Here is a 115,343-nt window from a genome sequence, read left to right as displayed (position 1 = left end):
ACGCATATCAGGATGTTGGGTTACGCAAAGCCTCCACCAACCGACAATTTTCTTGCAACATTTTAGCCTTGACAGGCCACTACATAGATTTCAAAAATCAAATACTAGTACAACACGGCGTAAATAAACCACCCATTCAAAATCAATGAAACGCTTACAGCGCTTCCGGCTATTATGCAATACAGTTTTTCTCCTTGCCCTCTCCTATCAAAGCTTTCAGATTTGGGGATGTACCTCATAGCTGCCGTAAGTGCTGTATGCTGTATTAATTTTGAATTTTGAATTTTGAATTTTGAATTCCGCCTTGCGGTACTAGTCCTAATATTTGGCTCTTAAGGCTTGGCAACACTAGTGACATTCTTGTTAAGAGATGCTAAGGCTGTTAACAATTTCTGTTTATTTGGTGCAGAGGCTTTAAGCCCTGCTTTGAGTTCATCAGATTTATCTTCAATTTCTTTGTAGGCATTGGGAGACTTAACTTTGACTCCATCCTCAACTTTTGACCAAAAATCCTCAAATTTATCAAATTCCCCTTTAGCTTTGGCAAAATTTCCTGCCTCAACTGCTGCCTTAGTATTGGTAACAACACCCTCTAAACCTTTAAAATCGGTATTTGCAGTGGGACTAACTGCTGTATCAGCCTTGGTTGTCGCAGTAGGACTAGCAGATGTTTCAGGGCTGGTTGTTGGAGTGGAACTAGGAGATGTTTCGGAGACAGAACTCCCAGCAGGTGGTGTCTGTGCAGTAGGTTCTTCACCCTTACTACATCCAACCAAAGCCATCAGGCTGATTAGAGAGACTATCAGTACAGGATTAAAACGATTCATTATACACTCCTCATCAAAACTCGTTTTTGTAGACTAGTGCAACACGGCGTAAATAAAAAAAACACCCATTCAAAATCAATGAAATGCTTACACTGTATTAATTTTGAATTTTGAATTCCGCCTTGCGGTACTAGTATTCAGACATTGTACTCACTATGAACAAAAATATTAGGTAATATTTCTGCCACTCAAATATTAAAGCTATCAAGGTAAAAAACTCGGAAAGAACCGATATTTTCTCTTTCCGAGTTTTTTACCTGCTGTGCTTTACCTTAAGAACAGAGTCTCTAAAAATTCCTCGCACCAATTGCTTACTTCGAGTCTTGTCAGACAAGACTCGATTTTTCTCGTTTAATTTGCATTTTAGGCGATATTGAGCCTACATTGTATTGTTTGGTAAAAGTTTTTACTGACTGGAGAATTAATATGAAACGTTCATTTCGTAAGTATCATCGAATCTTTGGCATTATCTTATCTGTGCCACTTATTTTAACTGTATTGACCGGGATGTTAGTAACGTTTGTCCGTGAGTGGTCTATTGGTATAGGAGTTCCAGCTAGCTTCCTCTTAAGTATCCATACAGGCGAAATTTTTCATCTTGAAAAAATCTACCCAATTTTGAACGGATTAGGACTTCTGGGATTGTTGGCAACAGGATTAAGTATGTCTGGTTTATTTGGTAAAAGGACTCGGCAAAATCCCAAGAATTAAACTAAGATACTAATGGCAAATGTACCTGAAAGCATCTACCAACACCGACTTTACTAGTGACGGTAATATCTCCTCTATGAGTTTTAGCGATCGCATCGGCAATAGCTAATCCCAAAATATTAATTCTGCTGACAATGATAAAGTTCATATTCGTAGCCATCTACGCCTGGTAAAGATTGAGTATCAGATATAACGCATGTTTTGACGGCTTCTGCAACGGGGGCGTGAAAGTTTACCAACCATAAGTCAAAAGGTCGTGGTAATTTATTTAAAGTATTTGCTAGAGCTATGGTGGAAGTATTCGGGTCTTGGTCTTGATGGGCAAGGAGAAACAGAGGTTTTTGAAGTGAATTGCCAAGTTTAATCTCCCTAGCTACCCCCATCATTTCCCCAGTGTGTACATAAGTTTTGTGGGTAGTGGCAATCAGTACTGGCACTGGAGATATTTGTTGAATTAGTTGCACAAACAGGTCAGGGCGATAATATTTTTGATAGCCGAGATTGCAGAATACTGTAACTGCACTCAAAAATGCCATTGACCAAATTAATATCACGGCTTTTTTGCCATTTATTCCCCATCTTCCAATGGTTTTGATGCCATTTTTCTCTAGTTCTCTTCCCAGCAATTCCTGGGGAGGATGCCAACAAGCTGCCAGACTTGCGCCTAGTAAAATAACGATCGCCGGAAAGTAAACAAAGTTATAACGAGCGCCTCTGGTTAGATCGATGCCCAAAAAGTAGGTAAAGATAAAGAATAAAGCGATCGCACCGATGGTGACTCCGATAAACACCTGGATCATAATTCGGTTTTCTGGGTGCTGTAGTTGAATCTTAATTCCACGTAACAAAATTGGTACTGCCCAAATAAAGAAAGTCAGCATTACCACTCCAGAAGGAATCACAACCAATAGCTGTGAAGATTCCACTGGTAATAGGCAAATCATGGCAATCAATGTTCCCAAAGCCTGAAAAATTGGGCTTAACCAATCTAGTCCAACGCGCGAACCTCGAATCCACTCGGTCAAAACACCACGATTTTTATTCTCTAATAAGATTGGTATCCAAATTAAACCCGCCACAGAAGTACCTATAGCAACGGCATAGATGCGCCGCCAGGGAGGAGAGAAGAGGAGAGAAAATTTGCTGCTAGTTTGCAATTGAAGCCAAGCAAGAAAAATCAAAACTACGGCTTCTGTGCAGAGAGTGAGGCTGAAGAAATAATGAGTTGCAATACCTAAAGCATTAATTCCTACCCACAACAGTGCTATCCAGATGGGTAAAGGTGTACGGTTTTGAATATGACGTGTGGCAATTACTAAGCAGGTGAGGGAAGCAGTTACCCATAAAACTCCTAAAGTGTAATGACGCGCTTCTTGTGCTAAAAATACACCGTAGGGTGATACTGCCATCATGGCAGCAGTCAAGTGTCCCACTAATGATGAACGAAACGCTACTCTAGCTAAGAAGTAAATACATGGAATTGAGGCAGCGCCGAAGATTGCTGGTAATAATCGCGCCCCAAATAACGACACTAATCCCCCATCGCTGGGAAATAATTTCATCCACAGGTAAGCCAGCACAAAATATAGTGGTGGATGACTATCTTGTGTAGCTAAGTTATGAACCACATCACCAATACTAGCCGTTGGGTTTAGTTGTAGTGGTTGCAATAAGGTATCAGGTGCGATCGCTTGATCTAAGGGTACTCCTAAAAAAGTATTTCCCAAGCTAAACACCAAGGTGGAAAACTCATCAGTCCAAGGAGGCTTTGCTGTCAAGTTGACTAGACGCAAGCTGAGGCCGATGAGTAACCACATTAAGTTCAGCAAAAAGTGAACCCAGAAAGGAGGAAGTCGAGCCTGCCAATTTTGCCAATGCTTGTATTGTGAGCCATGTTTGGCAGAGGCAAGTAGCAACGAGATAATTTTTCTGTAAAAATAAAATGTACCTGGGAAAAAAACTCTCATTGCTGGGCCTCACACGAATGGATTTATAGATTTGACGCTGAAGATTGAAGTTCGTTCTAAAATCTAAAAACAAAAATCAAAATCTCAAATCCCTCGTTGTGATTATTTCACGTCGGTGACACGCCAGCTAAGTTTTAAATTAATCCAGAAATTCCAGATAGTAGCAACTGCGATCGCAATAAAGTTGGCAATATAACGGTTATGAATAAGAAAATTGAATACCAAATTCAAGATCAGTACATTCAATACCAGTCCAGCCAGGCAAATGGCGTTGAATTTCAAAAACCGCTTCAGGCGTTGACGCCATCCTTGCTGTCTGGCGCTGACATCAGCAAATGTCCAAGCGTCATTCCAGAAGAAATTATTTAAAATTGCAATCTCACCGGCAACAATTTTGCTGCGTGTCAGTGGCCAAGCCAAGGTAGTCGGATCGCTGAGTAAATAAAGTATTGCCATATCCACAAACACGCCACTAAAGCCAACTAATCCAAAACGCAGAAATCGACTGACGGGGAAATTGACTTTTTTACTCAACCGTCCGACTCGTCCTGTGGAAAGCCGCAACCGTACTAAGTGGTGGATGTAATCTATATATTGCTTCCATGTCACCTTACTCTCGCCCTCTTTGCGTTCGCGGAACACATACCCAACTTCGGCAACTTGGTCTACATTTCCCCGGCCGATTACTTCTAGGAGAATTTTGTATCCCACTGGATTGAGTGTTGCATTGGCGATCGCACTCCGACGCACCATAAAATAACCACTCATGGGGTCGGAAACTCTGCCCAGTACCCCTGGTAAGATCACCAAGCCTAACAACTGAGCGCCACGAGACAAGAAACGCCTCACGACACTCCAGCTACTAACACCGCCTCCTTCCACATGACGGCTGGCTACAGCTAAATCTGCTCCCTGCTCAACACTACGCAACAATTGCGTCAGCACCTCTGGCGGATGCTGCAAATCTCCATCAATTACCCCCAACACATTCCCCGTCGCAGCTTGCCACCCACGAATCACTGCTGACGATAGCCCCCGTTCCTGTTGGCGTCGCATCACCCGCAACTGGGGGTATTCTGTCGTCAATGATTGTGCTATTTCCCAAGTTCGATCTGGGCTATCATCATCTACCACTATTAGTTCGTAGTTTCCTGGAATAGATTCATCCAGTAACTTACTCAAGATGCTGACTACATTCTTAACGTTGTCACGCTCTTTGTAAGTAGGAATTACTAGAGAAAGGTATATAGATTCACCAGTTATACCCAAATGGTTGGGAGGCAACTCTGAAATCTTTAGTGGGCCAGTTGGTACTATTAACAGTGAGTTGGATGAGTTTGTCTTCATATTCCAAATTACAGAACGACGATGTGTAAAGTCCGTAGAAAATAGAGCCAAACATCTGCTGACTTTATTGACTGAATCTAGTTACTTAAAACTTGAGGCATACTTTTGCTACAGTTAGCTGTTCTGAGATTTTAGTAATTACCGCACTTTAATTCACGTATTTTCCCAAATTTTATCTAAATTTCGCATTTTACTACTGATTTTTATAGTATTATTTTTCTGGTTACATATTTTTATATACACATACTGTACCATTAAGTAAACTAAGTCAACAAATATACACCTAATTCAGCAAATTTTTATAATCTTCTAATACTAATATGGGTAATATCAATTAAATATGAAATTATCGTAAATTTTGGTAATATACTTCCACATTGTTATTGTTAATAATTTGATCGAGAAATGATTTGTCATGAAATAATTTTTGGTTGATATTAGACATCTCCGAAAAATAACGTAGAGACGTAGCACTGCTACGTCTCTACAAGGGTTCTGGGTAACGCATATTTAATTTCTGGAGATGTCTATTACAAAACGCGCAAATTCCAATGACATCAGCTTGTTATATCTACAAAAAAATTACTTATTGATGTAGTCAATCTTGAATTAATCAAAAACCACAAAATAGAGAAATATTAAAAAAGAATTCAGGAGTCAGAATTCAGGAGTCAGAATGCAATTAGTTGGGGATTTAGACCCGCAACTAATTGTAGACCACCAATTTTTCAATTTGGTGGGGGACTTAAACCCGTTTATTCATCTGCTTTTTCGGTCAGAATTCATACTGAATTCTGACTCCTGACTCCTTAGCTGATTTTGGTCTAGAAGCCTACGCCAATCGTTCCGCACATGAACTTTCTGGTGGACAAAGACGCCTAGCCGCCCTAGCCTCGATTTTAGCCCTAGACATTGAAAAGAGGCAGAGGGGCAGGGTGTGGGCGCGGAGGGGAAAACTCTTCTCCCTTGCTTCTTCCCCAATCCCCAGTCCCCAATCCCCTCGTTTACTCGTAATATTGGATACTATATTCTCTGTTTTATTGCTGTTGGGGTGTTAATGTCTGTTTTACATAAATATACTGTTCTTGCTCCTGTTAGCCTGAGCATTGCTTTGTTCGTCACTAGTTGCAGCGAAAATAAAGTTTCCCAGTGTCAGCGACTAATTCGAGTTGTAAATGCCGGAACCTCTCTGATTGATAAAAATAAAGGAACTCAAGTAATAACTAGCATACAGCTATCTAAAGATTTAGAATTTGTGACTAAATCCATTGCAGAACTGAAGTTAACAGATCCGAAGCTGAAAGAATTTCAAAGCGGTTTTGTCAAGATTTTTCAAAATCTCAGTCAAGCGATCGCTATTGCAAGTAGGGCGCTTGGTGCAACCAAAACAGCAGAAGCATCCGCATCTGGCAGAGAAAAAATCCAAAAGGCTAGAGCCGAAATTGATTCAACACTGACAACAGCTACAACTGTTGGCAAACAATCAGATACGTTAGTGAATGAAATGAATAAGTATTGTAATCAGCCTGAATAATTTATCTGGGGGATTGGGGACTGGGGACTGGAAAAAACTAGTTGAACCATAACATTTAATCTAATTCCCTAGTAGTCTGTCAATAAAAAAATCCAACTACTTCTTGTGGGGTGGGCGTCTCGCCCGCCCTTAGAGCATGTTTGAAAAGTTTTGGGCGAATATAATTCGCTACTACACAAACTAAGTCCGCCTGCGCGGACTAACCAAAAATTGAGTGTTTTAAACCCACGGAGGTGGGTTTTGCCTGTGTAGCCAAGCCAGTGCGGTCTTCTCCCAAAGGGAGAGGCTAGCGCCTTTCCTTCGGAATGCTCCGCGAACGCGGAGCGTCTCGCAGAGAAGGGGGTTTCCCCCATGAGCAACTGGCGCGCGATTTCTAATCGCCAGGGCTAGTAATAAATTAGACTTTTCAAACAACCTCTTAAGCAAAAGCTGGCTTGACAAAAACTTTGGCTGCTTCTGGCACTGTAGCAGGGCAAAATGAAATTAGTATAATAGCCAAGACAGGGGCAACATTGTAATTAAAAAAGTCCATCAGAAGTTATTCGTGGCGTTTTTGTCGCCCGGACTTCCTTTCGGTGGTAGATTTTCCCCTGATGATTTTCTGGCTATACTAGGGCTTAAGCTGATTGATAAATTTCATCCCCCAGCATGAAACATACAAAAAACTCTAAGTTTTGGATATATATCAGTGTACATTTACTTTTAACTGACACAAAAATTATATCTGATGTTGGAGGAAATTAATTTTTTTCGTGTCTACAAAAACTCGATCAATCACTAAGGTTAACACTAACACTACAAAGTGAATCTATACTAAAAACGGCTGAGAACTTGACTTTTGAATAATCGCCAAAAGCTTGTTTGTGCCAAGCTTATAGCCATTTTTTAAAAAGTCTCGTTGTTACCCGTTCGCAGTATACATTAATTAAACATCTTCCGAGTAAGCACCTATGAAAGAAGAATTGATAGCCAGAGTTTTGCATATCTTGCGAATTAATATGAGTTGGATGACTTGGAATTTGTTTCTGGCTTTTATACCTTTGGCTTTAAGTGTGTGGCTATTTCGCATGAGGCGCGGTGGCACTTGGCTGTGGTGGCTCGGATTCTTAGTTTTCTATGCTTTCTTACCAAATGCACCGTATTTGTTAACCGATGTAATTCACTTGATAAATGATATCCGCATGATTCAATCGGTGTGGATAATTACTTTAGTACTTATTCCTGTGTACCTCGTAGTAATTCTAGGCGGATTTGAAGCTTATGTAATATCGTTAATTAATTGGGGCCACTACTTACATCGCATCGGTAAAAGTCAATGGATTTGGCCCTTTGAGTTGATTACTCATTTCCTGTGTGCTATTGGTGTTTATTGGGGAAGATTTTTGCGCTTCAACAGTTGGGATTTTATTACTCAACCCGATGCCGTACTGACCAAAGGTGTTGAGGAAATTCTCGGTAAACAGCCATTGGTGATTATTGCTATCAGTTTTGTGATCCTTGTTGGACTGTACTGGATTATGAAACGAGTCACTTTGGGTTTTATCAGGCAACCAAAAGATGCATATCCTCTCAATACACAATCAGCCGATACTAACACCCCAAATGCTGGATGAGTAAAGGTTTTTCGTAATAATTCAGGAGTCAGAATTTAGGAGTCAGAATAATTAAATAATAATGATTGCAACAAATCATTGGGTAAAGACGCGATGAATCGCGTCTCTACAAATGGTCTATTTGTGGCATTCTTTTTTCAAATTGGTATTAGAATCAAAGAGATTTTAAAATTTTACATAACTCTGATAATTTTAGATTTTTCCTTCAATCCAAAATCTAAAATCTAAAATCCAAAATTGAATCACTTTTAACTAATGCAGTTTTCGTCGTGCGGCTGCTAAAATTAGACGTTGTTCAGCACGAGCGATCGCCTGATATGTTCGCTCAACTGCTTCCGGTTCCACAGAAATGGAAGTAATACCCCATTCCACTAACTTATCGATAATTTCTGGATAGAGGGCTGGTGCTTGACCGCAGATTGAACAAGGTATACCAGCACTTTCAGCCATTTGGATTAGTTGTGCGATCGCTCTCATCACTGCCGGATGGCGTTCATTAAATACTTTTGCTAGCTGTCCTTGTTCTCGATCTACTCCTAGCAATAATTGGGTCAGGTCATTAGTACCAATGGAAATTCCGGCAACACCTGCTTTCACATATTCTGGCAATAAAAACAGTACGCTTGGTACTTCTGCCATCATCCACAGTTGAAACTGCCCTACTTCAGTTAAAAAAGCTTGTTCAACTTTGCGACGGCAAAAGATAAATTCTTCCACAGTCCGCACAAAGGGTAATAGTAGGTTGACATTGTTGTAGCCAGCTTGCTGTACACTTGCCAAAGCTTTCAGTTCTAGCTCAAATACTGCGGGATTTTGTAAATAGCTAAAAGTGCCGCGTTCACCTAACATAGACTGGGGCGAAAATTCTAAATTATCACTCAATGATGGTAAATCTTGCGATCGCCAATCTAAAGAACGATAAAAAACTGGTCTTGGCGCAAAGGCACGGGCAAACTGCATAATCTGGTCTGACCATAGCTCTAGCAATTCTGCCTGACGCCCACTTAAAATCCAACTATTAGGATGTTGCCCAGACAATATATTTAATACCATCAATTCTGAGCGCAACAATCCCACCCCATCCACAGGCAAGCTTTGCACTTGTTCGATTAAAGTGGATTGACTCAAGTTAACCAGCAATTGAGTAGCAATCATAGGTAGATGAGATGTAACAGCAGGATGGGATGCTTTTGGGCTGGGGTGATGGGAGGAAAGAAGATTCTCCTCCTTTAAGTCTCCTTTGATGCGATAAACTTCTCCTCTGTCGCCATCAAGCAACAGTCGTTCACCAGTTTGAATTAAAGTTGTGGCAGATGTGGCGTTTACTACGGCGGCGATACCTAATTCTCTAGCCAGAATTGCCGCGTGGCTGGTTAATCCCCCTTGTTCTGTGATAATACCAGCAACTTGTTGCAGTAATGGCAACCAATCAGGTGTAACTGTTGGTACTACTAAAATCACTCCCTTGGGTAGTTGTTCGGGTTTCTGTTGGGGATTAATAATTACCAGCGCTGTGGCTACAATCCGTCCCCCTGCTGCCCCTAGTCCGCGAATGAAGTGTAAGTGGGGAATTACAGATTGGGAAGGACTAACTTGTGTGATGTAGAGCTTGCTAGATGTAGGTTGTTGAGCAATAGTCCATTTAATGGTGAAGGTTTTACCTAGTTCACTCACCAGTTGAGTTCCCAGAGCAATTATTTGTTGTAAGTATTCTTCTTGTAAAGCGTACTGTTTTTGTTGGGCTTCTTGAAGTAAATAGGTAGTCAGACAAGTGTGATTTGTTATTAGCACTGAGTTGGCTACAGGTTGCGAAAAAGCTCCAGGCGCGGCATTATCAACACCATAAGCCAGCATTTTATTACCCAGTTGTTGCTCAAGTACAGCCCCAGTTTCCGGTTGAATGTAGTAGACATCTGGCTGTACTTCGCCAAGAGCGATCGCAATTCCTAATCCCCAAGTAGCTTCAATCTCCCACCCAGAGGGGTCGGCTGTGAGCAAGCCACTGGCGATCGCATTTTCAACAGGTTGCACCAAAACGGCAAAATTAATTTGTTGCAGATTAATTCCTGAGTGCTGCCAATATAAAAGACTCCGGGCGCGAAATATCTGGCTCCAAGTACGCTTTAAAGCTAAAGTGATCGCTTCGGGTTCGCACTGGCAAAATACCGACTCCAGTAAACCAGATATATCCTTCATTCCTGGGGTAGTAGTTGATACTGCCAAAGTCGGCCGAAAAATCAAACAGCCAGTTTGCCATTCTCTAGCTGCTTGGAAAATATTACTTACCCACTCCTGTGGTACAGTCCCAGTCAGAATTTCTTGGCGCAAGCGACTAGCCACCTGCTGAAGTTGACGCCAATTAGTAACATCCAGGTGTAACGAAGAATGGGGTAAGTCAGCCACTAATGACTCTGAACTATTGAGATTTTCGAGAAATTGGCGCAAAATTTCTGCCGAAACGACAAAACCAGGCACCACCGGATAGCCACGCTGGATAATTTTGCTCAAGTAAAACGCTTTGTCACCTACTTTGGAGCGGTCTTGTAGTTTAATTTGGTCTAGCCAGTAGAGTTTATCCACTCAATTTGTTAGTTGTCAGTTGTCTATTTGTAGGCACAGCCATTTCTTCCTGGTATATTATCAGCCGTTAATCCACTGACTCCTGAATCAGTGCTGAGTGCTGTACGGTTTCATATTTAATTATTGAGTGTATGGGTTAAATCTAGCAATTTCAGGTGAAATTTTATAGTTTAGTTATTTTAAATAACCAAAAAACTATTTAATAAACTTAAAAGTCGTGTAGTTTGCTAGATTATGATATCGGTGATAATTTGGTAATGCAAACCTCCATTGATTGAATAAAATAATACATTATTAGGAAATAATTCTAATAATGTAAGATGTTAGTTCGTAGTTTAAAAAGTATTACTGAATTGATAGAATCCAAATAAGTTGGATTAAACTCCATTAAAACAAGTCGCAAGTCGCAAGTCGCAAGTCGCAAGTAAGTTTTGTGACGGGGATTTAGACCCCGATCCAAAACTTACCGGTTATTGAACCGGGGGACTTAAACCCCCAAAGTTCGTTAAAAAAAGATAGAGTCTTTTGCAGGGCTATTTCATTCTCATCTAGCCCGCCTCAGAATGAATTCTGAGTCTAATAGCAAAAGTCGTCTAAAGACGACTGATGAATGAAATAGCCCTGAGTCTTTTGTACTATTTGTATAAAAAGATTACCATTTAACCTAGTATATAAGATTATCTATATCAAACTTAAGCATTGCCAAACACTTACTACCTTGCAACTAATGATTGGCTGAATATCAGCTTCCGGCTATGCGTTGCATTGCTTATTGGAGCAATAATTGGCTTAGAACGCCAAATTAGGCACAAACCAGCCGGTTTAAGAACTCATATGCTGGTGAGTTTAGGTTCAGCCATGTTTACCTTGACAATCATGCAAACAGGAGGATTGCAAGGTAGTCCTGATGCACTTAGCCGCGTCATCCAGGGGATTGCAGCTGGTGTAGGATTTCTCGGAGCGGGAGAAATTATCCGCCAATCATCCCAAGAATCACAGCAACTTGAAATTCACGGACTCACCTCAGCAGCTGCTATTTGGGTTTCAGCTGCATTGGGAATTGCTGCCGGCTGTGGTTTATGGCAGTTAGGATTGATTGGCGCTCTATTCACTTTTTTAGTTCTCAACGTTTTTAAAAGGTTAGAAAAACATCATTGAAAAAGGGACTGGGAATTAGGGACTGGGGACTGGGGACTGGGGACTGGGAAAATTGTTCGGGGATTCAGACCACTACCCAAGTTTTGTTCGCGCAGCGTCTCTCATAGACTGTGAAAGGTCTTTAATTCAATACGGTTCAGTTAAGGGCTAATTGTACAAAATTGTGGGTTTTTGAGACGCGATAAATCGCCGTCTCTACAAGTGTTTTGGTCTTATCTGAACTGTATTGGTCTTTAATTTTGAATTTTGAATTTTGAATTTTGAATTGTTATTTGTCCTGCTTTCACAAAAAGAATTTGGGATGACTTCAACCACTGGGAATCAAAAGAACCCAAGTGAGTGGTAGTAATCAGGGTTTGAAAGCGGTCTTGAATAGCATCAAGTAATTGATTTTGGCGGGATAAATCTAGTTCGGCAAGAACATCATCAAGTAATAGTAATGGTGGCTCTTTGACGACTTCTTCAATTAATTGTAATTCGGCTAATTTTAAGGCTAGAACCAGCGTTCGTTGTTGACCTTGAGAACCGTATTGACGAGCGGGTGTTTGGTTAATAGTTAATTCTATTTCGTCGCGATGGGGACCAACCAGGGTAGTACCTTGGTGCATTTCAGCGATCGCTCGCTGCTGAATTTTGGCTAAAAAAGCTTGCTGTACTTCTTCTGGCTGCTTATCCTCTAAAGGAATATTCGGTACGTACTTGATTTGCAGAACTTCTGTACTGCCGCTAATACTGGCGTGCCAAGTACTAGCAATGGGAGCTAATCTTTGGATGGCGCGATCGCGTCGTCTAATTACTCTGGTTCCTGTAGTCGCTAACTGTGCATCCCATACTGCTAGTTCTGAGTGTAGAGACGTTGCATGCAACGTCTCTACATGGCTTTTTAAAAAGGCATTACGCTGGCGTAACACATGGTTATATTGCTGCAAAATGTGAGCATAAACTGGTTCGAGTTGAATTAAAAGTGTATCTAACCAGTTGCGGCGACCTTCCGGGCCGCCGCGTACTAGTTCTAAATCCAGGCTGGAAAATTGGACGGCATTGAGAACGCCGAGAAAATCCATTTGACGGCGGATCGATTCACCATTGAGAGCAACACTACGGCGACCATTGCGGCGTAGGGTTAAGGTCAGGTCACTAACACCTGTTTGTCGCTCAAGGGTGGCATTAATTTGGGCTATGGCTTCCCCTTCTTGAACCAAATCGCGATCGCGGGTCATGCGGTGCGATCGCAATGTTGCCAGTAACTCCACCGCCTCCAACAAATTTGACTTTCCCTGAGCGTTATTACCTACCAAAATTGTTTTGGCAGCTGTAAACTCAACCTGCTGGTCTTGATAATTGCGAAATTGTCGGAGGTTTAGAGTTTTCAGGTACATAAGTGCAATTTTGGATTTTAAATTTTAGATTTTGGATTAAAGATAAATCTAAAATCTAAAATCTAAAATTTTCTTTCTAGACGGCCTTCTTGCCCATAATCCGCAAGAATATCTTCTCCGCTTCAATCCAGACAAACATTAAGGCACTGAAGCCGATACAAACCCCCAATTCTTGCATATTCAGGTAGTGAGTACCAAAGAAATCTCGCAGGGGTGGGACATAAACTAGCATCAACTGCAAAATCGTGGTGACGACAACAGCCGCTAGTACAAAGATATTAGAGAAAGGATTCATCTCGATGGTTAGTCGGTTGTTGGAGCGAATGGCGATCGCATGTCCCATTTGGGCGATACACAAGGTAGTAAATACCATTGTCTTCCAAGCTTCGGGATCGCCCTGATACCCAACAGCATGGGTATGTTGATAAGCCCACAACATCAAGGTAATGGTAATAATGGCAAATATTATCCCGATGCGAATCATGTAAGAACCTAATCCCCTAGCAAAAATACTTTCACGGGGACTAAAAGGCGGACGTTGCATGACATCCGGTTCTGGGGGTTCCACAGCTAATGCCAAGGCTGGTAAACCGTCTGTCACCAAGTTCATCCAGAGAATTTGTAAGGGAGTAAGAGGAACGCCTCCCAAACCAATTAAGGGCGCGGCTGCAATTGTGAGAACTTCACCAATATTACTGCCCAGGATGTATTTAATAAAGCGGCGGATATTAGTGTAAACAACTCTGCCTTCCTTGGTGGCGCTAACAATGGTGGCGAAGTTGTCATCAAGTAACACCATATCGCTGGCTTCCTTACTGACATCAGTGCCCGTAATGCCCATTGCAATCCCGATGTCGGCTTGTTTGAGGGCTGGAGCATCGTTGACACCATCACCTGTCATCGCTACAAATCGACCCCGGCGTTGCAGTGCTTGGACAATTCGCAGTTTGTGTTCTGGGGAAACTCTGGCATAGATGCTTACTAGGTCAACGTTTTGCTCTAATTCCTGGTCAGTCATCCGTTGCAATTCTTGACCTGTGAGGACACGATCGCCTTCTTGGGCAATTCCCAAATTGGTGGCGATCGCTCGTGCTGTTAATTGGTGGTCGCCTGTAATCATGATTGGGCGAATGCCTGCATCCCGACACTCTTGGACTGCTGCCCTGACTTCTGGGCGGGGCGCATCTAGCATTCCCACCAATCCCAGCCAAACCAAATCTTGCTCAGATGTTTCGTCTGAACCTTCTGGTGGAATTTCTACTAAAGGTTTGTAGGCAAAACCTAGCACCCGCAAACCTTTACTCGCCATCAGGTCATTTTCTGCCAAAATTTTCTGGCGGTGTTCTTCGGTCAATGGGCCTGTGTAATTACCCAAATGAATCTGAGTGGAACGTGCCAAGGTTAACTCTGGAGAACCTTTGGTAAACATTAAGTAGGGTTCAGATTGCAGAAAACCAGCGATCGCCGGGTCAACACCTCTCGAAGATGCTTCACCTGTGGCGACTCCTTCCACCTGAGTAATGACGCTCATCCGCTTCCGTTCCGAGGAAAAGGGGAACTCCGCAACACGAGGTAACTTACTGTTCCACTGGTCTTTTTCAATTCCGGCTTTTCCTGCCAGTGTTAATAATGCACCTTCTGTAGGATCTCCCAAAATCGCCCATTCACCTTGTTCTTTTTGCAACACTGAATCATTACAAATAGTACAGGCGACTGATAAAGCTGGGATTTCTGGAGACTCCTCTAAGGAAATTTTTTGACCATCTAACTGAAAGTCCCCTGTTGGCGCATAACCTTCGCCAGTGACGCGAAAAGTTTTGTTATTGGTGGAAACTGATTGTACCACCATTTTATTTTGAGTCAGGGTGCCAGTTTTATCAGAACAGATGGTGGTTACAGAACCCAATGTTTCCACTGCTGGCAATTTGCGAATCAAGGCATTTTGGCGCACCATTCGCTGGGTTCCCAGTGCCAAGGTGACGGTAATTACAGCTGGTAAACCTTCTGGAACCACAGCAACGGCCATACTCAAGGAAACTTCCAAGAGTTCTTGGATGTTTTTAAAACCTCCGTCCTTGATGACACCGCCGATCACAACGATCGCCACGAGAATTAAAGAACCCGTAACCAGGACGTTACCCAGTTGAGTCATTCGCTGCTGTAAAGGCGTAGGGTCATTTTCTACCGCCTGCAACATCGTAGCAATTTTACCTAGTTCTGTAGTCATGCCGGTGTTAGTCACCAGAACCTTGCCACGTCCTTGGAGTACTTCGGTTCCTTGAAATACTAAATTGATGCGATCGCCTAAATCTGTTTCCTCTGGCAATTTTAGTGTTGCCTGTTTGTTAGCAGAGTGGGCTTCACCAGTTAAGGCCGACTCGCGTATTTGTAAATTAGATTGTTCGATCAAGCGTCCATCTGCGGCTATCTGCATCCCAGCTTCCAGCAGCATTACATCCCCTGGAACTAGTTCCTTAGCCGCTATCTCCACCAATCTGGTATCGCGGATTACGCGCACCAAGGGAGAGGTCATTTTTTTCAAGGCTGCCAAGGCCTTTTCGGCACGGCTTTCTTGGACGTAACCGAGTATGCCGTTGAGGATGACAATTGCTAAAATAGCGATGGTATCTTTAAATGGCACTTCACCAGGCTTTAAGGTACCTGTCCGCCAAGCCCATAAATCTATCAAGCCAGAAATCAGAGCGACGCCAATCAGCATCAACAACATAATGTTCTTGAACTGATCCAGCAGAATTTCCCAAGTACTACGGCCAGCAGTTTCTTCAAGTTCGTTGGGGCCGTATTTTTGCAATCTCTGTTGAATTTCTTGGGGTGTTAAGCCGCTGTCTGCATTACTATCAAGCAGGTCTAGCGCTTTATCAACTTCTAAACTATGCCAAACGGCGGCACCTTCAGGCAGAGAATTAGCAGACATCGTGTAGGTCACAGCAAATGGTTACAAAATTCGATCATAATTTAGTGATGCCAGGAATTCCATCTCCTAAAGTTACATTAAAGCGATCGCCCAGTCAGATGAATGTATCTGTAATTCTTAACATTTGTAAATTCTTCCGATTTTGACATAGTATTATTTCTCACGAAAGAGTTTTTTGGAACACATTGTACCGATAATTGTTAGTACCCCGCCGTAAACGTGGCGTTTTAAGGGTTTGGCACCTAATCCCCAGTCCCCAGTCCCCAGTCACTTTTACACTTACCACAAGGTTTTATGAGTTTTGCACTCCCCACTTTGACCGTTAGCCAGATGTTTGGGCAAAAAACAATTCGACCGCTTACTGCTGCTGCCCTATGTGGCATTACTTTCATCAAAGATAAACTGATTGCCATTGACAATATTAAAGGGCATCTACTGGAGATTGATCCCATCTCTGACAACAGTAAAATTCTCAATCCCCATCAAGTTAAAGAATTTACCGATGTCACAGGTCTAGCGGCATGGGAAGATACTCTGTGGGTGAGCCGAGAAAATAGTGTTTACTTGTGCAAGCTCGATGCTTTGGCTCTGGAACATTTTGTGACATTGCCTTATCCGGCTGACGGTGTTGCTGTTTGGGAAACAACAGTTTATGTCAGTTGCCAAAGACTAGGTTACATTCTGGTTTTTGACCGCGAAACGCGAAAAGAGATTACCAGATTTTATGCCCCTGGAGTTGGGATCGAGAATTTGGCAGTCAACCAAGAAATGCTGTGGATTTGCGATCGCACCGAACAATCAGTTTACGCGATGGACAGGGCCACGGGAGAACTGCAATTCAGTGTCCTGACTCCCTTTGAATGTCCCACAGGCATCACAATCCATAAAAATGCCGAAACAGGCAAAGAGAGTATTTACGTTGCCTATGCATCAGAGGAGCCTTATATCCGGGATAACCCTAATGCCGATCCGAGTCATGAGCTAACATTCCGCGATCGCACTTTTATTCATCCTCTGTATTATCATTACGATCCAGATAAGCGCTACGCCCTCTCTAATGGCTATCTCATTGAAATGTCCTATGCTGAGGAAATTGCACCTTTAGACGAGGTTTATATCCCTGATGTCGAATGGCGCATCGCCCTACCATCGGAAACTGAGCGTCAAAAGGTGAAACACGTTGAACCCATTGGTATACCCTTTACCGAAGAAGTGATAGAAGGGCAACGTGTAGCAGTCTTTAAATTTGATTCTCTTGCCCCAGGCGAACGGCATATATTTGGTTGGAAAGCACTTTTAGAAGTTCGAGGAATTAAATATCGCATCACACCCAGAAATGTAGAAGACGTTCCTGAACTTTCCCTAGAATTACAAACACGCTACTTAGTGGATGACGACGATTTAGCAATGGATACCACCATTGTTCGCCGTGCCGCCAGAGAGGCGATTGGTTCTGAAACCAATGTGCTACGGAAAATGCACAGCATCCGAAACTACGTCTATGATGAGTTATCTTACGGTATTAAACCTTATATTGATACACCAGATATAGTTTTAGAACGGGGCGTTGGTTCCTGTGGCGAATATGTCGGCGTTTTACTTGCCCTATCCCGTTTAAATGGTATCCCCTGCCGCACCGTCGGTAGGTACAAATGTCCTCCCCATAGTGACTTCATAGGAGTTCCACTACAACCCGACTTTAATCATGTTTGGCTAGAATTCTACGTCCCAAATTTTGGCTGGTTGCCAATGGAATCAAATCCTGACGATGTGGGTGAAGGTGGACCTTATCCCACGCGCTTTTTTATGGGCTTATGCTGGTATCACATTGAAATTGGCAAAGGTATCACCTTTGAAACTGTGACAAGTCAAGGTGCGCGGCTAACCAAAGAAGATATCCCCATTGGTGATTTGGCGATTAATCATATCCGGTTCACAATTCTTAAAGAATTACCGGACTTTTGAATTTGGGCATTGGGCATCGCGCACAAAAGGCAGTCCCGATGAAACAAGTTTCAAAAGCCTTGAATGAAAGAATAACTGGGGACTGGGGAGGAGAATAACCATTGGTGTCAACTTAACGTGAAAACTAGCCTAGAACCAGCTTTTAGAGATTGTCACCTTTGTCTCGTTCCCACTCTCCGACTGGGAATGCTGTCCTAGAGGCTCCGCCTCCCTTGCTGGCGGCAGAGCCGCTTTTGAGTTGCATTTTCAGCCTCCGGCTGGAAACGAGGTTTTAAAGGAGTTTCAGCTTAAGTTGACACCAATGGAGAATAACTAACTCCTAACTCAGCACTCAGCACTTTCAAGACGTAGGTTGGGTGGAGCGGAGCGCAACCCAACATATAATATATCAGGATGTTGGGTTACGCAAAGCCTCCACCCAACCTACAATTTTTTCGCTACAATTTTTTCGCAACATTTTGGTAAATTAATTAACTATTAACTCTTAAACTGGGCATTGGATATGATTGATGCTGCTTAAAATCGGCAAATTCACAGATGGAATTAAATGGGCAAAAGCGGCAGTGAGAGCCAGGATTAGGAGGAAAAATTTTACTGAAATTACTATTTTCTTCCTGATATTTTTGCAAATCGTGCTGGTGCTTGTGGGCAATATTAGCTAACTCAAATTTTAAGGATTCTAATTCACTATTATTAATAGTAATTAACTCAGATTTTTTACATATTTCCAAATTATAAAATGATGCAACTGCTTTCCGTCCAGGATAAAGATAACGAGCCGCTAGCAAGTAAACTAATGCCTGTCGTTTGTCAAAAGCCGACTTACCAGTTTTGAAATCCAAAATATGTAAAGTGCTATCAGACTCAATAAAAACGCAGTCCATAGCCGCGTATAAGCGAAAGCAATAATCTTCTTGTTCAACTACTATCGGTTTGGGAAAGCCTTCATCACCCGGAGTTAATTGGATAATATTTTTATCTAAAAGCAACGGCGCATCATGATATTTTTGCAAAATTTGCAGCACGCGTTGCTGGACTTGAACGCTTGAGTGAGCTAATTTTAGTAGCTGTGCAACTCTTTCTACACCATCTGCTTGCTTCAACAGATGCCTGTGATGATGAAACTCATAAATACCTTTTTGGGCGAGTATGCCTATTCGCTGGGGTGCGGTGGCTTGTGCTAACAGCGCTTTGACTTGTGGTTCGTGTTGCCGGGCTTTGATAAACCCCCGTCTCATCTGGCAATGCCAGCGTTCTTGCCCGATCGCTGGGGCAACTAGAGACCAAAGGTGATAACTGGCAAAAGGTCGATCGGGGGTTGACATTGCTCAGAAACAGTGAGAGAAAGTACGGTGGGGAGAAGTTTAAGCTAAGGCTGGCATAGAAAAGAACTTCGTGGATACTTGCTGCTACACAAACTTTGCGGGAAGCTTTTATAGTACTGATAATGTACGAGAGCAAGTGGCAAAAATGTCCAGCAAGATAAAATTTGGTACTGATGGATGGCGAGGGATTATTGCCGATGACTTTACATTTCCCAATGTACGGAAAGTAACAAGGGCAATTGCCACTTACTTAGAAACAGCCTACACAAAAGATAGACCAGTACTTATTGCCTACGATACTCGCTTTTTAGCTGACCAGTTTGCCCAAACAGCGGCCCAAGTCCTAGCAGACTTGGGTTGGACTGTAAAAATTACCGATCGAGATTGCCCCACACCAGTAATTGCTTACAACGCCCGTCACTTAAATTCCGCAGGGGCGTTAATGTTTACTGCTAGCCATAATCCAGCACGCTACTGTGGAATTAAATATATACCCGATTATGCTGGGTCTGCCACTCTAGAGATTACTGATACTATTGTGGCAAATATAAAAAGTGCATCGGATGAGTTGCCTGGGAGCAACCCGTCAGGTTCAATTTCAATTTTCGATCCGAAACCTAATTACCTACAATTTATCTACACCTTACTTGATATAGAAAAAATTAAAAGCGCTAATTTAAAGATAAAGTATGATGCTTTGTATTCTACCTCTCGCGGCTATTAAAAGTTAGGAGTTAGGAGTTAGGAGTTAGGAGTTAGGAGTTATGAATTAAAAGTTAAGAGTTGTAAATTAGCAATTCTTAACTCTTGATTTCTAATTTCGAGCAAAATTTGAATTACAGCAGTTTTCATATATTTAAACCGCTTGTAACAAACTCTACTAAATCATGGTTAAAAACCCGTTAACTTAATGAAACCGATAAATGTAATTCAGGCTACATAAAAATGCGCCTAGAGCAGTTGCAAGCCTTTTTAGCGATCGCCCAAATCGGCAGCTTTCAACAAGCAGCGCGAACATCTGGTGTTACTCAATCGACGATTAGTCGCCAAATCCAAGCATTAGAAGCAGATTTGGGGATAGAACTGTTTCACAGAAGCAGTCATGCCAAACTGACGCTAGGAGGTGAACGTTTGCTACCGCACGTCCGCAAAATCTGCCAAGAGTGGCAGACTGCGACAGAAGAATTAGCCGATTTAATCGCCGGAAAGCAACCACAACTTTGTATTGCGGTGATTCACTCCCTATGTGGATCTTACTTACCACCAGTGTTACAAAAATTTTGTCATGATTATCCAGATGTGCAATTGCGGGTAACTTCCTTGGGAAGCGATCGCGCCCTGAAAGTCCTCAAAGATGGAATGGTAGATTTAGCAATTGTGATGAATAATCGCTTTTTAACCACCAGTAGAGAAATGGTGGTAGAAGTGCTTTATGATGAACCTATAGAAGTTTTAACCGCAGCCAATCATCCCCTATCCCAATATGAATTCATCCCTTGGTCAGAACTAATTCGTTATCCCCAAGTGGTTTTTAAAGATGGTTATGGGATGCAGCGCTTAATCCAAGATAGATTTGAGCGCATGGAAGCTACACTCCAATCGGCCTTGGAGGTAAATACCCTAGATGCATTTCGGGGAGTTGTACGCCAAGGAGAACTGATAGCCTTGCTACCTCAATCAGCGTTACTGGAGGCACGTCTTGACCCTACCCTAGCGATTCGTTCCTTAGCCAGCAATCATACTAGTGGTTTAGCTGATGGTTCCAGTTTGACTCGTCGGGTAGTGATGGTAACAACTCAAGATCGTCTGCAAATTCCACCCATCAAACACTTTTGGCAACTTGTGCTAGAAAATATACCACTACAAATTGACCAGCAGCTATCGGCTTTGTCACCTGCCATTTTGTTGGACAACGTGAGTTAACTCATGGGCAAGTAATTCCTTCCCTCCATGACTCTCTGGAGCATATTCTCCTTGACGGAAAAATATATCCTGCCCTGTGGTGAAGGCACGAGCTTGGATAGATTGGTTGAGTTGGTCAGAGCGGCTATCTGTGTGGATTTTGACACCACTAAAGTCAGTCCCAAAAGATTGTTCCATTGGTTGCCGGATATCGTCTGAAAGTGGCTGTCCGCCTCCTCGTTCCTGTTGGATTGAAGTTTCCAAGTTAGATGTGGCTGCTACTCCACCACCCTGACGTTGTAGCGAAATATTGGCATCCGCCAGAGATTTCATTTGTAATTCTTCTTCTTCCTCTGGTAACGCTTCCCGTTGTAGCGAAATATTGGTATCCGCCAGAGATTTCATTTGTAATTCTTCTTCTTCCTCTGGTAACGCTTCCCGTTGCACAGACTGCTTACTTACAGACTCGCCCATCGTCTGCATTACCTGTTGTGCTACTCTATCAGCTTCCTGCTCGTAAACATCTCCTGGCTGGTTAACCGTGAGTTTTGTTTGGGGACGCAGTGATATACGACTAATGTCATGCATTAGTGGTTTGTTGAGAGGTTGCACCGATGGAACTGCTTGGGACGAAGCACCAGAGGAGTCTAAACCAAAACCACGCGTCGGTTGTTTGAGTGCAGGTATTGAGAAGGAAGCAGTAGTAGCTTTTTTGGGCTGGACTATGCGTTCTCTCATTTTTTCTCCTGATGCCTAAGCAGTAGGTGGATGACTATTTGATTATTCTAATATCTAGAGTACAGCGATCGTACTCACCACACAATGCAGCAAAGTCTAAATTTTCGGCAACCCTATTCTATAGTGTCGGGCGATGTCTACGACGGGCTACGCCTACGGATTTCAAGAGGTGTATGATAGGATGGGCAAATTCTGATAATTTGACAATTTCATTTCCATTTACCCAACTTAAATAATTCGTAATTCGTAATTCGTAATTCGTAATTAAGTTTTGTGAAAGCGACGCGCAAAGCGAGTCTGCGATAGCGCCGGCGGCAAGCGAGTACTCGAGCGTCGCGTCCGGGGATTTAGACCCCGACCCAAAACTTGCCAGTTATTGAACTGGGGGATTTAAACCCACGGTAGTCGGTTAAAACAGATGCGATCGCTCGCACGTTTTCACCCTCTACAAGATTGGCGATTGCATTTTATCAACAATCATACATGGGCGATGTCTACGACGGGCTTTGCCTACGCAACACTATTCAGACAGTTGCTACAAGAAAGGCGATACCTGCGGCGGGCTGCGCCTACGCACTTTATCAACCATCATATATGCGCGATAGGGCTTTAGCCGTTGCCAAGGGCATCGCACTATTAAGACAGTTGCTACAAGATCGGCGATCGCACTGATAATTCTTCACGAAGAATACGGCGTAGATCCTCTTGGGTGAGAGGTTGATCAGAAGGGGACTGGAGATATTTCTTTAAAACCTCATTAATTAGAGTCTGATAACCCATTCCAGCTATTTCAGCCTCTTCTCGAAATTTATCTAGAATTTCATCATCTAGATAAATAGTAATGCGTGTTTTTCCATGAGTTGGAATTACAGATCCTCGTTTTCCCTTAGAAAAATCATATTCTTTTCTCATAAGCTTTTATCTCCTGTTTTGTGGCGCGACGAGCAGAAATTAGTCGAATCACCTCACCACGCAGGGTATAAACAACGACCAATGGTGAGCCAGAGTTTCCTATCCCCACTGCGATGAAACGTTCTTCAGTAATCGAATCTGGATCAATGTCATGAATGGCAAGGGGATCGAAAAACACCATTTCAGCTTCTGCAAAGGAAACACTATGCTTTTGCCAATTGGTTTTTGCTTTTTTGGGATCATATTCAAAGAACATACATATATTATATGTATGGCAAGATTGTCTCGTCAAGATTTATGTAGAGGGTGTTAGCCACAGCGTAACACACCGAATATTAGTCTCGTAGGGTGCGTTAGGCGTTTGTGTTTGGATATTTGACATTCGATATTCCCATTGTATTTTTCGGAATAGAATTCGTGGTAGAAACGGACTGTATTGCCAAGCTCCATTTCGTACCAGAATCCTCCGTTGCCAATCTTAGCGTCCTCATTACAGCGATCGCATTTCCAACACCATTTGTCAAAAGTCTAAATCCAGGTAAAAACTTAAGTTCGACTTTTGGCTACTTTTGATTCTGATGCAGTACCTTTAGCCTGGATTTAGGGAGAGTTTTTTATTTATGGACTCAAATCAGCAACAGAGTTTTTTCACATTCGATGGAGACGTTGGCGGTACTGCTGGCTATGCAGGGGTTTCAGCGACTAGCAAGGCGGCGAATGCTGCGGGTAAATACCTCAATGACTCGCGGCTTTTGAACCAACTTACAGAACACGTGTATAAACTTTTGCTAGAGGACTTGCGATCGCAGCGCGAAAGGGTAGGTAATTATGATTCTCAAAGGTGGTTGTGATGGCTACAGGCGCTAATAACGGCAACATTACTCACGAATTAAATTATGTCACTACTAATCGTTTCTACGTTGAGATAGACAGTTCTATTGCTGCTTCTTTCGCCGAATGTTCAGGATTGAGTATTCAAATTAAGAAAAATGTTTTTCAAGAAGGTGGTGTCAACGATCAGCAAAGAATTTATTTAGGTCATACAGAATTTACAGACATCACTCTTAAACGTGGAGTTACCGATCATCCAGGTTTTTGGAACTGGATGAATGCAGTTTTTGATGAACAAAAGAAAACATCTCGGCGCAATGTCAATATTTTGATTTTCAATCAAGCCGGTGAAACGATGATGAGTTGGACTTTAATTGGTGCTATCCCGATAACTTGGAAAACACCGACACTTCAAGCAGATGGCAAAGCCGTTGCCATTGAAGAATTAACTTTAGCTTATGAAGGTTTACAAGTTGCCAGAGCTACAGGAGGAGGTAGTTCTGTACAACGAAACCAAAAAACCGGATATTTCGTTTCTAGTTAATTGGCTATTTTTCAACTATAACTATGCAAATTATTCAACCTACATTAGGAAACAATATTCATCCCCTGGGGATTAGATCGCATTTATCTAATTCTCACAGAATGTTATTGAGAAAAGAGTCTCATTCTCTACATTCACGAAGTAATTTTATCAGTTCCATCCAAAATAAACCACCATTAGCCACATCCTCAAAGTTTTTCTTGTCTCGTGAACATGAGCCATCGATACAACCAGTAATAGGTTGGGATAGTTGGGATACTCAGGATATAAATAATGAGTTTCCATTGCTTGAATTTGATTCTGCTGATTTCATAAATCCACTAGAAGATAGTAATATTATTAACAGTAGTGAACCAGTAAAAGCTAGTATTTCAGAGGTAATACCAACTCATATTGAAAACAATACGAGTAATGATATGTCATCAGAAATCAATATTAGTACCAAAAGGAAATCTAAATCAAAAAAAACAAATAAATCTCAACAGCCCCCAGAAAAAAATTCAGCCACTAAATCTAAGACTAAAAAATCGGTCAAATCATCTGCAACTAAGTTTATTGACAAAAGCAACATTCCTATTAATTCAAAGGAAAATAGCTTATTAGCATCAGATAAATCTCTGCTTGTTGAGGCTAACTTAGAACTCCCCACTTTACAACTTGATATTGATTCAGATAATAATATTAGAAATGATGATGATTTAATTGGCATTATAACGCCTAGTATAACGACACCAAATTCTTCACATAACGTTAATATTACTAACGGCGAACGGCAAGTAAATCCTGAATTTTCATCTAATTTAACTAGTGCAGAATCGTCTGACATAGAAAGTATTTTACAATTACAACAAGAAAATAAATTAGATGATAACGCAAGTGATTTAGTAGAATCTTCACTTGTAGAACTTCCTTTTTATCAACAAAATGTAGATAAAAAGGAAGTTCTCCATAATTCTTTAGGGAATGATGAACAGCAGATAATCCCTGAAGCATTAGAATTAGTTAGTATTTCAGATATTCCAGTCAGTCCAACGCTACCACAACAGGATATTGAAACAGATCGACTTCCTTCCATAATTGATAATCAAACCATCGCTTCTTCAACAAATTTAATACATAAAAATGAGGTTTTGCCAACCTTTATATCTCCATCGTCAGAAGAGAAATCATCAAATATAAATAGAAATAGTGATTTTGAGGTAATTACAGACATTGAACCAGACTTAATCTTAGAAAATAATCCAAATAATTTTGTCACAGATAATTTTGTGGCTGATAATTCTCTAGAAAATGCAGCTTTATCATCAACATTGACATCACCTGATGTTAATGACACACTTCATGTTTTTGCGAATGATGAAAATATAGTAGGGACGCACAGCTACACACCACTACATGATGTTGCTGTACCTAATTCTAAGTCTTCAGTTGCAAAAAGCCCGATTGCAATACAACCAGAGATTATCTCTAGTTTTACGAGTCAGTCTCCAGCCAGTATACCTATTCAGTTAACACCAACCTCAGCCAATATTGAAGACACGCCCAGTTTATTGGCAAACTCTGATAATCATGAACAGTTATTAACTTTAGAGTCACAATCTGTAATAGCAGATAATCTTTTAGATGTCTCAACAAATGTAACTTCACTGCAAGATGACAGCAGTATTGAGAATACTACTAGCGAGTCTACAGAAAGTTATCCCATCTTAGCGCTACCTGAGATTGTTGAAGCACCACAAGTTACCGCCACATCGCCTGAGATTGTTGAAACACCAGCAGTTACCGCCACACAGCCTGAGATTGTTGAAACACTAACAGTTACCGCCACATCGCCTGAGATTGGTGAAACTGTGATGTCTCACGAGGACGTTAACACACCAACAATTCCTGCCACATTATCTGAAATCGTTACAACTGAGAGTATTTTCAAGAAACCTATTGACAATGAACAACCAATAGAATTAGAACTTCCCTTTGCGGTAACAAATCCTGAAATATCAACAAAGGTTGATATTTCAGATAATCCAGATAATCCAGATATCCCAGAAGAAGCAACTTCCGCACAAAATGAGGTAACTATACCATCTGAAGTTGAGCAAAACGCGACTATTAAAAATTTGCCCGCACCTAAAGGTTATGCTACTGGTGGTCAAGTAACAGACTCCCGCATTGAAAATCGCCAGCAAATAGCACCCTCGGATACAGTACCAGCAATGCTTACGCCTGGGGAGTTTGTGATTAATACTAGAGATGCACAGAAGCATTTACCTCTACTACATCACATCAACACTGGTGGGACACCGCAAGATATTATCCTTCCAAGTTTACAGACACCCAATCCCACAGAACCAGAAGAAACAACTTCTCCAGAGACTCCGACTAAAGTCGATTCTTTTCCAGACACTTCATTACAGCTAAAAAGCGCTGAGACTGACTCACCTCAGATATCTAATTCTTTAATTCCTTCTTCCTTGGGGTTGAATATTAGTAAACAGAAGCTTTCAATTCTGAATTCTCCACAGCTTAATCCTCTTCAAAACGAAACAATTGGTGTGGATGAACCCTCACCTCAATACTCATCGCCTCCCATGATTTTCCGAAAAGCAAATCCCAGCACTAATACATCTTCTCAATGGTCAAACACACCTTCACAATGGTCAAGTGTGGAAGATTTACTAAATGTAAATAATGATGAATTCACTAACTTTAACTTTAGTGGTGTGGAATCTAACAGCCAAAATTCTGAATTTTCTCATGCTTCCGAATCGCCACAAATTTTTGCTAAACACCTTCCTTCATTTAGAGGCTTTGCTGATGGTGGAGAAGTCACTCCACCGGATATATCTAGAGCAATAGAACCGATAACTGAGACAATAGAAAATACTTCTTTATCTTCTGAAGGAAATGACAAAGATGATCCGGCGGCTCTTGAAGCTCTAGCTCGTGAAATTTATCATAGATTACGACAACGGATAGAAATTGAGCGAGAACGTCATGGCGGTTATTCAGGTCGATTACCTTGGTAAATTTCCATTCAATAATTAATTTTTAGGAGAAATACTCAAATGCCAACTCCAGCAATTATTGTTATTCAAAAACGTCAACCACAACTTGAGAAAGCCAAACTTGTAGCTTATAAAAGTGGAGCGACAAAAGATATTGAACTGATGTTTAATCCTACAGATATTAGTTTTGCTAGAACTGTTAAGTGGGAAAGTAAGGACGGTAATAGAAGTACCGAACTTCTCCCTAAAGTTAACTTTTCTGGCGTTGATCCTTACAAATTTACACTTAAGCAGTTGCTATTTGATACTTATGAAACTAAAGAATCAGTCATGAAGTATATAGATATTATTAAGCAAGGAGTAGAGACGATCAAAGGATCTGCTGATAAGCGTCCACCTGTTTATATCTTTACATGGGGAACAGAATATTTCTATTGTGTAATTACGAGTTTAACTTACACTTTAAATATGTTTCTTACCGATGGTACACCAGTCAGGGCGCTCGTAGATATCTCCTTGCAAGAAGTAGATAAAAACCACCTTCCTGGAGGTAAAGAATCAGCTTCTAAAGGCAAAGATCGTCAGGCGAATAAACAATTAGGAAAAACTGATAGCCAAAAATAGCCAAAGTTATAAATAAAAATTGTAGGTTGGGTTAAGCAAAGCGCAACCCAACAAAGCCCCATAAATGTGTGTGCATCCAAATTTGGCAGATTTATTTTGTAGTGCGAGCATCTTGCTCGCGGCCATCTATAATGCCCATTATGCTTAATTATGCTTAGTATGCGAGCGAGACGCTCGCACTACATATTACATTATGGGATGCTCCCAGAAATGTTGGGTTTCGTTCCTTAACTCATCTGTCACTTCCTTATCATTCAAGAATTCTCTGAATATTTCATGCTGATAAAATAATAGTTATGCCTAAACAAAGCCTCTATTTAAGTGAACCTCAAATCCAGGTAGAAGGACTAGATGATTCTTCAGAATTGATGAAAGATTTGCTGCAAATCACCATAGAAGAAAGCCTGCATTTACCAGCAATGTTTACTCTAGTAGTACATAATAGCTATCTTCCCACTTCTGAACGCTCAGAAAACAAGCCTTGGCGATATGATCAACTATTTAAGATTGGTAAAAAAGTGAAGTTGGGTTTTAGTGGGAGTACTACTCAAGATCCTCATTTTAAAAAAGATATAGAAAATTTTCTGATGCAAGGTGAAATTACAGCGATGGAAGTTCACTTCAATGAAAAATCTGAAGCTGATATCATTGTTCGTGGCTATGATATTTCCCATCGTCTGCACAGAGGTCGTTATAATCGTTCTTTTCTGAATGAAACTGATAGCGATATAGTCAAGAAAGTAGTTAAAGAAGTCGGGATAAAAATTGGCAATGTAGAGTCAACTAGCGAAGTTCATAAGTATGTATTCCAAGAAAACCAAACTAATATGGAGTTTTTGCGAGAAAGGGCTGCCCGCATTGGGTTTGAATTATTTTTGACCGAGGATAAGATAAATTTTTGCAACCCAAAAGCTCAGGGAGATTTACCACTAAAATGGCTAATTGATATTAGTAAATTTAGTACCCGCGTCACCAGTTCCCAACAGGTGAGTTCTGTGGAAGTACGTGCTTGGGACTATAGCCAGAAAAGATTAATTAGCCAAACAGCTAACAAAGAGAAGCAAGTAACTGAGACAGGTAATAAGCTAGGAAGTAGTACAAATACTGCATTTTCTAATCTTAATTCGCCCAAAATGACTGTTGTAGATAAACCTGTTGCTAGTGAAAATCAAGCAAAGGCGATGGCTCAGGCTTTGTGTGATGAATTGGGAGGAGAATTTGTTTATGCAGATGGCAAAGCAGCAGGGAATCCCCAGATTCGTCCAGGACGAGTTGTTAAACTTGAGGGCATGGGCGATCGCTATAATGGTAGTTATTATGTTACAGAAACCCGCCATTTCTTCAGTCAGCGCGTTTATGAAACTGATTTCAGCGTGCGGGGGCTACGTTCTGGTAACTTATTCACAACTCTATCTCCACAAAAACGTCTACAGCCATCTGAGACTTTATTGGTGGGAATTGTCACTGATAACAAAGACCCACAGGCATGGGGTAGGGTGAAGGTCAAGTTTCCCACTCTCACAGAAGACCATACAAGTGATTGGGCGCGAGTTGTAGCTGTAGGAGCAGGCCCCAACAGAGGTTTCGACTGTTTACCAGAGGTAAATGATGAAGTCTTGGTAGGTTTTGAGCATGGCGATATCCACCGTCCCTACGTCATTGGCGGGGTATGGAATGGCAAGGATGCACCACCAGAAAAGGTGAATGACTCGGTTACAAGTGGTGTGAGATTACGCACCATTAAGACTCGTGTAGGTCATGTTCTACAGTTTGTTGAAGAAGATAAAGGAAGTAGTAAAAAAGGTATTCGCGTAGAAACTGAATACGGTCACAAAATATATCTCAATGACAGCCAAAGGTGTATAGAGATTGAAACTAAAGGCGGTCATAAAATCAAAATGGACGACATGGGTAAATCTGTTTCAGTGAAATCAACAGGTAATATGTCATTAGATGCTGCTGGCAATATAGACATTTCAGCCAACGGCGTGATTACAGTTAAAGGTGCGATGATTCGCCTTAATTAATTCGTAATTCGTAATTCGTAATTCGTAATAAACACAATAGGAGGTTGTGATGGGTAAACCAGCAGCAAGAATTACTGACAATGTAGCGCACCCTTTACCCCCAGTCTTGACAGGAGGGCCGGGTAGTCCGAATGTGTTGATTGGGTCTTTACCTGCGTGGCGGGGTGTGCTTGCAGCAGCAGTACCAGGTTTGCAGTCCGCCAAACAAGCTTCTGATACAGCTATCCAAGTGGCTGAGGCTTCTACCCTAGCGGCGGCTGGGACACCAGGGCTACCTGCTGCCTTAGCTGCTGAACAAACTACAAAGGCAACATCTGCTGCTACTATGGGTAGTGCGATCGCTGCTGCTGCTGCTGGTGCTGATATTCATAATTGCGCCACACCTTTACCCTTACCTCCTCACGGCCCTGGGGTTGTGATTGACGGTAGTCAGACTGTGCTGATTAATAATCTACCTGCCTCTCGCATGGGCGACACTGTTTTAGAAGCATTAGGGCCACCGAATAAAATTATCAAAGGTGATTTTACTGTTTTGATTGGCGGCTGATTGGGAGAGACAGGGGGCAGGGGGCAGGGGGCAGGAAGGGACAAGGGGGAGTTAGAATATCTTTCATCCACCTTTGAACTGGATGAATCCACCTCGGAACCTTAAACTCCTACCTGCCCCTTCATCTTCGACCTTTGGCGAATAGGCTTAAACCCTTTGTGCCGATATCTTTGAAGATATCCATGTAACAGCTGTCTAAGTGCCAGATATGGTTTATGGTCGCGATCGAGCCTATTTGGGAACAGGTTGGGCTTATCCACTGCATTTAAGTGTGCAAGGTGGGATACAACTTAGCCGTGAAGAGCAAAAAGTTAAAGAATCTATTTGGATTATCCTCCGCACGGGAGTAGGTGAGCGAGTTTATCGACCTACCTTTGGTTCGCGCTTGTCGGAACTGGCGTTTGCACCTTTAAATAGCGATACCCTCCTGCGAATCCGTCTTTATGTCTTGGAAGCTTTAGAAGTTTGGGAACCACGCATTACTATCGATGAAGTTCTGACTGATCCTGACCCTATGCGTGGCAGAGTGGACATTATCATCAATTATCGACTTAAAGACGGCCCCGATATTTATAGTTTTGTTTATCCTTATTATTTAGTTTCAGCTGGGGAGGAATCGTGAACTTTGACTTTTTACCGAAATTACCTTCTTCCAATTTAGACGATCGCGCCTTCGATGATTTGGTGGAAGAATGTATTATGCGTATTCCTCGCTATTGTCCAGAATGGACTGACCACAATCTCAGCGACCCAGGAATTACGCTAATTGAGTTATTTGCTTGGTTAACTGACCAAATGTTGCTCAGATTCAACCAAGTACCCCGAAAAAATTATGTTGCTTTTCTAGAATTACTGGGTATTCGTCTCCAGCCTCCCGCCCCAGCCCGCACGGAATTAACTTTTTATTTAAGCGCTGCACTACCTGAAGCCTACACAATTCCCGCCGGATTGGAAGCCTCAACTATCCGCACTGAAACTACAGAAGCGATTACCTTTAGTACAGATGCTCCTCTAATTATCGGCAAACCCCGCATCCAACACTTCTTAACTGCCCAAACTACCGAAGATATTCCCCAATCTCTGCGCGAAAGAGTCACAACTTCCTGGACTCGTCAATCTAACGGTTACTGGACAGGTAATGAACAACCGATTTTTGAAGAGGAACCCCAGCCTGGTAACTGCTTTTATTTAGCAATTAATTCTGATGATCCTTTAGACGCTAATGTTTTAGAAATTATTTTCCAAGGGGCTGCGGCTACCCCTGCTGGGATTAACCCCAATCAACCACCCCGCAAGTGGGAAGCCTGGGACGGGGAAAATTGGCAACCCGTTTTATTGCAAGAGTCAGATGATAAAACTCGCGGTTTCAGTTTTTACGAAATTGCTCAACAGGGTGGAAACCCGTCTCAAGGTGCAGAGGTACGTTTGCATCTACCGCAGATTTGGCCTGTGGCCAATTTTACCTCTTATCGAGGTCGCTGGTTGCGCTGTAGCTTTGTTTCCACAGCAGCAAATGAAACTGGTTACAATCGTCCACCACGAATTATTGGTTTAGCAGTGCAGTCAATTGGCGGTACTGTTAGGGCTAGCCACAGTACGCTGATTCAAGATGAGCGATTGGGAATTAGTGATGGTACGCCCGGTCAGAGTTTCCAATTACAAACAGCACCAATTTTAGAACGCCGAGAAAATGAGTATATTTTAGTTACTCCTGCTGGTGGTTTGCCTCAAAAGTGGACTGAGGTGAGAGATTTTGCTGATTCTGGCCCGCATAATTTTCATTACACCATCGATTCCATCACTGGTACAATCCAATTCGGGCCACTGATTCGGGAACCTAGCCAACTTAAACAAGAAACCCAGGTACGATCGCGAATTCAGCAACCATCATTAGATGACACATCTGTACAAGTTCTGGAAAATAACCAATCTGAACACCAATATGGGGCGATTCCTCCCCGTGGTTCAGAAATTAGGATGGTTACTTATCGTACAGGCGGTGGTAGACAAGGCAATGTGCAAACTGGGGCAATTCAGTTTTTGAAGTCTGCGTATCCATATATTGCTAGTGTGGTCAATCGTGTACCTGCAATCAATGGGGCGGATGCCGAATCACTGGAACAGGCTGTAATAAAGGCTCCCCGCATCCTCCGCACGCGCGATCGCGCCGTCACTGCTGAAGATTTTGAAGTTTTAACTCAACAGGCGGGTGCTGGTGTGATCGCTCGCGTCCGTTGTTTGCCAGCAAATTCTCGTAGACAAGCTGGTATAGTTAGTTTACTGGTAGTTCCTTATGCAAATACAGATGCGATCGCTCAAGGCAATGGCATGACACCAGAAGAATTTGCCCTCAGTAATGCCCTGCAAGAGCAAATTTTGAGTTACTTAGATGAAAGACGCTTATTAGGGATACAAATAGAATTACAAGAGCCGAATTACGTAGGTGTTTCTGTACAGACAGAAGTTGCTTTAGAGCCAGCATACAGCAACACTTTTGCCAGCGAAGAAGTTCGCCGGAATTTAAGGCGATCGCTGTATAAATATTTAAATCCCTTAACTGGAGGAATTGACGGCAAAGGTTGGCCATTCGGGCGACCAGTTTATACATCAGATATTGTGGCATTACTGCAACAAACCCCAGGTGTGCGACATTTAGGCCCCGTCTTGCTGTTTCCCATCCGCAAGCAAGGAGAAGTTTGGCGACGACAACCATCACCAGAACAATTGATTGACCCAGGATCGGAAGGTTTGATATGTTCTTGGGCTGATACAAATCTGCGTTCAAATCACGACATTCAGATAATTCGTAATTCGTAATGACGCTCCTACGTCGCTAACGCTGCGCTAACGTAATTCGTTAGGACTTACGCAAAATATCTCTTAAACTCTGATTTCTCTGTGTCCTCTGCGCCTCTGCGGTTCGTTATTTTGTAACTCGTGCGTAAGTCCTGTTCGTAATTCCTAATTTGTCAATAGTTATTTCCCTCCAATCCCCAATCCTATGGTTCAAAGTCGCTCTAGTCCAGCTGTAAGCATTCAATTAACGCCAATGCAAATCCCCGAAGCTTTACCTGTGGCAGGTTTAGCGTTTGCAAATACAGAAAACATCGATGTCGCTGGACGTAGTTTACTCTTGCATCCTGGACATCCTAGCGAGATGATTGTCCAAGTACAAAACTTAGAACAACGTCCTTTGCGGGTAAGCTTAAGCATTGAAGGTAACTTCCCATCCCAGTGGTGTCAAATTGGCACAGAAGGCAGTGAAATACCGCCTCGTGGACACATGGATGCTGTTCTCTACTTCTCAATTCCCGATACCTTTTTTGAAGACCAAGAAGCAATTTCACCTGGTAAAAAAGATAAACTAACGCTCAATTTTCGCAGCCTAATTACCCTACATATAGACCCAGGCACGGACAACGAACAAATCGAGAGAAGCGAGTATTTCGATTTATACATCCGCCCCTACACTGCCTATATGGAATTCTTGCCAATTTTGTATAGAGAAGTGGACTTTATTGGTCGCTTCATGAAGATATTTGAGCAAGCTTTTCAACCAATCGTTAATAGCTACAATGTCATGTGGGCAAATCTCGATCCCTTGACAGCACCGCAGGCACTATTACCCTTTATGGCTCATTGGGTTGCTTGGCAAGTAGATTCTGTTTGGGATCTCCAGCAACAACGGCGTTTAATTAGCCGAGCCGTAGAACTTTATCGCTGGCGAGGAACTCGTAAAGGATTACGTCTTTACTTGCATCTTTATACTGGTTTACCACTAGACGAACATTTAACTAATGAAGCTGATAAACATATTAGTATTACAGAACCTTTTGGCCCAAGTTTTATTATCGGAGATGCACAACTAGGAAATGCAGTTTTAGCAGGTGGGCAACCATATCATTTCATAGTACGTTTGCGTTCAAATATTTCTAGTGGCATCATCAACGAAGAACTTATCCAAAGAATAATAGAACAAGAAAAACCAGCTTTTTGCACATACGAATTATCTATCGAGAATCCCACCAATTAAATAATTCGTAATTAATACCATTTTTTTGTGAGGTTACACCAAACCCTTTCTTTCTTTCTTTACTTTGTGTCCTTCTCTGACGAGATGCTGCGCGAATGCGTCCTTTGCGGTTCGTTTTTCTTTCTTGTACTTAATTGATATACAGCACATTTCATCTAAATGAGGTACATAGGGGCGGGCAAGATGCCCACCCCACAAGATTTATCATATTAATATGTGTACTTCATTTACTTGCAAAGTGCTGTAAGTAAGTAAAATTAAACAGACTTTTAATCCAAAATCCAAAATCCAAAATCCAAAATCCAAAATTCCTATGTCCCACCCTTTCCCCCCTCCACCAATCAAATCTCTTGAACGCCTACAAGCCGCAGACGGGTTACTAATTAATGCGGAACGCTGGCGCACAGCCCATGATTACCACCGGAATCGGCAAAATACTCAATATCAAAGTTTAAACCAACCAGGGATAGTCTGCGGTTTAGGCGTTCGAGATATAACTGCCCCTAGCCAAGTTGAAGCTAGATATCGAGATGGACGTTGGGTACAAATTCAACCTGGTATTGCCATTGATTTAGCCGGCAATCTAATTGTTATACCGACTTCTTATGATTTTCCTATTGATATAGAAGTAGTAAGTTCTGAACCACTCATGATTTACTTAGTAGTTAGCTATGTAGATCCTGATGAATTGCGACGCGGGCAGCAAAGAGATATTGTTCAAGAAACTTATCGAATTGACCAAAGAAACTCTACACCAGCCAGTTCAGAAATAGAAATATGTCGGATACTTCTGCAACCAGGACATACTGAAATTATCCAACCTGCGGATGCTTTCTTTCCTGGATATAACAATATTGATTTGCGTTATCGCCGTCAAGCACAAATGCGTCCCCAAGCACTTGTATGTATGGCGCAGGCGAGTCATAGCGATCCCGAATGTGCGCGTAATTTTTTCAGCCTTTCGTATTTGTTACAAGCAGTAGAACCCCTATACCCAAGTTTGCGAGGGGCTGATGAACCTGGTCAGGTTTCTTTAGCAGAAAATATCCAAGACTATGACATTCTTTATCTCACAGGTGGACAAGCAATTTCTTTAAATAGTCTCGAATTTGAATCCCTCAGAAATTATTTAAATTTAGGTGGTGTGCTTCTAGTTGATGCACCAATAAGTGCTAATCCTCTAATTGAGAGTACTCAAGCTTTGGCACAACAATTAGAAAGCCCTTTAAGACCTTTAGAAGAATTGCAACGGAGTCATCCTTTAAGGACAAAACCTTTCTTATTTGCTGCTTTGCCAATGGTTAATCAACAGCAGATTAAACTATTAATCGGTGGAGGAATTATTTTAGCTATTGGAGATTTGGCAACTGCTTGGGGACTGGATAGAGATTTGAGTTTACCGAGATTGACCATTCGTACAGCTCAGGAATTAGGGATTAATATTCTTCACTATGCTTGGAAACGGCGACAGTTAATTGGTTTGCAACAGGAAGATAATTCCGGGCAGTGGTGAAAGTCACACAATTTTGGATTTTAGATTTTAGATTTTAGATTTACCCCATGCCTGAAGTCAGGGGCTTGTAATTTAATTTTAGATTTTGGATTTTAGATTTATTCCACGAAATTGTGGGGTGGACATCTTGCCTGCCCTATGGACTGGGCTCTCGTGTCGCCCACCCCACAGGAGTTAATTGGATATTTTTTTATTTGGAAGTCTCTGAGGAAAATCCGAAACTGAAGGGTAATAAATAACTTTGGCTACTTTCACTATTTTTTCAATTGTTCTAAATAAGCAGCAACCCGCATCATAAAGCTGTTACATCTTTGTTAAGAATAGTTACAAGTTCTTAACACAAGGAAATATTTATTATGGTTATCTCACTTGAGAAAAATGCACCACATCAGGTTGTGATCGTTGGTGGCGGCTTTGGTGGACTGTATACAGCAAAAGCTTTGAAGAAAGCAAATGTAAATGTTACTCTCATTGATAAACGTAACTTTCACCTATTTCAGCCGCTTTTATATCAAGTTGCCACAGGTACGCTATCACCTGCTGATATTTCTGCACCATTGCGATCTGTATTCAGCAAAAGCAAGAATACAAAAGTGCTGTTGGGAGAGGTAAATGATATCGATCCAAAAGCGCAACAAGTTATTCTAAGTGATGAAGTAGTACCCTATGACACATTGATTGTCGCCACAGGTGTTAACCATTCCTATTTTGGTAAGGATAACTGGAAAGAATTTGCTCCTGGCTTGAAAACTGTTGAAGATGCCATAGAAATGCGTCGCCAGATATTTTCGGCATTTGAAGCAGCAGAAAAAGAAACCGATCCCGAAAAACGCCGTGCTTTGTTGACTTTTGTGATTGTCGGGGGTGGGCCCACCGGTGTAGAGTTATCCGGTGCGATCGCAGAATTAGCATACCAAACTCTCACAGAAGATTTCCGCAACATCAACACTTCAGAAGCGAGAATTTTACTATTGCAAGGTGGCGATCGCATCCTCCCACACATTTCACCAGAGTTATCGAAAGTAGCAGCAGAATCTTTGCAAAAGTTGGGTGTGGCTGTCTACACTAACACCAGAGTGACAAATATTGAAGGTAACATCGTTACTTTCAAGCAAGGCGATGAATTAACAGAAATTACCTCAAAGACTATCTTATGGGCAGCAGGTGTTAAAGGTTCGCCTATGGGGAAGGCCCTAGCAAAAAGTACAGGTGTAGAGTGCGATCGCTCTGGACGTGTGATTGTAGAACCAGACTTGTCTATAAAGGGTTATAACAACATTTTTGTAGTGGGAGATTTAGGCAACTTTTCCCATCAAAATGGTAAACCCTTACCTGGTGTTGCACCCGTAGCCAAACAACAAGGAGAATATGTAGCTAAACTCATTAAACGCAGGCTGCAAGGTGAGACTTTGCCACAATTTCGTTACAATGACGTGGGTACTTTGGCGATGATTGGGCAAAATTTAGCTGTTGTAGATTTAGGCTTAGTCAAACTCCAAGGTTTCATTGCTTGGCTCTTTTGGCTAGTAATTCACATCTACTTCTTAATTGAGTTTGACACTAAAGTAGTAGTAGCAATTCAGTGGGGATGGAATTATATCACTCGTAATCGTCGCTCTAGATTGATTACAGGTCGAGATGGTTTTGTAGAAGGAAAAACTGTTAAAAATAGCGTACAACGGTCTTCTGTAACACCTCTATAAATTTAGGGATTACAGAATCATTCAATGATGCTATGAGAGCTTGTTAGAGTGATGACTGTACCTTCCCTTATTTTGAGATGGCAAGAGAAATTAACGGCTTGAGGGGGAAGGAATTAACTTGAGTTAAATAAACCTCTCCCTGCCTGGAACTAAAGTTCAAGTCTGTCCCTCTCCGAGTCGCCTACGGTGTACACACAAGTCTGAAATAGTTGATTAACCAAGGTTTTACCCCACCCTAACCCTCCCCTTATAAAGGGGAGGGAACTAGATTTCTTGTTTCCCCCCTTTATAAGGGGGGATTAAGGGGGGTAATTTGACTTGTGTGTACACCGTAGCCTAGTCGGAGAGGGATAGTTTTGCGTGATTCTAGAATCTTCATTAGACATCTCCAGAAATTAAATATGCGTTACCCAGAACCCTTGTAGAGACGTAGCAGTGCTACGTCTCTACGTTCTTTTTCGGAGATGTCTATTACACCAATTAAGGATTTTCAAAAAGTTGGAATTATTGAGTTTGGTTGTTTGAAATTGCAGCATTATTTTTATCGTGTTCAAGTTCTCTCATTAGAGAATCAAAACCACTGGTGTTGTTTCCGCTTTGGGCAAATAAAGACCGAATTTTATTGATGATCGCACTCATGCTGCTGGAGAGAAACCGACCAAGATTATTAACAAAGTTTTTCAGTTTCTCAAATATCGTAACATCTACAGTTGAGTATTTATTGACAATGGGATATACAATTTTTCCTTTTTCTGTTTCATAGTACTCTTGTTCAGGCATCAACATTGATTTGAGTGGTTGCACCTGTTTTGCCATATCGGCTTCGGTTCGTTTATTGCTGAGGAATAAAACATCATAAATTTTCCCATTCCAGCTAGCCCAATAATGGTTTTGAAAAAACCATCGTTTACCGTCATCACAATTGGGTTTTTTCCCTTGGTGTGGGGTAGCTCCAGCTTCATTCAAAAAAGGTTTAGCAATACTTTCAACTGTTATTTTTTCAATACCAAAATATTCTTCTGCAACTTTTTTAAAAGCACGAGCTAATGTCTGACAATCTCCTTCTGGAGAGCCTTTTAATAGAGTGTCTTGACTCTTACTCACCATTGTGTATTGAAATTGAATATTTCCAAAATTTTTGAAAAGCTGTTCCAGGATTTTATCTTCTGGTAATGTGTCATCTATGCCATTGACTAGTGTTTTGGCTAGCGAATATTCTTGTAAAAATTTTTGTTTTTTATCTGCTGAGTTATTTGCTGCTAATATTTCTTCAGACTTTCCTTGTTCGTTTTTAACGCCTGCGTCTTGGTTTTCCAAAGCAGCTCTATTAATTTGGTTGACTACAGAAGTAGCAACTCTATCCGCCTCTTGCTCATATCGATCTCCTGATTGACCAATAGTGGGTTTTGGCTGTATTTGTCCCATTGACACACTATCAGCACGTTTGATCGCCATTTTGCTCAGGCTATGACCAAATTGGGAAGAGTGTTCCTTTCCTTGCTGCAATGACTCATTGATCTTTGTTTGCAATACAGTGAGTCGCTCTTGTCCCTCTGCTGTGATCGTGCCATGCTTGGCTTGTATTTGGAGTTTTGTTGCCTCAAACTGATACTGTTGAAATTTCTGATTTTCTACTTTATGTACTATAGGCTGGTTGGAGCGGAGTTGAGGGTGGGTAGTTAATAGATGCGTTCGCAACTGACTTTGCTCTGACGAATAAGCGGATGAGTCAGCTTTTTTGTGGATTTGTAGCCGTTCTTTCATCGCTAGTTTCAAAAGTCAATAGTGGGTAATCTATATATTATGTCACTTACTTAAAGATCCCCGACTTCTTAAAGAAGTCGGGGATCTGCGGATTGCGATAATTTCTACTGACTTAAGAACGCCGTACATTTAAGCAACACCATTCTTTTCGTTTCCACAGAGTAGCGACAACCCAACCATTTTGTTCTAAGGCGTCAGCAACAGCTTTAGATTGTTCCAGCAAAATACCACTGAAGATCGCCCAAGTTTCAGGTTTAGCGATCGCACTCATTTCTGGTATCAATTCAATAATTACATGAGCCAAAATATTGCAGACGATACCATCCACCGGGCTTGCAATTAATTTTGTCAAAACGTCTACACTTCCCAATGCTGGTAGTAAACGTTCTGAGCTAATATCATTCAGGGCACCATTACTGATGGTTGATTGCACCGCCAAAGGGTCATTATCTACTGCATAGACTTTCTCTGCACCCAGTAGCAGCGCCCCAATGGAAAGGATACCAGAACCACAGCCAATATCCGCAATTACCAGATGTTCATGTTTGCCACTACTACCCACAAAAGACTGAGGAACGCCACTCAGCCGCATTTCCAGGGATTCCAAACATAGCTGGGTCGTAGCATGGTTGCCCGTACCAAATGCTACACCAGGGTCAAGACGAATTACTAAGCGTTCGGTTATTTCTGGTAATGGTAGCCAAGCGGGGTTAATTAAGAAGCGATCGCCTATTTCTTGCGGATGCCAATATTGTTTCCAGCTAGTCGCCCAATCTTCCTCATCAATCAACTGCCATTGTAGTGAGGGAGATGAAACTCCTATACAGAGGGCATCTTGACGCAGCCACAGCGATAGTGCTGCCAAATCTAGTAACTCTGTTTGAATTGTCGGCAAATAAGCCCTGACTAAAGATGAGTTTCCTTTGTTTTCGCTAGCTGTACCACGACAGCCAAAATCTTCCAGTCGCCAAAAGATCGAATCTTCTAGGTCTGGCTCACATAAAATCTGTAGTTCCCACCAGGTGTTTGCCATACAATTTTAGATTTTAGATTTTAGATTTTAGATTGGGGAGTAGGTAATGGTTAATGACCAATGGGAAAAACAATGAGCAATTAGCCATTACCAATCCAAAATCCAAAATCCAAAATCCAAAATTAGAGAGTTACCGTATACGCGTCCCGAATACCAGGGACTTTGATAATTTCACCCAAAATACCCTCTGGTAAAGGGTCATCTATACTCAGAGCCATTACCGCATCGCCACGGACGATTTTACGACCTACCTGCATACTGGCAATATTCACATTAAAACTGCCGAGTAGGGAACCAAGTTTGCCGATGATCCCCGGCATATCGCGGTGCAGGGTAAACAACATATATTTGCTGGGTGGAACGTTAATTGGGAAACCATCAACGTCGGTGAGGTGGATTTCTCGCTCACCCAATAAAGCACCTGTTACCGAATGAGTACCTAAAGTACCTGTAGCTTCTAGATGCAGTGTGCCGGCATAGTCTCGAATGGAAGCATCACGGGTTTCAATTACCCGAATTCCGCGTTCTTTGGCTTCTATGCTGGCATTTACGTAATTTACTCGTTCCCGCAAAGCTTGGTAAAGTAGTCCTTTTAGGGCAGCGACGATTAAAGGCTGACTTTTGTTAGTTGCGAGTTCGCCTTGCAGTCGAATATTCAGTACTTCCACCCGTCCGCCAGCTAGCTGTCCTACTAGATTACCGAGCGTTTCTGCTAGCTGCATATAGGGTTTGAGTTCTTCCAACACATCGGGGCCGAGTCCGGGAATGTTGACGGCTGAACGCGCTGGTAGTCCTAAAAGTACATCGCGAATTTGTTCGGCAACATCAATGGCTACATTCACTTGAGCTTCTGCGGTAGAGGCTCCCAAGTGGGGGGTGAGGATAACTTCTTTGCCTAGCGATCGCAACTCAGATTCACCAAGCGGTTCTGACTCGAACACATCCAAGGCTGCACCACCGATTTTACCAGCTTTCAGAGCTGCTGCTAAAGCTACTTCATCAATGATCCCACCACGAGCGCAGTTGATAATCCGGGCTGTGGGTTTCATCTTTGCCAAGGTTGTGGCATTGATTAAGTGGGTGGTTTCTGGGGTTTTGGGGATGTGGAGGGTGATATAGTCTGCTTGCTGGAAGAGTAAATCCAACTCCACCAACTGACAGCCAATTTGTTCGGCTCGTTCTGTAGAAATAAAAGGGTCGTAAGCTAGGAGTTTCATCCCCATTGTCTTAGCTACAGCCGCAACATGGGAACCAATTTTGCCCAAACCGACAACACCGAGAGTTTTTTTGTAGACTTCCGCGCCGACAAAGCTATTGCGATCCCAAGCACCGCGTTTCACCGAAGCATTAGCATCGGGGATGTGGCGAGATAAAGCTAAAATCATCGCTAGTGCGTGTTCGGCAGCAGCAATTGTATTTCCCTCTGGAGAATTGACTACCACAATTCCTCGGCGGGTGGCGGCGGGAACATCCACATTATCCACACCCACACCAGCACGACCGATGATTTTTAGCTGGGTGCCGGCATCAATGATTTCTTGAGTGACGCGCGTACCAGAGCGAATCATTAGCGCGTCATACTCACCAATAATTGCGATCAGTTCCGCTGGTTTTAGACCTAATTTGACATCAACAGTTGCAACTTGCGAAAGAATGTCAATTCCAGCTTGGTCAATAGAATCGGAGACAAGAACCTTAGACATGATTATTTCATTTAAAGCTACAGGTTTTGCTGCACAAGACTTTTTAGTTTAGTCTTTATCTGTCGCAATTCAGCAAAAATTATTCATTTGAATATCGACTTAACTTTAACTTACACTATATGGTCGTGGTATCAAAGCATGAGTTGCTTCCGGTGGCTAATGCTTGCTAAGTATTTTTATTGCTAACTACAAACTCTCAAAACTAGCTTGACCAAGTACTAGCTCAGAAATCGCTATAATTCTGGTGAGCCAAATAGAGCCAAATAGAGCCAAATATCCTTTGAGTTTTGGGGAAACTAGCCATGTTAGAGTACAACTTGCCAAGGTACTTGCCCTCAGCCGAGGAACTACCGGACTCTGATGAAATGCCTGTGGATAATGAACTGCAAGAATTGATACCAGGCTTGCTAAAGGCTATCCTGCTGATACTTTGGGCAGACCGCTTAGACTGGTTGTTTGCCATAGATATGGGTGTTTATTATCACCCCGATAAACCGCCCATTGTACCAGATGGGTTTTTGAGCTTAGGGGTAGAGCGATTTTATGATGAGGAACTGCGTCCTAGTTATGTGCTGTGGGATGAAAATGTTGTACCGATTTTCGTCCTAGAAGTAGTATCCCAAAATTATCGTAAGGAATACACTACTAAATTGGCTGAATATGAGGCTTTAGGTGTACTTTATTACGTAATTTATTCCTCTCGTCGCCGCCGTAAACCGCATCTGGAAGTACATAAGTTAGTTAATGGTAAGTATGAATTGCAAGAGGGAAACCCAGTTTGGCTACCAGAAATTGGCTTAGGAATTGGTTGCGAAAGGGGAAATTATTGTGGTGTAACACGAGAATGGATGTATTGGTATGATGAGCAAGGACAACGATATCTCACGCCCGCAGAACAAGTAAAACAAGCAGCACAACTTGCTCAACAAGAAATACAACGCGCTCAACAAGAGACACAACGCGCTCAACAAGCAGAACAACTTGCTCAACAAGAGACACAACGCGCTCAACAAGCAGAACAACGGGTGCAACAATTGACTGAACAATTAAGAGCGCTGGGAATAGATCCAGACAATCTGGGTTAACTGAAATATTTTGCAATATTTTCAACAAGACTCAAAAAACTGAGTTTTTTAGATTTATGGCAAATGCATAAATCAAGATTTGTTACTGCAAGCTGTCAGTAAAAAACTATTGCTTTTTAGGAATAACGTTCCTGATTCCACTTTTGCTAGAAACAGTATCACCTTTATAACGAGGGATGATATGAATACTAGCATGCATAATATTTTGACCTGCGGCTCGATTGATGTTCATTCCTAAATTAAAACCATCAGGTTCAAATTCTGTTTGGAGAATTTCTTGCACTTTGTTCACCATAAGCCAGCAAGCGGATTGCTCTTTTAATGGCAATTCAAAATAATTGCTAACATGACGTTTGGGAATAATCAAAACATGACCTTTACTTATAGGATAGCCATCAAAAATAGCATAGGCGGTTGCTGATTCAGTTAATAGCTTGAGAGTTTTATGGGGATTACAGAATATACAATAATTAGATGAATTTCGCTGATGATTATAATGGATATATTCATATAATTCCCGACGTTCATCTAAACAAACCGAGGGGAAGGGAAGTTTGACAATACACTGATAGGTAGGTTTTTTGTGAACATAATGTTCTCGAAAACCTTCTTTTTTGAGATCCCGCCTTACAGCATAATAAGCTTTACCTCCTGGTTTTAATAGGTGCGATACTTCCATGAGAACATTAGTTTGTTCTTCAGTAAATAAAACATTTAAAACATAAAAGCAAATTATTGTATCGAACTTATTATCAGGATATTCTGGAAAATAATAAGGATCGTAACCTGTAATATCATAACCTTTTTGGCGCAATATTTTAACATCATTTCCAAAGCCACAACCAAAGTCTAGTATTTTGCCTTGTAACAGGTTTTGATTTAATAAAAACTGTGCAGGAAATGACAGATAACTTCTTTCGATCGCAGTCAGATGACTGAATTGATTTTTTTGCTGTTTCATGGAATGAATTTTGGTGCAGATGTCCCAAATTTATTATTCCCAGCATCCGTTGAGGTTATGCGATCGCAGCTGATAATTTTTAAGGTGAAAACAGGTATCAGTGTCGAGTAAATAGTTCACAAGCTATAATCGCGTAGGCGTAGCCAGCCTTAGGCATCGCTTACCTTTAATCCAATAAATACAAGTATCGGTATCAAACAAGTATCGGTATCAAGTAAATAAGTCATAGACTAATGTCATTGTGAGAAATAGTACGGCTATCATAAATATCTTTGACTATTTCCTCAGCCGTTAAAACTGCAATTTAACACCTAATTACAAAGTATATGTAAAATCTTCTACCAGCATACCGGGAACCAAACTACCTCCTAGTTGGCGACTTTCATAAGTTCCTACTTCGGGAATGAATTCTTGAAAATTGGTCAAATCTAATAAGTTTTCTCCCCAGAAGCGATAGAGACTTTCATCAAAACGCAAGTTTTCAATCGGGGCAACAATTTCTCCATTTTCTACCCAAAAACAAGCATAACGAGTCATACCTGTGATTCTACCAGTGTGGCGATCGCTCCAATTCAAGTAATGCAAATTGGATACATATAATCCTGTATCTAAACTCGGAAGAATCTGCTCAAATACTAAATTTCCTGGACTCACTTCTGGCGCTCGTAAAGTCTCTGAACCATTCGCGCCGTTGGCAATTTTTTGATATTCCTTAGCAGTCCGAGAATTCACCAAAGTATTTACCAAATATCCTTTTTCTATTACAGATAACTCCGGTGCTGCTATTTCTCCCAATTCATTAAAGCGTGGTACTAATCCCCGTTGAAAGTTTTCTTTCAAATTAAATGCAGGGGAAAGCTGTTTTTCTTTACGCCATAAAGCAGCTAAAGAACTGTTTCCTTGCTGAATATCAGCTTCGCTCACAGATCCCCAAGAAAGCATTAATAATAAATCTGCAACAGCAGCCGGTGCAAAGTAAGTTTTGTACTGTCCCCGTGGCAATTCTTTAACTGGACGAGCAAGCAATTCTAGTTGTTTTTTCGCTTCGCTAATTTTGGCTATATAAGCAGATTTATCCCAATCACTCCCGGCAAATGTGCCTTTAACAGCTTGTCCAGATGTGGAGAATAGAGAATAATCTAAGGTAAAAGAATCAGTAGCAAACCAGTGTTTTTGACCGCTAGAATCACCATAAGCTTTAATTACCACTCCCCCTGCATATATCCCGGTAAAATCCAATTCAGCAACTAGTTCTAGCACAGTTGGCACTACTGCCTCAGCCGCTAATAAATTCCCAGAATTTATTTCTCGACTGGTATTATTTCCTGATGGCAAAACTAGATATGGATCGATTGGTAGTAGAATAAGTTCGTCGCGTAATTCCTGCAAAGCGGTATATGCTAACTGCCAGTCTACCTCCCAATTTCCAGTAAAGGGAAACTGCCGAACACTGTTGCGTTGCTCTTTCATCAAAGTCAGTTCGATCCAACCATCTGCAACACAACCAGTTTGTCGCACTTTCGCATGATTAAAACGAGTAAATTGACTTATTTCACTGCTGAGTCTCACAGTAAATTGTTCATCTTCTGCTTTTTTGATCAGCAAACTTTCAATCAGTCGATTAAAGCTGACTTCTAATGCAGATAATTCCTCAATTTTCATGGATATTAAATATTGATAGGGAATAGGTAGATGGGATGACGCAATTACGAATTACGAATTACGAATTACGAATTATCTAAGTTCCTCCACCAAAAACTTCGACGTTAGCAAATACACAGACAGGTGAACCGTGTCCTACCCAAATGGCCTGATTTGGTTCTCCTTTACCACAATAAGGAGTACCATACATTTGCCAGTTTGTGGCATCTCCAACTTTAATTAAACTATGCCAAAACTCTGGTGTTGTGGCGCGATAGTTAGGATTACGGAGGGTTTTGGTAAGTTTACCGTTTTCAATTAATTTAGCGTACTCGCAACCAAATTGGAATTTGTAGCGGCGATCGTCAATTGACCAAGAACGGTTAGATTCCATGTAAACGCCGTGTTCTATCCCGCCAATAATGTCTTCAAAAGTACCATTGAGAGGCTCTAAATTCAAGTTACCCATGCGATCGATCGCAGGCCGATTCCATGAGGAAGCACGGGCACAGGCAACTCCTGCTACACCTGCTCTGGCTTGACTCTCCAGACTGCCTAAACCCCGTTGCAGTACACCTTCTTTAACCAAGTACTCCCGCGTTGCGACGGCACCCGTATCATCAAAGCCGTAGCTGGCAAATTCACCAGCCACGGTGGGATCAAAGGTAATGTTCATGAGGGGCGAACCATAGACTAGGTTGCCAAAATCGCTTTTATTAACGAAGCTGCCTCCAGCATAGTTACGCTCATCTCCCAAAATTCGGTCAATTTCTAGGGGATGCCCGACACTTTCATGGATTTGCAGCATCATTTGATCTGGGGCTAAAACTAAATTTGTACGGGTGGTTGGGCATTCTTCTGCTGTCAAAAGTTCTACTGCTTGTTCGCCAATTTGTCGTACCCGATGCCATAAATTTTCTTGTTTTAATAGTTCTAGTCCACCTTGGTAGCAGTTTGCTTGGGAGCCATTATTGCTGCGCTGCTGTACAATTGCTCCATCTTGGGCAGTGACTCCGTAATTAGTGCCTATAGATAGTATTTTTTGATAAACTTCTGAGCCATTGCTGCTGACAAACCAAGATTCTCTTTCGGTGGTGCTAGCACTGGCTATGGTTTGCACAATTTTGTCATCAACTTTGAGCGTTTGGCAAATCCGAATTAGTAAATCGTTGATTTCTCCCGGACTCAGAGCATCTAATGGTTCAAGAAATGGCGATTTATATTCACCAACGACTTTCGGACGCTCACTTTCACGGAAGGGATGTATCCACCATTCACTGGCTGCTAGTGCCTGTTTATAGGCTGTTTGGGCAGCCGCTTGCAGGGAAGATAGTTCCAGAGAGTTAGTAGCTGCATAACCCAGACTGCCATTAACCAAAACTTCCAGCATAGCTCCGACAGTGAAGGATTTGCCGTTTAGTTGGGGTAAGGCGTCACGGACGAAACGGGTAGTAGAAGTTTCCTTTACGGCTCTAATACCAATCCAATCAGCAGGTATATCGAAACTAGCGATCGCTTTTTTCAGTTCAGACCACATAATTCAATTCAAAATTCAAAATGACACTCGAAGACTTGCTAACGCTGCGCTAACAAAATTCAAAATTAATGAAGTTATTGTTGACGATTTTGTTTGGTTTTGACAACTATTGCGGCAATTATTTTGATTAACTCGTTAATTTCCCCCAGAATTGGCAGTAGACGGTCTTCGGAAATCAACTCAGATGCAATTAGAAGTCTTAGCCAGTATTTCGTTTCTCTACCTTCTTTTAGAGCAATTTCTAGCTTGTGAACAAAATCGGCTGTACTCTGTGCCGATTGCGATTCTTCAACGTTTGCTCCAATGGACGTACCAGACTTAAGTAACTGTTGCGAGAGTGTTCGCCCCACTCCAGAACTTTCATTGAGTACTTTACAGAGCTTAATTATGCGAACAGAGAATTCAAATGTTCTATCCGTTATTTGTTTGTAGTCGTTCATCATTTTGAATTTAATTATTCCGGTGCCAGCGCGTGCCATCACGGCTATCAATTAGCGTAATACCTTGTGCTTGAAGTTCGTCACGAATGCGATCGCTTTCAGCAAAATTCTTGGCTTGACGTGCTTCTTGCCTTTGCTGAATTTTCGCCTCAATTTCCGCATCGCTTAAACCATTACTCGTGTGAGTTTCGGTTTCTATCTCGGCTTCTAAACCTAAGACTCCAGCTAATGTGACGAGTGTTTGCCATTGCCGATGTAACTCCTCTGGTGACGTTTCGGTTTTCCCTTCATGCACAAGAATATTTCCCTCACGGCGCAATTCTTTGGCTAATTCAAACAATACTGTTAATCCACCGGGAAAATTAAAGTCGTTATTTACACTTTCTTGGAAGCGTTCAATATAGGGATTGGGTACTGGGTATTGGGTACTGGGTATTGGGATATTCCCAGTCCCTAAATCCCAACCTAGTTTTTTACCGTATTGGTAGCCGAAGAGTAACCCTTCTTTAATGGTGTGCCAGCCGTTGGTTGCTGCGGCGATCGCTTCGTCGGTAAAATCTATGGGTGTACGATATTGAGCGGTTAACACGAACAACCGCACTGCCATCGGGTCAACGCCTCGATCCAGCAATTCTCGAATAGTGGTAAAGTTGCCCAAAGATTTGGACATTTTTTCACCATCTACCTTCACCATGCCGTTATGTAACCAGTAATGCGCTAAAGGTTTTCCGGTTACAGCCTCAGATTGGGCAATTTCGTTTTCGTGGTGGGGAAAAATTAAGTCAGCACCACCAGCATGAATATCTATGGTATCACCCAGGCGATCGCGCACCATTGCCGAGCATTCTATATGCCACCCCGGACGACCTGCGCCCCAAGGTGATTCCCAAGCTGGTTCTCCCGGTTTTGCTGCTTTCCACAAAGCAAAATCGAAGGGATCTTTCTTTTTCTGATATTCTGGATCTTCGACGTTGACGCGTAGGCGTAGCCCGCCGTAGGCATCGCTTTTCCCAGCCTGCATATCTTCTAACTTGCGTCCCGAAAGCTTGCCATACTCAGAAAACTTTCGTACTGCATAATACACATCGCCATCAGCAGGGTAGGCAAAACCCTTATTTTCCAATTCATGAATTAATCGCTGAATGCCATTCATTGTGTGGGTAGCGCGGGGATATTCATCAGCTTCCTTGATTCCCAGCCGCGCCATATCCTCAAAATATGCTTTGATGAAGCGATCGGCTACAACTTCCATTGATGAATGTTCAACACAGGCTCGATTGAGAATCTTGTCATCAATATCAGTAAAATTTTGGATATATCGCACTTCATAACCGATAAACTGGAGGTATCGGCGCACTACATCCCAAACGATGCAAGCTCTAGCATGACCCAAATGACAGTAGTCGTACACCGTCACGCCGCAGTAATACATCTTAACCTTGCCTGGTTCGACTGTTTCAAACGGTTCTTGACGACGGGTGAGGGTATTGTAAAGAGTTAGGGTCATAATCAATTCAAAATTCAAAATTCAAAATTCAAAATGGGAAACCTCGTGTTGGTAAGCGTTCTGCCTGCTGACTGCATGTAAGTCAAAGGTCGAACAGCTTAACAGGTGTAATCCTGAATAGGGAGATACGCAATAATAGGGGAAAGCAGCTGGGATGACAGTCCAGCATCCCTATGCTAGTACGTCACGGCGGAAATCAACATACTATTGGACAAAATCTCGAAAGCCCATAAACCAAGGGTTTTTGAATTTTGAATTTTGAATTTTGAATTCCGCGTAGCGGCGCTAGTGTTTTCTGGACTATTTCCGCTACATTACTATTTTTTGACTATTTGATAACAGTGCTATGCAATCAGCAGTTACACCCGAATCTTCGACAATGGATACGCCCAAGCAAGGAATGCCAGTAACAATTATTACGGGTTTCCTCGGTAGTGGCAAGACGACTTTACTTAATCATATCCTCAACAACCAACAGGGTTTGAAAACCGCTGTTCTCGTGAACGAATTTGGCGAAATTGGCATCGACAACGAGCTAATTGTTTCCACTGGCGAGAACATGGTGGAACTAAATAATGGTTGTATCTGCTGCACTATTAATAATGATTTAGTGGATGCAGTTTACAAAGTTTTAGAACGCCAAGAAAATCTAGATTATCTAGTCGTGGAAACAACTGGATTGGCAGATCCGCTGCCAGTAGCTTTAACATTCTTGGGCACAGAATTACGGGATTTAACCCGTTTGGATTCGATTATTACCGTGGTAGACGCGGCGAATTACAGCCTAGATTTATTTAACTCCGAGGCAGCGTACAGCCAGATTGCTTATGGTGATGTGATTGTGCTGAACAAGGCTGATTTGGTTGATGAAGCCACTTTAAAGGAGTTAGAAAGAAAAATTAATGAAGTTAAAGAAGGAGCGAGAATCATTCGCGCAACGCGATCGCAAGTTCCACTTCCTTTAATTTTGAGTGTTGGTCTGTTTGAGTCAGATAAATATTTTGACACAGTGGTGGATGAACACGACCATCACGATCATGACCATCACGACCACGATCACGATCACTCAACATGTGGTCACGATCATCACGACCATGACCACGATCATCACCATAATTCTGACCATTTAGAAAATGATGGTTTTACTTCCATCTCTTTCCAAAGTGACAAGCCTTTTTCTATTAAGAAGTTTCAGTATTTCTTAGATAACCAGCTACCCTCAAATATCTTCCGAGCGAAGGGTATTATGTGGTTTGATGAAAGTCCAAAGCGTCATATTTTCCACCTTTGCGGTAAACGCTTTACCTTGGATGATGATGAATGGCAAGGTAAATTGAAAAATCAGCTAGTGCTGATTGGTCAAAATTTAGATCGTGAGGCTTTAATTGCTCAACTCGAAAACTGTATTTGTCTACCTTCAACCTCTCGCGGTAAAGGCTTTGGCAAATAAAAGTCAGGAGTGAGAAGTTTACTACTCGTTCCCAGGTTCCACCTGGGAATGCATTCTTAATGGCTCTGCCATCAATTTTAAGCGTTCTGATTAAAATGCGCGTTATCATCCAGCGAGTTAAATCATCTCAAGTTGCAGTTAATGGTGAAATTATCGCCAAAATTGGGCGGGGGCTAAATTTACTTGTAGGTATTGCCAATACCGACACTGATGCTGAAATAGACTGGATGGTGCGGAAGTGCTTAGAATTGCGGCTATTTACTGACGAGGAAGAAGATGATCGTTGGCAAAAATCTGTACAAGAAATTGGCGGTGATTTGTTGGTAGTTAGTCAGTTTACGCTTTATGGTGACTGCCTTTAAAGGTCGCCGTCCTTCTTTTGACCGTTCAGCGGCTCCCCAATCAGCAGAAGATTTGTATAATCGTTTTGTTACCAAATTAAGAGCTAGCAGTTTGCAGGTGGAAACAGGTCAATTTGGTGCAATGATGCAAGTGACAATTGAAAACGATGGCCCCGTAACTTTGTTACTTGAAAAATAACTAGCCTAAGTATATACACCAAAAAAAGAATCACAATAGCCTCTAGACCGTGGTGTTCTAATTGATGAGAGAATATTAAATTAACCATCACCAAAGTTTAAATTCATTTATCATGGCGAAAATCCAGTTTTCTAGAGGTCTTGACGAAGAAGTAACTCCAGATGTGCGCTTGACGCGATCGCGCAGTGGCGATAGTGGCACAGCAACATTTATTTTTACGAATCCAAAGATTTTAGATCAAGGTAGCACCGAAGATATTACCGGGATGTACTTGATTGACGAAGAAGGAGAGATAATTACCCGCGAAGTCAAGGCTAAATTTGTCAACGGGAAACCGGAAGAATTAGAAGCACTTTACGTGATGAAATCTGTTCAAGAATGGGATCGCTTTATACGCTTCATGGAGCGGTATGCTGAAGAAAACGATTTGGGACTGAGCAAAAATGAGGCATAGGGTATAGGGAATTGGAAATTGGGCATTGGGCATTGGGCATTGGGCATCGGTAATTATTGTCATACCCAATGCGCCATTCCCCATGCCCAATTATCCAGGATCACAAACTTCATGACTGATCGATGATGTCACAACCCCACTCAGACTCGCCGATAATTACGGTAACTTGTGCTGTGGTTACTGTTAGCGATACACGCACTTTTGAAACAGACAAAAGTGGCCAGCTAATTCAGCAGTTACTCCTTGGTGCTAACCATACTGTGGGAGGCTACACGATTATCAAAGATGAACCAACACAAATTCAAGGACAGATAGAAAATCTGGGTAAAAGTGCAAATTTGGATACTGTAATTTTCAATGGTGGTACAGGTATTGCACCAAGAGATACCACTTATGATGCCATTGAGAAGTTACTAGAGAAGACTTTGCCGGGATTTGGTGAGTTATTTCGTTTTTTAAGTTATCAAGAAATTGGTTCGCGGGCGATCGCTTCTCGCGCTGTTGCTGGTGTTTATCAAGATAAATTAATTTTCTCGCTTCCTGGTTCCAGTAATGCTGTACGCCTGGCGATGGAAAAACTCATTTTACCCGAACTCACTCACTTGGTAAGTCAGCTTGGTAAGGGGATGACATGAGCAGCCGTTTAGAAAGTTACTATGATAACTTTTGTAAAACTGAGGCATGAGCCACTGAAATCATCCTTTCTATCGTTACATCTTGAGGCTACCCAGAATTATAGTGAAACGGATGAAATTTTAATATCAGATCAGCATGGAGCCTATTTACTGGAATTGCATAATTGCTCACGGCATCACTGCATTTTCATACTTTGGCATCCCCACAGTCATAGGGGTTTTCTTTGCTAAAACTAGGGCAACTATCCCTTCTAAGTTTTGGCTAGCCTTTTTCTTATCGGGTGGATTCGTGCTATTTTGCGGATTTCATCATTTACTGGCGATATTTGAGCCGTATATGCCAGTATCGCTGCTACACTTAGGCGTGCTAGATGTAATGGCATTTATTTCTTTGTCTGCCTTACTCTACCTAACGCCAACCGCTTATCTAGTTGTAAAGGCGATCGCTAAATATCAAGAAGATACCCGCGAACTTCAACGCAGCCAGCAGATGCAACAGCTATTTCTAGATCAGGGGCCGTTTGGAGCCTATATCAAAGATGAACAATCTAGAGTGCTTTACTACAACCAGGAGCTACAGTCTAGATTTTCAGTAGATTCACAAGAATGGTTGGGGAAAACGGATAGTGAATTCTTGCCAGATCCAGAAGAGGGGCTGCGAGTAATGGAAAACGATCAAGTCGTTTTGAAAACTGTACGCCCCTTGAGGCTAATTGAAGAGGCAAAAATGCCTGGTAACGATCAGCCGTGCTACTGGCTATCATTTAAGTTTCCGTTTAGCGATTATGCAACGGGCGCTAACCGCATCGGTGGGATCAGTATCGATATTACAGAAACCATAGAAGCACAGCGATCGCTCACCGATCTAAATCGGCAGCTAGCAGAAAAAACACTGGAATTAGAGGCAAAAAAACGAGAACTTATATATCTCTCAGATATGGCGGATATGCTTTATTCTTGCGAGTCTGAAAATGAGGTATATAAAGTAGTTATTTTAAGTTGTTCCAAGCTATTTCCGAATATCAATGGTTCTATCTATATCATTTCCAATTCCAAGAATTATGTTCAGATGAATAGTTTTTGGGGAGGTGAAAGAAGCAGTAAAGAAATATTTTCACTATCTGATTGTTGGGCATTGCGGAGAGGAAAATTAAATCTTTTATCGCTTCGTCATTCAGGACTGATGTGTAGTCACTTAATACAGCCAGTTAGTGGTACACATTTGTGTGTTCCATTGTTTGCACAAGGCGAAGTAGTTGGGATCTTACACATCGATGCGCTTGAAGAAATCAGTCCAGAGGATCAACAAATTATTGAGATTATTGCTAGAACATTAGGCATTGCACTGAATAATTTATCGATAAAACAACGTCTAACCCATGATAACTTGCGGGATGGGATGACCCAACTATTCAATCAAAATTATATGCAGAGTATAACGGAACAAAGGCTAGCTGAAGCTGAACGTTCGGGACAACCTCTTAGTATTATTTTCCTTGATATCGATAACTTCAAATCTTACAACTCGCGCTATGGGCACATCACTGCCAACATTGTTCTGCAAGGATTAGCAAAGTTACTGTTAAAATCTATTCGCTCCTTTGACATTGCTTGCAGATGGGGTGGTGAAGAATTTGTGATTGTGATGCCTAATATGACACTGGAAACGCTCAAGAAGCGGGTAGAACAATTAAGGCTAGATGTTGAACAAATGCAATTGCGAGACGGCGATCAGATCCTCGAAGGCATTACCGCTTCTTTTGGAATAGCTGTATCAGAACCAGGGATTACGGTTAAGGATTTTCTGAATCGGGCAAATCAAGCGATGCTTGAGGCAAAGCGAACAGGGAAGAATCGGGTTAGGGAGTATGTAAATACCTATAATTAATTTCGGAGGCAGTCCTGATGAAACAAGTTTCACAGCCTTGAATGAAAGAATAACTGGGGACTGGGGACTGGGGACTAGTATTTTTACTCAGCACTCAGCACTCAGCACTTTCAAGTCAGGAGGCAAGACAATACGGTTCGGTTAAGGTTTTTTGATGAAAATTATAGATTGCAAAGATTCGATAAATCGCCGTCAAGACAAAAGACTGATTATAGCGGTTCTCGAATGGAAGCAATACAGTTTGACCTCTCTCCTTTAGGAGAGAGGCTTTGAATCTTACTCCCCTTTCCTTATAGGGAAGGGGCTGGGGGTTAGGTCAATACGGTTCGGTTAAGGCAAGAGACGCGATAAATCGCCGTCTCTACAATAGACATCTCCGAAAAAGAATGTAGAGACGTAGCAGTGCTACGTCTCTACAAGGGTTATGGGTAACGCATATTTAATTTCTGGAGATGTCTAATAATCAGGCTTGTCATCAAAAAACCTTATCCGAACCGTATTGGGGGTTAGGTCTCAATACTGCGTAGGTTTTGGTGCATAGTCATTGGAGATCCCCCTTAGTCCCCCTTAAAAAGGGGGAAAAATAAGCCATTCTGAGCAAGCCTTTTTAAGGGGGGTTGGGGGGATCGATTCTTAACCGAGCAGTATTGGGTTAGGTCTGTATTGCACTCAACTGATAACCAATGTAAAAAAAACAACTCCCTGAAGATTTGGGAGTTGTTTTTTAATATTCAAGTAGTTTTTAAAACATTCAGAATGGAGCGATGCCTGGGTTGGGCTGCGCCTACGCTAAACAGATGGTAGCCAAAATAGCAGCGATTATATAAAATACTCCAACCACTTGCAATTCAGACCAGCCAGTAAGTTCTAAATGATGATGTAAAGGTGCCATTTTAAAGAGACGTTTACCTTTGCCATCGGGGCCTTTCGTGGCTTTGTAATAACTTACCTGTGCCATCACCGAAAGGGTTTCTACGAAGAAGATACCACTGAGAATAAACAGACCGACTAAAGTGTTTGTTAATAATGCTACAGCAGCTAAAGCTCCTCCCAATGCCAGAGAACCAGTATCTCCCATAAAAACGCGGGCTGGGTTGCGATTATGGGCTAAGAAACCTAAGCACCCACCGCTTAAAGCAGCACAGAAAACCATCAATCCTGGTGCTGTTGGGGCGACTAAAGCACCTAATGCCAAAAGTGCGATCGCAACTGTTCCTGCTGCCAAGCCATCAATACCATCTGTTAAATTAGTCGCATTACTTTCTGCAACTAGCACAAAACCAGCTAAAGGCCAAAATAGAAATCCTAATGGTAGTGTGAAGCCCACCCAAGGCAAAGCAATATTTGTAATATTAGAAGGTTGATTAAACATCAGCCATAGACAAAATACAGCCGCAAAACTCACCTGCAAAGCTAGTTTTGTGCGGGGAGATATACCTTTATTTGATTTCCGGCGCAGAATTTGCCAATCGTCAAGCCAGCCAATCAATCCATAGCTGATTGTCAAAGCCGAAACTGCAAGTACCTGTTGAGAAAAGTTAGACAATATACAGGCAAGCAGCACAGATACAGGTATAAAAAATATACCGCCCATTGTGGGAGTGCCTGCTTTTTTGAGATGAGCTTGGGGCCCATCTTCGCGAATTATTTGCCCAGTTTTAAGTGCTTGAAGTAAAGGTATTACCCAATAGCCCACCACACCTGAACCCAACGCACACAACAGCAGTGGCAGAGTTAGCGACATACTTTGCCAGGGTAGCCGATTGGCCATCGAATCCAAGAAAAATGCTGTTGTAGCTAGCCCTATGGCTAATAAAGAGGCGAGAGCGATTCCAGAAATATTGAATCCTTGCTCAGGAGATAATTTAGCGTCCACAAAAGTTTCCCTTCACTCCACACTTATAAAATTGAATACTAGTAACCAGGGATACTACCAAGTCCCTAGCCTCAAAAGGCTAATCTTCAGCGATTCCTATATCGTCATCATCATCATCGAGGTCGTAGCCAATTCCATCTTCTACACCCATTAGGGAGTCTATTCCTTCTTCGTCAGCTTGAAAATCCGGTTCGTGAACATCACGCGCGATGATGCGACCATTATTTTGTAACCAGTCCAACAAAGAAGACTCTGGCTTTAGGGGGATGACATCGGCTCGCTGGTTACGGGGTTCTTCACGTAATGGAGAGTTCAACATATCGAGTCAGGACAAGAAAAGGTTGACGTAAGTTGACATTTAGAGTCTATCACTTGACACGGATTAATTTAGTTATCTTTTCAACCCTTTGGTTGATAAATCCGCATTCCGATAGAAATTTTTTTATTTAATAAGCATAAGGCTTAGTCCAAGCGATTCTTAGTAATTTTTATGGCTCTACATATATGTCATTAATATCTTGTTTATGCTGATGGAAAGTGAGTGATTTTAGAGGTGACAGGCGATGATGGGAAAAGCGGCTCTTATCGATGCGATCGCTGGTACAAATCGCGGTCTACTAGCGACCGAAGCACAGAAACAGGCTATCTTAGCAGCGATCGCTACTTTAGAAGACTTTAATCCTACACCCCGTCCGGTGGAAGCTAGTAATTTGCTAGATGGCAATTGGCGATTACTATACACCACTAGCAAGGCTCTTTTAAACTTAGATCGTCTACCTTTATGTAAACTGGGTGAAATCTATCAGTGTATCCGGGTAGAAACTACCAGTGTTTACAACATAGCTGAGATTTATGGCTTACCTTATTTAGAAGGATTAGTCAGCATTGCTGCTAAATTTGAGCCTGTTTCAGGTCGGCGTGTCCAAGTGAAATTTGAGCGTTCTATTATCGGCTTACAACGTTTAATAGAATACAATTCTCCGGTAACTTTTATCCAACAAATTGAAGAAGGTAGAAAATTTCCCGGAATTGATGTTGCCATAAACAGTGATAAACAGCAAGGCTGGTTAGATATCACTTATATAGATAACGACCTACGGATCGGCAGAGGTAATGAGGGAAGTGTGTTTGTCTTAACTAAAACATAAGCTTTTACAAAATAGCTCTTTGCGAATGAAGGTAAGCTATAACGTCTACCTTGTCAAGTAGGGTCTGATACTTTTTGCAATTTTAGATGTGCTATGTGATTGGGGAAATGAGGGGAGATAAGGAAGAAGGAAGAAAGAATAACTAATATTCAATCCCCAGTCCCCAATCCCCAGTCCCCAGCCCCCAATTCAGACAAATAACTTAACAAAGACTCCTGCTGCGACCTTGAGGATGTAGAGTGAAATCAATTAGCCCTCTAGATTGGCGATTGATAACTAAAAGGGAAAATAATCATGGTTCAACGTGGTTCTAAAGTACGTATTCTCCGCCCTGAATCCTACTGGTTTCAGGATTTAGGAACTGTGGCTTCCATTGACCAAAGCGGCATCAAATACCCTGTAATTGTCCGCTTTGAAAAGGTCAATTACTCTGGTATCAATACCAACAACTTTGCCCAGGATGAATTAGTCGAGGTTGAAGCACCAAAGGCTAAACCACCTAAAAAATAGCAGCAACGCTATAAGGGGGTTGTTTGATGCGATGATGAAGGGTAGTCTTAAGTCTGAAGTATGAAATCTGAAATTTTCAGTTCATTCATTCTTCATCCTAGCCTACCCTAATCTACGAGAGCCAACCTGCGGGTATTTACGGTTTCTCTTGGGTAGTAATACAAGCTATATACGGCTATGTAAGTTACTACCCCATCTCTTCTTCCTCGATCGCTCAAATAAATCACAATTGCCTGCTTAACTCAGCTTGAATGCCTGAACTGCCTGAAGTTGAAACAGTCCGAAGGGGTCTAAATCAATTGACCCTCAACCAAGAAATCACGGGTGGAGATGTGTTGCTCGATCGCACCATCGCCTACCCGTTTTCTGTTGGTGAGTTTATTAATGGAATTGAAGAAAATGCCATCGCTACTTGGCATCGTCGCGGTAAATATCTCCTTGCCGAACTCTCCTCGTCTTCCGGCTGGCTAGGAGTTCATCTGCGAATGACCGGTCAATTACTGTGGTTACATCGAGATGAACCACTACACAAGCACACGCGAGTTAGATTATTTTTTGGGGATCAGCAAGAATTACGCTTTGTCGATCAGCGTACCTTCGGTAAAATATGGTGGGTTCCGCCTGGTGTTGCTGTAGAAAGTATTATCACCGGTTTGGCAAAATTGGCAGTAGACCCATTTTCACCAGAATTTACTGTTGAATATCTCGCAAGCAAACTCCAAAACCGCCGCCGTCCGATTAAAACTGCGCTACTGGATCAATCGGTGGTGGCGGGATTAGGTAACATCTACGCCGATGAAGCGTTGTTTAAGAGCGGAATTTTACCTGAAACCTTGTGTATAGATTTGCAGCTAAAGCAAATTAAGCCTTTGCGAACAGCCATCATTCAAGTGTTAGAAACTAGCATTGAGGCTGGGGGTACGACATTTAGTAATTTCTTAAATGTTAAAGGCACTAACGGCAATTATGGTGGTGTAGCCTGGGTTTATAACCGCGCTGGAGAACCCTGTCGAGTTTGTGGTACATCAATTCAACGGATCAGGTTAGCTGGGCGATCTAGTCATTTTTGCTCCCAGTGTCAAACGCTAGGGGGAGTTAGGAGACGCGATTAATCGTTTCTGTACAGGAGTTAGGAGTTCTAACTCAGAACTCTTTTAAAATGCAGGTAGAAAGACGTTACAAATTTCAGAGAGGAATTCATGGCAGTAAAAAAAGGGGATATGGTTCGCGCTGTGCGCGAAAAACTAGAAAACAGTCTGGAGGCTAAAGCCAGCGATCCTCGCTTTCCTTCTTATTTGTTTGAAACCAAGGGCGAAATTGTAGATATCAAAGGTGATTACGCCCTGATTAAGTTTGGGAAAGTGCCAACACCTAATATTTGGTTACGCGTGGATCAACTCGAAGAGTTTAAATAAGGGACTTCCACATAAAAAAATATCCCATTAACTCTTGTGGGGTGGACATCTTGTCCGCCCCACAAGAAAGGAGAGGGATTGAAGGTGAGGTAAACCAGGGACATAAATTGTATGTTATTTAATTCTTGTCCTACAGCTATTTTCAGGTAAATAGACCACACGGTAGGGGCACAGCAATGCTCATTGGTGTCAACTTAAGCTGAAACTCCTTTAAAATCTCGTTTCCAGCCTCCGGCTGGAAATGCTGCTCCTGGTGGCTCTGCCGCCAGTAAAGAGAGGCAGAGCCTCTAGGATGGCATTCCCAGTCGGAGACTGGGAACGAGACAATATCTAAAAGCTTTTACTAGGCTAGCTTTCACGTTAAGTTGATACCAATGAGCAATGCTGTGCCCTTACGACTTACTGATAAAGAAAGAGAGGCTTTGCATACTTCGGCTCAATCTGTGCGTCAAAATATTGAGCGATCGCAAGAAATAATTCGTGATTTGTAGAAATATCAGCAAAAATAAAAGGCAGCGGGATTAAAACCTGCTGCCTTACTTGTTATTCCAAAATTCATCACCTTATGAAAACCAATATCACCAGATTGGTTTGGCGTTAGCGGCGAGAATCCTGATCTGCGGGATCGCCGTAGGGGTCTTCGCTGGCTGGACGGACATCACCAAACTCCCCTGTGTCTGCGGGGTCGCCGTAAGGGTCTTCGCTAGCTGGGCGAACATTGCCGTAAGACGCGATATCTCCGGGGTCGCCGTATGGGTCTTGACTGGCTGGGGTGACGTTGCCGTAAGATGCCGGATCTGCGGGGTCGCCGTATGGATCTTCGCTGGCTGGACGTACATTGCGATCGCGCAATTTGGCATCTTCTTCAGCTTGATCGCTGTTCGACCCCAAAAGTAAGTCTTTCGCCTTTTGGAAAAATTCATTTACCATAATCTGTCTCCTGATTTAAGTTCGTGTTTCCGACGGGCGCGATCGGCGTTATCCTCTGGGAAACCCGCTTTCTTATTTACACACGCCTCGCCGATCTAGAGTGCTGGTGCTGCGGATGAAGTTATACCAGTGAGATCGCGACCCGTGGCACTCCGGTTATAGCCTTGGAATTCCCGATACTTTTGTGCTTCCGATTCTGGTACGCGAATTCCTTCTGATGGTGGCGTTACCCAGTGAGCGCGATGTTCAGCGTCACGGTAGTATACACGCCCATTCTTGGAAAGATAGTATTTACCTTGCGCTCCTTCTTGGGAAGCATTCTTGTGCTGGTTGTAGAGGTAATAAAGTCCAGCTGCTCCTGCCAAAATAGCAACTTTTTGCCCTGTAGACAAGCCCTTCTTCGCTTCGGGTTGGTTGTCGCTCACTGTTCTACCGGCAGTATCATCCACTGGTGGTGGAGCTGAAGCGTTTCTGGAACCGCCTCCACAGCTACTCAGCAAGGGCACCATTAGCAATGCTGAAAGCATCACTGCAAATAGACGCGAAACTATTTTACGTTCTTTATATATTGTGTTCATTGGTTTTCGTTCTCACCTGTATTTGCTAAAAGCCCTGCTGTTGCAAAAACAAAGTTGGAATTTCTGTTTATTTCGCGGGGAATTGAAAAAACACATACCACTTAATTTACAACTGCACAGCTACAGCCTTTCTCTATCATGATCGTGGATTTTCTCAAGTATTCCATCCCGCCTTTGAGAGAACTGCATTCATCCCCAGGAAATATATTGTTGATTTTTGATGAGTCTATTTAGCTGAAACGCCGAAATATTCAGCAATTTCTCGGTTATTTTTTCTGCGTAAATAACTTAGAAAGATACAGTTACTATGATACTTTTTGTCAAAAAGTACACTCAATATGACATCAAAAAATACTAGCACTCGTCTTCTTTTGGCTTTGTGGGATTTGGGAGGAACGCAGCAGGAAGTTAAGAAAGGTCAGCTTACAAAGCGAATTGTATCGAAAAGTCAGAAGGTAGCAGATTATCAGGGCATATTCGAGGAATTACAGAAAGAGGGTGCGATCGCAATTTCCAAAAAGGGATATTCTCTGACATCTGCTAAGGGTTTAGAGGTATTGGGTGAAGGTTTGAGAAGTGGCGATTTTAAGTTTGAAGGGACGATTGTCGGTACTTGGGCGGCGAATGCGTTGGTGAAGTGGATTAGTCAGATTGATGTTGCGGTGACTGGTGCAGATGTACTAGTTAATGGGAAAGGTGCGATCGCTTCTTACGACGAGTTTAAATCTGTGGCGTTGGAAGTCTATGACAAGCTGAACTATGAGTACAACTTTAATAACCTTGTGCCAATTTATCGCATTAGAAGAGGAATTGGCGATCGTGTGAGTCGTACAGAGTTTAATGATTGGCTGCTGGAAACCCAAGCTAACGATATTTTGCAACTACAGGGCGGGAGTGTAGAAGACAGCGCACCCGACAAAATTGAAGATTCGGTAGCTACAGAATTAGATGGATTACGCTGCTACGCCACACGCCTGAAACCTTAAACCTTATTTGACTCTTCACACATTAACTTCACAACACTATGACTGTCACCACATCTACCATTGATGATCTGATTAGAAATCAAAACCCTTTTGGAGGACATATTGTGGTCAGACCGCAACAAATATGGGGTAAAAGTTTTCCTGATGTTCCCTCAATTAATGCTCATGCTTCTAATGCAGTTTTTGATGCTGTTGATAAAGTCCGTAAACGCAAACGTGAAACTGTAGGTATCACAATTACAGCAGAAAAAGGGTTAGGTAAAAGCCATATTATTAGTCGGATTCGCCACCAATTACAGACAGGGGATGGTAGCTTATTTATCTATATGAGTAAATATGATAACTTGAATCAAATTAAATCTCTGTTTCTCCAAAGTGTCGCATCTAGCCTCAGAGCTTTTGGTAGTCAAAAAGTAATGCAATGGCAGGAAATTGCAGCAGCTTTAATTAACGAAGCCAAACAGTGGGAATATACACCACAACAGTATATTAATATGTATCCAGGTTGGTTGAGCCAACACTCAAGTAAGGCGATAGTTCATTTGACAGAAAGTGTTCTAAAAGTCAAGCCTGAAATAACCAATCCTTACATAGTGAAAGCAATTTTGTGGACACTTTCTCCAGTCCATATTAATTATGCAAGCTATTGGTTATCTGGTTTGGAATTAGCAAAATCACAAGCTGAAGAAATGGGGTTACCAAATCCTAAAAGTGAGGATAGAGAAGCTGAAGCATTAAGCACTGTTCGTCAAATTCTAGATATCACTAGTAATTATCGAGTTCCAGTGATTTGTTTTGACGAATTAGATATAGCCGATGCTGCTGATAATGGATTTTTAGCAGCACAAGTTATTGCAAACTTAGTTAAGGATTTATATAACAGTCTAAAACAAGGTGTTTTATTGTTAGCAATGTATCCTCGTACCTGGGAAGACCAAATCAAGGCTTTACCAGAAGCCGAGGCAGTTATAGATAGATTAGCAAGTGAACAAGTTGAAAGGCAACCAATTGCATTAAAGTATCTCAATTCTGATGATATCGTTGCTCTAGTTAGTCAATGGTTACAAGATTTTTATGAGGAACATCAACAAACCCCGCCTCATCCTCTCTACCCATTTGATGAAACTAAACTCAGAGAACTTGGTAAGAGTAGACCAACCGTTAGATCAGTTTTGAAATGGTGTGCAGAAAATTTCGCACCGCCTACAGATGGAAAATTGCCTCCTTTACCACTACCTGGAAAAACACCGCCTCCACTACCACCACATCCAGTTAAACCGTGTTTCGATAATGAACTAGCAAATGTTGAGGCTTCTCTTGATTCATTAATGGAAGACCAAATAACTATTAGTACTGCTCTTTGGATGGCTTTCAATAATCTAATAGGTCAAACTATTGAAGGAGTTACAATTGAAGCAATTGAAGATATAGTAGCTAAAACAGTAGATGAAGGATTTATAGATTTCAAAATTGTCGGTAACAAAAGAAAAGTAAGAATTGGAGTAAGTGTAGTTCAGCAAGATCGGACAATTATAGGTGCTGTCTTAAAGCGACTAATTGACTATAAAAAGTTTGATATAACTCGTGGTTGCTTAGTGCGTTCAAAGAAAATTAGTCCAAATGCAACATTAGCTAGACAGCATTTGAGAATCCTGTTGAAAGAAAAGGGTGGAGAGTGGGTAAGCTTGCAAAGCCAAGATATTAAACCTCTTTTAGCCATCTATTTTGTTTGTTGTAATATAGAAAGCTACGAACTTAAAGGTGAACAGATAGTTGATTTTATTGAGCAAACAAAACTAGCAATAAATAATCCTTTAATTCGGGAAATTCTCAGCGCTCCATCTGGGCAAGAACCTACTAATTTAACTGATGATGGATTACCTATTAGTATTCCTCAGCCTATTGCTAATGCTGATAATATCGATCTAAATATATAACTACTTAGAAATGAATCAGCAGTTTTCAATTCCAACAGCGCTGTGTCTACCCGTTCCTGATATTGAAGCCTTAATGCAGGGGCGAACAATTGCAGCTTTACCCAGGATGTTTATTCGTCCTGGGCAAAGATTTGTACTTTATCCTGCTGATTCTTCAGCTTCAATTAAAGCTTGGGCTAAATGTGAACTTTGCCAAATCTTAGACGAGACTAAGCCATTAGATATTTTGTCTAAGTTAACAATATGGACACCAAAAGTATTAAAGGAGATACTACAAAAACAACAGTATCTTTTCCTGGCTTACTTGCGCGTCTATCAGTTACAAGAAATATCAGTTAATCCCAACATTCAGGAAAAGTTAGGAAAATTTATTAGTTTACCTAATTCTCTAACGGTTTCTGAAGCTAACCCAGTAATGAACGATCGCACCTTCGCCCAACGCAAACGCCAGTTAGAAAAGCTAGAACCCCTGCTACATCCTGAATTGGAGGAATTACAGAGTGCGATCGCATCCCTAGCCATTAGCCAACCAGCAGCGAAAAAATTAGACGACGATATCAAAGTATTCTTAGGTTGGAGTAGTGACAAGCTAATTACGCAACCCGACTCAAATTTAGCTTGGATAAATGATATTGCAAAATTAGGCGATCGCAGTATCGAACAAGACGAGAAAAAAAGTAACTACCAAGCTGGCACAGATTTTGAAAACATTGCACGTCAAAGTCTGGAGTTTTTAGGCTTCAAAGTTGAAAGTGCTTTCAAAGGTGGTGCTGGAGGCTTAGATTTATATTGTTCAAAACCTTACCCTATTGTTTGTGAATGTAAAGCAGGTAGGCTTATTCCGAGTCGTACCGTTGAGGAACTGCTGAAACTTGGCGGTATGCACTTAGGTAAAACTCAAGTATTAACTTCAGCTAAGTTAGTAATTGGCCCTGGTAATCCATCGACAGATACACTAAAAGCTGCTAAAGAATGGGAAGTAAGTATTATTAATGCTATGACTTTACAAAAACTAGTTGAATTCAAAGCAAAATATCCAGGTGCTATTAATTTAGTCGAATTACAGAAATATCTAGAACCTGGGCAAATTGACTATAAAATTGATGAATATATTGATAAAGCTGAGAGAGAGATTAAGTTGCGATCGCACATTGTTCAGCTTGTCAAAAACTATTTAGAAAACTCAGGTATAGAATCTGCTGGTGTTGAATCTCTACATGGTGCGTATTTTGGCTCACATCCGCCACAACCAATAAAACCAGCAGAAATGCACGAAATTCTGATTGAACTTTCTTCACCATTAACAGGATATTTGGGGCGAATTAAGGGTAGTGATTGGAAGAGCGATCGCTTTTACTTTCTCCGCGATTTACCTATTAATTAAAGATAGTACAATATATCTTTTTTCTTCTCTCTGCGTTCTCTGCGTCTTGGCGGTTCGTTTAAAAATAACTGAAGTGTGTAGGCGTAGCCAGCCAGACTTATCGCTTTTACTTTCTGAGTAATTGATTAACGAATCTAAAATAAGCTAGGAGATAATTAGAAGTAAACTCAAATATCAACTTACTCATCTGATTCTGCAAATAAAGATTCCAAATTTTGATAACCACTAACTACACGGACAACTTCAATTCCACTATTGATAAGTCGATAAATAATAATGTAATTATCCAAAGGAATACCACGCAAATCAGGTTTAATATTTCCGTAGCTGCGTCCCATATTGGGAAAATTGGCTAAATATTTACACTTTTTCTCAAACTTATTAATAAAATCCTCCCCAGCATCAATATTCACCCTGACAAAGTAATCAATAATTTCTGATAAATCCTGACTTGCTTTTGGAGAGATAATATGTTGCTTCATCCTTGTAATTCTTTTGCTTTACGCAGTTTCTCTCGCAATTGTTCAACTACAACTTCCCCATCAATACCTTCCCCTCTATCCAGTTGCTCAATAGCAACCTCCACTTTTTCGCGTGTTTCTTCAACCCACTGCTGATAACCTTTTTCCCACTCTAATAGTAACTTCAATGCTTTACTAATAACTTCTTCAGGATTCGCGTATCTACCTGTAGCAATTTGCGCTTCAATGATTTGCTCTAGTTCAGGTTTAATTTGGATATTCATGATTGATATTCCAGTTTATTGACAGCTTTAAGCTTATTTTAACAAAATTTAAAGTCAGATAATTTGAATAGCGTAGGCGTAGCCAGCCGTAGGCATCGCTTTTACTTTCTCCGAGATTTATCTATGAACTAAAGATAGTGAAATAAGTTTATTTTTTACCTATGCTTTATCTGTGTATCTGCTGTTAATTTAAAAATAACTGAAGTGCGTAGGCGTAGCCAGCCGTAGGCATCGCAGTTATCCTAAAGTTAATATACCAGCCTGATAATTCACCACCAACGGCAGAATTTTTAGCCATTCTGAGCCTAACAAAAATTCTGTAATTTCATCCCCTGCATAAACAGGGATTTCATACTCTTGTTCGTTTAATATCAACTTGCCTAAATATATTTTAAATAAGGTTTCACCCTGTGCAGTTCGCAAAGTTTCCTTACCAATATAAAACCAGTCTAGACTATCTAAATCTTGTTTGTTAATAGCCAGAAAACCTGTGAAACCAGTATCTAACATGGCATCCACAGGCAAATTTAATCCATCATCAGTTATTAAATCAATTTCAAAAAATAGTTGACCATTTTCCCCAAATTTACCCTGAATCATATTGTGCCAGTGGTTCCCGTTTCATTAAAACAAAAAACACAGTGGTCAGTATTTGGGTATTTTTCAAGGGCTTTTTTATGAGCTTGCATTCTATCTGCATCAATCAAGTAATCACCACTATTTGGCTCCACAGCAATATACCAGCCGTAGTGTTCCTTAATCAAATCGGGACGTATACGCTCAAAAATTTCCCGACAGCGATGATAAAATGCCTCATCTTCAGCTTTGCGTCTAGCAAGTTCTTCTGGTGGTAAAGTACGCTCTGGGAAAATTCTGCCTCTACGTGCAGGTTGTTTTGCAGTTGATTCAGCCATAGTAATTAGCCCTATTTTTTAATACTGTCTTAACTTTATTTTACAGGAATATAAAGGCGATCGCTTTTACTTTCCCCGCGATTTACCTATGAGGTAAAGACAGCAAAATATATCTCTTTTATTACCTCTGCGTTCTCTGCGCCTCTGCGGTTCGTTTCAAAATACCTGAAGTGCAGGTTGTTTTCCAGTTGATTCATTCATAAATAATTAATACTATCTATTGACTTAATTTCATTTTATGATAATCAATAAAATGCTTAGTGCAGCCAACTCTAGGTATTGCAATCCTTGAGCTTTTCCTCAGTAAATGTTATTTGTAGTGACAAACTTTACAGAAAATTTATACTGATTTACTGTGTAACTTCATTTACATAAGATAGTAGATTTAGTACTGTCGAAGAAACACATTATACTTACTACACTGGTATTCATTGATCACAAACATCTACCAAGTTTAAAACTTAGGCGAAGTGACCCATGTATTATCAAATTTGGAATTTCTTTCTTAAAGAAGATAAATACATTTATTGGAAAGAAAAAATAAAAGTTAACAAAAACTTTGACAAACTTACATGGCAAAAAATTATTGATTTTTTGTCACTAGTAGAGCAAACTTTCCAGTTAAAAAGTCAACTAGCAGAAACCGATGGCCTTGAACCATTTCTCAAGTTAGCAACAGAAAATGGTTACAATTTAACCGCAGAAGAACTTGCCTGGTTTCTAATTACGAGAAGACAGATTTGGGATCTTTTTGATTTTGCACAAAAAACGCCATCTCTCAAAGAAGAATTACTAATAGCTAAAGATCCACAGCAGTTTGTTGATATCGCTGCCGAAAACGGCTATTACTTTTCTGTAGATGAGTTAGCTTGGCTGCTAATTGAAATCAAATCATCTTCAGATTTAGTATCTATTAACAACAGCGTTGGAGAGATTCTCACAGTCTCAAGCTACGGCAGAATTGAAATAGGATACTGGATTTGGCTGGCAGAACATTGGGGAATCGTACCGCCATTCTGTCATCGGGATAAGCCAGGTACTTTTTTATGTCAAAATATCAACAATCCTTTTTTACCCGATCGCTGCTTCTTACCCAAGAGTTACTTTAGTCAACGCCTCATGGTAACTAGGGGTTGCTGAAAAAATTTCTGAGGATGCTTTAATCGTAACGACTGGCGTTCCGTCGGCTAAATTGCCAATGGGAGTTCCATCGGTTTTTAGCAATGCCGATACAACTGCTGTTAACCTTCTGAAGGTGACATTTGAGTAACAGTTAGACGCGACGATCGCAATAGTTTCTGACCCCTGCACCGCCAATGGTTGGCGATCGCTCCCTTGTGATTTTCTGAAAATTTAAAAATAAGTCTTACGATAGATTGACAATACATTTATTTGCTCAAAGTATCCCCCCTTCGTAGGAAACTGGTTATAATTACTTTCCATCTCTATCAGAAATCAAATTATCGTATAAACAGTATTTATATGGGACGTGTTCGTTCTAAATCTGACCTACCGACAAAAATCTGTCCGGTATGTCAACGTCCTTTTACATGGCGGAAAAAGTGGCAGGATTGCTGGGACGATGTGAAATACTGCTCAGAACGTTGTCGTCGTCGCCGTTCTGAAGCGAAAACTTAAAGGGACTGGGGACTGAGGACTGGGAACTAGGGAATGGGGAATGAATTCTTCCCAATACCCAATACCCAATCCCTAATCCCCAGTCACTAATGAAACCAACCGCAATACAGACGCAAATAGCGCAAGAGATTAATGGAGTTACAGGTGCAACCTAAATTAATTATTCATGGCGGGGCTGGTAGTTCTCTCCACGGTAAAGGCGGATTGGAGGCAGTGCGCCGATCGCTCTATACAGTAGTAGAAGAAGTCTATTCTCTACTATTGTCAGGCTCGACTGCCTCAGAGGCAGTGGTGCATGGTTGCCAAATGCTTGAAGACAACCCCCGCTTTAATGCTGGTACTGGTTCAGTATTACAATCTGATGGTCAAATCCGTATGAGTGCTTCCCTGATGGATGGTGCATCAGGGCGCTTTAGTGGTGTGATTAATATCTCACGGGTGAAAAATCCCATTGATTTAGCGCAGTTTTTACAAAGTTCGCCAGACCGAGTACTATCAGATTTCGGATCAGCTGAGTTGGCGCGGGAAATGCAAATTCCCAGCTATAACGCTTTAACGGATTTGCGGTTACAAGAGTGGATACAAGAGCGCCAAGATAATTTTAAAAGCACAATGGCTAATGTGGTAGCAGAACCCGAACTGCTAGAAACCAGCAATGCCGGACGCGGCACTATCGGTGTAGTAGCTTTAGATACTTATGGTAAACTAGCTGCTGGCACTTCCACTGGTGGTAAGGGCTTTGAGCGGATTGGACGAGTAAGTGATTCTGCTATGCCCGCAGGTAATTATGCCACTAGTAATGCTGGTGTGAGTTGTACTGGCATTGGCGAAGATATTATTGATGAGTGTTTAGCCGCACGGATTGTAGTGCGTGTCACTGATGGGATGTCTCTGAAGGATGCCATGCAGCGATCGCTTGCAGAAGCGCACTACAACAAACGGGATTTAGGAGCGATCGCCTTAGATGCTAGTGGAGCGATCGCTTGGGGTAAAACTAGCGAAATCTTACTCGCCGCCTATCACGATGGCGAAAAAATTGGTGACACCTTGGAATGGAATGATAGTGAATTGATCGGCTATTGTTGAATCAATTCCAGCGCTGAGGCTAAAGTTTCCTTCTGGTCAGCCATTGCAGCTAATTCTTGGATTTAATAACACCCTTAGCAACTTCCGACAAATAAATTATCCAATCTTGTGGGGTGGGCATCTTGCCTGCCCTGATTATGCGCTTGTTTATTTTATTGATTTTACGCACCGTAATTTTTATATAAATAAACTACTAATTTTCTATCGATTTGTCGTAGTATGAATTTCATTATCTGAAAAAAGCTTTTTTTGACGGTTGCCAGCCGTTGAAGGCTATTTATGAGCAATCAGTAGTGCATGTTGTAGAGATGCGAACTCCCTTGGGGAAAACTTCGCGTCTTCACCATTAAAAAATTTATCAAAACAGAATTCAGGAATCAGGAGTCAGAATACCCTTTCAGGGTTTTAGCGTCTGTCTGCGACACGCCGCGCGAACGTAGAGAGCATTGCATCTTGATTCTGACTCTTGAATTCTGATTTCTGAATTCTTCTTCAAGCAATAGTTTTACTATATTTAGCTCCTTAAAATTATGAATCATAAATTCAGTAGGGGTCAGATTTTTGCTGGGTCGTTGCTTAGTATCTTGTTGCTAAGTGCTTGTTCTACCCCAAAGGCTGAATCTCCAACTACCTCTACTCCAGCAGCGACAAGTAGTGCTGCTAGCGATACCTTACGACTTCTTTATTGGCAAGCACCAACTATTCTCAATCCCCATTTAGCTCAAGGTAGCAAAGACTTTGAAGCCAGTCGAATCACTTATGAACCCCTGGCCAGTTTTGATAAAGATGGTAAACTAGTTGCTTTTCTAGCAGCAGACATCCCATCTTTAGAGAACGGTGGAGTCGCCAAAGATGGTAAATCAGTGACTTGGAAACTCAAACAAGGAGTCAAATGGTCTGATGGTAAACCTTTCACTGCTGCGGATGTGGTGTTTACTTACCAATTTGTTAGTAATCCAGCAGTAGGTGCAACTACAGCTGCAAATTATCAAGCGATCAAAAGCGTCGAAGCTATTAACGACTACACCGTTAAAATCAATTTCCAAAATCCTAACCCGGCTTGGTCGCTGCCGTTTATTGGTTCCAATGGGCCAATCCTACCTCGTCATATCTTTGAGCCATACAACGGTAGCAAAGCTAGGGAAGCTCCAGCTAATCTAATTCCTGTTGGTACTGGCCCTTATAAAGTAGTGGAATTCAAACCTGGTGACATTGTTATCTATGAAGCTAATTCCTTTTTCCGGGAAGCCAATAAACCTTTCTTTAAGCGAGTAGAACTTAAAGGTGGTGGGGATGCTGTTTCTGCTGCTAGAGCCGTATTGCAGACTGGAGATGTAGATTTTGCTTGGAATCTCCAAGTAGAAGCTCCAATCCTTAAACAGCTGGAGGCAGCAGGAAAAGGAAGATTAGATATCAGCTTCGGCTCTTTTTTAGAGCGGATTGCGATTAATCAGACTGATCCTAACAAGCAAACAAAAGATGGTGAACGTTCTAGCTTAGAGTTCCCCCATCCATTTTTTAAAGACTTGAAAGTGCGTCAAGCTTTTAATTATGCCATTGACCGTGACACTATTAACCAACAGTTATATGGTCAAACTGGTCGTGCTGTGACAAATATCTTAGTAGCACCAGATATCTATAATTCGCCTAATACCAAGTACGAATTTAATCTGAAAAAAGCTGCTAATTTGCTCGATGAAGCTGGATGGAAAGACACCAATGGCAACGGTATTCGGGATAAAAATGGTGTAGAACTGAAGGTTTTGTTTCAGACTTCTGTCAACCCAGTCCGCCAAAAAACGCAGGAAATCATTAAACAATCGCTAACCTCTATTGGCGTGGGGGTAGAACTAAAGAGTATCGATTCAAGTATTTTCTTTTCTAGTGACCCAGCTAACCCAGATACTCTTGCTCACTTTAATGCCGATTTGCAAATGTTTAGTGGTGGCAATAGTAATCCAGACCCAGGTAGTTATCTAAAGGCGTGGACTTGTAATGAGATTTCCCAGAAGAAAAATAATTGGTCGAAACCGAATAGTTCTCGTTACTGCAACCCTGAATACGATAAGCTTTGGCAACAGTCTAATACAGAGTTAGACCCACAAAAACGTCGGCAATTATTTATTCAAATGAACGATTTGTTAATTAAGGAGCAAGCTGTGATTCCTCTAATTTCTCGCGCTAATGTTAATGGAGTAAGTAACAGACTCACTGGTATAGATGCAACACCTTGGGATGATCGTACCTGGAATATTAAGGATTGGCGGCTAAAGTAAGTGACTGGGTATTGGGGATTGGGTACTGGGGATTGAGAAATAGTATTTTTGGTTCTTTAGTAGGTGTTATGCTGAAATTTTAATTAAACCCCAAAATTTCCCTTTAAAATCAAGGCTTACAGGCGATTATAAACTCAATTTCAGCACTAAGACTCAAATGGTAATCATAATGCCTGTTATTATTGCCCAATCAGGGGTTCAAACTTATTTGCAGACTTTTTAGCATAACAGCTACGCAAGAGCCGTATTTTTAAGTAACTTTTCACTCTTTCCCCATTTTCAGGGCAGCACTGCTTTTAGCAGTTGGGGTATAAAATATCTTCCTATTCCTATTGTTTCTTAATCATTTTTACTGGAGGAGACTGAAAAACTAGCTAATTTCAGCAATGCTGCAACTCGCATTTCTGTAGCAGGGTGACTGGAGAATAAGTTACCCAAAAATTGCCCAGAGATGGAATTGATAATTAATAACGGCTCATAAGCTGGATTGGCATTTAAAGGTACTTGCTTTGCTGAAGCTTCTAAGCGTTGCAATGCTCTAGCTAAGGCGCGGGGATTACCAGTTAATCTCGCAGAACCAGCATCAGCCGAAAATTCTCGTGTGCGCGAAATTGCTAGCTGAATGATTGTCGCAGCCACCGGCGCAAGCAATACTGTTAATAAAACTCCTATTGGATTTCCACCTCTGTTATCATCTCGTGAACCACCACCAAACCATAGGCTGTAACTAACCATTTGGGCTAGAAATGAGATAGCACCAGCCACAGTAGCAGCAACGGCTTGTGTGAGGGTATCACGATTAATAATATGAGTCAGTTCGTGGGCGATAACGCCTTCGAGTTCGTCCTCTGGCAATATATTTAAAATACCTTCAGTCACAGCCACAGCAGCGTGTTCAGGATCGCGACCTGTTGCAAAGGCGTTAGCACCTTGGCTTGGAACAATATAAACTCTAGGCATAGGAATGTTAGCGCGATCGCTCAATCTCTGCACCATCCGATAAAGTCCTGGTGCTTCCCTTTCACTTACTGGCTGTGCCTGGTATACTGCTAGGGCAATCTTATCTGATTGATACCAGGAAAACAGGTTTGTGACTGCTGCCAAGCCAATGCCGATAATCAAGCCACTAGAACCGCCAATTACCCAGTAACTAATTGCTATCAAAAGACCACTTAACGCAGCAAGCAAAGCAGCCGTTTTCAATTGATTTGTCATATTTTTGCTCTCCTGCTAATGCTGTGTAAATGTTTGAGAAAACAGCATTCCTTAAGCTACATTTTGATTTTATCTAGCTCAATTTAGATATATGGTAGAGAAAACCTATTAGATAAGTACGGTTTTCCTACTTAAGTTTTAGTCATAGAATTAATATCTATAGATACTAAAAACGCATCTATCTATAGGAATAAATTGTTTATCTGGGCAAAAATTACAAGGGTGATACTGAGGTTTGCCTATGCCTACGCAATTATTTAAGATCCATTTACTTATAAAGATTCTGAGTCTATTCCTTGTGCTTGATATATTTGTTGGGAAAATAGCTGAAAATCTAATTCGCACGCCTTTAAAGCTTCAGTGGCTTGTGAGTATTTTGGGGCATCAAACAAATCGCGATCGCGGATTTTTGGCAACCAAGAACGCAGTTTAGTTAGTTCCGCTTCATTCTCTTCCAGTTCTGCAAAAGTGAGGTTACTTATTTTCCGTTCCTCGCTCAATTCGCTATGGAAATCTCGACATTGCCCCAAAAACTCTTGATATTCTTGGTCTGCCTGCTGTTGAAAACGCTCTATTAACATAGCATTTTGCTCCGGTTCGTCAATGCAAATAGTTAACAAATCTGCTTCACCGCTACCTGCTATAATGTCCGCTTTCAATTCTTCCAAATCGCTCTGCAAGTCTTTTCGCTGTGGTAGCAAGCACACCGACTGCTGTAAGTAAAGTGCGCCCAATCCCTTAAGTTTACGCCAAACATACACCCGCTGCGTTGAAGGCTGTGCGGGTACTTTGTACACTAATAGATTCCAAGATTCTCTATCCATAGAGGTATTGTAACAAGTGTTGCATTAGATTTAATTTATTGTTAAGTTGATTAATGAAACATCTGTTGCATTTAGAAAAATTTATGAATGTGAACTATCAAGTTGGCAGCATTGACTGGAGTCCGATTATCCAAAGGATGGAACCTCAGGGGAATTGTCACTTACCTGCATATCCAGGGGATTTGAAAACTGTTTTACTGAACCATGCTGGTTTGGCTCAACATCCTCAAGGCGAGAAAGCCTATCAGATGGCGAGAGAAATTGCCCGATTGACTACCTTCAGCGATGCAGAAATCACCTATTGGTTCTCAAGAATTATAGAACTGATTTAGTAATACTATTTTCCAAAATCTTTGCAGCAAATAAATCAGCTGTAAGGGTGTACATATCTATCACTATTAAGATGTAGCAGAAATAGGCAATATGCAGCTACAAAATAAACTTGTCCAGAAAATTCCTCGGACTGTTTGGGTTTTGGGGTTTGTCAGTCTGCTGACAGATATTAGTTCTGAGATGATTCATTCTGTGTTGCCCTTATTTCTAGTGTCAGTTTTAGGGGCGAATATCTGGACTGTGGGCATCATTGAAGGTATTGCAGAAGCAACGGCTTCAATTTTAAAAGTCTTTTCGGGAGTATTGAGTGATTACTTGGGACATCGTAAAGGATTAGCGGTGTTTGGGTATGGATTATCAACCTTTGTAAAGCCTCTATTTGCTGTAGCTACCAGTCCAACTGGGGTATTAATAGCTCGATTTGGCGGCGGATTTCTCCTATACGCCCTAGTGTATCTAGGCTTCGCTTTCGTGCAGACACCTTGGCAAGCCTGGGGATTGTTTGCCCTTTATGGTTTGTATTTGGGTATGAGTCAAGGATTGCTGTTGGCGCTAGTGGCAAATAGTATACCTGCAAATCTGCGCGGCACTGTTTTTGGCTTCCTTAACTTGGCTGTGGGATTAGCGCTTTTACCCGCTAGTCTGCTAGCTGGTGGCTTGTGGCAAACACTTGGAGCAGAGGCAACATTTATAACTGGAAGCTTGTTTGCGTTGGCGTAGCCCACCGAAGGCATCGCTGCTTTCTTATTGCTGGTAATTAATAAGAAAAAATATTTGCAAATATAACTAGAACTTAAGTAAGATATCTCTCAAACTCTCATTTCTCTGTGTCCTCTGCGCCTCTGCGGTTAGTTATTCTAATAAAATTTTAATTCTCAACAAGCGGCTTCACTCTGGCTGTAACTCTTAATTTACTGAGCCTTCACACCAGCAACATAACTTGTTCTTTATATAATGCTACTGGTAGCTGTCCAGGTAAATTATGCATCAACTCTAATAGGCTGATAATTACTTCCTGATGATGGCAATAATACTGCCGATGATACACGTTATTTATATCGTAGAATATCAAAGGTATTGACCGACAGCAAAAATGGTATTATTAAGTTAATTAAATTATTAACGGCGATGGAGCTCGCCAAAACCGCCTTTCCAGAGAGATAAACTCTGATCTAGAAGGCTGATGGCTCCTACTTTCCTTGCTTACTGCGGGAGAGTAGGGCTTGGCTAAATGCATTACCTGACTCCCCTGTAGAAAGTATTTGTCTACAAACCGCACTTCAAGGAGTCATGGGATGAAACAGTTTCGTCAGTTTGAACCATTTATTGCCTTACCTCATCTAATCAAGTGGTTGCCTATTTCCTTTGTGGTCGGCATTCTTGCTGGAACTGCTTCGGCGGCTCTTTTAGTATCATTGGAATGGGCAACTGATTGGCGGGAATCGCATCGGTGGATTATCGCCTTCCTTCCCCTTGGCGGCTTCTTGAGTGGTTGGATTTATCATCAATTTGGTCGGACTGTAGAAGCCGGAAATAACCTTTTACTAGAAGAAATTCATAACCCCAAAAATATTATTCCCTTCCGTATGGCTCCTCTTGTTTTACTAGGAACAGACCTCACCCATTTTTTTGGTGGTTCAGCCGGTCGTGAAGGTACAGCATTACAAATGGGTGCTTCTTTGGCAGACCAGTTAACTAAAATATTACATTTTAAAGGGGCCAATCGGCGAATTTTGTTAACAGCAGGTATCAGTGGAGGATTCGCTTCCGTTTTCGGTACTCCCTTAGCTGGAACCGTATTTGGTCTAGAGGTTTTAGCCATTGGTAAAATTCATTACGACGCTCTTTTTCCTTCTTTAATTGCTGCGATCGTAGGGAATCAAGTAACCTTACTATTTGGTTTACATCATACCGCATACCGACACACTCCGTTAATACCGACGCTCACAATTTGGGGACTGATTTCTGCCATTATTGCAGGTGTAATCTTTGGAATGGTTGCAAGATTTTTTGCGAAAGTAACTCACCAAATCAGTCACTTGTTTAAAGCAAAGATATCTTATCCTCCAATGCGTCCTTTGATAGGCGGTGCGATCATCGCAATAATTGTTGGATTGAGTGGAACAACCAAGTATATTGGGCTTGGTATTCCAACTATTGTTGATTCCTTCTACACTCAGCTACCTCCTTGGGATTTTGCGGCAAAATTAGGTCTGACTGCTTTAACTCTAGGAGCAGGTTTTAAGGGTGGAGAAGTGACACCTTTGTTTTTTATTGGTGCAACTTTAGGTAATGCTTTATCGCTACTTTTAGCATTACCTGCACCACTCTTAGCCGGAATGGGATTTGTGGGTGTATTTGCGGGTGCAGCAAATACACCCTTGGCATCGACCTTAATGGGAATTGAACTATTTGGTCTGGAATCGGGGGTATTTATTGGTATTGGCTGTATAGTCAGCTATTTATTTTCAGGACATTCTGGAATTTATTCGGCACAGCGTATTGGATTGAGTAAATACTCTGCTGTATTTTTAGAAGAAGGGGTAACTTTGGCAAATTACGGAGGAGAAAAAGTTGAGCCAAAAATTGATTTACCTGATGATGGCGAAGAACTATGAGTCCTAATAATGATTGATTCTGGGTTTATGTCTCTTGGTTTATAGAATGACCCTTCTTGTGTTGAGCGAATTGACAGACTCACTAGTTCGCATAGAAGCGATCGCAATATGGTTTGGTTAAGGTTTTTTGATTAAAATTATATGAGCGCAAAGATGCGAGAAATCGCCGTCCCTACAAAAGCCTTCTTATTGTAAGTACGGCGATTCATCGCGTCTTTTGTCTTAATCGAAAAGCATTTGTACATTCACAAATTAGATGTCGTAGTTTAACAAATTAGTGTCGCTAAATTTATCCCGTAAAAACCTTGTATAGCAAGGGTTTTATTAATTTATATGATTATTCAAAAGTGACTAGAGATTTTCAATATTTTCACAAATTGAGGTCGCAAAACCAAAAATTTCACATTTTAATGGTCGTTTATTTTATTCTCTGAAAAAGTCTGCTATTAAAGGACTTCACAAATTAGATGTCGCATTCTTGATAGCGGCAGTGTTTATTTATGTAAGGGGTAAAACCTGAGTAGCTGAAAGCCGCCCTTATGATAAGTATGGCTTGGATGCTGTAATTTGCTGGTCTCGCCTCTGGCTAGTATTACCAGATGGGGTGAAGAAAGAATTACAGGAAGCACGGTCAAGCCTGAACACAGCAGCCCGTTTTTGGCTCTGGAGTTTGCTGTTTATAGTATGGACTGTTTGGGCTTGGTGGGCTATTCTTGCTGGGTTACTGGGGTTAATATTTGCTTACTACTGGACAATTGATGCGGCAGGTGTCTACTGTAGCTTGTTGGAATCTGCTTTTGATTTGTATTGTTTAGAACTTTATAAATCCCTTCGCTGGCCAATACCTATCAATCCTAAGCAAGAACAAGAGTCCGGTAAGCAATTGACAATCTATTTGTTGCGAGGGTCTGATCAGGACAGACCAATATTTACACCATTAAAGGACAAGTGACTGTCACAAGGGGGAATATTTAGTAAAAAAATTTACTTGGTTATTGTCTTGGAAAAGATGAGTAGAATTAAACGCTAGCTAAGATATTGATGAATTTTTATAAAAAGTCGCATATTAATGAGTAGAGATGCTTTAGTAGTTGGCATTAATAAGTACAAGAAGCGATCGCTATTATATTGTCATTTTTTAAAGTGGCTCAGGTCGGAGTTGAACCAACGACCCCAGGCTTATGAGTCCCGTGCTCTAACCAACTGAGCTACTGAGCCATGTTTTTCCAAATTACCTATTAATATAGCATATAAATTTGCTCAATACTAGACCTTTTTACAATTTTATTAGAATATTCATCCCTGTTGAGGACATAAAACAGGAGTCAGAATTCAGAATTCAGAATACTCTACCCATAAAGGGATAGAGTTTTAAGGCGAGAATATTTTAATTTGTTTCGCCCACCATTCCACTCGCTTTTAACCAATATTCATTACCCACTCGTACAGAATTCATACTGAATTCTGACTCCTGAGTTCTGAATTCTTCTTATAAAAAGCAAAAGAGGGAGGTAAACTCCCTCAACGAACAAGACAATAATTTAGTTACAGACAGCCAAGAATTACAGGCGTTGCGGTAGGAAAGCTATTGGGTTAACAGCACCCTTTCCTGGTGGATGAACTTCAAAGTGGCAGTGTGTGCCAGTGCTGTGACCAGTAGTACCCATTAAAGCAATTATTTCTCCTTGATGTACCTGCTGACCTGGTTGCACCAGAATCTTGCTGTTATGAGCATAGCGGGTCGAACTGCCATCAGGATGGTGGATTTCGACGAGGTTGCCGTAGCCACCATTGTTCCAGCCAGCTTTTTCTATCGTACCGTCAGCAGAGGCAACAACTGGCGTGCCAGTGGAGTTAGCAATATCAATTCCCTTGTGAGGTCTTCCCCAGCGCATACCAAAGCCAGAGGTGAGAGTGCCCTTCGTTGGCCAAATATAAGCCAAGGTTGAAGTAGATGGAGGAGGTGTAAGTTCGTCAATGGGTCTGGGCAGATATTGATCCACTGCTGCCAAAGGCGGCATTGTCTGTGGAGAAACTGTTGTTCCCCGCAGCTTTCCTAAGGAGTCAGAGGCATTGACTCTTCCCGAAGGCGTTGCAACCCTTGTGGCAGATTGAGTGCGAGAGGGAGTCCATTGACTAGCAGACCCTAGACTAGGCAGGAACTCTGGGTTTACTGGTTCGCTAGGGCGTACACTAGTACGGAATTGGGGCTTAATTGGCTGAACGCTATAGTTGGATCTAATAGGTGTAGGAACTGGAATTGGTATCGCTACACTATTTGGTTGAGATACAGAGTTGGGTACGTTGAAATTATTAGGCGTAGCAACAGGAGTAAGCATCGCAGTATTATTAGCTTCAGTTGCTACTTCTGGCACAACTAAGTTCCCAGACTGTTGAGCGCGATATTTCTGCTGTAACCTCTGAATTTCCGCTTGTAAGCCCCGCAAACGGTCATTATTGTTATTGTTTGCCCTTGCTACCCTATTTGCTGGTGTTTTCGGCTGTTGCATTTCGGCAAAAGCTGTTGGCACTGGAGTGTCACCACCAACGCCATAAGACCTAGCTGTGGGGGAAGCTGTTTCTAAGTCGGTTGCACTATTTGCCTGAACCTGAACAGTTACCGGTGTAGGGACGGCTATGGGAGTGTTGTTGGCAATAGTTGGTGATGGTGAACTAGGTAGATATGAGTTAGCACTACCAATATTCAAAGGGTAGCTGGCTGCTTTTGGAGTTTGACTGGACTCTACAAAAGCCGGCTTATTCGCTACAGTTGTCTCAACTTGAACAGCAGGAATAACTAGTTTTTGACTAATTTGCAGTTCATTTGGATTATTGAGGTTATTTGCCTTAACTAGTTCTGATACTGAAGTATTGTGTCTGCTGGCGATCGCTGCTAGTGTATCTCCAGGCTTTACTTCGTAGGCTGTATGGGTCGCCGAGGCAATAACTGTTGGTGTAGCTGGTACTGGTACAAATGCACTTGCCTGTGTCTTCTGTTTTAACTTCGATATCAGGTTCCCTTGGCTGGCATCGTCAGAAGTGTTCGGCTGGGCTAATACACTATTCTCAATCACAGTTGTCGGCTGTGCCAATTTTATATCAGTTTGTGATAAATTTTTGGTTTCCCCAGACTGCAACTGTGCCAGACTCTTTCTTAAACGGTTCGATTTTTCTTGTAAGCTATTTAGTGCGAACTCTTGTTGCGCCTTAAGTTGGGCATTTATTTCACTGTTGGCTGCGGTTGATGTTGCCACTGTTTGGGGCTGGGCAGTTAGTGATGCGTTTGTACCACCAACATCATCAGCACTATAGTCAGACAGATTATTGACTGTTGGGAAACTAGTCTCGGCTAAGGTATTGTTCAATCCCTGGGCCACTTGGGGCTTCAGGTAGGTGGAATTTTTATAACCTGCTGTTGCTTGAGAAAACGTGTTTGATGCCGGAACTTGCAAAGACATTCCACTCGCCGCGACTTGCCATTTAGCTTCAAGCCCGGGCACTTGTGAAACTGCCGTTGGTTCCACGATCACAGGATTTTCCGGCACGCTCGCTGATGAGACTGCTTGGGACTCCAGCTTTGTGGAGGCGAATTTCACCTCAGTGTCAGGAACAGCAGGAATCGATGAGGTTGCCTTTTGGCTGCCTACTGGCACTGCTGCTTGGGCTTGATCGCTTTGTCGAGTCACCAAAAGGCTGGTTGCTCCCATAGAGATTGCCAAGCCAATCATGGCGGCTTTTGTCCGCACCCGGCGGTTAACTTTTGGATTCATCACATTTTGCAGTTCTACCGGGGCATCATCGCTGTTGGGGTTATTGTTCAACACAGCTTTTACTCTCTTTTTTAATGCTCGTTTCAAAGACGACCTCCTATGATCACTAGCGCTTAACTGATCTCGATTTTTCAGTTGGATACTAGTCAATGATTTAGATCACAACGAACGATAGATCGAGATCGCATTCACCAGAGATGCTTACGCAAGATTAACCTGCTTCTCTGATTTAGACAAGTTTACATGTCTTAGCAAAACTTAAGATTTGCTGTGTTTACTTGTCCGAACCACTCCTAACACCACTTAGGACATTTCACTCTTTACCATTGTCCGCGCTTGTCTTGCGTCAATCGCGGGGACTGGACAAACCATTTGCCAAGTCCATAGTCGCTGCGGAGAATTCAGTTGCGGCGACTTCTGGAAAAGTCATGCCCCCTGCTGTAGATATCTTCAAGATATTTCTACGCCATCCGTCTTCTCAACACGAGACTTTACGTTGATTATTCCCTAAAAAACAACCGTATTAACTATCGGCTAGTTTTAGGCTGTTTTCTGTACCTTATTGAGCAATAATAGCTCAAATGTAGTACATGAATAAGTTCTAGCGATTTTGTTCCCTGTTTAGGATGTTTCAAATTCATCAAAATCTATCATTCAAATTTGGCAATATCCCAAGTTTTATATACAAATTTCTTATAATAACCTCCCCTTGCTTGTAAGTATCTTCCACTACATTTCGTGGATAAATCCAATTTTCGGTATATTGTTTTACATATTGTTGCTGTCACCCAGAAAATTTTTGCCGCCACAAATAAATCGCCTAATAGATTCTGGGACAAATTCTAAGTAAATACACTTATGAACATCAAGGTAAACAATTATTGTAAATAGCCTAACTGACGACGGGTTTCAAATAATCCAATTGCCACACTTACTGACAGATTCAAACTGCGAACCCCCGGTTGGCTCATGGGAATATAGAGAGTAGCATCGCAATCTGACAGAATTGCTGGTGGTAAACCCGTGGTTTCACTACCAAACAGCAGCCAATCATCAGGTTGAAATTGAAAGCTTACATAATTACAATTTCCACCAACTGTATAACCTAACCATCTGCCTCCACGCTCCTGATGTACCTTTTTAAAGGCTTCTAGCGATTCGTGATAGTGCAATTTGACATAAGGCCAGTAATCTAAGCCTGCTCTTTTGAGGTAGCGATCGCTAATTTCAAACCCCAAAGGCCCCACCAAATGTAACTCTGTACCTGTAGCTGCACAAGTACGGGCAATATTACCTGTATTAGGAGGGATTTGTGGGTTAACTAAAACTACCTGGGGCATTGTCCGTATAATTTGCGTATTGTATAAAACAATCTAATGTCAATGTTAAATCTACCAAAAGGTAGAGGTGATTCATAGGTTTTGTTAATAATAATCAAGTATCCTCCATCGATTAGATTTTTAAAACGAATCGTAAATCCTCCCAGAGTAATGCCTGAGAGGAAATTTGCCTGGAATCGGTAAATATTAAGTTTTGTGTAGAAAAACTAAGTGCTTGTGTCTTTTTGTTTGAAGAGGGGAGTAGGGAGAAATCAATTCAAAATTCAAAATGACGCTCGCAGACTCGCTAACGCTGCGCTAACAAAATTCAAAATTAAAGAACTTCTGCCTCTGGCCTTCTCTTTCCAATGCCCAATGCCCAATGCCCTTTGAATTAAGCAAGCAAGGACGAACACAATTTGTTTTCGAGTTCGATTTCGCGTTGTTGGGTGGCGATAATAGCCTGAGTGATGACGCGTTGGCTGTCAAAGCCGACTGTGTGTAATTGCAACCACTGTTGAGCTTCATTGCCTTCGCGGAGGATTTTGTGCAATGGGGAAAGGAAACAGCTAAAGCCTTGTTGTTTAGCGATCGCCCAAACCTCTTGGTACATTTGAGCAATCCAATCTCTTGCTAAGATGCTTTTGCCATCTTGCCAATGCCTCAAATGAGCATCGAGACTACCAGCAGCAGCCGCCGCTTCGTTCTCAGCAGTCAGGGTGACAAGTTCTTCAGGAGAGAAGGTACTTTGAGTTAAAGGATCGATGCTGGGATTTTCGATTATTTGCAATAAACGCGCTTCTAACAAGGCAGTAATGGCTAGCAAGGCAATGGGATCTGTGACTAAATCGCAAATTCGCATTTCTAGGCGATTCAAGTCATAAGGACGGCGATCGCCATTTGGTCGAACTGATGCCCACAAATGCCGCACGTTTTGCATAGTTCCGGCAACGAGTTGATTTTCCACCCACTGGATATGATCGGCATGGCTGGAAAATAACGGCACATGGCTAGGCGTTTGCGGGAATAGTCCCCAACGGGTGGAGTGATAGCCTGTAGTTTTGCCATCCAGGAAGGGAGATGAGGCGCTGAGGGCGAGAAATAGAGGTGCTTCCATGCGGATCACCCGACACGCCCGCATTAATACTTCTGGATCGCTGATGCCTATATTTATGTGGACGCTAGCGGTAACTACTTTCGTGCCGTAGGTGTTTTCGATGTAGTCATGATAGGGGTTTGCTGGATCGGAGCGGAGAAAGCGATCGCTCCCACCCAAAGATAAAGTACTCCCCGGTATCAGGGTGTAATCGCCCAAGCGACTGAGGTAGTTTCGCAACACTCGCCGGGGACGCAGCAACGCACACAATAAATTTTCGTAATTATGGGATGGTTGGGTTATGTATTCGACGTTGCGGCTATCTGGCTCCCGCATAAATTCACTCAAAGCGGCAACAATTTTGTCGGAGAGACCGACGATTTCACCTTGAGGCGTGCCAGTGTACATCTCAATCTCAAAGCCTTTTAATAAGACCACTTTGTTCTCCTCGGCTCTCTCTGCCTATAAATTGTATCGAATTAGACGCATATCTGGATCTATTTTTTAGTTAATCAAAGGTTAAGAATCATTTAATTGCAAACTCATCGGAAATCGGAATTATAGATTTCTGGTCTATTTTCAGTAAAATTATTATTACTTAAGTATGAAAAATGTCTTAATCATGATTTGTACGCTGTACAAATAGACATATATATGATCCTAGAATAATCAGTTTTTCAGACAGTTGGGGTCAAGCAAACACACATTCTTCTATAGGTTTTTGTTAGATACTTCATGCTACTTGTTGAAAAGAGAAATATCTATATCTCAAGATATATTCATTTTGCCTGTGTACTATTAGGGTGGTAATATTACATAAAGCAGCAGATATGATGCTGATAATAGTATTTTCAATTTGGTGGCTCTTTTTCAGAAGGGGTTTGAATCCTATAAGTGAAAAAAACCTCCTGCCTTCTGCCTCCTTCAAGTATTTTTGGATATAAAATTAGCAGGTGAATCACTCTCTTGAACAATATTGAGACGTAAAAACTGCACCCAGACTTCATCATTAAGTAAGTTTAAAGCAGTTTGAGGATTGTGACTTGCGATCGCGCCGATAACTTTACGCCATCCTTGTTGCAATAACTCAATAAAAGCCTCTTCAATAGAAACCTGATTTAGCAACGAAAGTGCCGTTTTGAAAATTTCCGAATCAGATTGTATATTCTTAGACTTTAGCCCCTGAAGTGCTATATTTAACCACACAGGTAGAAGTTCTAACCAATTGTTTTGCTGTATCTCTTTGAGTGCAATATCTTCCATACCTAGCGCACCCCAAATGCACAAAGACTCTACAGCCAGTTTAGAATCACGATTTTCTAGAGCATTTTGCCATAAAATTTGAGCATGATTTTGGAAGCGATTAGCCAGAAATTCATAAGCTTCCTCGACTTGGTGGGGAATTGTAACTTTATAAACTGACTCACCTCTTGGTAGGTAATCGCCGCGATAAGATAGCCAGTTATGAGAGCCACAAAGATGTATTTTGCGATCAACTATTACTTCTTTGACATGGGAATCTCCCAACCAAAAAACCTGTACAGATGGTAAACCATCAGGTGTTTTGATTACTCGAAGTTTTTTCTCTATTTCTGGTGGAATTGGTTTATCTTCATTTTCTTGTTGTCGCGCAATTCCATGTCCAATTAAAATCCAAACTCCACGATTAGCTAGTTTCTGTAACAGTGTTAAAAAATTTTCATTGACAACCGCTTGATTCACCCACGGAGAATAAATTAAAACCTGACTTTTAGCCGAATTTAAAACTTCTAGAAAAGCTTGAGCAATTTGTCCATCGCGTACCTGTACGGCTTCACCCAACACTTTAGAATTATCTACTTTATCGCCAGCTTTTAAGGACTTTTGGCGAATATTTTCGAGTCTAGCTTCTATTTCAGTATTTTTCTGCTTGAGGATGGCTTCACGTTCAAAATCGATGGTTTCTGTTGACAATTTGCATAATGTTTGCAAGGATATTTTGCCTTCATTATGTAAAATTTCTAACCATTTTGATGCTGACTCTAAAATTTGCTTTCCATTTCTTATTTGAATCCTCAATTTATCTTCCAGAGCATCAAATATAACGAAAAACGATATCTTTCTCCAAATTTTTTGAGTTGAAGCTAGTACCTTACAGGAAGTGACGATTTTTCCCTCTTCTGGTACATGAAGGGCTAAACCTGAAGCTTGAATACTTTTTTGGATTTCCTCAAGCGGTAAGGAAGTAATATCAGCAATTGTACGATCAATAGTGATAAAGTCTGCTAAATCAGGCAATTTTATCACTGTCTCATTTAAGGATTCAGATTGAAAGGTTATTTTGTCGCTTAAAGGGTCTGTAATAGCATTAATTTGTATAGGATATGGCGGCTGTGGTACAAACCCTTTTTCATAAAATGAACGCCCTTCAGGAGTAACTGTTAGTGGCGATGTTGCTGATAAAGTTTGCAATGACCGAAGAGTTGCAGTAGTAGTTTTAATAAATACAGAATCCAGTCCAAGTACAGAGGCTAATTCATCCTCGGTTGGCGGAGGCTGAAATTCAATAGCAGCGCGGATAATAAATTCTTCAAGTACATTAAATTGCCGGGGTTCCTTGATATTTACTTCTATAGGAGTTTGACGCAAACTATAACGGAATTCACGCGCGGCTAAAACTGATAAACTAGGACTTTGGGCTTCTATTTCGTCTACAAAATTTTTGAGATTATCATCAATCGGTTTAGCAGAAGAGGCGAGAAACATCAATGAAACCTCCATGTAGACGCACGATGTTTGAAACTTCGCAGTACATATTCTGTATGAAGATGCGCCAAACTACATGAGGAACGTAGACGCGGAGCGGCTTGCCGCAGGCTACCGCCAAGGACGCCAAGTACGCAAAGAAAGAAAGAACATTGGGCGCAGCCTCACAAAGAAATGGTAAGCTAATCGGCATTTAAGTTGCATGATCAAGGCGGGCAAGATGCCCACTCCACAAGAATTTGATAAAATTTAATATGCAAATTAGATGTGTTTTAGCTTATGAGTGCCAAAAAAAGTAATCATGGCGATTTATTTTTTGGATCACCATCAGCAATTCTAGAGTACTATTGCCCAGCAAAAATAAATTTCCCGACATTTTAAAGATGTCGGGAATCTAAGCTTTTTAATTTTCAATAATCAAATAGGTCTGCACTGTCAATACTACACAGTGACTCAAAACTGAAATTTCATTTGGTAATGGCTACTTGAAGATTACAGACACAGTTGGCGTTTAGATAACCGCAATATTGGTGTTGTTCAGGGCAGGATTGCCAGACAAGGTGGCAATCTGTAATGGTGCAGATCCGCCTAAGCTGCCATCGGCATCAAAGAACAAAGCTCCATTTGTCGTATTGTAAATCAACCTCTGAGTTGTCGTGTTTGCTGTCGTAATGCCCGCACCGGAACGAAAACGGTCTGTGCTTAAAGTACCTGCGACCAATCCGCCACCAAAGCCTACGGCAGATATCTGAATCTTGTCGCCACTAGAGCCACTGAAGCCATTAATTGTATCTAGGCGATCGCTAGCAGCTGTAAATCGATAGGTATCTGCCCCATCACCTCCGGTTAACACATCATTTCCAGCCCCACCAACCAGTAGGTCATTACCAGTACCACCGATTAGTATGTCATTACCAGCACCGCCAGTGAGCGTGTCATTGCCCCCAGCCCCATTGAGGTTATCGTTGCCGTTACCGCCAGCGATCGCATTGTTCCCACCATCGCCGGTCAATACTAGTCCGAGATCGTTCAGTGTTAGTCGGTAATCTCCCGTAGCCCCTGAGCCAGCTACATCACCAAGACCTGTCACCGCGTTGTAATTAGAATTTGGGTTGGACGACACGCCGACGTAGTATGTACCCGCCTGAGTAAATGTATAAGCCAAGTAGGAAAACTGGCTAGAGGTTTCACCTGGCGCGGCTCCATCATTGTTGGCCGCGAGTTGTGTGCCACTGGAGTTGAAGACCCTTAGGTAGGTGTTGAGGTTTGATCCATTGCGAGAATCTACATCGAACCCAACTTGCTGCCCAGCAGAAACGGTAAACTTGACCAGATCGACATCAGTTTGGGGACTCAAGGAAAAGTCAGCGAACTGACCTAGTGTCTTGATATTCGCGTCACGATTCTGAACTTCAGCGATCGTGTCATCAGGATCTTCACTTGGACTGACGAACTTTGAGGTCAGCGTGTAGTTTGTGGAACCGTTAACCCCCTGAACCCTTGCAAAATACCGACCAGCCCCAAGTAACTGTGAAACACTTTCATTAGGCGAGTTCAAGGCGTTTGATGTTACCAAGATGTCACCTGCATCGATCGCATTATTATTGTTGATATCCTTGATCAGTGAAAGCGATAGGTCTTCACCATCAACCCCCGTCGTGTTCAACGTGACTTCGTAAGTACTTGGCAAATCAAAGCGATAGAAATCGTTGACATCACTGGAGGCATCGAAGGATTGCTCGATGTAGTCCTGGAAAGTTTGGTTAGGTGGCGTTGCTCCTGCGATCGCTGCTAGTGGGCGGGCTGTACTTAAGGTATTTCCGGCGTAGTCTGAGACTAATCGGAGGTCGTAGGCAGCTTGTTCACCATTACCATTTGTATGCAGAAAGTAGGTTCCTGCTGCCAGGTTAGCGGTCAGCGAACCAACACTAAAGGGGGTAATCGTTTCACCAGGGTCGAGTCGCTGGTTATTGTTCGAGTCTCGGACAATTGACAGGGTGGGATTCTGGGTAGCTCTAGAGTAGTAGGGGTTATTAAATGCTGAAGCCGAGAGTTGACCCGCAGTGGTCATGGTGAACTTGAAGAAATCAGAGAAATCACCCGCACTAATGCCAAATCCATCACCCAAATTAAAGGGCGTTTCCCCAATTAAAGCACCGAGCGATCGCGCTTGTGACAGATTGTTATACGCCTGTGGATCGCTCTTAACAGCATCAAAATCGGAATCGAGGTCGAGTTGATAGTTAGTATAAGCTCCGTTTTGCACCACTTGAACGTAATAAGTACCCGCCCCTAAAGTGGTTGAGAGTTGATCGTCTCCTGGGTTCGACGATGAGAGAATGACTTCTCCTGCTGAAATAAACCCGTCGTTGTTTGTGTCCTGGGCGAGGCGTAAATTGGCATCAAAGGTTGGAGGTTGAAAGAAAGAGGTATCGATGTCCAACCGTAAATCGATTGGTGAGGTTTTATCTAGGGTGAATTTGTAGAGATCGTTAGCATCTTCATAGGTTGGCAGTCCAAATGGGCCTCCTACCATGTCGTATAAGCGACGACTGCTGCCACTGACATTTCCTAAGTCTCGTGCTGTGCCAGTAACATCACCCGCGTAATCAGTGACGATGCGGAGCGTGTAAGGGTCGGAGCCGGAAATCTGGGTGTACTTGACGTAGTAGACACCAGCAGGGGCAGAGTAGCGATCGACATTGAGACCATCGCCCACTGTACCAGAAACAGTCTGTAGTACGTTGCCGTTGGAGTCAAGTAGCTGCATCCTGGCCTGTAGCCCACCAGTATAGGTGAAGTCTTTCATCCGCAGGCTGATAGTGCCAGGAGCTTCCATTGTAAACTTCACGACATCAACGTTATCACGATAGTCGAGATAGTCTTGCCAGTTAATCTTGTTATAAGCCAAATATTTACTGCTGCTTTGACCCCAACTAGTGCCGATATCTCTTGCTGTTGCTAAGGTTGAGCCAGAATAGTCGTTATATAGGTAGAGGTTATAGTTTGTCGTATTAGACGAGTTGTAGTTGTGTACTTTAACGTAATAGTACTGATTACCCTGTAGTGAAGCTTTGAGCGTCTCGCTCAGGTTGCCGCCAAGGGTACTACTGGCAACTAGGTTCTGGTTTTGGTCGTAGAGGTAGATGTCGGCGTCGGCTGACAAGCCGTTGAGAGGGGCGTAGAGCGTTGACGGCCCATAGAGGGTAAAAAACTTGTAGTAATCATCCAAATCGCCCGGACTAACTGAATCACTGGTATAGAAGTTCTGTTCCAGATAAATGTCGGGAACAACTGTTGCTTCGTTGAAGGTATTGTTAGGTTCTGTCATAAGAAAAATTTTTAACTAGGTGTAGAGAAAAAAAGAAACGAGCAAATATCCACAGATAATTCCTGAAAGCCTTCCAAGCTTCTTGAGGAACCTTCAGGTGATGCAATTCTCAGGCTTTTTTGATGTAGCAAGGATTAATTTTAATATCTTTACAAGTCATGCAAAACGTTAACTCAAGTAATTCGACACAAATAGTAAGAGGTTATTTATGAAGTAAAAACAAAATTATTGTACGGTCTATTAGGCGTATATTCCTAGATGATTTGTCACAAAAATTTCATCAAAGTGCTAACGCACCGTCATGTAACACGGTGCGTAATAGCAAAGCCGTAATACACCTTACTTAGGATTTACTTTATAAATAGTCTCTAAGCAGGCTTTATGAAATATGAGTGGTGATATCTTCCTCCAAGGATACCGAAGAACTAACGCCGCTTTCTGGGGTTGAAAGCTCATCACTTACCATTCCATCCCATGAATAGTTGCAGATTTTAGTGTGAAGCAATGTACCAAAAGTCAGGTTAATTGCTAAGGCGAAAGAATCGATAAAAATTAGATTTACAAAGCGATCAATCATTAGACCCTCTTGAGCTAAATTAAGCATCAAGTGATATGTGCTTTGTTACTACACATGCCACAATCTCTTTTCCAGAAAAGATCGGATCTAAATATTTCTCGGTTAAGGGGAAATCGGAATTGCTGGTAAGGGTAACAGAAAATTGAATCTTAGGAAGAAGTAACGCCAGACGAGGGACTGCATCTCATCAATACAAGTGTATTAGAGAGTACATAAAAATAGGAACTATCTACTTACACAGGCTAACTATAGTACAACGTTTCATTAATTCATAGCGAATAAGACTAAAATAAACTTTGCGCTCCTCTGCGTTTACCTCTGCGTTTAAAAAAGTTACGAACTTGTGCAAAGCTGTACTTAGCTAGTAGTTCACCTCAATTTCTTCTAGAAAATTCTTGAGGTTGTCATCAATCGGTTTAACTGAAGAGGCGAGAAACATCAACCAAACCTCCATGAAGACTGACAATATTTGAAACTTCAGAATACATACTTCCAACTTTACCTGCTTGATGGGTAAATAAATTATGACAACCTACAATTATCAAGAGTTCTTGGGCGCGAGAAAATGCAACATTTACCCGCTCTGGTTTCTTCGCAAATCCGACATCTCCTTTACTATTGTTACGAACCATACTCACAATCACAACAGGTCTTTCCATCCCTTGAAATCTGTCTACTGTCCCTGTACGAATTTCTAATGAAGGGAAAAGTTCAGATTGCAGACGTTCATCAATTTTTCTTAATTGAGCGCCATAAAATGTAATTACGGCGATTTCTTTTTTTGGTTCACCATTAGCAACTTTAGAAGCCCAAGTATTCTCGAACTGTTGACAGAGACATTCAATCGCATCGATTTCTGGAGTATTAAAGTAAGAAGTTCCGTTTCGTTGCTCTAAAAACTGGTTTTCCATAGGCGTTTTTACCCAGATAAGATGCTGAGATTCTTGGACAATTTCGCCTGCTAGATGATGTGCGCGTTTTGTATCTGGCTCCAAAATACCAGATTCTAATTTACCGTCATAAAACTGATTGATTGCTCCCATAATAAAGGGGTGCATTCGATACTGTGTCGTTAGCATTTGTTTGATGCTTTCATCAGCAGATTCAAACTGACTTTTAAACAGTGATTCTTCTAAGAATTGGAGTTCGTCTCGTGTATTGCCAATTGTTTGGGCAACTTCTTCTAGAGTGCTAGTATCAAGCATGGGTGGTAATTGCCGATGATCGCCTACCATGACTAATTTTTTGCCTTTCAATGCTGGGATTAGTAACTCTGGTGGAGTACACTTGCTAACTTCATCAATAATGACGACATCAAAGGATTTGAATTCTTCAGAAAAACCTCTATTTGCAGCCTGCACACAGGTGATACCGACGACGTTGGCATTGTCTAGATAAATACGCCTTAAATCGTCGCGATCGCGCTCATTTGGCTGTCTTAATTTTCCAATCCAATCTTGTACAAAATTCTGATATTTATTGAGATAAATTTCGTCTTTATGGAGTTGCTCTTGCCAAGATTCAAACTGAATATTTATACTGCGTAACAACTCTATATTAAATAAATCAGCAGCATAACTTTCGGGCTTAAATTTATCGGGTATTCTTTGCCATTCAGTTAACCACCAATTTCTTTCTATTATTAAATCTTCTGATGGTTCTGGTTGTAATTTTTGTTCTATTTCACGTAGGCTGATTTGTAATTTTTGAAGCTGCTGTAAAGATGCTTTATTTTCTCCTTGCAACTTTGATACATGCTCATTTAAAGAATGTTTAATTATCTCCAGTACAGCAAAAGGTTCTAATGATGAAATTAAGGTTTCAAGCTGAGTAATGGAAGTTCCCCAATAATTCACTTGATTAGAAAATTCTTGGGGTTGTTCCCAAATATTTGATTGTGTTGCGAGATATTTTTCAACGAGAATGCGTAATTGAGCAGGTATATTTTGTTGACTAAGTTCTTGCAAGATATTGATAACTTGTCCAAGTTGCAAATTAGCATCTTGCTGTGATTTTTCTACCTCAGCTTGAGTAATAGATATTTGCTGTTGGCTAACTTCATTTTTCTGAAGTTCATTTAATAGTCGTTGTAGATGCTGAAGCTGTTGATCGGTTTCCGTCTTGACTTTTAAAACGCATTGACGCGCATTTGCAAGGATGACATCTAGCAATTCTTGGGTAATTCTGGTGAGAGTAGAGTCAATGTTATTCCATTCCCACGATGCGCCATAAGTTTTTTGAATTCTAATTAAAAAAGCTTGAGTATTTTCAACTAATAATTTTCGCTGTTTGGGGTTGAGTAACTGATAATTATTAAACTGCTGATAGGTTTCTTGCCATTGGGTGCGGTCGCTCTTTGATAGCACCATTGGAATCTGACTAAAATTTTGTTGTAAAAAATAACTAAAATTATGCTGTTTACCTTTTCTATCAGTAAAACCTCCGTCTATTTCATAAGCGATCGCCTTTGCTAATACTTCCCATTCTGGGAGGTTAATTTTGTATATTTTTGGTACTATTGGTAATTTTAATGTATTAGCAAACATTAACAATCCTAGCGGTAAGTCTACTAAATTCTCTGTTAGTGGTAAACCTGATTGATGACAATCTTTTAAAGTTTGATACAAATGAGAAGGTGCTGTAGATTTCCATTCCTTAACGGCTGAGATAATATAATCTATTTCCCGTTTACGATTTTCCCATATTTGGATTGTTTGCTGTAGGTTTTGTAGCTTAGTAAGATATTGCTGATAATCTGGTTGAAGTTGATTTAACGATGCGAAATTTTGTTTGACAACCTGAACTGAAACTGCAACCTCTGATATGGCTTTAGCTGCATTTTGAGCATAAGTCAAAGCAGTTTTAAATTTAGAAATTTCTGTGGCTACTGTTTCACGTAACCAAGCCGCTAAACCAAAAGCACCAAGCGTCGGACGCACAAAACCAAGTTCATCAGTATATTTGATGGTTTTACGAACATTTGCTAAGAATTCTTCTACTAAATTGTTACCTTCTGTGTAGGGTTTAAGAAGTGGCAAAAAATCTGTAACTTCTGAAGCTTCCCAATTGATATTTGGTGCAGTATTTAGTATATTCTCCAGTCTTGAGATTAGTGATTCAACCTCGTTCTGCTTTTCTACAGTTTCGTTATAAAATTTTTCTTGATTTTTAAAGTTAGTCTCTATTTTTATCTTATTTTTATGGAATTTATTTTGTTGTTGATTAAATTCTTCTTCTGCTTGTAAGTAAGCCACGAATCTTTCTGATGATGCCAGTAATTGACTGAAAGTTTGAATATTTGTGAGTCGTTGTGTAATATTATTTTCACAGTCATAAGCTGTATTTTCTAGCCATCTACCAATCACTTGGTCTTCTAAAAATGGCTGTCCTTCTTCTCCAACCTTCTCGGCTCTTCCTTTGCGTACAGCGCGAATTACAGGGTTATGAACTAATCGACTTAGGGCATTATCTACTGCTAAATTGGCTTGAGAAGCAATTAAAGTACGTCCACCACGAAGGGCAATTTGATAGCAAATCTCAGCAATTACGGTAGTTTTACCAGTACCCGGTGGCCCTTGAATGAGAACAAGATCCTTGGCAGCAAGTACCTTTTCTACTGCTGCTTTCTGACCAGGATTAGCAGAAGATAACAATAAATCTTGTGGTTGAATTTCAACAGTTGTTGTAATTTGTCTCGCCTGAGAAGCATCGAATAAAAAGTTACCTAAATACGGATTTTGCGTGTAACCATTATTCAAATCATCTAAAGCTTTTTTCTTACGTTGAATCTGCTGAATATCACCAACTGCCTCAAAACATAAAAACCCTGTATCTGGCAATTTATAACGCTCTGTTGCCATGAATTCAGCCAAATCGCGTTCTAATCTGAGGCTGATAATACAACGGTTGAGGTCAACTTCCTCAACAGTCCCTAATTGACGACCGCTAATCCAATTTTTGCCGACGGGAGCAGTTTCAAAAAGCTTCAAATCTTCGTTTTTTGTACGTCTTGCTCGTTCCCAAAAATTGTCCACGTCGAGGGAATTTTGATAAAAGCCGTCAAGGGTAGCTGAAGCTACATCAATTTCAAAACTGATTCGTCTTTTGAAGTTATAGTTATGACTTACGTAACGCACACAAAACTGACGCGCTTTCGCAATTTTTTCTTCAATTTGCAAAAACGCTTTCCAAGCTTTAAGCTGATCTTCAGTGGGTATATTTTCGCCACAAACTGGTGCAGCTGCGATACGTTTCAATGTTGCCAGCGGAATGTCAAGATGATGCTGATGATTAGGCAGCAAACGTAAGCGACAAGGGATAGCATAGCTGTCAGCGTGTCCCCGTGAGGGTTGTAATAATTGAGCCGAAAGTATTTTTAAACCGCCGCGTCCATCTTTTGGTACAGCCGCTCTAAATCCTAATGTTTTTCTGAGCTTTTCAAGTCTTGCGGGTAACGGAAAATCATCGGAGTCTGTTGCTATTGTCAAATCCCAAATTTCTTCTCTTGCCTCTTTCCCCGCGCCTTTGCGACGTACATAAAATAGAGAAGGCTTTTTACCGACACATTCATACATTAACTCATTGGTGCGATCGCGCCGCTCCCGAAATTCGGGATATGATTTCAGGGCGGTTTCACCTTCGAGATGGCGGATAAAGCTATCAATTGCTGAAGCTATAAACATATAGCCCCAATCTTCAGAGTTGGTTTTAGTTTTTGAGGATTTTGCTGTTAGTTTATTTGCTACTGAACGTATACGTTCTGCATCGGATTCTGAAATGGCGCTGGTATGGCTTTTGACTACAATTTTGAGTTTTTCGCAAATTAATAATAGCTTCTTGCTATCTAAATTTAATTCTTTTGCTAATTCGTAGATTCTGAGTTTACCGTTGTTCATCCAGTAGTTCCTTTGCCGACAAAATAGGGTTTAAATTTAAACGCATATTTAAAAAATTGACGATTTTAGGTCAATACGGTTCAGTTAAGGGCGACTGGCAACAATTTTGGGTTTTCGAGACGCGATAAATCGCCGTCTCTACAAGTGTTTTGTTGCTCATTCTGAACTGTATTGGATTTTAGGTAGTATTTTCCACTAAATGACTATAGTTTGTACTGGTGGTAAACTTCGCTAGCGGCGCGATGCAGCAGGGAGTGTCGCCAAACGAGGGACTTCATATCATCAGCATAACCGCCACCAATGACGCAAGCAACAGGATAACCGCTACTCATACAAGTACTCAAAACCTGCATTTCCCGGCGAAAAATGCCAGCATCGGTTAAGGCTAATTTGCCCAAGCGATCGCCTATATGAGGGTCAACACCAGCATCATAAAATACTAAGTCTGGCTTGACTTTAGACAATAAATCTGATAAGTAATTCGCCAAAGTTTGTAAATAAGCGTCATCCTCCATTCCTATCGGCAAAGGAACATCCAAATCGCTATTTTGTTTTGTACCGGGGAAATTGACTTCGCAGTGCATGGAAAAAGTAAAAACGCTGTCGTCGTCTTGGAAGATAAAAGCGGTGCCGTCTCCTTGATGGACATCCAAATCTACAATCAGAATTTTTTGGACGAGTCCAAATTTTTGTAAAACGCGACAGGCGATCGCTAAATCGTTGAAAATACAAAAACCAGATCCATAACTAGGAAAGGCATGATGAGTTCCACCAGCCGTATTACAAGCTAAACCTTGACTTAGTGCCAGTTTCGCAGTCAGTATTGTACCACCCACCGCGACACAGGTGCGATTTGCTAATGCCGGACTCCAAGGCAAACCAATACGGCGCTGTGCTTTGGTATCTAGGGTTCCTTCACAATAAGCTTGAACATAGCTTGGGGTATGGACTAACTCTATCAATTCTGGTGGCGGACGTTCGGGAGTGTGAAATTGTTCTTGATTGGCGACACCATCAGCTAACAGCAATTCGTAGAGTTGTCGGAACTTAGACATCGGAAAGCGATGCCCTTCTGGTAGCGGGGCAATGTAATCTGGGTGGTAAATAATTGGCAAGTCCATAAGGAAAGAAAATCTCAGGCAGCTAATCCGACAACAAGGTAAAATTTAGTCATAATTACAACAAAAATACTCTTTTCGTAAATCTAAAATTTCAAATTTAAAATTGATATGATGGAATGGATTCCGCCGATAGTGTTTATTCTAGCTGGCTTACTGGCTGGAATAATTGGTGAAAAAGTTATCTTCAAAAGACTAGAAACATTCGTTAATAATAAACGAATTGCTGGGGGTAATATCATATTTTACTCTCTGCACCGCATGACTTTTCTTTGGTTTGTCATTGGCGGTTTTTTTGGGGCAGTTGTGAGCGCACCCCTCAAGCCAGATATTGCGATCGTACTGCAAAAAGTTTTGACAATAGCATTGCTATATTCAATAACCTTAGTCTTAGCCAAATTGACTGCTGGTTTTCTTAATTTATTTATTCGTAGAGCCGAAGGGGTTCCTACTTCACTAATTTCTAACCTGGCTAAGGCTACTGTTTTGATTTTAGGAACATTAATCATTTTGCAAACAGTAGGCGTTCAAATTACACCGATAGTCACAACTTTAGGTATTGGTGGTTTAGCATTTGGTTTGGCACTTCAAGACACACTCGCCAATTTATTTTCTGGTTTTTACTTAATTATTTCTAAACAAGTTAGAACCGGAGACTATGTAAAATTAGATGCTGGACATGAAGGATATGTTATAGATATTTCTTGGCGAAATACGACAATTAAAGAAATTTCCAATAATGTCGTCATTGTTCCTAATTCTAAGTTGTCTTCGGCAATTTTCACAAATTATCATTTACCCGCAAAAGAAATTACTTTAACAATGGATGTGGGTGTCAGTTATGATAGCGATTTGGAAGAAGTTGAAAAAGTGACTGTAGAAGTGGCCAAAGAAGTCATGCAAGAAATTGCACCAGAATTAAAAGAAAGTGAACCATATATCAGATTTCATACTTTTAATGATTTTAGTATAGATTTTACGCTTTATATGCGCGTAAGTGAATACTTTGATCAGCGTATGGGTAAGCATCTATTTGTGAAAAAATTACACAAACGCTATCAACAAGCAGGAATTCAAATTCCTTTTCCGATTAGAGAAGTGTATATGCAAGATAATTCAAAAGATCCTGGCGACTAGAAGTCGCGGCTACACAGGCAAAACCCACCGACCTGGGTTAAAAACTCTTGATTTTCTCTTAGTCCACGGAGGTGGACTTTGTTTGTATAGCCGCGATTTCTAATCGCCAGCGCTAGGTACAACTTAGATTGCTAATGCTCGTTTTTCTAATGGTAGTTCAAAGCGATCGCCTGGTTTCGGTTCAAGTACCCGCGTCGCCAGATTGTTTTTCTCTAGTAACGAGCGAAATTCCTCAGCATTTCCTTTAGTTTGAATAAATTTCATCAGCAATCCTTCAAAGTCCACATCCCCACCTGCTGCTGTCGGTATTATTACTTGAGGCTGTAATGATTTTACTACTTCTAAAGCACTATTTTGTCCTTTAATAATCGGCCCAAGCAAAGGAAGCGTCATGTCAACAAACGGTGTAATCACGACATCGATAGGTGCAGCTTGCTGAAGTTGTGGAGAATGATACCCGTGAGGTTCGTAGTATACAGTTAAACCACTCTCTAAATCTTTCAGGAGATAACTATTTTCTACCAGAGTCGGGCCAATGGGAGAGCCGGGGAAAGCCTTGATTTCAACTTGATTATCTAAAGTGAAAGTTTCACCGTGAGCCAATACTGTAACTTGGGTGTAACCTAACTGCTGTACTACCTTGGCAGCATTGGGAGAAGCTACAACCTTGATGCTGTGGTCGAGTAGCTTAAGGGTTGGTGGGTGTGCATGGTCTTCTAAACCCTGAGACAGCAGGATCAAATCAATATTATCTGGAATTGGGCGGTTTTGCGATCGCGAACCTTTAAATAACCAATCCAAATTACTGAAAATTAATGAACCAACCAGCCAAGGGTCAATTAATATTCGTTTACCGCTAATTTCCAGTAACCAAGAGTTACTGTCGAACCAAGTTAAAAACATAAGTTTTGTGAAGATAACGCCTCTCTTTATTATCAATCGTGTCAGCTTTTTTGCGAGTGTCGAGGCTAATAAGCTGTTGCGCCTTTAATTTGCACTACTCAGCACTCATCACTCAGATTTCAGTCAGAGAACATTACTATATTAAAGAAACACTTTATTAATCTTCATAATGACTGTAACGACACAGCAGCTTGCAACTCAAGACGCCTTTGAAAAATTCATTTGGACTTGGCAAGGTTACAAGATTCAGTATACTGTTATGGGTACAGGACAGCCTTTGGTACTGGTTCACGGCTTTGGTGCTTCCATTGGACACTGGCGCAAAAATATCCCAGTTTTAGCTGATGCTGGCTACCAGGTGTTTGCCATAGACCTTTTGGGTTTTGGTGGTTCTGATAAAGCGCCCATTGATTACAGTGTAGAAGTTTGGGTGGAACTGCTAAAAGATTTTTGCACAGCACATATAAACGAACCAGCTGTATTTATTGGCAACTCCATCGGCGCACTTTTGAGCTTGATTGTATTGGTAGAATATCCAGAAATTGCTGCTGGTGGTATTTTAATTAACTCTGCGGGTGGGTTAAGTCATCGTTCTCACGAATTGAACCCGCCGCTACGGATGGTGATGGCAGCTTTTAATCGGTTTGTGCGATCGCCAATTACAGGTAAATTTGTCTATAACCGCATCCGCCAAAAAGCCCAAATTCGCCGCACCCTCTACCAAGTTTACCGCGATCGCCAAGCCGTCACCGATGAATTAGTTGATTTACTTTATACTCCCTCTTGTGACCCAGGAGCGCAACAAGTCTTCGCCTCCATTCTCACAGCCCCGCCTGGCCCCAGTCCAGAGGAACTTTTGCCCAAAGTAGAACGTCCTTTATTAGTAATTTGGGGTGCTGACGATCCCTGGACACCAATTACCGGGGCAAAGATTTACGAAAAGGCGCGTGAGAATGGCAAAGAAATTAAAATTGTTCCCATTCCCAATGTCGGTCATTGTCCCCACGATGAGGTTCCAGATGTTGTCAATGCCCAGATTGTTGATTGGCTAGCGCAAAGGTGATAATTTCGCCTTTCTGCTAATGTGCCTTAGCCCAAACAGGAGAAACATGGGGCTAACAATCTGGGTGAACGGATCTAAGTTTTTTAATTACACCTTGACAAAATCAAACTCATCTGGTGTTTATAATGGAGCTTGGTGTGCAAAATGGACATAAAAGGGTAATTCCCTTAAATCACCATCCAGATTTTTCTCAACAAGGCTATCAAGTCATCACCGAACTAGGACGCAATAGTGAAGGGGGACGCATTGCTTACCTAGCTAATGTCCTCAACTCTAGTCAACAGGTGGTGATTAAAGAGTTTTGTTTTACTCGTGCAAGTGCTGATTTATCAGGAGTGAAAGCATATCAGCGCGAAATTGAAATCTTGCAACAACTGAATCATTCCCGCATCCCTCGCTATATAGATTCCTTTGAAATCCCAGGGGTTTTTTATCTGGTACAGGAATATAAAAATGCCCCATCCTTGGGTTCAAAACGCAGCTTTCATCCTGAAGAAATTAAGCAAATTGCTCTGTCAATCTTAGAGATTTTAGTTTATTTACAAAAGCAAGTTCCTCCAATTATTCATCGGGATATTAAGCCAGAGAATATTTTGGTTGATGAACAACTCAATGCTTATCTGGTTGATTTTGGTTTAGCGAGAATGCAGGGTACAAAAATAGCCCTGAGCAGCTTTGTAGCTGGAACCCCAGGTTTTATGCCACCAGAGGAACAGTTTGGTCATACCCTGACTGAGGCATCAGATTTATATAGTTTAGGAGCAACCCTAATTTGCTTACTTACTAATACCCGTTCTGTTGACATTGGGAAATTAATTGATGATAACTATCGCTTTAATTTCCAAAAATTAGTTCCTCAAATCAGTCCACATTTTCGGTCGTGGTTAATGAAAATGGTAGAACGCAACCGAAAACGTCGCTATGCCAATGCATCTGTTGCTTTAAAAACACTTCAGGCAATTGAAGTTGTTGGTACTGCCACTAAGATAGATACTTTAGTCAGTACAATCAAACCGAGAAAACAAACGACTGTGCTGGGACTAGCCACTGTAGTTATGCTGGCTGTGCTGGGTTCAACTTTAGTGAGTTGTCAGCCTAGTGGTGTAGTTAGGCAATTCCTAAAAGCTACAGAATGTCAAGGCTTTGATTTCAGATCAAGTTGCCAAGAAAAAACCAGACATGAAGATTAGTTAGGTCGCTTCCGGCGAAAGATTACAGCACTTTTCATCGGAATTACAAAATTACTCACAACAAATCTGGATTCTCACCCAATTCTCTTAATTTAGCCGCTAAACGTTCGGCTCTTGCTTTTGTTTCTTCCTCTCGTGCTTTTGTTTCTTCCTCCCGTGCTTTCGCTTCTTCCTCCCGTGCTTTCGCTTCTTCCTCCCGTGCTTTCGCTTCTTCCTCCCGTGCTTTCGCTTCTTCCTCCCGTGCTTTTGCAGCTTCTTCTGGTAACAAAACTAAATTGCCTGCTACATCATAAAATCGCAACCAAATCGCCGTTTCTCTGTCTATGGTTCCTTCCCAAGTTCCCAACCAGAAATTTAAACGTCTACACCATAGCCAATTGCGCTCATTTGAAGTCAAAGGTTGGTATTGTTGATTATCATCTAAATGCCATCCCTGCAAAGAATTAGGATCAAAGGGGTCATAGACAAAATAATCTGAGGTATGAAAAGTTTGTTCGTAAAGATTTTTCTTAATGCTTTTGTCTATTGCTGCGGTTGATGGTGACATTAATTCCACAATTACGTCAGGATAACGCCCATTTTCTTCCCACACTACCCAACCTTGTCTGGAGTTATTACCGTCAACATTCAGCACGGCAAAAAAATCTGGCCCGCGAAAGTCACGGTTACGAACTTGGGTACTGCTGTAGTAAATAAACATATTTCCCCCAGTAAAATAATCATTGCGATCAGTCCAAGCCTGCTGCAATGACCGAATGAGGACATTCATAGCAATCCGGTGGCGATTAGATTCCAAGGGTTCACCATCATCAAATATTAAATCTGTAGGTGGCATGGGGGGTTCCCAATCCACAACGGCTGTAGGTTGCAATATCGCTGCTGGATTATTTTCAGTAGTCATGAGCGATCGCCTTTTGTCATTAAGCCTTAAAATTCCATCTTAATCTGGGGATTGGGGACTGGGGACTGGGGAAAGAATCTGCTTAAAAATTAGATTTTTTATAATTTATCCGTCGCTTAAATCTTGAAATGACCAAACTACCTTAAACACTTGAGAATTTTCTCAACTATTTTCGAGATTCTAAAAAACCTACCCTTGAAAGCAGTCCCCAGTCCCCAGTCCCCAGTCCCCAGTCCCCAGTCCCCAGTCCCCAGTCCCTAGTCCTCTGCCCCCTTCACGCTGCCAATTCTGAAAGGCGTAAACCAGTGATATTCTCGCAGGAAAAAGTTTCTTTACCCGTCCATTTGCGGCAGATTAGCTCTATAATTTGGCCTGCCCAATTGCGGAAAAACCATTGGCATAAAGAGCCATCTTCTTGAGGAGTCATAGATAGAGGAATAAAGCCTTTTTTCTGCCACACGTCTGCTGCTACATAAATATCATCAACAATAATGGCAACATGATGGACAGTATTAAAACCTTGCTGCTGGAATAAGCTAGCGATCTGTTCATCTGGTGTGTTAGGTGCAAGCAGTACCAAAATCATGCCTGACGGCATTAAGGCTGAGAGAAAGTACATGCTAGCATCTTCAGGCAATAGGTTTTCCTCTGGACAAAAATCATCAGGCCACTTTCCTGGCCCTTCCGTGATTTTGGCATCATAGTTGACCAGAGTTTTAGCGTAGTCGGTGAGAGTTTCTGAATCAGAAAATAACAGTACATAGTGATCTACAACAACTAGTTCACCAAATAGATGTATGCAAAAAGATGAGTTTAAAAATTCTGGAGTTTTGCATTCTTGTTTATACAAGAGCAATCCGTCAGTTTCTACAAAAGGCGACTCTTTATTCATCGAAGTCTCCTAAGTTGAAACCTTCTACAGCGTCTAATGAAAGGTTATTGCTCATAATGCTTGCCTATAAAAACGATCTTGGTATTTAATATTGTGGCTTACAAACTGGGCTTGCAACAATAATCATAACTAAGATTACTGGCTCTTCGGTTACTTTTATGGAGAATTAATACTAAAGTGCCAGTTTAATAAACTTCGTAATCTAAAATTACTAAAGTTCCGAAAGCCGTATCCAAGCCTTTTAATTAACTTAACTTTAGTTTATTATTAATTCCTTCCACAGTACCACTAGTGGTTCTGCCGTCAAAGTAACCGACTATTTCACCAAACCATCTAACGATTGTACCTATACTTTTCGGAAAATATGAAAGAGCATTATACATCCAATCCAGTAGTTTTATTATACTATCTCCCCAAGATTTAGTTGTTTCAAATATATCTCGGAATTCTTCTTTAAGAGCGTGCATTTTAGCGAGATTTGGTGACACATCCTGAACAGATTTTAATTTTTCTTTTTGCTTCTCATTGAGAGAGATTTCATTTTTAATTAAACTATATTTACTTTTGTTTAACGCTTCTAATATTCGCGATTTTTCTGATTTATTATCTAGTGACATGGCTGCCTTTTTCTCAGTTTTACGCATAGTATCTAATTCCTCATTTACCTGTTTCATTACATGAAATCTATCAGCAGTTATATTAGCTTTATTGCTTAACTCTTCTACTAAATTTTTATAAGGTGACCAGAGATCAATGCTCACTTCTTCAATTCTATTAAGTACCTCAACTCCCCAACCAACAAGTACTTTACGGATATCTTCTATTCGCCTTGATTCCACTATCTCAATTGGCTTATGAGTATCTAAATCCACTAATACTGCTAGATAGTTTCCTTGTCCTTTCACTAAAGCAATCTCATCCATACCTAACTTTTTTAACTGACTTAAGTTAATGTTTAATATTTGCGATACTTGCTTTTTTAACATTGATTCTACTTCTTCATCACTGAGGCCGTTTCTTTCAGCAACACTATGGATATTACTATTTAATACTTGTTGAACTATGTCTGTTGCTAATCTTTTAGTATATCCTTTACTTTTATCTACAAAATCTAGGCTTTCGCTAAAGACTTTTTTACATTTATGACATTTAAATTGGCGACGATTTATTTTTAATAGCACTGGTTTTTTACTCCAAGGTAAATCATGAATCATCCGCCAATGACTTTGATGTATACTGTGAGTAATTTTTCCACAGTCAGGACAAGTCGAATAATTCACATCTTTTTCTATCGTTATAATTATTTCTTCCCCAACAAGTTCTTGAAAATCTAATACTTTCATCTCGGTCAGATTCAAGATTTGCTCTACAGGAAGCTTCATGGTCTACACCTAAAACTTTACGATTTTATAATATAAGTTATAATTCTGGTGTTTTTAAACTATTCTTAATATCTCTTAAATACCTATCAAATGGATATTGCAGGCATTAATATCACTAAATTTTACTCAATATAATTAAATTATTTTTAATAATCTCCATAAAAGTAACCGAAGAGCCAGATTACTTTCGGTCAATCTCAAGCATTAGTGGTAAATCTGTAAATGACGCGATCGCATTTGCAGAATCCCTGTGATTGCAAGCTGTTAACCATCGTCGCGGGGAGCAAATTTGACAATGGCATTGTGTAATTAATTTTGCGATCGCTTTGTTGAGTGTCTATTCAAATATCAGCATACTTCCAGTGAAGGCAATCATAATCAGCACCAGTCCAACGCCTAAGCCGATGTAACGGTGTAAAGAAAATGTCAGGGTTAAAAGGGCGGTTAGAAACCTCGTCTACACGAGACTTTACCCACCTCCGTGGGTTATAAAAAGCTTTATTCTCTCTTAGTCTAGGCTAAAATGTAGTAAAAAAATTGTAGGTTGGGTGGAGGCTTTGCGTAACCCAACATCCTGATAATCAGTTGGGTTGCGCTCCGCTCCACCCAACCTACGTCTAATGCACTGTACGGAAATCGAGCCAACTATCACCACAATCAAAAACTCACCGATTGGAAATCCCTAAATCTATACCGTTGATGCTTCAAGTAATGGTTGACCGAGATAACTACCCTCGGCTTTAACGCCAGGCAAAGCAAAGAAATATCCACCACCAATGGGGCGAATATACTCCTCCAGTGGTTCCCCATTCAAACGATTTTGCACTGTCACAAACCCCTTTTCTAAATCAGCTTGAAAACAGACAAATAACAAACCCATATCTAACTGTCCAGCTTTGTCAAACCCGCGTGAATAATTGAAACCACGCCGCAGAATCAAACTCGACTCTGATTTGCGTGGATTAGCAAGGCGGATATGAGCATCTAGACGGATTTTTTCACCTTTAGGATCTTGAGCATAATTGGGAATATCTTTCTCGTGATTCATCCCCAAGGGTGCGCCAGAGTCCTTACTGCGTCCAATAATTGTCTGTTGCTCCTGTAGTGGTGTACGATCCCAGTGTTCGACTAAGTTGCGGATCACTCGCACCACTTGATAGCTTCCCCCTACTGTCCAAGCTGGTTCGCTGCTGTTTGGCTGTACCCAGACAATCCGGTTCATCAACTTTTCATCGCTAGCATCTAGGTTTGCTGTGCCATCTTTGAAACCAAGTAGGTTTCGCACTGTGGTTTTGCCAAGCTTTTTATGAGTATTCGGCGGCAGAAAACCTTCTATTTGCCAGCGCAGAGTGATCAAGTCAGGCAAATTCTTGATAATATCCCGTAAAGCGTGGATGTTCGCTTCCTCTGTGTTGGCACAAAATTGTAGCAGTATATCCCCATGACACAAATCTGGGTCAAGTTGATCATTGGAAAAACCTGGCATAGTAGTTAAACGCTTGGGTTTTAATTTGCCAAGTCCAAAACGGTTATCGAACAGCGAGTCACCCACTGCTAGGGTGATGCTGAGGTTATTGGGAACCACTACAGGGCCAAGAATTCCCGAATCACTGGGCGGAAATTTGGGGTCGCGTGATTTGGGTGTTCCCCCTGCCATGAGAAACTGAATGCGATCGCTCAGAGTTTTAAATAATCGCACCAAATCCGCTTTAGTTGTAGCAGTTGTGTCAAATGCCACCATGAGGGCAGAAGCCTGGGCAGGGGTAATAATACCTGCTTGGTGAATACCAAAAAACGGCACAGTCTCTTCAGATGGGTCTTCGGTAGTTTCCGAAGCAGCGTGATAACCCAAACTGGTCAAAGCTGCTACTCCTCCTGCTGCGGCCATACCGATGAGCAAGTCACGACGGCGGATGCGGGGAGTAATACGTAAAGTTGGTTGCTCTGAACTAGACATAGTTTCCTCCTCTAGGAATGATTGAAAAAGGGAATGGGGACTGGGGATTAGGGACTGGGGACTGGGAAAATTGTTCGGGGATTCAGACCACTACCCAAGTTTTAAAGAAAACTCTTCCTAGTCCCCAGTAAAGAGTCCCCAGTAAAGAGTCCCGGAGCGCCATTCCTAAGAGACAAGATATGCCGAAGTCGGGGAATCCTGGCGCGACCCGTTGATAAATTACTCAACTCCCAAAGTGCCACGCAGTTGAGACAAATCTTCAGCAAGAGATGCGATCGCTGTTTTCATCTCTTTCTTGTCTGTTTCACTCACCTTGTCGTAGTTCGCAAAACCACCATCAGGGGTTTTGTATTTAGCAAGTTGTTGGTCAACTTTGGTGAAATTTGCATCCACACGCCCCAATAGTTCGGGGTTGGCTTTTTGGATGGCGGGGCGCAATAACTCCACAATCTTTTGGGAACCATCGACATTGGCGCTGAAGTCCCAGAGGTCAGTACGGCTGTAACGGTCTTCTTCTCCAGAAATCTTGGTTTTACCCACTTCTTCAATCAAGTCAGCAGCACCGCCAACCATGTTTTTCGGTTCAATGGTCAAGGTGGCAATGCGCTTTTGTAAATCTAGTGCATCTTTCTGTAGCTTTTCGGCATAGGGTTTCATGCCTTTTGTCGTTTTGTCCTGGAATAAAGCTTTCTCTAGGCGATGGTATCCGGCGAATTGTGGGTCAGCCTCTTTTTTGGCAAAGTCATCAGCACGAGAATCCATGCTTTTGTCGAGGTCGGAGAACAATTCAGCTACCGGTTCTGTGCGTTCATAGTGAACATGGGCAGATGCATAACTTTTCTGAGCCTTGGCAAGGTCGCCAGCAATCACGGCATCTGTCAATATCTTGGTTTTAGTAACTAGTTGGTCAATTTCTTTAGTGATGTAGACTTTATATTCTGCGATCGCACCGACTAATTGACCTTGATCTACAGTCCCTTTAGCTTGAGAATCTCCTCCAGCCTTGACTGTAAGTTTCCCTTTGGGATTGCTGCGTAAACCGCAAGCCATATCATACTCACCCGGTTCTAGATTGGCTTTGAGTTTTTGAACGAATCCAGGAGCAATATTTTCCTTTTCCTCAACGACTTTCACCCCAGACAATATCTCCCATTCCACAGGTTTGCTGCTTTTGTTGGTCAGCACAAAGCTGTTTTGCCCAGATGTTACTGACAGCTGATTGGGTTCGCAACCTTGATCTGTCACAGCCAAAGCAGTTTCCGGAGAATTGTTAGCAGAGGTATCACTAGCTACTTTCGCCTCTGGAGTATTACTCGCGGCAGTATCGCTTGATTTGTTCGATTCACAGGCAGCTACTGTCAAGGCAATTAGACAGATAATTGTTGAGTACTTTAAAACATTTTTCATTGTTGTCTTTTCCTAAAAGTTATTGAAGTAGCTAAGAATGACTTGCTGTACTCTTCTGTCTGGCGTTATCCCCTAAGAAGAACAGTGACATGGTAGGAATTAGATAGCCAAAATAGGCGATCGCCTCGCTAACTGTGGGGGCATCGTTATAGCCAAAAAATCCTGCCAAAAGTGAACCGAGAAAGCCGTTATTGGGAAGTACCCCGCTAGCATCAAATACTACTGTTTGCAGTAAATTCCACACTCCGGCTTCATGAAAAGCTCTTACCCCACTTCCTAAAAGTCCAGCCGCAACCAGGATAATGAAGGCTCCTGTCCATTTAAAAAATCGCCTCAAGTTGATCCGGATACCACCCTGATAGATGCCGACACCAACGGCTAATGCGGCTGCATATCCAAACAATGCCCCCACGGGAGCTTGAATTCCCAAATTTTGCTGGAATGTGGCTAGCAAAAACACTACTGTTTCCAGACCTTCCCGCAGTACTGCAAAGAATGACATCCAAACTAGTGCTATACCCCATTTATCTCCCGACTGAATGGCAGTTTCAATTTGAGACTGTAACTCGCCTTTCATCGAACGAGCCGCCCGACGCATCCAGAAAACCATCCAGGTGAGAACCCCAACTGCGACGATGGAAATTACCCCTTCAAATAGTTCCTGTTGTTTCTGCGGAAACTCCCGACTGGTTATTTGCAAAATAATCCCAGCTGCTAAACAAATAAGAGTTGCTAGTGCGATGCCAATCCAAACTGACTTCATCAAATGGGTACGCCCAGTTTGCTTGAGATAACTGGCAATTATCCCCACGACAAGTGCAGCTTCAACGCCCTCTCGGAACATGATCAAGAAGGGAAAAAGCATGGATAACCTTATTAACTATAGTTACTATCAAATCATCATGAGAATGATAACTTACTTGAGAACATTTGTATATAAGTGCAAGTTAAAAAATCTCTAACATCCTAAAAGAATAAATTTTCCGATCAAGGACTGTAACAGTTAACAACGAGATCCCCGACTTCTCTAAGAAGTCGGGGATCTGAGTCTTATGATTGCTATATATCCCAATCGACAGCGTAATATGTGTGCGATCGCCTAGACGCAACTCTTGAAGTTGAGTTTGAGTCACAAACAATAGACATAGGAGTGAAAACGCTGCAAAAAATCTAGCAAGTTTAGTCAATAGACCTCCTCCCTACTCCCTACTCCCGCCCCGAAGGGGTAAATTGATCATTAATATACCAAGGTATATTCGGTTACGAATAAATTCAGAGATATTATGTAGGATATACAGAAATAATTCGTGAGATCATTCTAATGATAAGCTTTGGCTTTTGGAACATATTTATAGTAATTGTAGTTGCTTTAGTTCTCAAAAATAATTGGCGATTAGATGATGGGAAGGCAGTGTGGAAAAATTCTTTATTCTTAAAATCTTCTGTAATCCAACGGTTGATGCAATTTTTACGTCAACCAATTGTTAACTTTCTGATCCAAGCAAGTGTTGTATTAGTCGTTACAAGATTCCTTTGTTATACTGGTTGGCTAGTTTATTTACTAAATCAACCAGATCCACCTTTATGGGATTTTAAGTGGTTTTATGTGGCGAGTAAACTGGCTCATCAGCATTTGAGTCCCTTTAATGTCGAGATTTTTAACCAAAGTTTCTGTACCCTAACTAAGGTGTGTGGATTTATTCCACCCTTTGTCTATCCACCTAATATTATTCCTCTGATCTGGTTTCTCGGTTATTTTTCGATCAATACTGCATTTACAATCTGGATTGCAATGCATATATTAGCAATCGGTTTGGCCTTATGGGGAGCGAATATCCTGCTGGAGTCAAAGTCGCCAGCTTTCAGAACTATTTGCACAATCTCGGTTGCCTTGATTTATGGCTTAGTTTACGATCTTCAAGTTGGGAATATTGCGATTTTCGTTGTAGTTTTGATCTTATGGATGTTTATCTTGGCTAGAAAACATCAGGATATTCCAGCCGGAATTTGCTTAGGTATTGCCGTTTGTAAACCAACATTAGCTGTATTATTCATTCTGTATTTTCTACTTAAAAGACGGTTTTCTCTAGTTTTTGTATGTGTTGTCACAGGAACTTCTCTAATATTTTTAGGTCTAGCCTTGACGGGCAATTCTTTGACACAATTCCTACCAGATGTAAGTCGTGGATTTTCACTCTGGCTAAATGATCCATCGAATAGTCCCTATCTTTCGATTAGTCGCCTTGATTTGATGGTTGTGGGGCCAAGATTATTCCCCAATAATCCATTGCTGGCAAAGCTATTCTCAGACTTCATTGTTTTAATACTTGTTGGTTTGGTGGGTTTGTATTGGTATCTACAACAATCTCTCACAGCCTGGTCAAAGAAAATCTACTTATCAGAAATGGTACTAGTTTCTTGCTTGAGTATTGCCATCAATTATTCACAGCAAACTAGTTCTGTAATGTTGATACCTGCTGTTGTTTTTTTGCTAAATGATTTGCTGCATCAGATTAGGCATTGTACATTTTCCAGGAAAAGAATGTCTGTTTGGTTAGCAGGAGTTTGCTCTCTTGCTGTACAAACAGCAGTCATTCATGGCTGGGTTATCGGCTCTCTAGCAAAACGATGGAATGTAAAAGCAGGGGAATTGCCATACATCATGAAAGTGACTATTTTCGCTCTACCGAGTTATGCAATTTTAGCACTCACCGTAAGTATTGTAGTCTTAGCAATTAGTTCTCTGCGTCAAAAACAGGTTATAAATTTAGTTGCTCTGTAAACGGACTTGGTATTTCTTGCGCCCAACGAGAAAACCAGTCGCCTACGGCGGGAAACCCGCCTACACCGCTGGTTCACTGTGCCACGACGCTCGATGACTCGCTCTAAGCGTTCGCGCAGCGTCTCGTAGAGAAGCCATGCCGTTGGCGGAGCCTCTCGTAGAGAAGGCTTTACGCTGCGCTATCGTTATACATACATTTTTTTGCTTCTCCATAAATAAATTTAGGGGCTTGTATCATGAGTCGTTTTCGGTCATAAGTAAGTGGGTGTGAATAATTAAATTTACATTGCGTAACATAGTTTGATTTATTACTCTTGCAAAGCCCCTAACTTCCGAATTCCCGGCCAAATCGCGGCTGTAGCAATTACTACTAAAATTGTGCCAATTCCACCACCCACAACTGAAATCACCGGGCCAAATAAAGCCGCAGTTAAACCTGACTCAAAGCCTCCCAATTCATTGGAGGCACTAATAAATACGCTATTAATCGCAGCAACTCGACCACGTAAATGATCTGGTGTTCTGATTTGAACTAATGTATGGCGAATTACAACGCTAATACTATCTAGTGCGCCACCAAAGATCAGCATCAACATAGACAACCAAAAGGAATGAGAAAGTCCAAAGATAATTGTGACAACTCCAAAGCCAACCACTGACCACAATAAGGCTGGGCCTGCTTTGCGTAATGGTGGTAAATACGCCAGAGTAATAGCCATAGTCAAAGCACCGATGGAATGGGCTGCTTGTAGATATCCCAACTCCATTGGCCCCACATGTAAAATATCTTTGGCAAAAATGGGTAGCAAGGCGATCGCACCACCCAACAAGACAGCAAACATATCCAATGTAATCGCTGCTAAAATTAACTGATTCTGCCAAACAAATTTAGCACCAGCTGCAAGTGCTTGAAATGAGATTGGTTCCGTTGAGCGAGTACCTTTTTGCTCTTTGATCCCCAGTGTTAAAATAAAACACAGCAACGCAGCGATCGCAGCTAGCACATATACACCTGTAGCACTGCCGAACAGCGCAATCCCGAATCCCCCTAAGGCTGGGCCGATGACTGCGGCTAACTGAAAGCTACTACTATTCCAGGTGGCTGCATTGGTAAACGCACTGACAGGTATCAACTGCCACATCAGAGCATCACTAGCAGGTCTAAGGAAAGCCCTAGCGACACCTGTTAATAGCAAACAGGCGTAAGTTAGAAAAATTGCACCTTTTGTATAGGAAAGCACCCCCAAAGCCAGGGAGCAGAGAGCTAGCAACATCACCGACAGTAACATGATGAGTTTGCGATCGCGGCGATCGGCCACATGGCCGACAACTAAGGTGAGAGCAATCATCGGCAAGACTTGCGCCAGCCCGACACCACCTAAAGCGATCGCTGAGTTAGTCCGCTCATAGAGTTCCCAGCCGATGGCTACAGTTTGCATTTGCGATCCCACGGACAGCACCAGCCGTCCAATGGTAAATAGCCGATAGTCTCGAAACTTAAAGGCGGCAAAGGGATCGTGCTGTGCAACCTCGGAGTTATGGGGCTTTGAGTTCTGTTTTCTCGAAGACATTTTTTAGTAGAGTTAAGCCTTCTTCAATATTGGAAATTTGCTCTTCTGTCAGACCTTTTAACAAGTCGGTAATATGAGCGCGCGTTTGGTCTTGGGATTGCTTCAGATGATGCTTTCCATCTTCAGTTAAACTGAGCAGCACCCGCCGCCGCTCTTGAGGATGATCGCAGCGTTTTACGAAGTCGCGTTGTACCAAGCGTTCTATGGTTGCTGATGCGGTGGCAGAGGTGACACCTAAATTCTCTGCCAGGTCAGATAAGGAAGCGCCAGGATTACGGTTGATAAATGCTAGCGATCGCAACTGAGGTATAGATAAAAAAGCAGCGCTGTGGGCACGCATATCCGCTCGGATAAACCGCATCATTAATGGAACTGTTTCCATTACTCTAGCGGCACATTCTTCGGAAGTTGCACCTTGAGTAGGTTTATCCAAGGTCATGGGCTTGTTGTTCTCCTGATTACATCGCCACCACTGGATTGAGTCGTCTACCAATGATGGCTAAAATTATTAGCGTTAATAAGAGAATTGTACAATCCAGACCAAAGGGATAGCTGCTATTTCCATTGGGGGTTACATTGCTACCCGTGGATAAAGTCGTCCACCGATAGTAGCTAAGATGACTAATGTTAGTAAGAGAATTGCCAAATCCCAACCAAAACCATAAACGCTGACTCCATCCACTAGCATGGCGCTACGTAAGGCATCAACCTGATAAGTTAAGGGGTTCAAGTGGGAAATAAACTTTAACCAGTCGGGCATCATTGAGATTGGATAAATAGCATTGCTGGCAAAAAATAACGGCATGGTTAACATTTGTCCAATTCCGGTCATCCGCTCTCTGGTTTTTGCCAAACAGCCAATAATTAAGGAAAAAAGACAAAAACAAGCCGCCCCCAGCATTACGATCACTAGCACTTGCAGAAAAGCTAGAGGATGGAAATTTAATTTTACACCTAAGATAAAAGACAACACATAAATTACTGCTACCTGTGATAAGCAGCGTACCCCACACGCTAGAGCTTTACCCAAGACCATTGCTACACGAGGGGTAGGACTTGCAAGAAATTTATGTACAATCCCTAAATCTCGTTCCCAAATTAGTGTCATTCCCCCGGTAAAAATGGCCACATACAACACGCTTTGAGCGAGAATGCCAGCAGCCATAAAGTCTAAATATGGTAAGTTCCCGGTGGGAATTTCCCGAATTTTGGAGAACACTTGCCCAAAAATCAGCAACCATAATGACGGTTGTACCGATCTGACTATTAAATCAGTGGGATCGTGGCGGAGTTTACGCACTTCCAATTCTGCGATCGCCAGGGTTTTTGTAACTAGCTCTTTAATTGCAGAGATAAGATTGGCTCGGTGAGTCGGTGGTGATTTAACCCAACCGTTGAGCAGTACGTCTGGTTCTTGCTGTGTCACGGTAGTTGACTCCTGATGTTAACTGGTCGCCTGTATAGTAAATAAAGACATCATCCAAAGTTGCGTTTGGTTTATCTAAAGAAGCTTTTAAGTCCCTTGGTGTACCCGTGGTAACGACTTCACCTTGCTGCATAATCGCCACTCGGTTACACAGGCTATCTGCTTCTTCTAAAAAGTGGGTTGTTAAAAATATAGTTGTGCCGTAATCAACACAGAGTTGCTGTACAAGCTGCCATACTTGAGTTCGAGCAATGGGATCTAAGCCGACAGTCGGCTCATCAAGAAACAGAATTTGGGGTTGATGTAGAACTGAGACGGCGATTTCCAGTTTGCGGATCATCCCACCAGAGTAGTTTCTTACTAAGCGTTTTGCTGCATCTTGCAAACCCATGTATTCTAGAATTTCATAGATGCGGCGATCGCGTCCTTTGGCAGGTATGCCATAGAGCTTGGCAAAGATTAAGAGATTTTCGTAACCCGTGAGACTACCATCAGCAGAGAGCGCCTGGGGTACATAGCCGATAGCCCGTCTCACAGGATTAGATTGACGAGTCACATCATAGCCAGCTAGAGTTGCTGTTCCTGCACTGGGAGGCAGTAATGTTGTCAACATCTTAATAACTGTACTTTTCCCGGCTCCATTGGGGCCAAGCAGGCCAAATACTTCGCCCTGTTCCACAGATATGCTGAGGTTATTAACAGCTGTTAACTTACCAAAACGGCGCGTGAGTCCCTGAGTTTCCAAAATCAGTGGTTTTGGTTCGCTAGGAGGTTCTGACCGATTTATTTTTCCCGTCAGTATTGTCACAAGTTTGATGCACTTCCATTAATTAGTTAAACTAACTATTAGCTTCTCAATATATTTGTCTGAAGTCAATAGACTTGTTACAAAAATCTGAATCAGAGTAAAAAGGAACTCAGTAGAGTGGCGGCGAGGTTATTGATGGGCGAAGTATTACTGACAAATTAACCCCAAACACTTGCTAAGATAGCCAATAGGTGAAGAAATGTTCAGAATGCCTACTGCTGCCCAGCTAGAGAGTCTATACCGCATCGCCTATCAACTGACTTATGTTATGCTTCAGCCGATACATCTTGTTTGTGTTGATAATCGCACTCGGAATCTGTATTTATTAGCTGGTTATAGCGAATAACTGGAGTTTCAAATTCTACCCAACGGAGAGTTTGCTGATGAGCCGCATTAACTATGATGCAATGTCTAATGCTGAGTTAAGAGAGTATTTTCTCAAACATCGTAAAGATGAAGCTGCATTTCAGGCGTACTTAAACAGAATTAACCAACGTCCACTCAGAATTATTGCATCTCTCAACGACCCTGATTTTGATGAAAAGGTTCAGGTAGCTATTCGTCAAAAGTTAGAAGCTGCAAGAAATGTTAGCAACCAGCCATCTAACACAGCATTGGAGCCGCAAGATCAAGATTGATCACAGTCTACCCATCGCCCGCAAGTTCGTGATATCTTGTTCAAAATCCTCGACCCCATAATGCACTGAAATTTGACGACTTGCGAGTACATACTGAAATGCTATACGATTTATCCCTGCAAATCGGCTGGCTTGAGCAAGGGTTAACTTTTCTTTTTGAAAAAGCATCACTGCAATTTCCTGCTTCATTTCGCCTTCAGTCATCCGAGTTGCGGTTAATATTTCATTAGGAATGACGACGTTCATAATTACAATCCTTTCTATCACTACTATTCTAAGCAGCTTGGCGATCGCCAAATGATAATCAGGTATATTTGCAGGAGAGCATCCCAAATGTGCAAAAACCTTGATAGCCCTCATCCCCTGACCCCTTCTCCCAAAGATGGGAGAAGGGGAACTAGAATTATGTCTCCCCTCTCCCAAAGATGGGAGAGGGGCTGGGGGTGAGGGAAAAGATTTAAGCTCTCATTGGGATGCTCCCAATTTGCAGTCAGTATTTAAACCATCAGCAGGGTAAGTGTAGCCTTTTTGATCTACTACTGCGGCGAACCTAAGAAAGGCTTATGCTGATGAATTATGAAGCTCTGAGCGAAGTTCAGCCGTAGGTGATTGCTATTGATTATTGGAATACCTTATACAATAGCAGAAGAATAACCATAAACAGAAAAGCGGTTTTTTATCCGCTTTTCTGTTATTTTTTAAACTATGAAAGTATGCCCACAAGAAGGACATTGAGTTAATTTAGTAACTCCAAGTCCTGCAAGAGTAGCTCCAATAACCGCCCCTGGTATAGTTCCAGCAATTGCTCCCAAAGGCCCCATTGCGATTCCAATACCGGAACCAAGCCAAGCGCCAGTTGCAGCACCGGCGGCGGTAGCTCCAGCAGTTACTACATGATTAGTTGCTTCAAACTGATGGTTGCATTTTTCACAAACGACTTTAGCCATAAGCAGTTCCTCTCGGTTTATCTATAATTAGAATGCCCAAAAACAGCTACTGATTAAGATTAACGGTATAAATTAACATTTTTTATAGATTAAAATTGCTGATACATAAACTAGATTTTATTTTTGTAATAAAGCACGTCACTGCTTGCGGTGACGTGCTTTATAAATATTTGGCATAAAAAAGTTACAGAAAGTTCAGTACAGGGAACCCTAGTATAAGGGACACGAAGCACAAGTCGCCTCTTAATTTCTTTAAACTGCTGTAACTTTTTGTATGAGCTATGCAATTATCAATTAAGTCTCTTCTATCATGGCTGGAACGACTGCTGCCTTGGAATTTTCAAGCAATTCTGTTAGTTTTTCTATTGATATGGACTCCTTTACTTGCAAACACTACTTTGCAGGTTCAGCACTCTTGCAACCCGATGATTCATTGGTCTGGTGAATTTCCAGCAGAATGCAAACAAACACCAACTGAATCAAAATCTTCCATTAATCAGCAAAACAAAACTACTAAAACTAAACCGGACACTGAACCTAAAAGTGAAGTCTACAAGCCTCATATAGTTACGCTACATAAAAACAATCCTGAATTTGAAGAAGAAAGAGCAATCTTGGAAGCTATAGAACTCTTGCAAAAGTGTTTTGTGGTATAATAAGAAATTTGGCAATTTGTGATTAGGACTTTGAGTAGCAGTGAAAATAGAGAAAGCCAAA

At 41.6% G+C, this 115,343-nt stretch carries 97 protein-coding genes, 1 tRNA gene, 4 pseudogenes and 1 riboswitch; of the genes and pseudogenes, 50 read left to right on the top strand and 52 right to left on the bottom strand.

Going from position 1 to position 115,343, the window contains the following annotated elements; all coding sequences use genetic code 11:
- Positions 1 to 332: 332 nt before the first annotated feature.
- Entirely contained in the window at positions 333 to 827 is a 495-nt protein-coding gene (locus V7K76_RS09025; RefSeq protein WP_334776330.1) for a DUF4363 domain-containing protein, read from the bottom strand.
- 426 nt (positions 828 to 1,253) lie between these two features.
- On the opposite strand from V7K76_RS09025, the gene V7K76_RS09020 reads away from it, so the two are divergent.
- Positions 1,254 to 1,538 carry a peptidase gene (locus V7K76_RS09020; protein ID WP_334776329.1) on the top strand — a complete coding sequence of 95 codons (285 nt, stop codon included), beginning with the start codon at positions 1,254 to 1,256 and terminating at the stop codon, positions 1,536 to 1,538.
- A gap of 1 nt (position 1,539) precedes the next feature.
- Here the strand turns inward: V7K76_RS09020 and V7K76_RS09015 are convergent, their stop codons facing one another.
- The 3 genes from V7K76_RS09015 to V7K76_RS09005 all read right to left on the bottom strand — a co-directional run bounded on the left by V7K76_RS09015 (position 1,540) and on the right by V7K76_RS09005 (position 4,852).
- Entirely contained in the window at positions 1,540 to 1,686 is a 147-nt protein-coding gene (locus tag V7K76_RS09015) for an ATP-binding protein (RefSeq protein ID WP_442936173.1), read from the bottom strand.
- On the bottom strand, positions 1,658 to 3,355 hold the full coding sequence (locus V7K76_RS09010) for a glycosyltransferase family 39 protein (protein ID WP_335029780.1): 1,698 nt from the start codon (positions 3,353 to 3,355) through the stop codon (positions 1,658 to 1,660). The genes V7K76_RS09015 and V7K76_RS09010 overlap by 29 nt, the downstream gene beginning before the upstream one ends.
- A 252-nt stretch (positions 3,356 to 3,607) precedes the next feature.
- Entirely contained in the window at positions 3,608 to 4,852 is a 1,245-nt protein-coding gene (locus tag V7K76_RS09005) for a glycosyltransferase (RefSeq protein ID WP_334776328.1), read from the bottom strand.
- A gap of 809 nt (positions 4,853 to 5,661) precedes the next feature.
- Here V7K76_RS09005 and V7K76_RS09000 point away from each other — a divergent pair.
- The 3 genes and pseudogenes from V7K76_RS09000 to V7K76_RS08990 form a co-directional block, all read left to right on the top strand.
- Positions 5,662 to 5,763 (top strand): annotated as a pseudogene (locus tag V7K76_RS09000) (ABC transporter ATP-binding protein); the annotation flags it as partial.
- Between the two features lie 146 nt (positions 5,764 to 5,909).
- Positions 5,910 to 6,386, top strand: coding sequence for a hypothetical protein (locus V7K76_RS08995; RefSeq protein ID WP_334776327.1), 477 nt, complete (start codon positions 5,910 to 5,912; stop codon positions 6,384 to 6,386).
- A 950-nt stretch (positions 6,387 to 7,336) separates the two neighbouring features.
- The gene (locus V7K76_RS08990) at positions 7,337 to 7,999 is read left to right on the top strand and encodes a DUF1361 domain-containing protein (RefSeq protein WP_334776326.1); all 663 of its coding nucleotides are present in this window, start codon (positions 7,337 to 7,339) and stop codon (positions 7,997 to 7,999) included.
- Positions 8,000 to 8,251: 252 nt separating this feature from the next.
- Here V7K76_RS08990 and V7K76_RS08985 read toward each other — a convergent pair whose 3' ends face one another.
- Positions 8,252 to 10,579 carry a putative PEP-binding protein gene (locus tag V7K76_RS08985; protein WP_334776325.1) on the bottom strand — a complete coding sequence of 776 codons (2,328 nt, stop codon included), beginning with the start codon at positions 10,577 to 10,579 and terminating at the stop codon, positions 8,252 to 8,254.
- Between the two features lie 699 nt (positions 10,580 to 11,278).
- Between V7K76_RS08985 and V7K76_RS08980 the strand changes: the two genes are divergently transcribed.
- Positions 11,279 to 11,737 carry an MgtC/SapB family protein gene (locus V7K76_RS08980; RefSeq protein ID WP_334776324.1) on the top strand — a complete coding sequence of 153 codons (459 nt, stop codon included), beginning with the start codon at positions 11,279 to 11,281 and terminating at the stop codon, positions 11,735 to 11,737.
- 233 nt (positions 11,738 to 11,970) lie between these two features.
- Here V7K76_RS08980 and recF read toward each other — a convergent pair whose 3' ends face one another.
- Complete coding sequence (gene recF, locus V7K76_RS08975; RefSeq protein WP_334776323.1) at positions 11,971 to 13,116, bottom strand: DNA replication/repair protein RecF; 1,146 nt, start codon at positions 13,114 to 13,116, stop codon at positions 11,971 to 11,973.
- A 76-nt stretch (positions 13,117 to 13,192) separates the two neighbouring features.
- Entirely contained in the window at positions 13,193 to 16,051 is a 2,859-nt protein-coding gene (locus tag V7K76_RS08970) for a cation-translocating P-type ATPase (protein ID WP_334776673.1), read from the bottom strand.
- Positions 16,052 to 16,068: 17 nt separating this feature from the next.
- Between V7K76_RS08970 and V7K76_RS08965 the strand changes: the two genes are divergently transcribed.
- Together V7K76_RS08965 and V7K76_RS08960 are read left to right on the top strand one after the other, a co-directional pair.
- On the top strand, positions 16,069 to 16,197 hold the full coding sequence (locus V7K76_RS08965; protein WP_334776322.1) for a hypothetical protein: 129 nt from the start codon (positions 16,069 to 16,071) through the stop codon (positions 16,195 to 16,197).
- A 148-nt stretch (positions 16,198 to 16,345) separates the two neighbouring features.
- Positions 16,346 to 18,016 (top strand): transglutaminase family protein, encoded by a 1,671-nt coding sequence (locus V7K76_RS08960; RefSeq protein ID WP_334776321.1) that lies wholly within the window; start codon positions 16,346 to 16,348, stop codon positions 18,014 to 18,016.
- Between the two features lie 470 nt (positions 18,017 to 18,486).
- On the opposite strand, the gene V7K76_RS08955 is transcribed toward V7K76_RS08960, so the two are convergent.
- Positions 18,487 to 19,341, bottom strand: a complete 855-nt coding sequence (locus tag V7K76_RS08955; RefSeq protein WP_334776320.1) for a PD-(D/E)XK nuclease family protein — start codon at positions 19,339 to 19,341, stop codon at positions 18,487 to 18,489.
- Positions 19,342 to 19,486: 145 nt separating this feature from the next.
- Between V7K76_RS08955 and V7K76_RS08950 the strand changes: the two are divergent.
- Positions 19,487 to 20,062: pseudogene (locus V7K76_RS08950) on the top strand (phosphoglucomutase/phosphomannomutase family protein); the annotation flags it as partial.
- A 224-nt stretch (positions 20,063 to 20,286) separates the two neighbouring features.
- On the top strand, positions 20,287 to 21,264 hold the full coding sequence (locus V7K76_RS08945; protein WP_334776319.1) for a LysR family transcriptional regulator: 978 nt from the start codon (positions 20,287 to 20,289) through the stop codon (positions 21,262 to 21,264).
- Here the strand turns inward: V7K76_RS08945 and V7K76_RS08940 are convergent.
- Positions 21,232 to 21,981 carry an eCIS core domain-containing protein gene (locus V7K76_RS08940; RefSeq protein WP_334776318.1) on the bottom strand — a complete coding sequence of 250 codons (750 nt, stop codon included), beginning with the start codon at positions 21,979 to 21,981 and terminating at the stop codon, positions 21,232 to 21,234. The two genes, V7K76_RS08945 and V7K76_RS08940, sit on opposite strands and share 33 nt — an antisense overlap.
- Positions 21,982 to 22,434: 453 nt before the next feature.
- Between V7K76_RS08940 and V7K76_RS08935 the strand changes: the two genes are divergently transcribed.
- A complete protein-coding gene (locus V7K76_RS08935) occupies positions 22,435 to 22,653 on the top strand; it encodes a hypothetical protein (protein WP_334776317.1) in 219 nt (72 codons plus the stop codon).
- Here V7K76_RS08935 and V7K76_RS08930 read toward each other — a convergent pair.
- Together V7K76_RS08930 and V7K76_RS08925 are read right to left on the bottom strand one after the other, a co-directional pair.
- Positions 22,630 to 22,893, bottom strand: a complete 264-nt coding sequence (locus tag V7K76_RS08930) for a BrnA antitoxin family protein (protein WP_334776316.1) — start codon at positions 22,891 to 22,893, stop codon at positions 22,630 to 22,632. The genes V7K76_RS08935 and V7K76_RS08930 overlap by 24 nt on opposite strands.
- Positions 22,877 to 23,149 carry a BrnT family toxin gene (locus V7K76_RS08925; protein WP_334776315.1) on the bottom strand — a complete coding sequence of 91 codons (273 nt, stop codon included), beginning with the start codon at positions 23,147 to 23,149 and terminating at the stop codon, positions 22,877 to 22,879. Before V7K76_RS08925 ends, V7K76_RS08930 begins: the two co-directional genes overlap by 17 nt.
- A gap of 161 nt (positions 23,150 to 23,310) precedes the next feature.
- Here V7K76_RS08925 and V7K76_RS08920 point away from each other — a divergent pair, with 161 nt between their 5' ends.
- The 12 genes from V7K76_RS08920 to V7K76_RS08865 all read left to right on the top strand — a co-directional run bounded on the left by V7K76_RS08920 (position 23,311) and on the right by V7K76_RS08865 (position 37,720).
- Positions 23,311 to 23,466: a hypothetical protein gene (locus V7K76_RS08920; RefSeq protein WP_334776314.1), complete on the top strand. Its 156-nt coding sequence runs from the start codon at positions 23,311 to 23,313 to the stop codon at positions 23,464 to 23,466.
- Between the two features lie 47 nt (positions 23,467 to 23,513).
- A complete protein-coding gene (locus V7K76_RS08915; protein ID WP_334776313.1) occupies positions 23,514 to 23,744 on the top strand; it encodes a hypothetical protein in 231 nt (76 codons plus the stop codon).
- Complete coding sequence (locus tag V7K76_RS08910) at positions 23,744 to 24,268, top strand: phage tail protein (protein ID WP_179065051.1); 525 nt, start codon at positions 23,744 to 23,746, stop codon at positions 24,266 to 24,268. Before V7K76_RS08915 ends, V7K76_RS08910 begins: the two co-directional genes overlap by 1 nt.
- A 23-nt stretch (positions 24,269 to 24,291) precedes the next feature.
- Positions 24,292 to 27,294 (top strand): hypothetical protein, encoded by a 3,003-nt coding sequence (locus tag V7K76_RS08905; protein ID WP_334776312.1) that lies wholly within the window; start codon positions 24,292 to 24,294, stop codon positions 27,292 to 27,294.
- Positions 27,295 to 27,333: 39 nt separating this feature from the next.
- Positions 27,334 to 27,897, top strand: a complete 564-nt coding sequence (locus V7K76_RS08900; RefSeq protein ID WP_334776311.1) for a CIS tube protein — start codon at positions 27,334 to 27,336, stop codon at positions 27,895 to 27,897.
- Positions 27,898 to 28,193: 296 nt separating this feature from the next.
- Positions 28,194 to 29,924 (top strand): VgrG-related protein, encoded by a 1,731-nt coding sequence (locus V7K76_RS08895; RefSeq protein ID WP_334776310.1) that lies wholly within the window; start codon positions 28,194 to 28,196, stop codon positions 29,922 to 29,924.
- 49 nt (positions 29,925 to 29,973) lie between these two features.
- A complete protein-coding gene (locus tag V7K76_RS08890) occupies positions 29,974 to 30,471 on the top strand; it encodes a PAAR domain-containing protein (RefSeq protein WP_334776309.1) in 498 nt (165 codons plus the stop codon).
- Between the two features lie 208 nt (positions 30,472 to 30,679).
- Positions 30,680 to 31,093: a GPW/gp25 family protein gene (locus V7K76_RS08885; protein ID WP_334776308.1), complete on the top strand. Its 414-nt coding sequence runs from the start codon at positions 30,680 to 30,682 to the stop codon at positions 31,091 to 31,093.
- Entirely contained in the window at positions 31,090 to 33,288 is a 2,199-nt protein-coding gene (locus V7K76_RS08880) for a putative baseplate assembly protein (RefSeq protein ID WP_334776307.1), read from the top strand. The genes V7K76_RS08885 and V7K76_RS08880 overlap by 4 nt, the downstream gene beginning before the upstream one ends.
- A gap of 184 nt (positions 33,289 to 33,472) precedes the next feature.
- Positions 33,473 to 34,504 (top strand): phage tail protein, encoded by a 1,032-nt coding sequence (locus tag V7K76_RS08875; protein WP_334776306.1) that lies wholly within the window; start codon positions 33,473 to 33,475, stop codon positions 34,502 to 34,504.
- A 313-nt stretch (positions 34,505 to 34,817) separates the two neighbouring features.
- Positions 34,818 to 36,017 carry a DUF4159 domain-containing protein gene (locus V7K76_RS08870; protein WP_334776305.1) on the top strand — a complete coding sequence of 400 codons (1,200 nt, stop codon included), beginning with the start codon at positions 34,818 to 34,820 and terminating at the stop codon, positions 36,015 to 36,017.
- Between the two features lie 356 nt (positions 36,018 to 36,373).
- Positions 36,374 to 37,720 carry an NAD(P)/FAD-dependent oxidoreductase gene (locus V7K76_RS08865; RefSeq protein WP_334776304.1) on the top strand — a complete coding sequence of 449 codons (1,347 nt, stop codon included), beginning with the start codon at positions 36,374 to 36,376 and terminating at the stop codon, positions 37,718 to 37,720.
- A 504-nt stretch (positions 37,721 to 38,224) separates the two neighbouring features.
- Here V7K76_RS08865 and V7K76_RS08860 read toward each other — a convergent pair.
- The 3 genes from V7K76_RS08860 to serA form a co-directional block, all read right to left on the bottom strand.
- The gene (locus tag V7K76_RS08860) at positions 38,225 to 39,484 is read right to left on the bottom strand and encodes a hypothetical protein (RefSeq protein ID WP_334776303.1); all 1,260 of its coding nucleotides are present in this window, start codon (positions 39,482 to 39,484) and stop codon (positions 38,225 to 38,227) included.
- A 112-nt stretch (positions 39,485 to 39,596) separates the two neighbouring features.
- Entirely contained in the window at positions 39,597 to 40,517 is a 921-nt protein-coding gene (prmA, locus tag V7K76_RS08855; protein WP_334776302.1) for a 50S ribosomal protein L11 methyltransferase, read from the bottom strand.
- 122 nt (positions 40,518 to 40,639) lie between these two features.
- Positions 40,640 to 42,220, bottom strand: a complete 1,581-nt coding sequence (gene serA / locus V7K76_RS08850; RefSeq protein ID WP_334776301.1) for a phosphoglycerate dehydrogenase — start codon at positions 42,218 to 42,220, stop codon at positions 40,640 to 40,642.
- A gap of 302 nt (positions 42,221 to 42,522) precedes the next feature.
- Between serA and V7K76_RS08845 the strand changes: the two genes are divergently transcribed.
- Positions 42,523 to 43,305, top strand: a complete 783-nt coding sequence (locus V7K76_RS08845; RefSeq protein WP_334776300.1) for a Uma2 family endonuclease — start codon at positions 42,523 to 42,525, stop codon at positions 43,303 to 43,305.
- Between the two features lie 106 nt (positions 43,306 to 43,411).
- Here V7K76_RS08845 and V7K76_RS08840 read toward each other — a convergent pair whose 3' ends face one another.
- From V7K76_RS08840 to cysS, 5 genes are all read right to left on the bottom strand, one after another.
- Positions 43,412 to 44,266, bottom strand: a complete 855-nt coding sequence (locus tag V7K76_RS08840; RefSeq protein ID WP_334776299.1) for an HIT family protein — start codon at positions 44,264 to 44,266, stop codon at positions 43,412 to 43,414.
- 315 nt (positions 44,267 to 44,581) lie between these two features.
- The gene (locus tag V7K76_RS08835) at positions 44,582 to 45,928 is read right to left on the bottom strand and encodes a TldD/PmbA family protein (protein WP_334776298.1); all 1,347 of its coding nucleotides are present in this window, start codon (positions 45,926 to 45,928) and stop codon (positions 44,582 to 44,584) included.
- 76 nt (positions 45,929 to 46,004) lie between these two features.
- The gene (locus tag V7K76_RS08830; protein ID WP_334776297.1) at positions 46,005 to 47,444 is read right to left on the bottom strand and encodes a TldD/PmbA family protein; all 1,440 of its coding nucleotides are present in this window, start codon (positions 47,442 to 47,444) and stop codon (positions 46,005 to 46,007) included.
- A 74-nt stretch (positions 47,445 to 47,518) separates the two neighbouring features.
- Complete coding sequence (locus V7K76_RS08825; RefSeq protein ID WP_334776672.1) at positions 47,519 to 47,884, bottom strand: four helix bundle protein; 366 nt, start codon at positions 47,882 to 47,884, stop codon at positions 47,519 to 47,521.
- A gap of 10 nt (positions 47,885 to 47,894) precedes the next feature.
- Positions 47,895 to 49,391: a cysteine--tRNA ligase gene (cysS, locus tag V7K76_RS08820; RefSeq protein WP_334776296.1), complete on the bottom strand. Its 1,497-nt coding sequence runs from the start codon at positions 49,389 to 49,391 to the stop codon at positions 47,895 to 47,897.
- Positions 49,392 to 49,737: 346 nt separating this feature from the next.
- On the opposite strand from cysS, the gene V7K76_RS08815 reads away from it, so the two are divergent.
- From V7K76_RS08815 to V7K76_RS08795, 5 genes and pseudogenes are all read left to right on the top strand, one after another.
- The gene (locus V7K76_RS08815; protein WP_334776295.1) at positions 49,738 to 50,841 is read left to right on the top strand and encodes a CobW family GTP-binding protein; all 1,104 of its coding nucleotides are present in this window, start codon (positions 49,738 to 49,740) and stop codon (positions 50,839 to 50,841) included.
- Between the two features lie 95 nt (positions 50,842 to 50,936).
- Positions 50,937 to 51,381, top strand: a pseudogene (gene dtd / locus V7K76_RS08810) (D-aminoacyl-tRNA deacylase).
- A gap of 112 nt (positions 51,382 to 51,493) precedes the next feature.
- A complete protein-coding gene (gene psb28 / locus V7K76_RS08805) occupies positions 51,494 to 51,835 on the top strand; it encodes a photosystem II reaction center protein Psb28 (protein ID WP_292853702.1) in 342 nt (113 codons plus the stop codon).
- A 122-nt stretch (positions 51,836 to 51,957) separates the two neighbouring features.
- Complete coding sequence (locus V7K76_RS08800; protein WP_334776294.1) at positions 51,958 to 52,470, top strand: MogA/MoaB family molybdenum cofactor biosynthesis protein; 513 nt, start codon at positions 51,958 to 51,960, stop codon at positions 52,468 to 52,470.
- Positions 52,471 to 52,606: 136 nt separating this feature from the next.
- Positions 52,607 to 54,358 carry a diguanylate cyclase gene (locus V7K76_RS08795; protein WP_334776293.1) on the top strand — a complete coding sequence of 584 codons (1,752 nt, stop codon included), beginning with the start codon at positions 52,607 to 52,609 and terminating at the stop codon, positions 54,356 to 54,358.
- Between the two features lie 784 nt (positions 54,359 to 55,142).
- Here the strand turns inward: V7K76_RS08795 and mraY are convergent.
- Together mraY and V7K76_RS08785 are read right to left on the bottom strand one after the other, a co-directional pair.
- On the bottom strand, positions 55,143 to 56,234 hold the full coding sequence (gene mraY, locus V7K76_RS08790; protein WP_334776109.1) for a phospho-N-acetylmuramoyl-pentapeptide-transferase: 1,092 nt from the start codon (positions 56,232 to 56,234) through the stop codon (positions 55,143 to 55,145).
- Between the two features lie 79 nt (positions 56,235 to 56,313).
- Positions 56,314 to 56,553, bottom strand: coding sequence for a DUF3134 domain-containing protein (locus V7K76_RS08785; protein ID WP_334776108.1), 240 nt, complete (start codon positions 56,551 to 56,553; stop codon positions 56,314 to 56,316).
- Between the two features lie 244 nt (positions 56,554 to 56,797).
- On the opposite strand from V7K76_RS08785, the gene V7K76_RS08780 reads away from it, so the two are divergent.
- The 4 genes from V7K76_RS08780 to V7K76_RS08765 all read left to right on the top strand — a co-directional run bounded on the left by V7K76_RS08780 (position 56,798) and on the right by V7K76_RS08765 (position 59,307).
- Positions 56,798 to 57,382 (top strand): PAP/fibrillin family protein, encoded by a 585-nt coding sequence (locus V7K76_RS08780; RefSeq protein WP_334776107.1) that lies wholly within the window; start codon positions 56,798 to 56,800, stop codon positions 57,380 to 57,382.
- A 294-nt stretch (positions 57,383 to 57,676) separates the two neighbouring features.
- A complete protein-coding gene (locus tag V7K76_RS08775; protein WP_069073932.1) occupies positions 57,677 to 57,892 on the top strand; it encodes a photosystem I reaction center subunit IV in 216 nt (71 codons plus the stop codon).
- Between the two features lie 251 nt (positions 57,893 to 58,143).
- Positions 58,144 to 59,004, top strand: coding sequence for a DNA-formamidopyrimidine glycosylase (locus V7K76_RS08770; protein ID WP_334776106.1), 861 nt, complete (start codon positions 58,144 to 58,146; stop codon positions 59,002 to 59,004).
- Between the two features lie 87 nt (positions 59,005 to 59,091).
- The gene (locus tag V7K76_RS08765; protein WP_292776191.1) at positions 59,092 to 59,307 is read left to right on the top strand and encodes an NAD(P)H-quinone oxidoreductase subunit O; all 216 of its coding nucleotides are present in this window, start codon (positions 59,092 to 59,094) and stop codon (positions 59,305 to 59,307) included.
- A gap of 597 nt (positions 59,308 to 59,904) precedes the next feature.
- On the opposite strand, the gene V7K76_RS08760 is transcribed toward V7K76_RS08765, so the two are convergent.
- A complete protein-coding gene (locus tag V7K76_RS08760) occupies positions 59,905 to 60,237 on the bottom strand; it encodes a translation initiation factor (protein WP_334776105.1) in 333 nt (110 codons plus the stop codon).
- Between the two features lie 95 nt (positions 60,238 to 60,332).
- Complete coding sequence (locus tag V7K76_RS08755) at positions 60,333 to 60,815, bottom strand: hypothetical protein (RefSeq protein WP_334776104.1); 483 nt, start codon at positions 60,813 to 60,815, stop codon at positions 60,333 to 60,335.
- Between the two features lie 338 nt (positions 60,816 to 61,153).
- Here V7K76_RS08755 and V7K76_RS08750 point away from each other — a divergent pair, with 338 nt between their 5' ends.
- The 3 genes from V7K76_RS08750 to V7K76_RS08740 are packed head-to-tail and all read left to right on the top strand — an operon-like array spanning position 61,154 to position 65,122.
- Positions 61,154 to 61,801: a hypothetical protein gene (locus V7K76_RS08750; RefSeq protein ID WP_334776103.1), complete on the top strand. Its 648-nt coding sequence runs from the start codon at positions 61,154 to 61,156 to the stop codon at positions 61,799 to 61,801.
- 38 nt (positions 61,802 to 61,839) lie between these two features.
- A complete protein-coding gene (locus tag V7K76_RS08745) occupies positions 61,840 to 63,738 on the top strand; it encodes a hypothetical protein (RefSeq protein WP_334950757.1) in 1,899 nt (632 codons plus the stop codon).
- A gap of 10 nt (positions 63,739 to 63,748) precedes the next feature.
- On the top strand, positions 63,749 to 65,122 hold the full coding sequence (locus tag V7K76_RS08740; protein WP_334950760.1) for a DUF1802 family protein: 1,374 nt from the start codon (positions 63,749 to 63,751) through the stop codon (positions 65,120 to 65,122).
- Positions 65,123 to 65,301: 179 nt separating this feature from the next.
- On the opposite strand, the gene V7K76_RS08735 is transcribed toward V7K76_RS08740, so the two are convergent.
- The 4 genes from V7K76_RS08735 to V7K76_RS08720 form a co-directional block, all read right to left on the bottom strand.
- Positions 65,302 to 65,604 carry a type II toxin-antitoxin system RelE/ParE family toxin gene (locus tag V7K76_RS08735; RefSeq protein ID WP_334950762.1) on the bottom strand — a complete coding sequence of 101 codons (303 nt, stop codon included), beginning with the start codon at positions 65,602 to 65,604 and terminating at the stop codon, positions 65,302 to 65,304.
- Positions 65,601 to 65,867, bottom strand: coding sequence for a ribbon-helix-helix domain-containing protein (locus tag V7K76_RS08730; RefSeq protein ID WP_334776098.1), 267 nt, complete (start codon positions 65,865 to 65,867; stop codon positions 65,601 to 65,603). The genes V7K76_RS08735 and V7K76_RS08730 overlap by 4 nt, the downstream gene beginning before the upstream one ends.
- Before the next feature lie 237 nt (positions 65,868 to 66,104).
- Positions 66,105 to 66,467 (bottom strand): aspartyl protease, encoded by a 363-nt coding sequence (locus V7K76_RS08725; protein ID WP_334776097.1) that lies wholly within the window; start codon positions 66,465 to 66,467, stop codon positions 66,105 to 66,107.
- Complete coding sequence (locus tag V7K76_RS08720) at positions 66,464 to 66,781, bottom strand: hypothetical protein (protein WP_334776096.1); 318 nt, start codon at positions 66,779 to 66,781, stop codon at positions 66,464 to 66,466. The genes V7K76_RS08725 and V7K76_RS08720 overlap by 4 nt, the downstream gene beginning before the upstream one ends.
- A gap of 477 nt (positions 66,782 to 67,258) precedes the next feature.
- Here V7K76_RS08720 and V7K76_RS08715 point away from each other — a divergent pair, with 477 nt between their 5' ends.
- The 4 genes from V7K76_RS08715 to V7K76_RS08700 all read left to right on the top strand — a co-directional run bounded on the left by V7K76_RS08715 (position 67,259) and on the right by V7K76_RS08700 (position 71,781).
- The gene (locus V7K76_RS08715) at positions 67,259 to 67,921 is read left to right on the top strand and encodes a Nif11-like leader peptide family natural product precursor (protein WP_334950765.1); all 663 of its coding nucleotides are present in this window, start codon (positions 67,259 to 67,261) and stop codon (positions 67,919 to 67,921) included.
- A 342-nt stretch (positions 67,922 to 68,263) separates the two neighbouring features.
- A complete protein-coding gene (locus V7K76_RS08710) occupies positions 68,264 to 68,419 on the top strand; it encodes a DUF2256 domain-containing protein (protein ID WP_094341107.1) in 156 nt (51 codons plus the stop codon).
- A 132-nt stretch (positions 68,420 to 68,551) separates the two neighbouring features.
- Positions 68,552 to 69,505 carry an isoaspartyl peptidase/L-asparaginase gene (locus tag V7K76_RS08705; RefSeq protein WP_334950767.1) on the top strand — a complete coding sequence of 318 codons (954 nt, stop codon included), beginning with the start codon at positions 68,552 to 68,554 and terminating at the stop codon, positions 69,503 to 69,505.
- A gap of 530 nt (positions 69,506 to 70,035) precedes the next feature.
- The gene (locus V7K76_RS08700; protein ID WP_334776092.1) at positions 70,036 to 71,781 is read left to right on the top strand and encodes a peptide ABC transporter substrate-binding protein; all 1,746 of its coding nucleotides are present in this window, start codon (positions 70,036 to 70,038) and stop codon (positions 71,779 to 71,781) included.
- 339 nt (positions 71,782 to 72,120) lie between these two features.
- On the opposite strand, the gene V7K76_RS08695 is transcribed toward V7K76_RS08700, so the two are convergent.
- Both V7K76_RS08695 and V7K76_RS08690 read right to left on the bottom strand, forming a co-directional pair.
- Positions 72,121 to 72,996 carry a zinc metalloprotease HtpX gene (locus tag V7K76_RS08695; RefSeq protein ID WP_334776091.1) on the bottom strand — a complete coding sequence of 292 codons (876 nt, stop codon included), beginning with the start codon at positions 72,994 to 72,996 and terminating at the stop codon, positions 72,121 to 72,123.
- Positions 72,997 to 73,268: 272 nt separating this feature from the next.
- Positions 73,269 to 73,820 (bottom strand): Chromate resistance protein ChrB, encoded by a 552-nt coding sequence (locus V7K76_RS08690; RefSeq protein ID WP_334776090.1) that lies wholly within the window; start codon positions 73,818 to 73,820, stop codon positions 73,269 to 73,271.
- 83 nt (positions 73,821 to 73,903) lie between these two features.
- Here V7K76_RS08690 and V7K76_RS08685 point away from each other — a divergent pair, with 83 nt between their 5' ends.
- Positions 73,904 to 74,152 (top strand): hypothetical protein, encoded by a 249-nt coding sequence (locus V7K76_RS08685; protein WP_334776089.1) that lies wholly within the window; start codon positions 73,904 to 73,906, stop codon positions 74,150 to 74,152.
- A 91-nt stretch (positions 74,153 to 74,243) separates the two neighbouring features.
- A complete protein-coding gene (locus V7K76_RS08680) occupies positions 74,244 to 74,873 on the top strand; it encodes a hypothetical protein (protein ID WP_334776088.1) in 630 nt (209 codons plus the stop codon).
- A gap of 202 nt (positions 74,874 to 75,075) precedes the next feature.
- Here the strand turns inward: V7K76_RS08680 and V7K76_RS08675 are convergent, their stop codons facing one another.
- A complete protein-coding gene (locus V7K76_RS08675; protein ID WP_335029746.1) occupies positions 75,076 to 75,201 on the bottom strand; it encodes a hypothetical protein in 126 nt (41 codons plus the stop codon).
- A 67-nt stretch (positions 75,202 to 75,268) separates the two neighbouring features.
- Positions 75,269 to 75,353: riboswitch (Fluoride riboswitch) on the top strand.
- Positions 75,354 to 75,448: 95 nt separating this feature from the next.
- Here V7K76_RS08675 and V7K76_RS08670 point away from each other — a divergent pair.
- Both V7K76_RS08670 and V7K76_RS08665 read left to right on the top strand, forming a co-directional pair.
- On the top strand, positions 75,449 to 76,771 hold the full coding sequence (locus tag V7K76_RS08670) for a voltage-gated chloride channel family protein (protein WP_334776086.1): 1,323 nt from the start codon (positions 75,449 to 75,451) through the stop codon (positions 76,769 to 76,771).
- A gap of 553 nt (positions 76,772 to 77,324) precedes the next feature.
- A complete protein-coding gene (locus V7K76_RS08665; protein ID WP_334776085.1) occupies positions 77,325 to 77,723 on the top strand; it encodes a hypothetical protein in 399 nt (132 codons plus the stop codon).
- Positions 77,724 to 77,915: 192 nt separating this feature from the next.
- On the opposite strand, the gene V7K76_RS08660 is transcribed toward V7K76_RS08665, so the two are convergent.
- The 9 genes from V7K76_RS08660 to V7K76_RS08620 form a co-directional block, all read right to left on the bottom strand.
- Positions 77,916 to 77,989 (bottom strand) — tRNA-Met (locus V7K76_RS08660).
- Positions 77,990 to 78,333: 344 nt separating this feature from the next.
- Positions 78,334 to 80,628, bottom strand: a complete 2,295-nt coding sequence (locus V7K76_RS08655) for a peptidoglycan DD-metalloendopeptidase family protein (RefSeq protein ID WP_334776084.1) — start codon at positions 80,626 to 80,628, stop codon at positions 78,334 to 78,336.
- Positions 80,629 to 81,419: 791 nt separating this feature from the next.
- Positions 81,420 to 81,881 (bottom strand): tRNA (cytidine(34)-2'-O)-methyltransferase, encoded by a 462-nt coding sequence (locus tag V7K76_RS08650; protein WP_292846280.1) that lies wholly within the window; start codon positions 81,879 to 81,881, stop codon positions 81,420 to 81,422.
- 373 nt (positions 81,882 to 82,254) lie between these two features.
- Positions 82,255 to 83,394: a glutamate--cysteine ligase gene (gene gshA, locus V7K76_RS08645; RefSeq protein WP_334776083.1), complete on the bottom strand. Its 1,140-nt coding sequence runs from the start codon at positions 83,392 to 83,394 to the stop codon at positions 82,255 to 82,257.
- A gap of 486 nt (positions 83,395 to 83,880) precedes the next feature.
- The gene (locus V7K76_RS08640) at positions 83,881 to 85,701 is read right to left on the bottom strand and encodes a hypothetical protein (protein ID WP_334776082.1); all 1,821 of its coding nucleotides are present in this window, start codon (positions 85,699 to 85,701) and stop codon (positions 83,881 to 83,883) included.
- A gap of 511 nt (positions 85,702 to 86,212) precedes the next feature.
- The gene (locus tag V7K76_RS08635; protein ID WP_334776081.1) at positions 86,213 to 89,032 is read right to left on the bottom strand and encodes a calcium-binding protein; all 2,820 of its coding nucleotides are present in this window, start codon (positions 89,030 to 89,032) and stop codon (positions 86,213 to 86,215) included.
- 379 nt (positions 89,033 to 89,411) lie between these two features.
- Positions 89,412 to 89,609, bottom strand: a complete 198-nt coding sequence (locus V7K76_RS08630) for a hypothetical protein (protein ID WP_334776080.1) — start codon at positions 89,607 to 89,609, stop codon at positions 89,412 to 89,414.
- 416 nt (positions 89,610 to 90,025) lie between these two features.
- Positions 90,026 to 94,504 carry a translation initiation factor IF-2 N-terminal domain-containing protein gene (locus V7K76_RS08625; protein ID WP_334776079.1) on the bottom strand — a complete coding sequence of 1,493 codons (4,479 nt, stop codon included), beginning with the start codon at positions 94,502 to 94,504 and terminating at the stop codon, positions 90,026 to 90,028.
- 203 nt (positions 94,505 to 94,707) lie between these two features.
- Positions 94,708 to 95,625, bottom strand: coding sequence for a histone deacetylase family protein (locus V7K76_RS08620; protein ID WP_334776078.1), 918 nt, complete (start codon positions 95,623 to 95,625; stop codon positions 94,708 to 94,710).
- A gap of 108 nt (positions 95,626 to 95,733) precedes the next feature.
- Here V7K76_RS08620 and V7K76_RS08615 point away from each other — a divergent pair, with 108 nt between their 5' ends.
- Positions 95,734 to 96,759, top strand: coding sequence for a mechanosensitive ion channel family protein (locus V7K76_RS08615; RefSeq protein WP_334776077.1), 1,026 nt, complete (start codon positions 95,734 to 95,736; stop codon positions 96,757 to 96,759).
- A gap of 123 nt (positions 96,760 to 96,882) precedes the next feature.
- Here V7K76_RS08615 and V7K76_RS08610 read toward each other — a convergent pair whose 3' ends face one another.
- Positions 96,883 to 97,662: an MBL fold metallo-hydrolase gene (locus V7K76_RS08610; RefSeq protein WP_334776076.1), complete on the bottom strand. Its 780-nt coding sequence runs from the start codon at positions 97,660 to 97,662 to the stop codon at positions 96,883 to 96,885.
- A gap of 169 nt (positions 97,663 to 97,831) precedes the next feature.
- On the opposite strand from V7K76_RS08610, the gene V7K76_RS08605 reads away from it, so the two are divergent.
- Positions 97,832 to 98,725 (top strand): alpha/beta fold hydrolase, encoded by an 894-nt coding sequence (locus V7K76_RS08605; RefSeq protein ID WP_334776075.1) that lies wholly within the window; start codon positions 97,832 to 97,834, stop codon positions 98,723 to 98,725.
- A 125-nt stretch (positions 98,726 to 98,850) separates the two neighbouring features.
- Positions 98,851 to 99,915 carry a serine/threonine protein kinase gene (locus tag V7K76_RS08600; RefSeq protein WP_334776074.1) on the top strand — a complete coding sequence of 355 codons (1,065 nt, stop codon included), beginning with the start codon at positions 98,851 to 98,853 and terminating at the stop codon, positions 99,913 to 99,915.
- Positions 99,916 to 99,970: 55 nt separating this feature from the next.
- Here the strand turns inward: V7K76_RS08600 and V7K76_RS08595 are convergent, their stop codons facing one another.
- The 6 genes and pseudogenes from V7K76_RS08595 to efeU all read right to left on the bottom strand — a co-directional run bounded on the left by V7K76_RS08595 (position 99,971) and on the right by efeU (position 107,319).
- Positions 99,971 to 100,816, bottom strand: coding sequence for a Uma2 family endonuclease (locus tag V7K76_RS08595; RefSeq protein ID WP_334776073.1), 846 nt, complete (start codon positions 100,814 to 100,816; stop codon positions 99,971 to 99,973).
- Positions 100,817 to 101,090: 274 nt separating this feature from the next.
- Positions 101,091 to 101,708 (bottom strand): hypothetical protein, encoded by a 618-nt coding sequence (locus V7K76_RS08590; protein ID WP_334776072.1) that lies wholly within the window; start codon positions 101,706 to 101,708, stop codon positions 101,091 to 101,093.
- A gap of 156 nt (positions 101,709 to 101,864) precedes the next feature.
- A pseudogene (locus V7K76_RS08585) lies at positions 101,865 to 103,090 on the bottom strand (ISL3 family transposase).
- Between the two features lie 688 nt (positions 103,091 to 103,778).
- The gene (efeB, locus tag V7K76_RS08580) at positions 103,779 to 105,047 is read right to left on the bottom strand and encodes an iron uptake transporter deferrochelatase/peroxidase subunit (RefSeq protein WP_334776071.1); all 1,269 of its coding nucleotides are present in this window, start codon (positions 105,045 to 105,047) and stop codon (positions 103,779 to 103,781) included.
- 219 nt (positions 105,048 to 105,266) lie between these two features.
- Complete coding sequence (gene efeO, locus V7K76_RS08575; protein ID WP_334776070.1) at positions 105,267 to 106,454, bottom strand: iron uptake system protein EfeO; 1,188 nt, start codon at positions 106,452 to 106,454, stop codon at positions 105,267 to 105,269.
- 31 nt (positions 106,455 to 106,485) lie between these two features.
- Complete coding sequence (gene efeU, locus V7K76_RS08570) at positions 106,486 to 107,319, bottom strand: iron uptake transporter permease EfeU (protein WP_334776069.1); 834 nt, start codon at positions 107,317 to 107,319, stop codon at positions 106,486 to 106,488.
- Between the two features lie 456 nt (positions 107,320 to 107,775).
- Between efeU and V7K76_RS08565 the strand changes: the two genes are divergently transcribed.
- The gene (locus tag V7K76_RS08565; RefSeq protein WP_334776068.1) at positions 107,776 to 109,236 is read left to right on the top strand and encodes a glycosyltransferase family 87 protein; all 1,461 of its coding nucleotides are present in this window, start codon (positions 107,776 to 107,778) and stop codon (positions 109,234 to 109,236) included.
- Between the two features lie 308 nt (positions 109,237 to 109,544).
- Here the strand turns inward: V7K76_RS08565 and V7K76_RS08560 are convergent, their stop codons facing one another.
- The 4 genes from V7K76_RS08560 to V7K76_RS08545 all read right to left on the bottom strand — a co-directional run bounded on the left by V7K76_RS08560 (position 109,545) and on the right by V7K76_RS08545 (position 113,041).
- Positions 109,545 to 110,807, bottom strand: coding sequence for an MFS transporter (locus V7K76_RS08560; RefSeq protein WP_334776067.1), 1,263 nt, complete (start codon positions 110,805 to 110,807; stop codon positions 109,545 to 109,547).
- Positions 110,773 to 111,246 carry a MarR family winged helix-turn-helix transcriptional regulator gene (locus V7K76_RS08555; RefSeq protein WP_334776066.1) on the bottom strand — a complete coding sequence of 158 codons (474 nt, stop codon included), beginning with the start codon at positions 111,244 to 111,246 and terminating at the stop codon, positions 110,773 to 110,775. The genes V7K76_RS08560 and V7K76_RS08555 overlap by 35 nt, the downstream gene beginning before the upstream one ends.
- A 132-nt stretch (positions 111,247 to 111,378) precedes the next feature.
- Positions 111,379 to 112,233, bottom strand: coding sequence for an ABC transporter permease (locus V7K76_RS08550; protein WP_334950779.1), 855 nt, complete (start codon positions 112,231 to 112,233; stop codon positions 111,379 to 111,381).
- Positions 112,190 to 113,041, bottom strand: coding sequence for an ABC transporter ATP-binding protein (locus V7K76_RS08545; RefSeq protein WP_334950781.1), 852 nt, complete (start codon positions 113,039 to 113,041; stop codon positions 112,190 to 112,192). The genes V7K76_RS08550 and V7K76_RS08545 overlap by 44 nt, the downstream gene beginning before the upstream one ends.
- 208 nt (positions 113,042 to 113,249) lie before the next feature.
- Between V7K76_RS08545 and V7K76_RS08540 the strand changes: the two genes are divergently transcribed.
- Positions 113,250 to 113,387 (top strand): DUF6888 family protein, encoded by a 138-nt coding sequence (locus V7K76_RS08540; protein WP_334950783.1) that lies wholly within the window; start codon positions 113,250 to 113,252, stop codon positions 113,385 to 113,387.
- Positions 113,388 to 113,424: 37 nt separating this feature from the next.
- On the top strand, positions 113,425 to 113,679 hold the full coding sequence (locus tag V7K76_RS08535) for a DUF6887 family protein (protein ID WP_334950785.1): 255 nt from the start codon (positions 113,425 to 113,427) through the stop codon (positions 113,677 to 113,679).
- Here the strand turns inward: V7K76_RS08535 and V7K76_RS08530 are convergent, their stop codons facing one another.
- Together V7K76_RS08530 and V7K76_RS08525 are read right to left on the bottom strand one after the other, a co-directional pair.
- Positions 113,680 to 114,039 (bottom strand): UPF0175 family protein, encoded by a 360-nt coding sequence (locus tag V7K76_RS08530; RefSeq protein WP_442936174.1) that lies wholly within the window; start codon positions 114,037 to 114,039, stop codon positions 113,680 to 113,682.
- Between the two features lie 338 nt (positions 114,040 to 114,377).
- Entirely contained in the window at positions 114,378 to 114,626 is a 249-nt protein-coding gene (locus tag V7K76_RS08525; protein WP_334950787.1) for a hypothetical protein, read from the bottom strand.
- A 281-nt stretch (positions 114,627 to 114,907) separates the two neighbouring features.
- Here V7K76_RS08525 and V7K76_RS08520 point away from each other — a divergent pair, with 281 nt between their 5' ends.
- Positions 114,908 to 115,282, top strand: coding sequence for a hypothetical protein (locus V7K76_RS08520; RefSeq protein WP_334950789.1), 375 nt, complete (start codon positions 114,908 to 114,910; stop codon positions 115,280 to 115,282).
- The last annotated feature ends 61 nt before the right edge of the window (positions 115,283 to 115,343 follow it).

It is taken from the genome of Nostoc sp., from assembly GCF_036917975.1.
Lineage (GTDB): Bacteria > Cyanobacteriota > Cyanobacteriia > Cyanobacteriales > Nostocaceae > Nostoc.
The sequence above is the reverse complement of the archived record's forward strand: the minus strand, read 5'-3'. Positions and strand labels throughout refer to the sequence as shown.

What these genes read in the sequence shown, in the direction of transcription:
- V7K76_RS09025 (WP_334776330.1), bottom strand. Translation starts at nt 827, where the DNA reads ATGAATCGTTTTAATCCTGTACTGATAGTCTCTCTAATCAGCCTGATG.
- V7K76_RS09020 (WP_334776329.1), top strand. Translation starts at nt 1,254, where the DNA reads ATGAAACGTTCATTTCGTAAGTATCATCGAATCTTTGGCATTATCTTA.
- V7K76_RS09015 (WP_442936173.1), bottom strand. Translation starts at nt 1,686, where the DNA reads ATGAACTTTATCATTGTCAGCAGAATTAATATTTTGGGATTAGCTATT.
- V7K76_RS09010 (WP_335029780.1), bottom strand. Translation starts at nt 3,355, where the DNA reads ATGTGGTTACTCATCGGCCTCAGCTTGCGTCTAGTCAACTTGACAGCA.
- V7K76_RS09005 (WP_334776328.1), bottom strand. Translation starts at nt 4,852, where the DNA reads ATGAAGACAAACTCATCCAACTCACTGTTAATAGTACCAACTGGCCCA.
- V7K76_RS08995 (WP_334776327.1), top strand. Translation starts at nt 5,910, where the DNA reads ATGTCTGTTTTACATAAATATACTGTTCTTGCTCCTGTTAGCCTGAGC.
- V7K76_RS08990 (WP_334776326.1), top strand. Translation starts at nt 7,337, where the DNA reads ATGAAAGAAGAATTGATAGCCAGAGTTTTGCATATCTTGCGAATTAAT.
- recF (WP_334776323.1), bottom strand. Translation starts at nt 13,116, where the DNA reads ATGTACCTGAAAACTCTAAACCTCCGACAATTTCGCAATTATCAAGAC.
- V7K76_RS08970 (WP_334776673.1), bottom strand. Translation starts at nt 16,051, where the DNA reads ATGTCTGCTAATTCTCTGCCTGAAGGTGCCGCCGTTTGGCATAGTTTA.
- V7K76_RS08965 (WP_334776322.1), top strand. Translation starts at nt 16,069, where the DNA reads ATGGTTACAAAATTCGATCATAATTTAGTGATGCCAGGAATTCCATCT.
- V7K76_RS08960 (WP_334776321.1), top strand. Translation starts at nt 16,346, where the DNA reads ATGAGTTTTGCACTCCCCACTTTGACCGTTAGCCAGATGTTTGGGCAA.
- V7K76_RS08955 (WP_334776320.1), bottom strand. Translation starts at nt 19,341, where the DNA reads ATGTCAACCCCCGATCGACCTTTTGCCAGTTATCACCTTTGGTCTCTA.
- V7K76_RS08945 (WP_334776319.1), top strand. Translation starts at nt 20,287, where the DNA reads ATGCGCCTAGAGCAGTTGCAAGCCTTTTTAGCGATCGCCCAAATCGGC.
- V7K76_RS08940 (WP_334776318.1), bottom strand. Translation starts at nt 21,981, where the DNA reads ATGAGAGAACGCATAGTCCAGCCCAAAAAAGCTACTACTGCTTCCTTC.
- V7K76_RS08930 (WP_334776316.1), bottom strand. Translation starts at nt 22,893, where the DNA reads ATGAGAAAAGAATATGATTTTTCTAAGGGAAAACGAGGATCTGTAATT.
- V7K76_RS08925 (WP_334776315.1), bottom strand. Translation starts at nt 23,149, where the DNA reads ATGTTCTTTGAATATGATCCCAAAAAAGCAAAAACCAATTGGCAAAAG.
- V7K76_RS08915 (WP_334776313.1), top strand. Translation starts at nt 23,514, where the DNA reads ATGGACTCAAATCAGCAACAGAGTTTTTTCACATTCGATGGAGACGTT.
- V7K76_RS08910 (WP_179065051.1), top strand. Translation starts at nt 23,744, where the DNA reads ATGGCTACAGGCGCTAATAACGGCAACATTACTCACGAATTAAATTAT.
- V7K76_RS08905 (WP_334776312.1), top strand. Translation starts at nt 24,292, where the DNA reads ATGCAAATTATTCAACCTACATTAGGAAACAATATTCATCCCCTGGGG.
- V7K76_RS08900 (WP_334776311.1), top strand. Translation starts at nt 27,334, where the DNA reads ATGCCAACTCCAGCAATTATTGTTATTCAAAAACGTCAACCACAACTT.
- V7K76_RS08895 (WP_334776310.1), top strand. Translation starts at nt 28,194, where the DNA reads ATGCCTAAACAAAGCCTCTATTTAAGTGAACCTCAAATCCAGGTAGAA.
- V7K76_RS08890 (WP_334776309.1), top strand. Translation starts at nt 29,974, where the DNA reads ATGGGTAAACCAGCAGCAAGAATTACTGACAATGTAGCGCACCCTTTA.
- V7K76_RS08885 (WP_334776308.1), top strand. Translation starts at nt 30,680, where the DNA reads ATGGTTTATGGTCGCGATCGAGCCTATTTGGGAACAGGTTGGGCTTAT.
- V7K76_RS08875 (WP_334776306.1), top strand. Translation starts at nt 33,473, where the DNA reads ATGGTTCAAAGTCGCTCTAGTCCAGCTGTAAGCATTCAATTAACGCCA.
- V7K76_RS08870 (WP_334776305.1), top strand. Translation starts at nt 34,818, where the DNA reads ATGTCCCACCCTTTCCCCCCTCCACCAATCAAATCTCTTGAACGCCTA.
- V7K76_RS08865 (WP_334776304.1), top strand. Translation starts at nt 36,374, where the DNA reads ATGGTTATCTCACTTGAGAAAAATGCACCACATCAGGTTGTGATCGTT.
- V7K76_RS08860 (WP_334776303.1), bottom strand. Translation starts at nt 39,484, where the DNA reads ATGAAAGAACGGCTACAAATCCACAAAAAAGCTGACTCATCCGCTTAT.
- prmA (WP_334776302.1), bottom strand. Translation starts at nt 40,517, where the DNA reads ATGGCAAACACCTGGTGGGAACTACAGATTTTATGTGAGCCAGACCTA.
- serA (WP_334776301.1), bottom strand. Translation starts at nt 42,220, where the DNA reads ATGTCTAAGGTTCTTGTCTCCGATTCTATTGACCAAGCTGGAATTGAC.
- V7K76_RS08845 (WP_334776300.1), top strand. Translation starts at nt 42,523, where the DNA reads ATGTTAGAGTACAACTTGCCAAGGTACTTGCCCTCAGCCGAGGAACTA.
- V7K76_RS08840 (WP_334776299.1), bottom strand. Translation starts at nt 44,266, where the DNA reads ATGAAACAGCAAAAAAATCAATTCAGTCATCTGACTGCGATCGAAAGA.
- V7K76_RS08835 (WP_334776298.1), bottom strand. Translation starts at nt 45,928, where the DNA reads ATGAAAATTGAGGAATTATCTGCATTAGAAGTCAGCTTTAATCGACTG.
- V7K76_RS08830 (WP_334776297.1), bottom strand. Translation starts at nt 47,444, where the DNA reads ATGTGGTCTGAACTGAAAAAAGCGATCGCTAGTTTCGATATACCTGCT.
- V7K76_RS08825 (WP_334776672.1), bottom strand. Translation starts at nt 47,884, where the DNA reads ATGAACGACTACAAACAAATAACGGATAGAACATTTGAATTCTCTGTT.
- cysS (WP_334776296.1), bottom strand. Translation starts at nt 49,391, where the DNA reads ATGACCCTAACTCTTTACAATACCCTCACCCGTCGTCAAGAACCGTTT.
- V7K76_RS08815 (WP_334776295.1), top strand. Translation starts at nt 49,738, where the DNA reads ATGCAATCAGCAGTTACACCCGAATCTTCGACAATGGATACGCCCAAG.
- psb28 (WP_292853702.1), top strand. Translation starts at nt 51,494, where the DNA reads ATGGCGAAAATCCAGTTTTCTAGAGGTCTTGACGAAGAAGTAACTCCA.
- V7K76_RS08800 (WP_334776294.1), top strand. Translation starts at nt 51,958, where the DNA reads ATGATGTCACAACCCCACTCAGACTCGCCGATAATTACGGTAACTTGT.
- V7K76_RS08795 (WP_334776293.1), top strand. Translation starts at nt 52,607, where the DNA reads ATGGAGCCTATTTACTGGAATTGCATAATTGCTCACGGCATCACTGCA.
- V7K76_RS08785 (WP_334776108.1), bottom strand. Translation starts at nt 56,553, where the DNA reads ATGTTGAACTCTCCATTACGTGAAGAACCCCGTAACCAGCGAGCCGAT.
- V7K76_RS08780 (WP_334776107.1), top strand. Translation starts at nt 56,798, where the DNA reads ATGATGGGAAAAGCGGCTCTTATCGATGCGATCGCTGGTACAAATCGC.
- V7K76_RS08775 (WP_069073932.1), top strand. Translation starts at nt 57,677, where the DNA reads ATGGTTCAACGTGGTTCTAAAGTACGTATTCTCCGCCCTGAATCCTAC.
- V7K76_RS08770 (WP_334776106.1), top strand. Translation starts at nt 58,144, where the DNA reads ATGCCTGAACTGCCTGAAGTTGAAACAGTCCGAAGGGGTCTAAATCAA.
- V7K76_RS08765 (WP_292776191.1), top strand. Translation starts at nt 59,092, where the DNA reads ATGGCAGTAAAAAAAGGGGATATGGTTCGCGCTGTGCGCGAAAAACTA.
- V7K76_RS08760 (WP_334776105.1), bottom strand. Translation starts at nt 60,237, where the DNA reads ATGGTAAATGAATTTTTCCAAAAGGCGAAAGACTTACTTTTGGGGTCG.
- V7K76_RS08755 (WP_334776104.1), bottom strand. Translation starts at nt 60,815, where the DNA reads ATGAACACAATATATAAAGAACGTAAAATAGTTTCGCGTCTATTTGCA.
- V7K76_RS08750 (WP_334776103.1), top strand. Translation starts at nt 61,154, where the DNA reads ATGACATCAAAAAATACTAGCACTCGTCTTCTTTTGGCTTTGTGGGAT.
- V7K76_RS08745 (WP_334950757.1), top strand. Translation starts at nt 61,840, where the DNA reads ATGACTGTCACCACATCTACCATTGATGATCTGATTAGAAATCAAAAC.
- V7K76_RS08740 (WP_334950760.1), top strand. Translation starts at nt 63,749, where the DNA reads ATGAATCAGCAGTTTTCAATTCCAACAGCGCTGTGTCTACCCGTTCCT.
- V7K76_RS08735 (WP_334950762.1), bottom strand. Translation starts at nt 65,604, where the DNA reads ATGAAGCAACATATTATCTCTCCAAAAGCAAGTCAGGATTTATCAGAA.
- V7K76_RS08730 (WP_334776098.1), bottom strand. Translation starts at nt 65,867, where the DNA reads ATGAATATCCAAATTAAACCTGAACTAGAGCAAATCATTGAAGCGCAA.
- V7K76_RS08725 (WP_334776097.1), bottom strand. Translation starts at nt 66,467, where the DNA reads ATGATTCAGGGTAAATTTGGGGAAAATGGTCAACTATTTTTTGAAATT.
- V7K76_RS08720 (WP_334776096.1), bottom strand. Translation starts at nt 66,781, where the DNA reads ATGGCTGAATCAACTGCAAAACAACCTGCACGTAGAGGCAGAATTTTC.
- V7K76_RS08715 (WP_334950765.1), top strand. Translation starts at nt 67,259, where the DNA reads ATGTATTATCAAATTTGGAATTTCTTTCTTAAAGAAGATAAATACATT.
- V7K76_RS08710 (WP_094341107.1), top strand. Translation starts at nt 68,264, where the DNA reads ATGGGACGTGTTCGTTCTAAATCTGACCTACCGACAAAAATCTGTCCG.
- V7K76_RS08705 (WP_334950767.1), top strand. Translation starts at nt 68,552, where the DNA reads ATGGAGTTACAGGTGCAACCTAAATTAATTATTCATGGCGGGGCTGGT.
- V7K76_RS08700 (WP_334776092.1), top strand. Translation starts at nt 70,036, where the DNA reads ATGAATCATAAATTCAGTAGGGGTCAGATTTTTGCTGGGTCGTTGCTT.
- V7K76_RS08695 (WP_334776091.1), bottom strand. Translation starts at nt 72,996, where the DNA reads ATGACAAATCAATTGAAAACGGCTGCTTTGCTTGCTGCGTTAAGTGGT.
- V7K76_RS08690 (WP_334776090.1), bottom strand. Translation starts at nt 73,820, where the DNA reads ATGGATAGAGAATCTTGGAATCTATTAGTGTACAAAGTACCCGCACAG.
- V7K76_RS08685 (WP_334776089.1), top strand. Translation starts at nt 73,904, where the DNA reads ATGAATGTGAACTATCAAGTTGGCAGCATTGACTGGAGTCCGATTATC.
- V7K76_RS08680 (WP_334776088.1), top strand. Translation starts at nt 74,244, where the DNA reads ATGCAGCTACAAAATAAACTTGTCCAGAAAATTCCTCGGACTGTTTGG.
- V7K76_RS08670 (WP_334776086.1), top strand. Translation starts at nt 75,449, where the DNA reads ATGAAACAGTTTCGTCAGTTTGAACCATTTATTGCCTTACCTCATCTA.
- V7K76_RS08650 (WP_292846280.1), bottom strand. Translation starts at nt 81,881, where the DNA reads ATGCCCCAGGTAGTTTTAGTTAACCCACAAATCCCTCCTAATACAGGT.
- V7K76_RS08640 (WP_334776082.1), bottom strand. Translation starts at nt 85,701, where the DNA reads ATGTTTCTCGCCTCTTCTGCTAAACCGATTGATGATAATCTCAAAAAT.
- V7K76_RS08635 (WP_334776081.1), bottom strand. Translation starts at nt 89,032, where the DNA reads ATGACAGAACCTAACAATACCTTCAACGAAGCAACAGTTGTTCCCGAC.
- V7K76_RS08630 (WP_334776080.1), bottom strand. Translation starts at nt 89,609, where the DNA reads ATGATTGATCGCTTTGTAAATCTAATTTTTATCGATTCTTTCGCCTTA.
- V7K76_RS08625 (WP_334776079.1), bottom strand. Translation starts at nt 94,504, where the DNA reads ATGAACAACGGTAAACTCAGAATCTACGAATTAGCAAAAGAATTAAAT.
- V7K76_RS08620 (WP_334776078.1), bottom strand. Translation starts at nt 95,625, where the DNA reads ATGGACTTGCCAATTATTTACCACCCAGATTACATTGCCCCGCTACCA.
- V7K76_RS08615 (WP_334776077.1), top strand. Translation starts at nt 95,734, where the DNA reads ATGATGGAATGGATTCCGCCGATAGTGTTTATTCTAGCTGGCTTACTG.
- V7K76_RS08610 (WP_334776076.1), bottom strand. Translation starts at nt 97,662, where the DNA reads ATGTTTTTAACTTGGTTCGACAGTAACTCTTGGTTACTGGAAATTAGC.
- V7K76_RS08605 (WP_334776075.1), top strand. Translation starts at nt 97,832, where the DNA reads ATGACTGTAACGACACAGCAGCTTGCAACTCAAGACGCCTTTGAAAAA.
- V7K76_RS08600 (WP_334776074.1), top strand. Translation starts at nt 98,851, where the DNA reads ATGGAGCTTGGTGTGCAAAATGGACATAAAAGGGTAATTCCCTTAAAT.
- V7K76_RS08595 (WP_334776073.1), bottom strand. Translation starts at nt 100,816, where the DNA reads ATGACTACTGAAAATAATCCAGCAGCGATATTGCAACCTACAGCCGTT.
- V7K76_RS08590 (WP_334776072.1), bottom strand. Translation starts at nt 101,708, where the DNA reads ATGAATAAAGAGTCGCCTTTTGTAGAAACTGACGGATTGCTCTTGTAT.
- efeB (WP_334776071.1), bottom strand. Translation starts at nt 105,047, where the DNA reads ATGTCTAGTTCAGAGCAACCAACTTTACGTATTACTCCCCGCATCCGC.
- efeO (WP_334776070.1), bottom strand. Translation starts at nt 106,454, where the DNA reads ATGAAAAATGTTTTAAAGTACTCAACAATTATCTGTCTAATTGCCTTG.
- efeU (WP_334776069.1), bottom strand. Translation starts at nt 107,319, where the DNA reads ATGCTTTTTCCCTTCTTGATCATGTTCCGAGAGGGCGTTGAAGCTGCA.
- V7K76_RS08565 (WP_334776068.1), top strand. Translation starts at nt 107,776, where the DNA reads ATGATAAGCTTTGGCTTTTGGAACATATTTATAGTAATTGTAGTTGCT.
- V7K76_RS08560 (WP_334776067.1), bottom strand. Translation starts at nt 110,807, where the DNA reads ATGTCTTCGAGAAAACAGAACTCAAAGCCCCATAACTCCGAGGTTGCA.
- V7K76_RS08555 (WP_334776066.1), bottom strand. Translation starts at nt 111,246, where the DNA reads ATGACCTTGGATAAACCTACTCAAGGTGCAACTTCCGAAGAATGTGCC.
- V7K76_RS08540 (WP_334950783.1), top strand. Translation starts at nt 113,250, where the DNA reads ATGCCTACTGCTGCCCAGCTAGAGAGTCTATACCGCATCGCCTATCAA.
- V7K76_RS08535 (WP_334950785.1), top strand. Translation starts at nt 113,425, where the DNA reads ATGAGCCGCATTAACTATGATGCAATGTCTAATGCTGAGTTAAGAGAG.
- V7K76_RS08530 (WP_442936174.1), bottom strand. Translation starts at nt 114,039, where the DNA reads ATGAGGGCTATCAAGGTTTTTGCACATTTGGGATGCTCTCCTGCAAAT.
- V7K76_RS08525 (WP_334950787.1), bottom strand. Translation starts at nt 114,626, where the DNA reads ATGGCTAAAGTCGTTTGTGAAAAATGCAACCATCAGTTTGAAGCAACT.
- V7K76_RS08520 (WP_334950789.1), top strand. Translation starts at nt 114,908, where the DNA reads ATGCAATTATCAATTAAGTCTCTTCTATCATGGCTGGAACGACTGCTG.